General features: G+C 71.3%; 80 protein-coding genes and 2 pseudogenes. 44 read left to right on the top strand and 38 right to left on the bottom strand.

The window, feature by feature from the left end; genetic code table 11:
* The first annotated feature begins 307 nt into the window (after positions 1 to 307).
* The 5 genes and pseudogenes from C1A38_RS13600 to C1A38_RS13575 all read left to right on the top strand — a co-directional run bounded on the left by C1A38_RS13600 (position 308) and on the right by C1A38_RS13575 (position 4,165).
* A complete protein-coding gene (locus tag C1A38_RS13600) occupies positions 308 to 1,069 on the top strand; it encodes a helix-turn-helix domain-containing protein (RefSeq protein ID WP_102658189.1) in 762 nt (253 codons plus the stop codon).
* Positions 1,066 to 1,656: pseudogene (locus C1A38_RS32400) on the top strand (hypothetical protein); the annotation flags it as partial. The gene C1A38_RS13600 and the pseudogene C1A38_RS32400, both read left to right, overlap by 4 nt.
* Positions 1,657 to 2,217: 561 nt before the next feature.
* Entirely contained in the window at positions 2,218 to 2,532 is a 315-nt protein-coding gene (locus C1A38_RS13585; protein ID WP_013736126.1) for a DUF2516 family protein, read from the top strand.
* On the top strand, positions 2,529 to 3,416 hold the full coding sequence (locus C1A38_RS13580; protein WP_102658197.1) for an alpha/beta fold hydrolase: 888 nt from the start codon (positions 2,529 to 2,531) through the stop codon (positions 3,414 to 3,416). The genes C1A38_RS13585 and C1A38_RS13580 overlap by 4 nt, the downstream gene beginning before the upstream one ends.
* Before the next feature lie 11 nt (positions 3,417 to 3,427).
* Positions 3,428 to 4,165, top strand: a complete 738-nt coding sequence (locus C1A38_RS13575) for an alanyl-tRNA editing protein (protein ID WP_102658188.1) — start codon at positions 3,428 to 3,430, stop codon at positions 4,163 to 4,165.
* 33 nt (positions 4,166 to 4,198) lie between these two features.
* Here C1A38_RS13575 and C1A38_RS13570 read toward each other — a convergent pair whose 3' ends face one another.
* The 6 genes from C1A38_RS13570 to C1A38_RS13545 form a co-directional block, all read right to left on the bottom strand.
* Positions 4,199 to 4,879 carry a nucleotidyltransferase domain-containing protein gene (locus C1A38_RS13570; RefSeq protein WP_102658187.1) on the bottom strand — a complete coding sequence of 227 codons (681 nt, stop codon included), beginning with the start codon at positions 4,877 to 4,879 and terminating at the stop codon, positions 4,199 to 4,201.
* An 82-nt stretch (positions 4,880 to 4,961) separates the two neighbouring features.
* Complete coding sequence (locus C1A38_RS13565) at positions 4,962 to 5,945, bottom strand: helix-turn-helix transcriptional regulator (RefSeq protein ID WP_102658186.1); 984 nt, start codon at positions 5,943 to 5,945, stop codon at positions 4,962 to 4,964.
* Between the two features lie 2 nt (positions 5,946 to 5,947).
* Positions 5,948 to 6,589, bottom strand: a complete 642-nt coding sequence (locus C1A38_RS13560) for a response regulator (protein WP_102658185.1) — start codon at positions 6,587 to 6,589, stop codon at positions 5,948 to 5,950.
* The gene (locus C1A38_RS13555) at positions 6,586 to 7,851 is read right to left on the bottom strand and encodes a sensor histidine kinase (RefSeq protein ID WP_102658184.1); all 1,266 of its coding nucleotides are present in this window, start codon (positions 7,849 to 7,851) and stop codon (positions 6,586 to 6,588) included. The genes C1A38_RS13560 and C1A38_RS13555 overlap by 4 nt, the downstream gene beginning before the upstream one ends.
* Before the next feature lie 11 nt (positions 7,852 to 7,862).
* Positions 7,863 to 8,597 (bottom strand): ABC transporter permease, encoded by a 735-nt coding sequence (locus tag C1A38_RS13550; protein ID WP_102658183.1) that lies wholly within the window; start codon positions 8,595 to 8,597, stop codon positions 7,863 to 7,865.
* Between the two features lie 10 nt (positions 8,598 to 8,607).
* A complete protein-coding gene (locus tag C1A38_RS13545) occupies positions 8,608 to 9,516 on the bottom strand; it encodes an ABC transporter ATP-binding protein (RefSeq protein ID WP_102658182.1) in 909 nt (302 codons plus the stop codon).
* 164 nt (positions 9,517 to 9,680) lie between these two features.
* On the opposite strand from C1A38_RS13545, the gene C1A38_RS13540 reads away from it, so the two are divergent.
* Together C1A38_RS13540 and C1A38_RS13535 are read left to right on the top strand one after the other, a co-directional pair.
* Positions 9,681 to 10,457, top strand: coding sequence for an EI24 domain-containing protein (locus tag C1A38_RS13540; protein WP_102658181.1), 777 nt, complete (start codon positions 9,681 to 9,683; stop codon positions 10,455 to 10,457).
* Between the two features lie 3 nt (positions 10,458 to 10,460).
* Positions 10,461 to 10,976 (top strand): O-acetyl-ADP-ribose deacetylase, encoded by a 516-nt coding sequence (locus C1A38_RS13535; RefSeq protein ID WP_102658180.1) that lies wholly within the window; start codon positions 10,461 to 10,463, stop codon positions 10,974 to 10,976.
* Positions 10,977 to 11,116: 140 nt separating this feature from the next.
* Here C1A38_RS13535 and C1A38_RS13530 read toward each other — a convergent pair whose 3' ends face one another.
* The 8 genes from C1A38_RS13530 to C1A38_RS13495 form a co-directional block, all read right to left on the bottom strand.
* Positions 11,117 to 12,070, bottom strand: coding sequence for a putative endonuclease domain-containing protein (locus tag C1A38_RS13530; RefSeq protein WP_102658179.1), 954 nt, complete (start codon positions 12,068 to 12,070; stop codon positions 11,117 to 11,119).
* Positions 12,071 to 12,142: 72 nt separating this feature from the next.
* Positions 12,143 to 12,553, bottom strand: coding sequence for a RidA family protein (locus C1A38_RS13525; protein ID WP_102658178.1), 411 nt, complete (start codon positions 12,551 to 12,553; stop codon positions 12,143 to 12,145).
* Positions 12,554 to 12,660: 107 nt separating this feature from the next.
* The gene (locus C1A38_RS13520; protein WP_102658177.1) at positions 12,661 to 13,668 is read right to left on the bottom strand and encodes a LacI family DNA-binding transcriptional regulator; all 1,008 of its coding nucleotides are present in this window, start codon (positions 13,666 to 13,668) and stop codon (positions 12,661 to 12,663) included.
* Between the two features lie 19 nt (positions 13,669 to 13,687).
* Complete coding sequence (locus tag C1A38_RS13515; RefSeq protein WP_102658176.1) at positions 13,688 to 15,061, bottom strand: GH1 family beta-glucosidase; 1,374 nt, start codon at positions 15,059 to 15,061, stop codon at positions 13,688 to 13,690.
* Positions 15,058 to 15,891: a carbohydrate ABC transporter permease gene (locus C1A38_RS13510; RefSeq protein WP_102658175.1), complete on the bottom strand. Its 834-nt coding sequence runs from the start codon at positions 15,889 to 15,891 to the stop codon at positions 15,058 to 15,060. Before C1A38_RS13510 ends, C1A38_RS13515 begins: the two co-directional genes overlap by 4 nt.
* Positions 15,888 to 16,895 (bottom strand): carbohydrate ABC transporter permease, encoded by a 1,008-nt coding sequence (locus C1A38_RS13505; protein ID WP_102658174.1) that lies wholly within the window; start codon positions 16,893 to 16,895, stop codon positions 15,888 to 15,890. The genes C1A38_RS13510 and C1A38_RS13505 overlap by 4 nt, the downstream gene beginning before the upstream one ends.
* Before the next feature lie 116 nt (positions 16,896 to 17,011).
* Positions 17,012 to 18,319, bottom strand: a complete 1,308-nt coding sequence (locus tag C1A38_RS13500) for an ABC transporter substrate-binding protein (protein WP_102658173.1) — start codon at positions 18,317 to 18,319, stop codon at positions 17,012 to 17,014.
* A gap of 212 nt (positions 18,320 to 18,531) precedes the next feature.
* On the bottom strand, positions 18,532 to 19,296 hold the full coding sequence (locus C1A38_RS13495; RefSeq protein WP_102658172.1) for a maleylpyruvate isomerase family mycothiol-dependent enzyme: 765 nt from the start codon (positions 19,294 to 19,296) through the stop codon (positions 18,532 to 18,534).
* 70 nt (positions 19,297 to 19,366) lie between these two features.
* Here C1A38_RS13495 and C1A38_RS13490 point away from each other — a divergent pair, with 70 nt between their 5' ends.
* Positions 19,367 to 20,449, top strand: coding sequence for a UDP-N-acetylmuramate dehydrogenase (locus C1A38_RS13490; protein WP_102658171.1), 1,083 nt, complete (start codon positions 19,367 to 19,369; stop codon positions 20,447 to 20,449).
* Between the two features lie 5 nt (positions 20,450 to 20,454).
* On the opposite strand, the gene C1A38_RS13485 is transcribed toward C1A38_RS13490, so the two are convergent.
* Together C1A38_RS13485 and C1A38_RS13480 are read right to left on the bottom strand one after the other, a co-directional pair.
* A complete protein-coding gene (locus tag C1A38_RS13485; RefSeq protein WP_102658170.1) occupies positions 20,455 to 21,246 on the bottom strand; it encodes an SAM-dependent methyltransferase in 792 nt (263 codons plus the stop codon).
* A gap of 11 nt (positions 21,247 to 21,257) precedes the next feature.
* Complete coding sequence (locus C1A38_RS13480; RefSeq protein WP_102658169.1) at positions 21,258 to 21,446, bottom strand: hypothetical protein; 189 nt, start codon at positions 21,444 to 21,446, stop codon at positions 21,258 to 21,260.
* A gap of 184 nt (positions 21,447 to 21,630) precedes the next feature.
* On the opposite strand from C1A38_RS13480, the gene mshA reads away from it, so the two are divergent.
* Both mshA and C1A38_RS13470 read left to right on the top strand, forming a co-directional pair.
* Positions 21,631 to 22,977 (top strand): D-inositol-3-phosphate glycosyltransferase, encoded by a 1,347-nt coding sequence (mshA, locus tag C1A38_RS13475; RefSeq protein WP_102658168.1) that lies wholly within the window; start codon positions 21,631 to 21,633, stop codon positions 22,975 to 22,977.
* Between the two features lie 132 nt (positions 22,978 to 23,109).
* The gene (locus C1A38_RS13470) at positions 23,110 to 23,664 is read left to right on the top strand and encodes a type III secretion system chaperone family protein (protein WP_502696936.1); all 555 of its coding nucleotides are present in this window, start codon (positions 23,110 to 23,112) and stop codon (positions 23,662 to 23,664) included.
* A gap of 147 nt (positions 23,665 to 23,811) precedes the next feature.
* Here C1A38_RS13470 and C1A38_RS31765 read toward each other — a convergent pair whose 3' ends face one another.
* Positions 23,812 to 24,558, bottom strand: a complete 747-nt coding sequence (locus C1A38_RS31765) for a hypothetical protein (RefSeq protein ID WP_233196805.1) — start codon at positions 24,556 to 24,558, stop codon at positions 23,812 to 23,814.
* Positions 24,559 to 24,652: 94 nt separating this feature from the next.
* On the opposite strand from C1A38_RS31765, the pseudogene C1A38_RS31760 reads away from it, so the two are divergent.
* A pseudogene (locus C1A38_RS31760) lies at positions 24,653 to 25,036 on the top strand (hypothetical protein); the annotation flags it as partial.
* Positions 25,037 to 25,587: 551 nt separating this feature from the next.
* Here C1A38_RS31760 and C1A38_RS13460 read toward each other — a convergent pair.
* Positions 25,588 to 26,889, bottom strand: a complete 1,302-nt coding sequence (locus C1A38_RS13460) for an MFS transporter (protein WP_102658165.1) — start codon at positions 26,887 to 26,889, stop codon at positions 25,588 to 25,590.
* Positions 26,890 to 26,959: 70 nt separating this feature from the next.
* Entirely contained in the window at positions 26,960 to 28,318 is a 1,359-nt protein-coding gene (locus tag C1A38_RS13455; protein ID WP_233196803.1) for an MDR family MFS transporter, read from the bottom strand.
* A 148-nt stretch (positions 28,319 to 28,466) separates the two neighbouring features.
* Here C1A38_RS13455 and C1A38_RS13450 point away from each other — a divergent pair, with 148 nt between their 5' ends.
* The gene (locus C1A38_RS13450) at positions 28,467 to 29,234 is read left to right on the top strand and encodes a phosphoglyceromutase (RefSeq protein WP_102658196.1); all 768 of its coding nucleotides are present in this window, start codon (positions 28,467 to 28,469) and stop codon (positions 29,232 to 29,234) included.
* Between the two features lie 75 nt (positions 29,235 to 29,309).
* On the opposite strand, the gene phoU is transcribed toward C1A38_RS13450, so the two are convergent.
* Positions 29,310 to 29,951 (bottom strand): phosphate signaling complex protein PhoU, encoded by a 642-nt coding sequence (gene phoU / locus C1A38_RS13445; RefSeq protein WP_102658164.1) that lies wholly within the window; start codon positions 29,949 to 29,951, stop codon positions 29,310 to 29,312.
* 202 nt (positions 29,952 to 30,153) lie between these two features.
* Between phoU and C1A38_RS13440 the strand changes: the two genes are divergently transcribed.
* Together C1A38_RS13440 and C1A38_RS13435 are read left to right on the top strand one after the other, a co-directional pair.
* On the top strand, positions 30,154 to 31,443 hold the full coding sequence (locus tag C1A38_RS13440) for an ATP-binding protein (RefSeq protein WP_502696935.1): 1,290 nt from the start codon (positions 30,154 to 30,156) through the stop codon (positions 31,441 to 31,443).
* 23 nt (positions 31,444 to 31,466) lie between these two features.
* Positions 31,467 to 32,150: a response regulator transcription factor gene (locus C1A38_RS13435; protein WP_102658162.1), complete on the top strand. Its 684-nt coding sequence runs from the start codon at positions 31,467 to 31,469 to the stop codon at positions 32,148 to 32,150.
* 56 nt (positions 32,151 to 32,206) lie between these two features.
* Here the strand turns inward: C1A38_RS13435 and C1A38_RS13430 are convergent, their stop codons facing one another.
* Positions 32,207 to 33,016, bottom strand: coding sequence for a DUF3109 family protein (locus C1A38_RS13430; RefSeq protein WP_102658161.1), 810 nt, complete (start codon positions 33,014 to 33,016; stop codon positions 32,207 to 32,209).
* Positions 33,017 to 33,088: 72 nt separating this feature from the next.
* Between C1A38_RS13430 and C1A38_RS13425 the strand changes: the two genes are divergently transcribed.
* Together C1A38_RS13425 and C1A38_RS13420 are read left to right on the top strand one after the other, a co-directional pair.
* Positions 33,089 to 34,033, top strand: a complete 945-nt coding sequence (locus C1A38_RS13425; RefSeq protein WP_102658160.1) for a Ppx/GppA phosphatase family protein — start codon at positions 33,089 to 33,091, stop codon at positions 34,031 to 34,033.
* 76 nt (positions 34,034 to 34,109) lie between these two features.
* A complete protein-coding gene (locus C1A38_RS13420; protein ID WP_199180196.1) occupies positions 34,110 to 34,916 on the top strand; it encodes a sugar phosphate isomerase/epimerase family protein in 807 nt (268 codons plus the stop codon).
* A 7-nt stretch (positions 34,917 to 34,923) separates the two neighbouring features.
* Here the strand turns inward: C1A38_RS13420 and C1A38_RS13415 are convergent, their stop codons facing one another.
* From C1A38_RS13415 to C1A38_RS13405, 3 genes are read right to left on the bottom strand one after another with little or no spacing between them, the layout of a single operon-like run.
* Positions 34,924 to 35,481: a CGNR zinc finger domain-containing protein gene (locus C1A38_RS13415; RefSeq protein ID WP_013736091.1), complete on the bottom strand. Its 558-nt coding sequence runs from the start codon at positions 35,479 to 35,481 to the stop codon at positions 34,924 to 34,926.
* Between the two features lie 19 nt (positions 35,482 to 35,500).
* A complete protein-coding gene (locus tag C1A38_RS13410; RefSeq protein WP_102658159.1) occupies positions 35,501 to 36,667 on the bottom strand; it encodes a glutathionylspermidine synthase family protein in 1,167 nt (388 codons plus the stop codon).
* Position 36,668: 1 nt separating this feature from the next.
* Positions 36,669 to 36,950: a hypothetical protein gene (locus tag C1A38_RS13405; protein WP_233196802.1), complete on the bottom strand. Its 282-nt coding sequence runs from the start codon at positions 36,948 to 36,950 to the stop codon at positions 36,669 to 36,671.
* Between the two features lie 250 nt (positions 36,951 to 37,200).
* Between C1A38_RS13405 and C1A38_RS13400 the strand changes: the two genes are divergently transcribed.
* The 11 genes from C1A38_RS13400 to C1A38_RS13350 all read left to right on the top strand — a co-directional run bounded on the left by C1A38_RS13400 (position 37,201) and on the right by C1A38_RS13350 (position 47,373).
* Complete coding sequence (locus tag C1A38_RS13400; RefSeq protein WP_102658157.1) at positions 37,201 to 38,121, top strand: proline dehydrogenase family protein; 921 nt, start codon at positions 37,201 to 37,203, stop codon at positions 38,119 to 38,121.
* Positions 38,122 to 38,204: 83 nt separating this feature from the next.
* Positions 38,205 to 39,005, top strand: a complete 801-nt coding sequence (locus tag C1A38_RS13395) for an alpha/beta fold hydrolase (protein WP_102658156.1) — start codon at positions 38,205 to 38,207, stop codon at positions 39,003 to 39,005.
* A complete protein-coding gene (locus C1A38_RS13390; protein WP_102658155.1) occupies positions 38,998 to 39,588 on the top strand; it encodes a TetR/AcrR family transcriptional regulator in 591 nt (196 codons plus the stop codon). Before C1A38_RS13395 ends, C1A38_RS13390 begins: the two co-directional genes overlap by 8 nt.
* Before the next feature lie 59 nt (positions 39,589 to 39,647).
* Positions 39,648 to 40,979 (top strand): hypothetical protein, encoded by a 1,332-nt coding sequence (locus C1A38_RS13385; protein ID WP_102658154.1) that lies wholly within the window; start codon positions 39,648 to 39,650, stop codon positions 40,977 to 40,979.
* Positions 40,980 to 41,004: 25 nt separating this feature from the next.
* Entirely contained in the window at positions 41,005 to 42,402 is a 1,398-nt protein-coding gene (locus C1A38_RS13380; protein ID WP_102658153.1) for an efflux RND transporter periplasmic adaptor subunit, read from the top strand.
* Positions 42,399 to 43,238: an ABC transporter ATP-binding protein gene (locus C1A38_RS13375; protein WP_102658152.1), complete on the top strand. Its 840-nt coding sequence runs from the start codon at positions 42,399 to 42,401 to the stop codon at positions 43,236 to 43,238. Before C1A38_RS13380 ends, C1A38_RS13375 begins: the two co-directional genes overlap by 4 nt.
* A complete protein-coding gene (locus C1A38_RS13370) occupies positions 43,235 to 44,419 on the top strand; it encodes an ABC transporter permease (protein ID WP_013736083.1) in 1,185 nt (394 codons plus the stop codon). The genes C1A38_RS13375 and C1A38_RS13370 overlap by 4 nt, the downstream gene beginning before the upstream one ends.
* 228 nt (positions 44,420 to 44,647) lie before the next feature.
* Entirely contained in the window at positions 44,648 to 44,857 is a 210-nt protein-coding gene (locus tag C1A38_RS13365; protein ID WP_013736082.1) for a helix-turn-helix domain-containing protein, read from the top strand.
* 222 nt (positions 44,858 to 45,079) lie between these two features.
* Positions 45,080 to 45,181: a 30S ribosomal protein bS22 gene (locus C1A38_RS13360; protein ID WP_007465623.1), complete on the top strand. Its 102-nt coding sequence runs from the start codon at positions 45,080 to 45,082 to the stop codon at positions 45,179 to 45,181.
* 117 nt (positions 45,182 to 45,298) lie between these two features.
* Positions 45,299 to 46,372 carry an NAD-dependent epimerase/dehydratase family protein gene (locus tag C1A38_RS13355; RefSeq protein ID WP_102658151.1) on the top strand — a complete coding sequence of 358 codons (1,074 nt, stop codon included), beginning with the start codon at positions 45,299 to 45,301 and terminating at the stop codon, positions 46,370 to 46,372.
* A complete protein-coding gene (locus tag C1A38_RS13350) occupies positions 46,369 to 47,373 on the top strand; it encodes a lysophospholipid acyltransferase family protein (RefSeq protein ID WP_233196801.1) in 1,005 nt (334 codons plus the stop codon). Before C1A38_RS13355 ends, C1A38_RS13350 begins: the two co-directional genes overlap by 4 nt.
* Before the next feature lie 35 nt (positions 47,374 to 47,408).
* On the opposite strand, the gene C1A38_RS13345 is transcribed toward C1A38_RS13350, so the two are convergent.
* From C1A38_RS13345 to C1A38_RS31155, 4 genes are all read right to left on the bottom strand, one after another.
* Positions 47,409 to 48,308: an HAD family hydrolase gene (locus C1A38_RS13345; RefSeq protein ID WP_102658150.1), complete on the bottom strand. Its 900-nt coding sequence runs from the start codon at positions 48,306 to 48,308 to the stop codon at positions 47,409 to 47,411.
* Positions 48,309 to 48,405: 97 nt separating this feature from the next.
* Complete coding sequence (locus C1A38_RS13340; RefSeq protein WP_102658149.1) at positions 48,406 to 49,257, bottom strand: DUF5667 domain-containing protein; 852 nt, start codon at positions 49,255 to 49,257, stop codon at positions 48,406 to 48,408.
* A 268-nt stretch (positions 49,258 to 49,525) separates the two neighbouring features.
* On the bottom strand, positions 49,526 to 50,473 hold the full coding sequence (locus C1A38_RS13335) for an ECF subfamily RNA polymerase sigma factor, BldN family (protein WP_102658148.1): 948 nt from the start codon (positions 50,471 to 50,473) through the stop codon (positions 49,526 to 49,528).
* Positions 50,470 to 50,616 carry a hypothetical protein gene (locus C1A38_RS31155; protein ID WP_158244895.1) on the bottom strand — a complete coding sequence of 49 codons (147 nt, stop codon included), beginning with the start codon at positions 50,614 to 50,616 and terminating at the stop codon, positions 50,470 to 50,472. Before C1A38_RS31155 ends, C1A38_RS13335 begins: the two co-directional genes overlap by 4 nt.
* Positions 50,617 to 51,045: 429 nt before the next feature.
* On the opposite strand from C1A38_RS31155, the gene C1A38_RS13330 reads away from it, so the two are divergent.
* The 8 genes from C1A38_RS13330 to hemB all read left to right on the top strand — a co-directional run bounded on the left by C1A38_RS13330 (position 51,046) and on the right by hemB (position 59,672).
* Positions 51,046 to 52,704 (top strand): AMP-binding protein, encoded by a 1,659-nt coding sequence (locus C1A38_RS13330; RefSeq protein ID WP_199180195.1) that lies wholly within the window; start codon positions 51,046 to 51,048, stop codon positions 52,702 to 52,704.
* A complete protein-coding gene (locus C1A38_RS13325; protein ID WP_102658147.1) occupies positions 52,697 to 52,948 on the top strand; it encodes a glutaredoxin family protein in 252 nt (83 codons plus the stop codon). The genes C1A38_RS13330 and C1A38_RS13325 overlap by 8 nt, the downstream gene beginning before the upstream one ends.
* A 51-nt stretch (positions 52,949 to 52,999) precedes the next feature.
* Positions 53,000 to 53,662, top strand: a complete 663-nt coding sequence (locus tag C1A38_RS13320) for an HAD family hydrolase (protein ID WP_102658146.1) — start codon at positions 53,000 to 53,002, stop codon at positions 53,660 to 53,662.
* Positions 53,663 to 53,990: 328 nt separating this feature from the next.
* Positions 53,991 to 54,761, top strand: coding sequence for a redox-sensing transcriptional repressor Rex (locus C1A38_RS13315; protein WP_013736074.1), 771 nt, complete (start codon positions 53,991 to 53,993; stop codon positions 54,759 to 54,761).
* Positions 54,758 to 56,086, top strand: a complete 1,329-nt coding sequence (locus C1A38_RS13310) for a glutamyl-tRNA reductase (RefSeq protein WP_102658145.1) — start codon at positions 54,758 to 54,760, stop codon at positions 56,084 to 56,086. The genes C1A38_RS13315 and C1A38_RS13310 overlap by 4 nt, the downstream gene beginning before the upstream one ends.
* Positions 56,083 to 57,093: a hydroxymethylbilane synthase gene (hemC, locus tag C1A38_RS13305; RefSeq protein ID WP_102658144.1), complete on the top strand. Its 1,011-nt coding sequence runs from the start codon at positions 56,083 to 56,085 to the stop codon at positions 57,091 to 57,093. Before C1A38_RS13310 ends, hemC begins: the two co-directional genes overlap by 4 nt.
* Positions 57,090 to 58,670: a bifunctional uroporphyrinogen-III C-methyltransferase/uroporphyrinogen-III synthase gene (locus C1A38_RS13300; protein ID WP_102658143.1), complete on the top strand. Its 1,581-nt coding sequence runs from the start codon at positions 57,090 to 57,092 to the stop codon at positions 58,668 to 58,670. The genes hemC and C1A38_RS13300 overlap by 4 nt, the downstream gene beginning before the upstream one ends.
* 18 nt (positions 58,671 to 58,688) lie before the next feature.
* Positions 58,689 to 59,672, top strand: coding sequence for a porphobilinogen synthase (gene hemB, locus C1A38_RS13295; RefSeq protein WP_102658142.1), 984 nt, complete (start codon positions 58,689 to 58,691; stop codon positions 59,670 to 59,672).
* Positions 59,673 to 60,247: 575 nt separating this feature from the next.
* Here the strand turns inward: hemB and C1A38_RS13285 are convergent.
* Together C1A38_RS13285 and C1A38_RS13280 are read right to left on the bottom strand one after the other, a co-directional pair.
* A complete protein-coding gene (locus tag C1A38_RS13285) occupies positions 60,248 to 61,264 on the bottom strand; it encodes a GNAT family N-acetyltransferase (protein ID WP_102658141.1) in 1,017 nt (338 codons plus the stop codon).
* Positions 61,265 to 61,336: 72 nt separating this feature from the next.
* On the bottom strand, positions 61,337 to 62,776 hold the full coding sequence (locus C1A38_RS13280) for a lytic murein transglycosylase (protein WP_102658140.1): 1,440 nt from the start codon (positions 62,774 to 62,776) through the stop codon (positions 61,337 to 61,339).
* Between the two features lie 56 nt (positions 62,777 to 62,832).
* Here C1A38_RS13280 and C1A38_RS13275 point away from each other — a divergent pair, with 56 nt between their 5' ends.
* Complete coding sequence (locus C1A38_RS13275) at positions 62,833 to 63,051, top strand: FmdB family zinc ribbon protein (protein WP_013736067.1); 219 nt, start codon at positions 62,833 to 62,835, stop codon at positions 63,049 to 63,051.
* A gap of 174 nt (positions 63,052 to 63,225) precedes the next feature.
* The gene (locus C1A38_RS13270) at positions 63,226 to 66,033 is read left to right on the top strand and encodes an ATP-binding protein (RefSeq protein ID WP_102658192.1); all 2,808 of its coding nucleotides are present in this window, start codon (positions 63,226 to 63,228) and stop codon (positions 66,031 to 66,033) included.
* Between the two features lie 79 nt (positions 66,034 to 66,112).
* On the opposite strand, the gene C1A38_RS13265 is transcribed toward C1A38_RS13270, so the two are convergent.
* The 3 genes from C1A38_RS13265 to C1A38_RS13255 form a co-directional block, all read right to left on the bottom strand.
* Positions 66,113 to 66,649, bottom strand: coding sequence for a phospholipase (locus C1A38_RS13265; protein WP_102658139.1), 537 nt, complete (start codon positions 66,647 to 66,649; stop codon positions 66,113 to 66,115).
* A gap of 191 nt (positions 66,650 to 66,840) precedes the next feature.
* Positions 66,841 to 67,566, bottom strand: coding sequence for a methyltransferase domain-containing protein (locus tag C1A38_RS13260; protein ID WP_102658191.1), 726 nt, complete (start codon positions 67,564 to 67,566; stop codon positions 66,841 to 66,843).
* An 82-nt stretch (positions 67,567 to 67,648) separates the two neighbouring features.
* Entirely contained in the window at positions 67,649 to 69,286 is a 1,638-nt protein-coding gene (locus tag C1A38_RS13255; protein ID WP_102658138.1) for an ABC-F family ATP-binding cassette domain-containing protein, read from the bottom strand.
* A 146-nt stretch (positions 69,287 to 69,432) separates the two neighbouring features.
* On the opposite strand from C1A38_RS13255, the gene C1A38_RS13250 reads away from it, so the two are divergent.
* The 3 genes from C1A38_RS13250 (at position 69,433) to C1A38_RS13240 (ending at position 71,049) form a co-directional block, all read left to right on the top strand.
* Positions 69,433 to 70,185: an ROK family protein gene (locus tag C1A38_RS13250; protein ID WP_102658137.1), complete on the top strand. Its 753-nt coding sequence runs from the start codon at positions 69,433 to 69,435 to the stop codon at positions 70,183 to 70,185.
* A gap of 122 nt (positions 70,186 to 70,307) precedes the next feature.
* Complete coding sequence (locus C1A38_RS13245) at positions 70,308 to 70,679, top strand: tetratricopeptide repeat protein (protein WP_102658136.1); 372 nt, start codon at positions 70,308 to 70,310, stop codon at positions 70,677 to 70,679.
* 115 nt (positions 70,680 to 70,794) lie between these two features.
* Positions 70,795 to 71,049: a Smr/MutS family protein gene (locus tag C1A38_RS13240; protein ID WP_030329768.1), complete on the top strand. Its 255-nt coding sequence runs from the start codon at positions 70,795 to 70,797 to the stop codon at positions 71,047 to 71,049.
* A 7-nt stretch (positions 71,050 to 71,056) separates the two neighbouring features.
* Here C1A38_RS13240 and tsaD read toward each other — a convergent pair whose 3' ends face one another.
* From tsaD to C1A38_RS13215, 5 genes are all read right to left on the bottom strand, one after another.
* Positions 71,057 to 72,055, bottom strand: coding sequence for a tRNA (adenosine(37)-N6)-threonylcarbamoyltransferase complex transferase subunit TsaD (gene tsaD, locus C1A38_RS13235; RefSeq protein ID WP_102658135.1), 999 nt, complete (start codon positions 72,053 to 72,055; stop codon positions 71,057 to 71,059).
* Positions 72,042 to 72,653 (bottom strand): L-threonylcarbamoyladenylate synthase, encoded by a 612-nt coding sequence (locus C1A38_RS13230; protein ID WP_102658134.1) that lies wholly within the window; start codon positions 72,651 to 72,653, stop codon positions 72,042 to 72,044. The genes tsaD and C1A38_RS13230 overlap by 14 nt, the downstream gene beginning before the upstream one ends.
* Positions 72,650 to 73,372, bottom strand: a complete 723-nt coding sequence (tsaB, locus tag C1A38_RS13225) for a tRNA (adenosine(37)-N6)-threonylcarbamoyltransferase complex dimerization subunit type 1 TsaB (protein WP_146017543.1) — start codon at positions 73,370 to 73,372, stop codon at positions 72,650 to 72,652. The genes C1A38_RS13230 and tsaB overlap by 4 nt, the downstream gene beginning before the upstream one ends.
* On the bottom strand, positions 73,309 to 73,782 hold the full coding sequence (tsaE, locus tag C1A38_RS13220; protein WP_199180193.1) for a tRNA (adenosine(37)-N6)-threonylcarbamoyltransferase complex ATPase subunit type 1 TsaE: 474 nt from the start codon (positions 73,780 to 73,782) through the stop codon (positions 73,309 to 73,311). Before tsaE ends, tsaB begins: the two co-directional genes overlap by 64 nt.
* A 132-nt stretch (positions 73,783 to 73,914) precedes the next feature.
* The gene (locus tag C1A38_RS13215) at positions 73,915 to 76,287 is read right to left on the bottom strand and encodes a M20/M25/M40 family metallo-hydrolase (protein WP_102658132.1); all 2,373 of its coding nucleotides are present in this window, start codon (positions 76,285 to 76,287) and stop codon (positions 73,915 to 73,917) included.
* A gap of 198 nt (positions 76,288 to 76,485) precedes the next feature.
* On the opposite strand from C1A38_RS13215, the gene C1A38_RS13210 reads away from it, so the two are divergent.
* The 4 genes from C1A38_RS13210 to C1A38_RS13195 are packed head-to-tail and all read left to right on the top strand — an operon-like array spanning position 76,486 to position 80,795.
* Positions 76,486 to 77,691, top strand: coding sequence for a PP2C family protein-serine/threonine phosphatase (locus C1A38_RS13210; RefSeq protein ID WP_102658131.1), 1,206 nt, complete (start codon positions 76,486 to 76,488; stop codon positions 77,689 to 77,691).
* The gene (locus tag C1A38_RS13205) at positions 77,688 to 79,538 is read left to right on the top strand and encodes a sensor histidine kinase (protein ID WP_102658130.1); all 1,851 of its coding nucleotides are present in this window, start codon (positions 77,688 to 77,690) and stop codon (positions 79,536 to 79,538) included. Before C1A38_RS13210 ends, C1A38_RS13205 begins: the two co-directional genes overlap by 4 nt.
* On the top strand, positions 79,535 to 79,987 hold the full coding sequence (locus C1A38_RS13200) for a response regulator (protein WP_102658129.1): 453 nt from the start codon (positions 79,535 to 79,537) through the stop codon (positions 79,985 to 79,987). Before C1A38_RS13205 ends, C1A38_RS13200 begins: the two co-directional genes overlap by 4 nt.
* Positions 79,980 to 80,795 (top strand): inositol monophosphatase family protein, encoded by an 816-nt coding sequence (locus tag C1A38_RS13195; protein WP_102658128.1) that lies wholly within the window; start codon positions 79,980 to 79,982, stop codon positions 80,793 to 80,795. The genes C1A38_RS13200 and C1A38_RS13195 overlap by 8 nt, the downstream gene beginning before the upstream one ends.
* Positions 80,796 to 80,811 lie beyond the last annotated feature (16 nt).

Genomic DNA, 80,811 nt, shown 5'->3' with positions numbered 1-80,811 from the left:
CTGGTAACCCCACCCCCTCCCTACCCCACTCCTTCACCGCCCCGCCCATGGCGCTGTCCGCCCGCGCCATGTGGTCCGTGCGCCCCTGTTGCCCGCGATCTTGCACTTTTGGTCGCTGGCTCGCGCTTTTTATGGCGTTTTGTCCCGACGGAAAGTGCAAGATCGCGGGTGCGGGTGCGGGTGCGGGTGCGGAGTGTGAGTGTGGGGTTTTGGGGGTGAGGGTGGCGGTTTGGGGTGGGGAGTGAGGCTGCTAACTGTGGCTAGCGGTTTGCTTGCAGGTGCTAGCGGGCCGAGCTAGCGTTGAGTCATGGCCACTTCCAAAGACCTTCCCGACGTCGGCGGGTTCATTCGTGACCTGCGGCGGAACGCGAAGATCTCGTTGCGGCAGCTTGCCGAGCAGGCCGGGGTCAGCAATCCCTACCTGAGCCAGATCGAGCGAGGGCTGCGTCGACCAAGTGCCGAGGTGCTCCAGCAACTCGCCAGCGCGCTGCGGGTCTCCACGCCGGCGATGTATCTGCGGGCCGGCCTGCTTGATGACAAGGAGGGCCAGGGCGTGCTGGCTGCCATCGCGGTCGATCAGGACCTGACGATGGCGCAGAAGCAGTCCCTCACCCAGATCTACGAAACCTTCCGCCGGGAGAACGCCCGGCTCGCGGAGGCCACCGCTGCCGCGACCGATGCTGCGCCGGGTGGACCGGCCACCGCCACCCCGGACGGCACCGCCACCCCGGACGGCACCGCCACCCCGGACGGCACCGCCACCCCGGACGGCACCGCCAACCCAGACGGAACTGCCGCCACTGCCGGGTCCGCTCCGGTCGGCCCTGTCGACGGTACGGACACCGCCACCGGCGGCGAGGAGATTGCGCCGATCACCGCGCCCGACGTGGCCAACCTGGCCGCGACCGGCCCCACCACCCCTGAGGGCACACCGACCGAGGCCGTCCTTGAATCGGTCGCCGTGACCGAGGCGGGTCCCGCTCCGGCACCGGCCCGCCCCCCTGCCAAGAAGGCCGCCCGCAAGGTGGTCCGCAAGGCCGCCGTCGCGGCCGAAGAGGAGAAGTCGTGACCCAGCCGAAGACGAACCGTATCCCCGCTCCGATCTACGCTGCCGCCGGTGCCGGTGACCTCGCCCTGGAGCAGCTGCGCAAACTGCCCGCGGTGGTCGCCGAGCTGGGCGAACGGGTCGCCAGTGACGGCAGCCGAGTCGCCAACGACCTGGGCGGCAAGGCCGTCGTGGCCGGGTTCGAGCTGCGCCAGAAGGCCAACGAGAAGCTGCGCGACGCCAACCTGACCGCCGAGTCGCTGCGGCGCAACGCCGACCTCAACCGCCTGCGCGAGGCTGCCGACCTCAACCGCCTGCGCGAGGCCGCCGATCTCAAGCGCCTGCGTGAGGCTGCCGACTTCAACCGTCTTCGGGAGGCGGCCGACCTGGATCGGCTGCGGGAGAGCGCCGACTTCAACAGGTTGCGTGAGGCTGCCGATCTGGACCGGCTGCGTGGCCTGGCGGCCCGTAACGCCGCCGTGGTCGTCGCCGGCGCCCAGGCCGCGCAGGAGCGCGCGATGGCCGTCTACAGCAAGCTCGTGACCCGAGGCGAGCGGGCGGTCGGCACCGGCGTGCTGGAGGCCGCCGACACGGTCAACGCCGACATCGAGGCCACCCAGGCCAGCGTGCAGGCCGCGCCCGCCCTGACCGAGGCCGCCGAGACGACCGAGACCGCCGCCAAGGCCAAGGCCGCCGCCCCGACCGGGGTCGCCGAGACGACCGAGACCGCCGCCAAGACCAAGGCCGCCGCCCCGACCGGGGCCGCCGCGACCGGGGCTGTCGCTGCGGCCGGGACCGCCGTGACGACTGAGGCCGCCGCTACGACCAAGCCGGCCGCGACGAAGAAGACGACCCCGGATACGACGAAGAAGCCGGCTACGACGAAGAAGCCGGCTGCGACGAAGAAGCCGGCCGCCGGTGTCGAGTCGGCCGAGGTGCCGAGCCCGGCCGAGGTTGCCGAGATCGCACAGGCCAAGCCGGCCGCTGCCAAGAAGGCCACCCGCGCCAAGGCGACGACCCGGCAGCCGGCCGCCAAGCGGACGGCAACCCCGTCGGCGAAGCTGCCCGGAGCCACCAAGCGGACCCGTCCGGCCGCCGAGTGACCACCTGCCGACGACCCCGGTGACCGTCCTGTCGGACGGATCCGGGGTCGTCGGCATAAGCTTGCCGTCATGGCCTACGCCGCGCCGATCTTCGCCTTCGATGTTCGCCTCGTGATCGACCTGATCCTGTTCGTGTTCGCACTGATCGTGCAGGGGGTCGCGCTCGTGCACGCCATCACGCAGCGCTCCGACGCCTTCCCCGCCATCGGCACTCTGCCCAAGGGTGGCTGGATCGCGATTCTCGCGGTCACTCTCCTGCTGACTCTGCTCACCCAGACCACGCTCAGCATCTTCGGGCTGATCGGCATCGCGGCGGCCCTGATCTATCTGCTCGACGTCCGGGTCGGCCTACGCGAACTGGGTGACAACAGAGGATCGTGGTGAGGGCTTTCCGCTGGCCACCACCACCTGACGGTGGGCCTCGCACCTGGGGGCCCGGCCCGGGTGGGCCACGCAGCGGACGGCCGGCGTTACCCGAGCCGGACACCGAGCTGATCGCCACGCCGCACGGCGTACGGCTGGAGCGGCTGGTCACCGGCACCGGTGATCCGGTCACCGTGTTCGCTCACGGGCTGGGCAACGGCATCGCCGTCACCCGTCCCTTCGGCAGCGGCGTCACCGGCCGCAAGGTCTTCTTCCAGTTCCGTGGACACGGTCGCTCGGACGCGCCGGAAGGTCTGTGGAGCTATCTCGACCTGTCCCGGGATCTGCGGGCGGTCGCCGATCTGTCCGGTGCGACCCGGGCGTTCGGCGCCAGTCTCGGCGCGGGTGCCCTGTGCCGGCTGCTCGTCGAGAGCCCGGAACGCTTCGAGCGGCTCATCTTCTTCCTGCCTGCGGCGCTCGACCAGCCGCGAGCCCCGGTCGCCCGGACCCGGCTGCTCGAACTGCTGTCCGCAGTGGAGAGTGGGGACGCCTCGGCGGTGGCCGAGGTGGTCGCGGCGGAGATGCCACCGGCGGTACGCAACACGCCGGCCGGTTGGGCGTACCTGCGGCAGCGGCTCGATCACCTGCTGCGCGACGGTCTCGCCGCAGGCCTGGCCGATCTGCCCGGTCAGGCACCCGTCACCGATGCCGGGGCGCTCGGTGCGGTCACCGCTCCGGCGCTGATCATCGCCTGCGAGGGCGACGACCTGCATCCCGTGGAGGTCGCCGAGCAGCTTGCGGCCGCGCTGCCCCGGGCGACCCTGCACCGGTACGCCCGCCCCGGGGTGCTCTGGACGGAACGCGCCGACGTGCGGGCCCGGATCTCCGAGTTCCTCAACGGGTAGCCTGCCCTGTCATGGGCGTCACACACCATGGCCGTACGCACCGGCTCGATCTTGCTGATCCCAGCCTGCGCGAGTGGCAGTGCACGGTGCTGCACAGCGACCCCGAGCAGGGCATCGTGCTCGACCGCTCGGCGTTCTACCCGGGTGGCGGCGGGCAGCCGCCGGATCACGGCGTACTGCTCTGGCAGGGGGTGCAGACCCGGGTCGTGGGCACCCGCAAGGCCGACGACCTGTGGCTGATCCCCGCCGAGGGTGACCCGTTGCCGCCGACGGGCACCACCGTCACCGGTGCGGTGGAGGACGATCGGCGGACCTGGCTGATGCGTACCCATTCGGGGTTGCATGTGCTCTGTGGGGTGGTGTTCCGCGACTTCGGTGCCCTGGTCACCGGCGGCAACATGGAACCCGGCGAGGCCAGGATGGACTTCAACCTGCCCGAGGTGCCGTCGGACTTCAAGAGTCGGATCGAGGAACTGGTGAACGCGGAGGTGACCGCCGACCGCGCGGTCGCCACCCGGGTGCTGCCGCGCGCGGAGGCGCTGGCCCTGCCGGACATCATCCGTACCCAGTCGAATCTGATCCCGCCCGACGAGGCGGAGGTCCGCATCGTCGACATCGTCGGGTTGGACGTGCAGGCCGACGGGGGTACGCACGTCGCCTCCACCGCCCAGATCGGCAAGGTGCGGGTGGTCAAGGTGGAGAGCAAGGGCCGGGCCAACCGTCGGGTCCGCATCCGCCTGGCCGACTGACCCGGGTCGGACCGACCCGGCAGGTGTGCCCGGTCAGCGGGGCAGGTGGGCGGCGCGGACGTCGAGCAGCCAGCGCTCCACCGGTTCCTCGTCCGGCCGGTCGGGCAGTGGTGTCCGGATCCGGTCGAAGTCGAGTTCGGCCTCGGCGAGCAGGGTGCGTGCCTCGTCCAGCGCGCCCTCGGCGACCCGGTCCCCGAAGCTGCGGAACCACTCCGGGTCGGCGAGCCGGATCTCCAGTATCCCGGTGGCGTAGAGCAGTCGGCCCTGGTGGACCAACCGGGCCAGGTGCCGGGCGTGCTTCGCGGTGCGCCGCCGGGTCTCCGACGAGAAGGTCCCGTCACCCCGGGACTCCAGCTTGCGGAACTGCTGGGCGGCGTAGCCGAGGTAGGCCTCGCGGACCCGGGGTGCACTGAGGAACGCCGACCGGATGCCGATCAGTCGCTCACCGAACTCGGTACGGGTCTCGTAGCAGTCGTCGGGGAGCCAGGCCAGCTCGCTGGCGGTCGGATTGCCGCTCAACGCCAGCCGGCACCACTTGCGGGCCTCGTGCAGGGTGGTGTCCGGGTCGGTGGTGACCACCGACTCGCGCGGCGGGTGCAGGCCGTGGAAGGCGACAGTGGGCGCGGCGAAAACGCCGATCCGGTCGACGTCCGAGCCCGGCCCCGCCAGCCCGTACGCCACCGAGCCGACGATGCCGGAGAGCAGCAGGTGCATGCGGGGAGCATGACGGATCACCTGTCGTCCGCGAAACCTGACGTCGGTTGTCAGGTGTCGCTGGCGGAGTCAGCAGCGGGGGTCAGCGGTCGCCGGGGGCGGTGTAGAGGGCGGCGGCGCGGGCCGCCGCCTCGGCCAGCCGGGCGCGCAGGTCGGGCGGGTCGAGCACCTCCACCTCCGGGCCCAGCCCGAGCAGTTGGGTGTACGCCACGTCGACGGACTCGACGGGCAGCCGGGTCGTGACCCAGCCCTGCTCGTCGGGCTCGCCGGCGGCGGCGACCGCCTCGGCGTACCCGAACGGGATGTCGCTGCGGTGCTTGAGCTGGCGCAGGCCGGCGGGGCTCAGCCGGATCCGCACCTCGGCCCGCAGCATGCTCCGCAGGAACGCCTCCGCCTGTGCGTGCCAGTACGCCGGCAGGTCGAAGTCCGGTTCCCGGTCGAAGGTCTCCTCGTGCGGCTCGACAGCGACGATCCGGTCCACCCGGTAGGTGCGCAGGTCCGCGTCGACCTGGCCGACGAGGTACCAGATGCCGCTCTTGAGGACCAGACCGTACGGGTGGACCCGCCGGGTCACCTCCTGATCGCCACGCCGGTAGTGCAGGGTCACCACCCGGTCCCGCCAGACCGCGCCGGCCAGGTCGGCCAGCCACGGCGGTGGGGCGTGCTGCGCGTACCAGCCGGGCACGTCCAGGTGGAACCGTTGCCCGGTGCGCGTCGGTGCGTCGCGCAGGCTCGGCGGCAGCGCGGCCAGGACCTTCAACTCGGCCGCGGCGACCGCGTCGGCCAACCCCATGTCCCCGGCCGGTCCGGGCAACCCGGCGAGGAAGAGCGCCTCGGCCTCGTCCCGGGTCATCCCGGTCAGCCGGGTCCGGTAGCCGCCGAGCAGCCGGTAACCGCCGGCCCGCCCCCGGTCGGCGTAGACCGGCACCCCGGCGGCGGAGAGCGCCACGATGTCCCGGTACACCGTCCGCTCGGATACCTCCAACTCCCGGGCCAGTTCCGCCGCCGTCATCGCCTCCCGCGCCTGCAACAGCAGCAGCAACGAGATCAGCCGCGCGGCCCGCACGGTCAGCGTCCGCCGGGGGTCAGCAGACCCCTGTCGTACGCGACGGCCACGGCGGCGGCCCGGTCGTTGACCCCGAGCTTGGCGTACACGTGCAGCAGGTGGGTCTTGACGGTGGCCTCGCTGATGAACAGTTGGGCGGCGGCCTCCCGGTTCGTCGAGCCGCGCGCCACCAGGGTGAGCACCTCCAGTTCCCGGTGGCTCAGCGGCTCCTCGGCCGGGGCGCGCAGCCGGCCCATCAGCCGACCCGCCACGGCGGGGGAGAGCACCGACTCGCCCCGAGCGGCGGCGCGTACCGCCCGAACCAGTTCGTCGCGGGGGGCGTCCTTGAGCAGGTAGCCGGTGGCGCCGGCCTCGATCGCCGGCAGCACATCCGTGTCCGTGTCGTACGTGGTCAGCACCAGCACCTTCGCCGTGCTGTCCGAGCGGACCAGCCGACCGATCGCGGTCACCCCGTCCATGCCGGGCATCCGCAGGTCCATCAGCACCACGTCGGGACGGTGCCGGGCGGCCAACGCCAGCGCCTCGGCGCCGTCGGCCGCCTCGCCCACCACCTCGAACCCGGGATCACCTGTGAACATGCCGCGTAGCCCGTCCCGCACCACCGGATGGTCGTCGACGATCAGCAGGCGTACCGGATCGGTCACCCCACACCCCCCGGCAGGGCCGGTACGGACGCGGAGATCGCGGTCCCGCCGCCCGGCTCGGACTCCACATCGAGGCGGCCCCCGACCTCGGTGACCCGTTGCCGCATGGCAGTCAGCCCGTAGCCGCCGTCCGGCTTCGGTGCGGCAGCCTCGGCGTCGAAGCCGGTGCCGTCGTCCCGGACGTCCAGGGTCACCACATCCGACATGTAGGACAGGGTCAGCCCCACCCGGGTGGCGGCGGCGTGCCGGGCCACGTTGGCCAACGCCTCCTGGGCGGCCCGCAGCAGGGTCACCTCGACCTCCGGATGCAGCGGCCGAGGGGTGCCTGTGGTGTTGACCTCGGCCCGTACGCCGTGCCGGGCCGACCAGCGTCCACCCAGCTCGGTCAGGGCATCGGGCAGCCGGGCGGCCTCCAGCGGCTCCGGACGGATCGCGCGGACCGAGCGACGGGCCTCGGTGAGGCTCTCCCGGGCCAGCGCCAGCGCATTGTCCACATGCCGCCGCCAGTCACCGGAACGGTCGCGGGTCTGCTCGGCCGCCTCCAACTGGGTGATGATGCCGGTGAGCCCCTGCGCCAGGGTGTCGTGGATCTCCCGGGCCATCCGCTGCCGTTCGTCGAGCACCCCGGCCTCCCGGGCCTGGGTGACGAGTTGGGCGTGCAGACCCTCGTTCTCCCGTACCGTCTCGGTGAGCTGGCGGTTCGCGGCGGCCAACTCGGCCACCAGCCGCTTGCGTTTCTCGCCCTGGTGCTCGGAAACGTAGGTGAACCAGCTGACCGCCCCGGCGATCGTCACGTTGAAGATCACCATCACCAGCCAGATCGCCCAGTGCGACGACACAACCGGTAGGCCGCCGCTCTGCGAGGTGGCGAGCAGCACGGCGGTGACGACCACCCCGGCGATCCGCCACCTGCCGGGCAGGAAGAAGGCGTGCACATATCCGATCCAGGCGAAGAAGCCGTACCACGGACTGGCGACCACCAGCACGGCGGCGAATGCGAGCAGCCCGAGGTAGTAGACCGTCATCAGCGCACGCCGGCTCTGCCAGCGCGGGTGCAGGGTGATGAACCAGGCGATCCAGCAGGCAGCGGCCACGGCGACGGTCAGGGTGGCCGCCAACGGGATACTGCGCGGCGTCGGCGCGAAGACGGCCAGCACAGTGCCGACGATCAGCCCTCCGAAGGGCAGTACCCGCCAGACATTCGCTTCCCGGACCTGCCAGGCATCCATTCGGTCGTCGGGTCGGTCGCCGCTGCTGGTCATCGGATCCCCGCCTACTGCCAGCGGAACAGTTTCGTCGCGAGAGCACCGGCGGCCACCGCGACCACCGCCATTATCACCAGATGCAGCGGGTGCGGTGCGGTGCCCGTCCAGGCATCCAGCAGGGCCTGTACTCCGGGCGGGGCGTAGGCGCCGATCTCGGCGATGAAGTCGGGCAGCAGGAACCTCGGCAGGTACACGCCGCCGAAGAACATCACCACCATGAACACCGGTACGGTCAGCGCCTGGGCCGACCTGGCGGTGGGCGCGACCGCCGCCACGAGCAGTCCCAGCGCGAGCAGTGCCGCGGTGCCGAGGACCAGGGCGGCGGCGAAGCCGAGCGGATGCTGCGGCAGCGGTACGCCGAACGCCAGCCGGGCCACCATGGCGAGCAGCACCGCGCTGATCAGAATGCCGATCAGCGCCAGCACCAGTTGGGCCAGCAGCAGGGCCAGCGGGCTGGCCGGGGTGGTGGCCAGCCGGCGCAGGATGCCGCGCTCCCGATAGGTGGCCAGCACGGTGGGCAGGACGTTCACGCCGACCATCGCCAGGGTGACCACCAGCAGGGACGGAGTGAAGTAGGTGATGAAGGACTGCCCGCCGAGATCCGCAGTGGGCTGGCGGAGGGTGGGGATGAGTCCGAGGACCACCAGGATCAGGGTGGGCAGTGCGATGGTGAGCACCATCGTCGAGGTGTCCCGCAGGTAGAGCCGTGCCTCGGTCTTGAGGATCTGGCTGAAGGCGTGCATGGCGTTCCCCTCAGTCGGTGAGCCGGCGCCCCGTCAGCTCGACGAACGCGTCGTCCAACGTGGCCTGCTCCAGCCGCAGGTCGGCGGCGATGATCTGGTTACGGGCGAGGACGGAGGTGACCGCGTGCAGCACGTCACCGGTGCCGGTCACCACCACCTGGGTGCCGCTGCGGGTCACCGAGGTCACCTGCGGCAACCCGGTGAGGAGTTGATCGTCGAGCGGAGTGGACGGGCGGAACCGGATCCGTTGCTCGGGTACCACGGCCGAGACCAGCCCGGCCGGGCTGTCCAACGCCATCACCCGCCCCTTGTCGATCACGGCGAGCCGGTCGCAGAGCCGCTCGGCCTCCTCCATGAAGTGGGTGACCAGCACGATCGTCACGCCGCGATCCCGGACCCGCTCGATCAGACTCCAGGTGTCCCGGCGGGCCTGCGGATCCAACCCGGTGGTCAACTCGTCCAGGATGGCGATCTTCGGGTTGCCGACCAGCGCCAGCGCGATGGAGAGCCGTTGCTTCTGGCCGCCGGAGAGCTTGTCGTACGGGGTGTTGCGCTTCTCGCCGAGCCCCAACTCGTCGATGAGTTGGGCCGGGTCCGCCGGGTCGCGGTAGAACGAGGCGTACATTTCCAGCGCCTCGGCCACCCGGAGCCGGTCCGGCAACCGGCTCTCCTGTAGCTGCACCCCCACCAGGTGGCGCAGCCGGGTGGCGTCCCGGCGAGGGTCCAGCCCGAGGACGGACACCTCGCCCCCGTCGGGGACGCGCAACCCGGCGACACACTCCACGGTGGTGGTCTTGCCCGCACCGTTCGGGCCGAGGACGCCGAAGATCTCGCCCGCCGCGACGTCGAACGACACATCCTGCACCGCCACCGTCTCGCCGTACCGCTTGTGCAGGTGGGACACCTCGATCACCGGCATCGCATCGCCCTTCGCTCGGTTACCCGTACAGCGTCGCCGCGGCGGGCCGGTACGGGATCGACCAGCTGTAGACGATCTCGTTCGGCTCCGGTTGACCCGAACGATCCGTCGATCGGTTGATGTGCTGGCCGGTGACTAGGCTCAGCGGCGTGAACGTTTCCGAGATGTCCGGCACCGCCACGAGCACCGCGCGGCGGTTCGCCGATGGTGCCGGGTTCCTGCTGCGTGGCATCGGGCTGTACGTACGCAATCCCGGTCTGATGCTGCTCGGCGTGGTGCCGGCGCTGATCTCCGGCGTGCTGTTCCTGGCCGCGTACGCCATCCTGGTCGCCTTCGTCGGCGACCTGGCCACGGCGGTGACCCCCTTCGCCGACGACTGGTCGACGGCGGCCCGCAGGGTGGTCCGGGTGATCGCCGGCCTGGCCGTCCTCGGCCTCGGTGGCCTGCTCGCCGTGCTCACCTTCACCGCCGTCACCCTGGTCATCGGCGACCCGTTCTACGAGAAGATCTCCGAGCGGGTGGAGCAGCGGTACGGCGGCGCGCCCGACGCGGTCGAGGTGCCGTTCTGGGCGTCCCTGCGGCGCAGCGCCGCCGACTCGATCCGGCTGGTCGCCCTGGCGGCGCTGTTCGGCATTCCGCTGTTCGCGGCCGGGTTCATTCCGCTGCTCGGCCAGACGGTGGTACCGGTGATCGGTGCCGCCGTCGGAGGTTGGCTGCTCGCCGTGGAACTTGTCGGCGCGCCCTTCTACCGGCGCGGCAAGGGGTTGCGGGAGCGTCGGGCAGCGCTGAAGGTCGACCGTCCCACCGCGCTCGGCTTCGGGATGGCGGTCTTCGTCTGCTTCCTGATCCCGCTCGGCGCGGTGCTGCTCATGCCGGCCGCGATCGCCGGTGCCACCCTGCTCGCCCGCCGTGCCCTCGGCCAACCCGTCACGGAGGACTGACCCGTGGACATCACCCTGGTCGAGGGAGACATCACCGCCGAACGGGTGGACGCGGTGGTCAACGCCGCCAATTCGTCACTGCTCGGCGGCGGTGGAGTGGACGGTGCCATCCACCGCCGGGGCGGCCCGGCGATCCTCGCCGAATGCCGGGCGCTGCGCGCCTCCAGCTACGGCCGGGGCCTGCCGACCGGCCAGGCCGTCGCGACCACCGCCGGTGACCTGCCGGCCCGCTGGGTGGTGCACACCGTCGGCCCGGTCTGGTCGGCCACCGAGGACCGCTCGGCGCTGCTGCGCGACTGCTACACCAACAGCCTCGCCGTCGCCGACGACCTGGGCGCGGTCACCATCGCCTTCCCGCTGATCTCCGCCGGCGTCTACGGCTGGCCGGTCGCCGACGCGGTCCGCCAGGCCCTGACGGTGCTGCGTGCGGCCACCCCGACCAACCTCACCGAGGCCCGGCTGGTCCTCTTCGGCCCCGACACCCACGCCACCGCCAAGCAGGTCCACGCGACCCCCTGACCCGCCGCGGCTCGCTCTCTCGGCCCGCGCCAGCCTGACCCGACCGCTCCCGCCCGTTCGCCGCCCGGCACCACGTGACTGGGTGCGTTTGTTGTTGCCAGGGCGACAAGAAGTGCACCCAAAGCGAGTGGCATTGATGATCATCCTGGCCAACCGGCTGCGGCGAGGGCGGCGCGGAGTTGCGCCGCGACCTCGTCTGGGCGGTGCCGGATGTCGAAGGCGGTGAACCGCAGGATGCGGTCGCCCTCGATCCAGATCCGGTTCTGTCGACGCAGATCGGCGGCCCAGTGTCGGGCGTCCATGTGATGTCCACCGTCGACCTCGACGTGTAGCCGCCACTGCGGCCAGTACGCGTCCAGGTAGCGCAGCCGCCCGTCGGTGTCCCGGCGTTGCTGCTGCGCCTGTGGTGCAGGCAGCCCGTACCGCCGACACAGCCGGACCAGATCGATCTCGGACAGCGCCTCCGCACCGCCGGCGATGTCGTTGATCGTCTCCCTGATCAGCCTGCGCCGCCCGGCCCGAGGCATCCGATCCAGGACCGCTGCAAGTTCCGCCGGTGTCACCCGCCGTTGCTGACATCCCGCCGCCAGGAGCTGCTGCGCTTCGTCGTCGGTACGCACCCATTGCGCTGCGTCCACGAGGGCCCGTGCCACCGCCGTACGGTCGGGCCGGCCACGCTGCCGATCCTCGGCCAACAGGTGCCGTGCACGTCGTACCCGTACCGCAGGTAGGCCGAGCGGCAGACGGCGCAGTAGATCTGCCTGCCGTCGCTGGTGGGGGACCAACACGTCAACGGTCTCGTAGCGCCACTTGCCCTGCAGGCCGCCAGCCGTCGCCGCCGCGAGCCCGGCGAGCACTGCACCCGGCCCGGCGGCCAGCACCGCAGCCCACCACTGCTGCTCCCGGCGGTACGGCTCGCCGGGCGGTGCGGCACGGAGAATGCCGCGGCACACCCTGCCCCACCGGCCGGTCGCCAGCAGGTGCCGCACCTTCGCCGGAGTCAGTTCGGCGGTCGCCTGCGCCCAGCTCAACATCCCCGATTGCTCGAACAGCAACCACTCCATCGCATCCGCATCGTCGCTCGGCATCCGCATCGATCGATTGCAGCGCAATGTGGGTGCATTTGTTGTCCCTGGGACGACAACAAATGCACCCAGAGGGCGGGTTCAGGAGGCGGGGATGGCGGCGATCGCCTCGACCTCGACGAGTTGGTCGCGGTAGCCGAGCACGGTCACCCCGAGCAGGGTGCTGGGGGCGTCGTGGTCGCCGAAGGCCGCCCGTACCACCTCCCAGACCGTGACCAGGTCCTCCTGGCGGGTGGAGGCCACGTACACGGTGCTCTTGACGACGTCGGCGAGCGTGGCGCCGGCGGCGGCCAGGGCGGTCTCCAGGTTGGCCATCACCTGCCGGGCCTGGGCCGCGTGGTCGCCGGGAGCGACGGTCCGGCCCTCGGCGTCGAGTGGGCAGGCGCCCGCGGTGAAGACCAGGCGGGCACCGGGTTCCACGGTGGCCAGATAGGCGTACGGGGCGACGTCGGCGAGCGCGGGAACGGGCAGCAGGCGAACCGGGTGGGACATGCGGGGCAGGCTAGCCGCCCACCGAGCCGGGTGCCAGGCGATAAGTGTTTGTTAATAAGGGGCCCTTGCTCTACCGGAGGCGTTAACAAGGTGCCCTTCCTTACACCTCAGGCGGAGTCGCGGAGGATGAGTTCGGTGGGGAGGATGAGGGCGGGTTCGACCTCCTCGCCGGCCGCGAGGCGCAGCAGCAGACGGGTGCCCTGCCGGCCGAGTTCCACGATCGGCTGCCGCACGGTGGTCAGCGGCGGCTCGGTGTACGCGGCGGTCTCGATGTCGTCGAAACCGATCACCGCGACGTCCTGCGGCACCCGCCGTCCCGCCTCGCGCAGGGTACGCAGGGCGGCGTGCGCCATCAGGTCAGATGCGGCGAAGACGGCGTCCAGGTCGGGGTGGGCGGTGAGCAGTTCCCGCATCGCCGCCGCACCGGACTCCCGGGTGAAGTCGCCGACCGCCACCATCTGCGGCAGCCCGGCGGCGGCCACCGTGTCCCGGTAGCCGGCCAGCCGTTCGATGCCGGCGACCATGTCCTGCGGCCCGGCGATGGTGGCGATGCGTCGCCGACCGGTGTCGATCAGGTGGCGTACCGCCTTGGTCACCCCGGCGACCTGGTCGACGTCGACGTACGGCACGTTCGCGCCGTCGAGGGGCCGGCCGCTGCACACCACCGGGATGCCCAGCGCGGCGAGCTTGGCGGGCAGCGGGTCGGCACCGTGCAGCGAGGCGAACAGCACCCCGTCGACGTGCCGTCCGGTGGTGTACCGCTCGACCCGTTCGTGCCCGGCCGGCGAGCCGGCCAGCATCAGCACCAACTGCTTGTCGGCGGCCTCCAACTCCTGGGCTGCGCCCCGGATGATGCCGGGGAAGACCTGGTCGTCGGAGAAGACCCGGGTCGCCTCCTCCGGCATCACCAGGGCGATCGAGTCGGTCCGCTGGGTGACGAGGGAGCGGGCGGCGAGGTTCGGCACGTACCCCAGTTCGGCCACCGCCTGGCGGACCGCCTCCCGGATCGGCTCGGCGACCGTGGTGGAACCGTTCACCACCCGGGAGACGGTGGCCCGGGACACTCCGGCCCGCCGCGCCACCGCTTCCAGAGTGGGCCGTTGCGCGCCCGTCATCGGAGAAACCACCGCCTCGTCACAGCCCGTTCCGGGAGATCACCTCCTGGTACCACCGGGCGCTGGACTTCGGTGTACGCCGCTGCGTGAGGTAGTCGACGTGCACGATGCCGAACCGCTTGCGGTACCCCTCGGCCCACTCGAAGTTGTCCAGCAATGACCATACGAGATAGCCGCGCAGGTCGACGCCCCGGGCGATGGCCTCGTGCGCGGCACGCAGGTGCCCGTCGAGGTACGCGATCCGGTCCTCGTCGCGCACCTGGCTGGTCCCGTCCGAGCTGCCCTTGTCCGGAAACGCCGCGCCGTTCTCGGTGATCATCAGCGGCACCGGCGGATAGTCGGTGGCGATGCGTTCCAGCAGCCGGGTCAGCCCGGCCGGTTCGATCATCCAGCCCATGTCGGTGAGCGGGCCGACCGGCGGCAGGAACTCCACCGCTGCTGCCGTGCCCGGGTACGCGCCGCCGCCACCCGCGCCGTCCGGTCGCCCGGCGACGTAGGTCGGCGCGTAGTAGTTGATCCCGAGCAGGTCGATCGGCGCCGCGATGGTCTTCTCGTCGCCGTCGACGACGAACACCGGCTCGACGATCCGGGCCACGTGCTCACGGACGTCGTCGGGGTAGCCGCCGACCAGCAGCGGATCCAGGAAGATCCGGTTGTGCAGGCCGTCGACCAGGCGTACCGCGTCGGCGTCGGCGGCGCTCTCCGCGTCGGCGGGGCGTACGTCCGCCGGGTTGAGGGTGATGCCGACCCGCTCGGCACCGCCCGCGCGCAGCGCCTGCGTGGCCAGGCCGTGCGCCAGCAGCAGGTGGTGCACGGCGCTGAAGGCGGCACCCGGGTCCTGCACCCCGGGGGCGTGTACGCCGTTGCCGTAGCCGAGGTACGCCGAGCACCAGGGCTCGTTGAGCGTGGTCCAGGTGCCGATGCGGTCACCGAGCCGGGCGTACACGGCGGCGGCGTAGGTGGCGAAGTGCTCGGCGGTCTCCCGCGCCGTCCAACCACCCCGGTCCTGCAACGTCTGCGGCAGGTCCCAGTGGTAGAGGGTGACGATCGGGTCGATCCCCCGACCCAGCAGCGCGTCGGTCAGCCGGTCGTAGAAGTCCAGGCCGCGCGGGTTGACCGGGCCGCTGCCGTCGGGCTGGATCCGGGGCCAGGAAACCGAGAAACGGTACGCCTGCAGGCCCAGCTCGGCCATCATCGCCACGTCGTCGGCGTACCGGTGGTAGTGGTCGCAGGCGACGTCGCCGGTGTGCCCGGCGTACACCTTGCCCGGTGTGCGGCTGAAGGTGTCCCAGATCGACTCCCCGCGCCCGTCGTCGCGGGCCGCCCCCTCGATCTGATAGGCGGCCGTCGCCGCCCCCCACAGGAAATTCTCCGGGAACCGGATTCCACTCACGATTTGACCGCACCTTCCATGATTCCGCCGATGATCTGCCGTCCGAACAGTACGAACACCAGCAGCAGCGGCAGCGTGGCGATTGCCGTACCGGTGAACACCTGGGACATGTCCTGGTAGTAGCCGTCGGACAGGGCCCGCAGGGACAACTGCACGGTGGGGTTCTCCGGATCGTTGAGCACCGCGTACGGCCACAGGAAATCATTCCAGGTGGTCATGAACGTGAGTAGCCCGAGCACCGCGATGGCCGGCCGCAACGCGGGCAGCACCACGTTCCAGTAGATCCGGGCGGTGCCGCAGCCGTCCACCCGCGCCGCCTCGATCAGTTCGGTGCTGATCGCCTGGCCGGCGTACTGCCGCATCATGAACACACCGAAGCCGGTGACCAGGACGGGCAGGATCACCGCGGGCAGCCGGTCGTTGAGGTTCAGCTTCGTCATCAGCATGTACAGCGGGATGATGCCGAGCTGGGTGGGCACCATCATCGTCGCGATGATGATCATCAGCAGCGCGTTGCTGCCCCGGAAGCGCAGCTTGGCGAAGGCGAACCCGGCCAGCGAGGAGAAGAACACCACCGAGACGGTGACCGTGATCGCCACGATCGCCGAGTTGATCAGACCGGTCAGGAAGTACGCGTCGGTGTTGGCGAACAGTCGGGAGATGTTGGCGCCCAGGTTGCCGCCCGGCGTGACCGGCGGCGGCAGTTGCCCCATCGCGTCGCTGGAGCGGCTGGCCACCACGAACATCCAGTAGATCGGGAAGACCGACAAACCTCCGGCGGCGACAAGCGCGAAGTACGTCAGCGGGCTCGCCCGCCACAGCCGGCTCATCGGAACCCTCCCTTTCGCTTGGCCTCCGGCGGTCGGGCGGAGGAACCGAGCCGGCGGATGATCAGTACGTTGATCGCGGCGACGATGGCGATCAGGGCGAACAGCAGCCAGGCCACCGCCGAGCCGTAGCCGAAGTTGTAGTACGGCGCGAAGGCGTTCTCGAACATGTACATGGTCATCGTCTGCGACTCGCGCAGCGGCCCGCCCCGGATCGCGTTGGTGCCGGAGTGGAACAGCCGGGGCTCGGTGAACAGTTGCAGCCCGCCGATTGTGGAGATGATGACGCAGAAGATGATCGTCGGCTTGAGCAGCGGTACGGTGACCGACCAGAACTGTCGGGCCCGGTTCGCGCCGTCGATCGCCGCCGCCTCGTACAGGTCGCGGGGGATGGCCTGCATGGCGGCCAGGAAGATCAGGGCGTTGTAGCCGGTCCACCGCCAGTCGACCATGGTGGAGATGGCCACCCAGGAGGCGAACCGGTTGGACTTCCACTCGATCCCGTCGATGCCGACCAGGTCGAGCAGCCAGTTGATCATGCCGAACTCGCGGCCGAACAGCACCCCGAAGACGATCGCCACGGCGGCGGTGGAGGTCACGTTGGGCACCAGCACCGCCATCCGCCAGCCGGTACGCATCCGCAGTTGCCGGTTGAGCAGGTTGGCCAGCCAGAGCGCCAGCAGCAGCTGCGGCACCGTACTGAGGAGGAAGATGCCGAGGGTGTTGACCACCGAGTGCCAGAAGTCGCTGTCGGCCAGCAGTCGGGTGTAGTTGTCCGCGCCGACGAATGTGGGATTGCTGCCCAGCAGGTCCCAGTCGTGCAAGGAAACCCAGAAGGTGTACGCCAGCGGCCAGGCCCCGAAGATCGCGAAGATCACGAAGAACGGGGCGATGTAGAGGTAGGGCGAGTACTTCGCGTCGATCCGGCTGAGCCGGCCGGCCCGCGACAGTCGGGACCGGCCCGGTGTCGGCGCGGTCGGCGGTCGCGCGTCGAGCTGCAACGCCATGACCCGTTGACTCCTTTCCACGCCCCCGCCCCGCGCCGATCCAGGCCGGTGGCCACGCACGCTCGGCGAGCGTGGCGGGCCTGGATCGGCGGCGGGGGTGGAGGCCGTCGGGCCGGTTACTTGGCGGCGGCCTTCTTGGCGTTGTTGACGGCGTCCTGCCAGCCCTGCTCGGGCGTACGCTGTCCCAGCTCGACGGTGCGGACGGCGTTCTCGACCTCGGTGCGTACCGCCTGGTTCTTCGGGCCCATGTAGACCGGCTGCAACGTCTTCGCGCCCTCACCGAAGATCGTCCCGATCGGCGCACCGGAGAAGTACGCGTTGGTGGCCTCGGCGATGGCGGGGTCGCTCAGCGCCTGCGGCGAGGACGGCAGCGGGCCCTTGACCTTGAAGGCACCGATCTGGCCCTGCGGGCTGGTCAGGAACTTGGCCAGCTTGATGGCCTCTTCCTTGTGCTTGCTCTGCGCCGGCACGGCCAGGTGCGAGCCGCCCCAGTTGCCGCCGTCGCCGGGCACCCGGGCGATGTCCCACTTTCCGCTGGCCTCCGCGCCGGCGTTGCCCTCGATCACCCCGGTCATCCACGCCGGGCAGGCGATGGTGGCGAACTTGGACTGCTTGAAGGCCGAGACCCACTCCTCCGACCAGGAGCCGTACTTGCCGGACAGGCCGGCACCGATGATCTTCATGGTGGTGTCCCAGGCCTGCTTGACCGCCGGGTTGCTGTCCACCACCAGGTTGTTGCTGGTGTCGTAGTAGTGGTGGCCCTGCGCCTTGCCAGCGGTCTGCAGCACGATGGTGTTGAACGTGTTGGTCGCCGCGTCCAGGAACGACGCGCCGGTGTCTGCCGCCTTGAACCGCTCGCCGACCGCGATGTAGTCCTCCCAGGTCGGCCAGAGCTTGGAGACCTCGTCGCGCTCGGTGGGCAGCCCCGCCTTGGCGAACAGGTCGGTGCGGTAGCACATCGCCATGCCGCCCACGTCCGTGCCGAGCCCGATCAGCTTCTGCCCGTCGGCGGTCAGCCCCTGGTTCCACTTCCACTCCAGGAAGTTGCCCTTGAGCTCGGCGGCCCCGTGGTCGAGCAGGTTGACGAAGTTGTCCGGGTTGGCCTTGTACTCGACCATCAGACCTTCTTCGATGGCGACGATGTCACCGGCGCCCTTGCCCGCGGCGAGCCACTGGGTCAACTTCGGCGAGTACTCGTCGAGGTTGCCGCCGGTGCCCCGCTCGACGATCTTCACGCCCGGGTTGGCGTCCATGTACTCCTGGTAGAGCTGTTCGTAGCCGAACTGTCCGAAGACGTCGACGGTAAGCGTTATCTGGCCGTCGCCGGCGGCGTCGTCCTCGCTGGCGCAGCCGCTGGTGGCGAGTAGCGCACCAACGGTTGCCAAGGCGACCGCCGCAAGGCGATGGCGCGGAAAAGTGGCCATGGTCTGGTGACCCCTCTCAGTGGGTGAGTGGTGGTGGATGAGTCTGAGAGCGCTCTCACGTAGCCTGCGTCCCCCGCCGGGGCGTGTCAAGAGAGCGCTCTCTCGGCTGGGGTCACAGAATGGCCACGGCCAATCGGTGCGAGGTCGTCGTTACAGCGCAATGGCGGCTACCGGGGTGCCCGGTAACCGCCATTGCGCCGTAACGGCGTCAATCAGCCGGTGCGTACCCCGTCGAGGAGGGTGGGGTCGCCGGCCACGGACAGGGTGTCGAAGCTGACCCGGCCCCAGAGCGCCAGCAGCAGGTCGCTCGCCGTACCGCTGACGTGCACCCGGGCGTGGTGCTCGTCGTGATCGAGGATGGTGCCGGTGTCCAGCAGCGCCACGCCCTCACCGCGCAGCCGCAGGTACCACTCCTGCGCCGCGTCGGTCGCGCTGAGCCGAACCACCCCGCGCCACTGACCGCTCGCCGCCCGGCGACCGGCCGGCAGCCAGGTGTCGAGCACCTCGCTCACCCCGTCGGCCGCGAGCTTGGCCTCGATCGGTTCGCCGGCGGCGATGGCGAGCTGGGCGTCCCAGCGGTGCAGGGCCGTCTCGTGGGCCATCCGGCGGGGCCAGAAGCCGGCCTTCTTCGGCTGGGGGGCCCAGTTCCAGGCCGGGGCCTCCGGGTCCAGGGTGTCGAAGAGGGCCATCAGCTCGTCGTACGCCTGCTGCCACTGCTGTGCGGCGGTGAGCCCCGGCACGAGTTCGGGGCGCTGCGACCGGCGTTGCTCCGGCGCGGTGGCCCGGCCGGACCCGGCGACGTCGCGTACCCACTGGTAGATGCCGGTGAGGTGCAGGGCCAGGTCGGTCACCGTCCAGCCGGGGCAGGAAAGCACGGGTGTCTCGGGCGGGGCGTCGGCGACCGCGGCGGCGAACGCCGGGCCCTCCGCGCGGAGTGCACCGATCCAGAAGTCCTTGCTGCCGTGCATTCTGCTCATCGCCATCCTCCCGGGGGTGACCGGGCCACCAGTGGGTGCCACGGCTACCTCTCAGCCTAGGGTGAAAGATGTGCCTGACGTCTACGCCCAGCCGACAGCCGCCGCTCAACCCGTCATTCCCGGCGAACTGTCGCAATACACCACATTGCGCCTCGGCGGACCTGCCCGGCGGATCGTCACCGCAACCACCGCCGAGGAGATTGTCGCGCACGTACGCGAGGCGGGCGAACATGTGCTTCTGCTCGCCGGGGGCAGCAACGTGGTGATCGGCGACGCCGGGTTCCCGGGCACGGTGATCCTGGTCCGCTCCCGAGGCCTGCGGGTGCTGACCGAGGACGAGCAGACCGTGACCATCCGCGTCGAGGCCGGCGAGCCGTGGGACGACCTGGTCGCCGCCACGGTGCGCAACGGCTGGTCCGGCCTGGAATGCCTGTCCGGCATCCCCGGCTCCACCGGCGCCACCCCGATCCAGAACGTCGGCGCGTACGGCCAGGAGGTCGCCGAGACCATCGTCGGCGTGCAGGTGTACGACCGTACCGCCGGGACGATCAGTCTGTTGGACGCCGCCGACTGCGGCTTCGCCTACCGGGCCAGCATCTTCAAGTACAGCGAGCGCTGGGTCGTGCTCGCTGTCGACTTCCGGCTGGCCCGCTCGCCGCTGTCCGGCCCGGTCCGGTACGCGGAACTGGCCCGCGCGCTCGGCGTCGAGGTCGGTGACCGGGTGCCGCTCGCACACGCCCGCGCCACCGTGCTGGAGCTTCGCGCCGGAAAGGGCATGGTGCTGGACGCCGCCGACCCCGACACCCGTTCGGTCGGCTCCTTCTTCACCAACCCCGTCCTCGATGCCGCCGAGTACGAGGTGCTCCGGCAGCACGCCGCCGACATCGGTGTGCCGCCCGCCTGGCCGGGCGCGGGCGACCTGGTCAAGGTCAGCGCCGCCTGGCTGATCGACAAGGCCGGCTTCGGCAAGGGCTACGCCGGCCCCGAGGGCGTCGCCATCTCCAGCAAGCACACCCTCGCCCTGACCAACCAGACCGGCACCGCCACCACCGAAGCCCTCCTCACCCTGGCCCGGGAGATCCGCGACGGCGTCCACGCCCGCTTCGCCGTAACCCTCCACCCCGAACCCGTCCTCATAACCTGCACCCTCTAACCGCGTCAGGGGGTGGGGGAGGGCCAGGGGAGGGTCAGTTCGCCTTGGCGCCAGCGGCGGGGGCGGTGGAGGATGGGCCAGCCCTGGGCGCGTACGGCGGCCACGGCGTGCAGCCAACGCTGGCGGGGGCCGTACGGGGCGTAGCCGGCGGCAGCGTGCCAGGCGTCGTCGAGGGCGCGGATCAGGTCGTGGATGGGTTCACCGGGGACGTTGCGGTGGATCAACGCCTTGGGTAGCCGTTCGGCCAACTCGGCCGGGGTCTGCAGAGTGGACAGACGGGCGGCCAGGGTCAGCGTGCGCGGGCCGTTGGCGTCGAGCAGGATCCAGCCGGCGAGGCGACCCAACTCGTCGCAGGTGCCCTCGACGAACAGTCCGCCGGGTGCCAGTCGGCTGGTGACGGTGGCCCAGGCGGCGGCCACCTCGCTCTCGTCGTACTGGCGTAGCACGTTGAACGCGCGCACCAGGGTCGGACGCAGGCCGGCGAGTTCGAATCCGCCCCGGGCGAAGGTGAGGCCGGGTGGGTCGGCGGCGGGTTGGGCGTCCGCGACGCGGATCGGATCGATCTCCAGGCCGACCACCCGTACGTCGGGGCGTACCCCGGCGGCCAGTCGGGTGCGCAGTTCCACCGCTGTCACCGGGCTCGCGCCGTACCCCAGGTCCACCACGAGTGGGTCCGGTGCGGCGCGTAACGCGTCGCCGCAGGTGTCGACGATCCAGTTGTCCACCCGTCGGAGCCGGTTGGGATTTGTGGTGCCGCGGGTGATGGTTCCGAGCGGCCGGGGCGTACGCGCCGCCATGGCAGCGTTCCTCAGGCTCCGCCGGGTGACCGGTCACCGGCACCCGTGCCGCTCACCCGGTGCACCATGTGCCGGGCGGCCTGCGCCAATGGGCGTACGACGAGACGGTCCACGTTGACGTGTGGCGCCTGGGTGGCGCACCGAGCGGTCCCGGCGCCGAGTCCGCTGGATGCCCCGGTGACGACGGCGACACGACTCATCCGGCCATTCTCGCCCCTGTCACGCCGAGGGTCGGAGCTTCCCCGGTGATGAGGTCGGTCACGCCCGTCGGCCTGGGCGACGTATTACCAGCCGCCGATCGGGAAGATGACATCTGGCGCGGAGGTTGACGCAGAGGCACGTCGGTCGTGCAGTACGGCATCAACCCTGGCATAGGGAGCAGAAGTGGCGGAATTGCACACCGGCGTCGGTCGTCAGCGAGGTGCCCTGCCGTGGCCGAGACCCCGACGGATCGCCACGCTCTCGGTGCACACCTCGCCCCTGCACCAGCCCGGCACCGGGGACGCGGGCGGCATGAACGTCTACATCCTTGAGGTCGCCCGGCGGTTGGCCGAGGCCGACGTCGAGGTGGAGATCTTCACCCGGGCCACTTCTGGTGACCTGCCGCCGGTGGTGGAGGTCGCGCCGGGGGTGCACGTCCGGCACGTGATGGCCGGCCCGCTGGAAGGGCTGACCAAGGAGGAACTTCCCGGCCAGCTCTGCGCCTTCACCGCCGGCGTACTGCGTGCCGAGGCGTCCCGCCCGCCGGGCCACTACGACCTCATCCACTCCCACTACTGGCTCTCCGGGCAGGTCGGCTGGCTGGCCAAGGACCGCTGGGGAGTGCCGCTGGTGCACACCGCGCACACCCTGGCCAAGGTGAAGAACGCGCAGCTCGCCGCCGGGGACCGCCCCGAACCCAAAGCCCGGGTGATCGGCGAGGAACAGGTCGTCGCCGAGGCCGACCGGCTGGTGGCGAACACCCGGGTCGAGGCGCAGGACCTGATCGACAGGTACACCGCCGACCCGAGCCGGGTCGCGGTGGTCGAGCCCGGGGTGGACCTCGACCGCTTCCGCCCACCGGTCGGTGACCGGGACGCCGCGACAAGTGCCGCGCGGGCCCGACTGGGCCTGCCCACCACCGGCTACCTGGTCGCCTTCGTCGGTCGGATCCAACCGTTGAAGGCCCCGGACGTGCTGATCCGCGCGATCGCCGCGTTGTGCGAGCGGGATCCGGCGCTGGCCCAGGAGGTCTCCGTGGTGATCTGCGGTGGCCCCAGCGGCAGCGGCCTCGACCGCCCCACCGCCCTGATCGAGTTGGCCGCGTCGCTCGGCGTCGCCGACCGGATCCACTTCCTGCCGCCGCGTACCGGCGCCGAGTTGCCCCTGCTGTACCAGGCGGCCGACCTGGTCGCGGTGCCGTCGTACAACGAATCCTTCGGCCTGGTCGCCCTGGAGGCCCAGGCCTGCGGTACGCCGGTGGTGGCCGCCGCCGTCGGCGGCCTGGTGACCGCGGTACGCGACCAGGTCAGTGGGATGCTGGTGCGCGGACACGACCCGGTCGACTGGGCGCACACCCTGGCCCGCCTGCTGCCCGACCGGTCCCGTCGGAGGGAGCTGTCGCTCGGCGCCGCCCGGCACGCCCGCAACTTCTCCTGGCACCGTACGGCCGAGGGTCTGCTCGCCGTGTACGGCGAAGCGATCACCGCCCACCGCGCCCATCTCACCTCCGCCCTCGCCGCCTCCTGCTGATGAAAGGAAGGGCACCCTTTTAACGCCTCGTGCATAGGAAGGGCCCCTTGTTAACGCCCGTCGGCCCGCCGGCCCGCGCGACGCCGCCCGTCGCCGGGCAGCGGCAGGTTGGGCGGCCGTAGAGTGGAGCCGATGAGTGACCTGGGTGCTCTGATCGAGTCGGTCTGCGCCGAGCGGGAACTGCCCTGCGAGCCGACCGGTCCCGGCGCGTACGCGGTGACCCTGCCCGGCACGCACAAGCTCAAGACGACCTGCAACCTGATCGTGGGCGAGCACGCGCTGCGGATCGAGGCGTTCGTGATGCGTCAGCCGGACGAGCGCCGCGAGGAGCTCTGGGCCTGGCTGTTGCAGCGCAACGCGCGGATGTACGCCGTCTCCTTCTCCATCGACGCGGTCGGCGACATCTACCTCACCGGCCGGGTCAACCCCGCCGGGGTGGACGCCGACGAGCTGGACCGCATCCTCGGTGCGGTGCTCAGCTACGCCGACGAGTCCTTCGACACGATGTTGGAGATCGGTTTCGGCAGTTCGATCCGGCGGGAATGGGAGTGGCGGGTCAAGCGGGGCGAATCCACCGCGAACCTCGCGGCCTTCGCGCATCTCTTCGAGCCGTCGGGGCAGACCCGTGCCGACAACCCGGCAGCCGCCGCCGGTGCCGCCCCGGAGGGCGGCGCGGACCGGCCCTGACCGGGGTGCCGCCGCACGGCAGCCGGCAACGCGTTCACCGCAGTGTGGTTTAGCTCGCCGCTACGGGGTAAGCCGCACCGCGCGGTGCGGCTTTGGGACCCGCCGCGCGCCGAGACTTCAGTGTCGAGGAGCGTGAGCGTCCATGGCTCAGCGAAACAGCGCGGGTCGCGGCGGGACCGCGACCAGGACCAAGCAGCAGGCCAGCAACCAGACCCCGAACACGCCACGGATCTCCGAGTCGGAGATCTCCCGGATGCGGGTGGACGACATCCGTGGCCAGTTGCGTCGGTACGGGGTCTCCGGCATCTCCGCCCTGCGTAAGCCGGAACTGGTGAAGAGACTCGCCAGCACGCTGCGTTCGGGCGGGGCGGCGCGTGGCAGCAGCGGACCGGCCGGCCGTGCCAGCAGCACGAAGACCACCGCGACGAAGCAGTCGGCGTCGGCTCGTACCGCCACGGGACGGGCGAAGGCCGCACCCGCCAAGCGGACCGGCCCGGCGCGGACGGCGACGACGGGCACCGCCCGTAACGCCAGTACCGCCCGTAAGACGACGACGGCGGCACGCAAGGCCAGCACGGCCCGCAAGACGACAGCGACTGCGCGGACGTCCGCCGCCGGGGCAAGGAAGGCGGCCCCTCGCAAGACGGCGTCGGCCGCGAAGACCGCGCCGGCCGGTAAGACCACCGCCGCCCGCAAGACCGCCCCGGCCCGCACGGCCACGTCCGCCCGCACGGCCACGTCCGCCCGCACGGCCACGTCCGCCCGCACGGCGACGTCGACTGCGCGGACGACTGCGGCCGGGGCAAGGAAGGCGGCTCCCCGCAAGACCGCAGCGGCGGCGAAGACCGCAGCGGGCAGCACCACCAAGACGGGTACGACGACGCGCGCGGCCACCCGGCAGGCACCCGCTCGTGGCGCGGCCAAGACGGCACCCGCTCGCGGTGCAGCGAAGACGGCACCCGCCTCCCGTAGTGCAGCGAAGACGGCCGCAGCAGGTGGCGGGGTGCGGACCGGGAGGTCGACGGCCCGTTCGACGCGGTCGTCGCAGATGATCTCGTCGTTGCAGGACCGGCCGGAGCGCCCGGGGCGGAGCCTGGTCACCACCAACCACGACGTGATCCAGCGGTGGGCCCGGGAGCGCGGCGCGAAGCCGGCGACGATCAGCGGGACCGAGCGGGACGGCCGGGCCGGCGTGCTGACCTTCAACATCCCGGGCTACCGGGAGAGCAGCCGGATCCGTGAGATCACCTGGGACGAGTGGTTCCACACCTTCGACCTGCGCCGGCTCAACCTGATCTACCAGGAACAGCTGCGAGACGGCCGGCAGAGCAACTTCTTCCGTACCGAGTCACCCGATCGGGAGGACGCGTGAGCGTTTGCGGGAATCCTCGCCGGGTATGCGCTGTTAGCCGTGAACGAAGCCCCATCAAGCAGCCCAACGGGACACGGGCGCGCTGTGACGGGCGAGACAGCCAACCAGGTTGAATCCGTCCCATGGGGCGAACTAGCGTTATTGCACCGCGCCACGCTTGGAACCGTTCGGGGGAGCGGCGGATCGATCAGATCTGTGCACCAAGCGAGGTGTCGGGGGACGGGTGGATCCACCGTTGGGGGACGGTGCCCGCCTGTTTGGACCGGCGGCGCGAGCGGGCGTCGCTTACGGGGGTGAGTGCCGCCCGCCGCCGCCGGTCGTAGCGATGAACCGATGTGCCCGGTGCCCACGTGCCGGGCACATCGTGTTGTCCGCGCGCGGCCCAGCGCCGTTACGGCGCAATGGCGGTTACCCGGGCGTCCGGCAACCGCCATTGCGCCGAAACCGTGTTGATCAACCGGCAGCGCGGCCCGAGTGGCGTGTTGATCAGCCGGCAGCGCGGCCCGCCTGGGTTGATCAGCTAGCAGTGCGGCCCGAGTGGCCCGGGTTGATCAGTTGGGCGCTGCGAGGGTAGACCGGGCGGCCTCGTCCGCGACCGGGCTCGCCGTGGCGCGGCGCAGGGCGGCGACCCGCCGTTCCCGGGGCGGCCCGGCGAGCAGATGGCCACCGGCGGCCAGCAGGCCCAACGCGCCCATGACCAGCCAGTGTCCGTCGCCCCACAATTGCAGGCTGAACCCGCCGAGGGTGGGCGCGACGAACGAGGCCGCCGGAAAGGCCAGGTAGAACACCGACTGGTAGCGCGCCCGCAGGACCGGTGGTGCCAGGTCCGCGTTGATCTGCGCGTTGGGGGGCGCGGCCAGCATCGAGCCGACCGTCCAGACCACGCAGGCCCCGAGGTAGAAGACGAGGTCGTCGGCGACGGCCAGGGCACCGAAGCCGACCGCGAGCAGCGCGGTGGAGACGGCGAGTACGGTCCCTTTGCGCCGCCGGTCGATGAGTCGGGGTACGAAGAGTTGCCCCAGCACGATCAGCACCCCGCCCAGAGCCACCACCGTCCCGTACGCCGATGGGCCGAGCCCGTCCGCGCGCATCGCCAGCGGCATGATCGTCGACGCCTGCATGGTCAGCACGGCCAGTACGAAGGTCAGCCCGACGAAGACCATGAAGTGCCGGTCGGTCAGCGCGGTGTGCAGCCCGGGCCGGCGACCGGCCAGCGACGGTTTCGGCTGCCCGTACGCCCGCAGGGTGGGTAGGGTCTCCGGCACCTTCCAGGCGATCAGCACCGCGGTGGCCAGGGTGGCGGCGGCGTCCACCAGGAAGAGCGCGACGTAGCTCGCCTCGGCGAGCAGGCCGGCCAGCAGCGAGGCCACCGCCATGCCCAGGTTGAACGCCCAGAACTGGAGGTTGAACGCGCGGGACCGGCGTTCCTCGGGCACCACGTCGACGATCGCCGCGACGAAGGCCGGGCTCGGCATCGAGTGGGTGACGCCGACCAGCAGGGCGAGCGCCGCGATCACGCCGAGGTGCTGACTCAGTGCCAGCGCGACCATTAGCGCGGCGGTGACCAGGTGCGCCGCCACCAGGGTCGAGCGTCGTCCCCACCGGTCGGCCAGCACCCCACCGAGCAGTACGCCGGCCGCTCCGCCCGCGCCGTATGCGCCGACCACCACGCCGGCCAGCGACTCGCTGGCACCCCGGGCGGCGGTCAGGTAGAGCGACAGGAACAGCATCGCGAACGCGCCGGCGCGGTTGATCAGCAACCCGACCCAGAGGTACCAGAAGGTGGCGGGCAGCCCGCCGGCGGTGTCGGCGAACCACCCGCGTACGGCTGTGGCCGCCCGACGCTCGCGCACCCCGACCCCCCAGATCTGTTCGGTTACCTAACAGATCTTGCCTGACCGGAGTTCGGGCTCCTCTGCGGCCCTACCCGCCGGTGGTCGCTGCCGGCTCGGCCGCCTTCGGCGCGACCGGCGCGACCGGCGCGACCGGCGCGACCGGCTCGGCCGCCTTCGGCGCTGCCGGCTGGGGGGCCGTCGACTGGGGCGTGACCACGGGCGGGGTGCCGGCGGTGCGCAGCGCGAGGGCCCGCCGCTCCCGGGCGGGCCCGGAGAGCAGATGACCCACCGCCATCACCAGACCGATGGCGGCGCAGCCGAGCCAGAGCGTGGCATTGCCGGCCTGTTCCCGGACCAGGCCGCCGAGGATCGGCGCGGCGGCACCGGCCAGTTGCCAGGACAGTGAGAAGACCCCCTGGTAGCGGCCGCGCAGCTCACTCGGCGAGAGTTCGGCGATGAGGGTGGCGTTGGACGGCGAGTTGAGCATCTCGCCGAGCGTCCAGATCAACACCGTCAACCCGTAGAACCAGGCCACGTCGGCGAACGCGGTAAGCCCGAAGCCGACGCCCATCACCACCGCCGCCAGCGCGAGTACGTGCGACCGGCTGCGCCCCCGGATCAGCCGGGGTACGAAGAGTTGACCGATCACGATGAGGACGCCGTTGAGGGCGATCACCGAGCCGAACGTGGCGGGGCTCAGCCCGGAGTCGGCCATCGCGATCGGCAGCATCGAGATGTGCTGGAGGAAGACCAGCGCGCCGAGCAGGTTCAGCGCCACGAACCCGAGGTAGACCCGGTCGTTCAGGATCGTGCGGAGCGCGCCGACGCGGGCCGCGCCGACCCGCGTGCTGACCGTGATCGTCCGGGTTTCCTTCACCTTCACGAAGATGATCACGGCGGTGACCAGCGTGGTGCTCGCGTTGACCGCGAAGAGCAGGAGATAGCCGGCCTGGGCGGCGAAGCCGGCGAGCACCGCGGCGCAGGCGAAGCCGAGGTTGACCGCCCAGTAGTTGAGCGAGAAGGCGCGCAGCCGATCCCGTTCGGGCACCACGTCGATCATCATCGCGCCGAACGCGGGGCGGGCCGCCTCGGCGAAGAGGCCGAGCAGCAGGGCGCCCAGCCCGACCGCCCACAGTTCGTGGGCGAAGCCCAGCGCGAGCATCATGACCGCGCCGCCCAGGTGGGCGAGGAGCAGGGTCGGTCGCCGCCCCCACCGGTCGGTCAGGGTGCCGCCGACGGTGGTGCCGACCGCGCCGCCGGCTCCCCAGAGGCCGAGCACGATGCCGGCCTGGGTGGCGGAGAATCCGCGCTCCTGGGTCAGGTAGATGGCGAGGAAGACGAGGACGAACGAGCCGAGCCGGTTGATCAGCGTGCCGGTCCAGAGGTACCAGAAAGTCCTGGGTAGACCGCCGGTGGTGTCCCGGAACCAGCCCCGTATCGCGTGCACTCCGGCGTCCCCGTCCGTAATGAGTGATGATCTAGCCGACCCTTACAACCTAGTGGTGCGCCGAGAGCAAGGTCATCCGGTTTTCCACGTGGTGGTCGTCACGACCCTTCTGGCGCGAGCGATCCCGGGTTACGGCAGGATGATCGGCATGACAGCTAGCGAGGGACCCACCGTCGGGACGCTGGTCCTGTTGCGGCACGGCGAAAGCGACTGGAACGCCAAGAACCTCTTCACCGGCTGGGTCGACGTGGACCTGACCGAGAAGGGTGAGAACGAGGCGCGCCGCGGCGGCGAGCTGCTGCGCGAGCACAACCTGCTGCCGGACGTGGTGCACACGAGCGTGATGCGCCGCGCCATCCGTACCGCCGAACTGGCGTTGAACGCCGCGGACCGGCACTGGATCGCGGTGCGTCGGTCGTGGCGGCTCAACGAGCGGCACTACGGCGCCCTGCAGGGCAAGAACAAGAAGCAGACCCTGGAGGAGTACGGCGAGGAGCAGTTCATGCTCTGGCGCCGCTCCTACGACACCCCGCCCCCACCCATCGCCGACGATGACGAGTGGTCCCAGGTGGGCGACCCGCGGTACGCGCTGCTGCCGACCGAGCTGATGCCCCGTACGGAGTGCCTCAAGGACGTCGTCGAGCGGATGCTGCCGTACTGGTACGACTCGATCGTGCCGGACATCCTGGCCGGTCGGACGGTGCTGGTGGCGGCGCACGGCAACTCGCTGCGCGCCCTGGTCAAGCACCTGGACCAGATCAGCGACGAGGCGATCGCCAAGCTGAACATCCCGACCGGGATTCCGCTGCGTTACGACCTCGACCCGCTGCTGCGTCCGCAGACCCTGGGCGGCACCTACCTCGACCCGGAGGCGGCCAAGGCGGCCGCTGCTGCCGTCGCCAACCAGGGCCGCTGACCCGGCCGTCGTTCCGTTGTTAAGAAGGGCCCCCTGCTATACGCGAGGCGTTAACAGGGGGCCCTTCCTTGCACCTCAGACGGGTTCGCCGGTGATCAGGTAGACGACGTGTTCGGCGCTGTTGACCGCGTGGTCGGCGAACCGCTCGTAGAAGCGGCCGAGCAGAGTGGCGTCGATGGCGGTCTCCACCCCGTACGGCCAGTCCGCGCCGAGCAGCACCCCGAACAGACCCTTGTGCAGCTCGTCCATCGCGTCGTCGTCGCGGTCCAGCTCGGCGGCGAGGTCGGCGTCCGGGTGGGCCAGCACCGCCGCGATCTTCTCCGCCATCCGGTCGGCGATACCCGCCATGTCGGTGAAGACCGGCCGCAGCTCCGCGGGCACGGCGGGCGAGGGGTGCCGGCGCAACGCGGTCTTGGCGACGTGGTCCGCGAGATCACCCATCCGCTCCAGATCCGCTGCCACGTGCAGCGCGGTGATCATGGCTCGCAGGTCGGAGGCGACCGGCGCCTGGCGGGCCAGCACGTCACACACCCGCTCCTCGACCTGCCGGTAGAGCGCGTCGATCCGGGCGTCCTGCTCGATGACGTTCTCGGCGGCCTGCCGGTCGGCGGTGAGCAGGGCCCGGGTGGCCTGTCGTAGTGCCGCCCGTACGCCTTCGGCCATCTCCACCAGCAGTTGGCTGACGGCTTGCAGTTCGGCCCGGAACTCGTCGCGCATGCTCACGTCCTGTCGATCGTCGGTGCGCCCGCGCCGTTCGGCTGCATCAGCGCAGGTCGCCGCCAAACTAGGGCCGGCGGGAGGCGCGGAGGTGAACGCCGGTGAACTGAGGCGGACGCGAAAGTGAACTTTCCCGGAAGTGAGCGTGCTTCGTCCTATTTTCGCCCGGTAGCCGGGCGAGCATTGACCATACGATCACCGAGTGACATGGGCGGTGGCGGTGAGCGTGGCCGGGGCTCTGGCGGCCGGAGTGGTCGTCGGGTTGTTGCTGTCCCGGCTCGTTGCCGACGCACGTCGTACGGGTAGTTCCCGCCGGAGCGGGTCAGGCCGGCTCCGGTTCGGCAGGGGGAGGCAGGCAATCGTCGAGGATGTGCAGGTCGGGCTCGGCCGACGAACGATCGACTCACTGCGTGTGGGGGTCGTGGTGCTCGACGCCGAGGACGTGCCGGTGCTCGTCAACCCCGCAGCACGGGCCCTGGGGCTGCTGCGTACCGGCGCTCGGCCGGGTTCGGTGATCGCCCATCCGTTGGTCCGTACCCTGGCCGGGCAGGTCCGGCGCACCGGCGTCCGCCGCGAGATCGAGCTGGACCTGCCCCGGGGCCGCGACAACGGCGGGGAGAACCCGCTGGGCGTGCACCTGCGGGCGATGGGGCTGGGCAACGACCACGTGGCGCTGGAGGCGGTCGACGTGACCGAGTCGCACCGCCTCGCGCGGGTCCGCCGCGACTTCGTCGCCAACGTCAGTCACGAGTTGAAGACGCCGATCGGTGCGCTGCAACTGCTCGCCGAGGCGCTGCTCGACGCCACCGAGCCGGCCGGGGCGGGGCCGCCCGACCGTTCCGAGGACCTGGTCGCCGCCCGACGGTTCGCCGAGCGGATCCAGCACGAGTCGACCCGGCTGGGACGGCTGGTGCAGGAGTTGCTGGAACTGACCCGGTTGCAGGGCGCCGAACCACAGCCCGCCCCGGAGCCGGTCGCGGTGGACTGGGTGATCTCCGAGGTGATCGACCGCACCCGGACCGCGGCGACCGCCCGACGGGTCACCGTGACGGTGGACGCGAAGCGCGGGCTGACCGTGTACGGCAGCGACAGTCAGTTGGCCACGGCAGTGGCGAATCTGGTGGAGAACGCCGTCAACTATTCGAGCGAGGACACCACGGTCCTGGTCACCGCGCGGGCCACGCCGGAGCATGTCGAGATCGCCGTCACCGACCAGGGCATCGGCATCGCCCCCACCGACGTGGACCGGATCTTCGAGCGGTTCTACCGCGCCGACCAGGCGCGTTCCCGCGCGACCGGCGGCACCGGGCTCGGGTTGGCGATCGTCAAGCACATCGCCAGCAACCATGGCGGACGGGTCGAGGTGTCGAGCACTCTTGGCGGTGGGTCGACGTTCACCCTCCGGCTGCCGGCCCGTCCTCCGGACGACCTGCTGTCGACACTGCCGTCGGTTGGTATCGAGCCTGGTCCGGCCGAGGCCCGGCAGAGCTGAGTGCACATGGAAAGGAAAGGCCGTTGAGCCGCGTACTGGTGGTCGAGGACGAGGAGTCGTTCTCCGACGCCCTGTCGTACATGCTTCGCAAAGAGGGCTTCGAGGTCTCCGTGGCCGCCACGGGCACCGCGGCGCTCACCGAGTTCGACCGGGCGGGCGCCGACATCGTGCTGCTCGACCTGATGCTGCCCGAGATGTCCGGCACCGAGGTCTGCCGTCAGCTGCGTCAGCGCTCGCACGTGCCGATCATCATGGTCACCGCCCGGGACAGCGAGATCGACAAGGTGGTCGGCTTGGAGATCGGCGCCGACGACTACATCACCAAGCCGTACTCACCCCGTGAGCTGGTCGCCCGGATCCGGGCGGTGCTGCGCCGGCAGTCTCCCGAGACCGTCGAGTCGGGCACGGCGGCGTTGGCGGCCGGGCCGGTCCGGATGGACATCGAGCGGCACGTGGTGACCGTCGCCGGGAGCACGGTGCAGCTGCCGCTCAAGGAGTTCGAGCTGCTGGAGCTGCTGCTGCGCAACGCCGGTCGGGTGCTCACCCGGGGGCAGTTGATCGACCGCGTCTGGGGTGCCGACTACGTGGGCGACACCAAGACCCTGGACGTGCACGTCAAGCGCCTGCGCTCCAAGATCGAACCGGAGCCGTCCTCGCCGCGGCACATCGTCACCGTGCGTGGTCTCGGCTACAAGTTCGAGCCCTGATCCCATCGGCCCGGACGATCAGGCCGGCCCCCGGGCGGTCAGGCTGGCCCGGGCGGTCAGGCCGGGTCGGCGGGGTGCGGGGCGACCATGCCCTGCCGCAGCCGGGTCGCGCACAACTCGGCAAGCTTCGCGTACGCGGGCGCGCCGATCAGCGCGGTCAACTCCGGGCCGTACGACAGGTACATCGGTTCGGTCCCGACGTGCGCGTCCGTGGACGAGGTGCACCACCAGTCGAGGTCGTGGCCGCCGGCACCCCAGCCCCGGCGGTCGAACTCGGCGAGTGTGGAGACCAGCACCTTGGTGTTGTCCGGCCGCGTGACCCAGTCCTGGTCCCGGCGGATGGGCAACTGCCAGCACACGTCCGGCTTGTACTCCAGCGGATGCGCCCCGTCGCGCAGCGCCTGGGCGTGCAGCGCACAGCCGCCACCACCGGGGAAGTCCGCGTCGTTGAGGAAGACGCAGGGCCCTTCCGCGTCCCGGGTGGCGGTCCGCCGGGCCGGGTTCTTGCCGTCCACGGTGTCGTTCTCGGTCCAGTTCTTGAACCCACGGCGGAAGTGCTGCCAGGTGGCCGGGGTGAGCCGCTTGACCGCCGCGCGGACCCGCTTCTCGTCGTCGGAGTCGGTGAAGAACGCGCCGTGCGAGCAGCAGCCGTCGGCGGCCCGCCCGGCGATGATGCCGTGGCAGCCCTGACCGAAGATGCACGTCCAACGGGAGAGCAGCCAGGTGAGGTCGGCGCGTACCACGTGCCGCTCGTCCGCCGGGTCGACGAATTCGATCCACTCGCGGGGAAAATCCAGCGGCACCTCGCGGCTGCGCGGGTCCGCCGGGTCGTCCACCAGCACGTGAAGCTCGATCTGCCCTGTCACCCGGCCCAGCGTACGCGTGGTGCGCCCGGCAGGCCGGGCAGTGACGCGAACGGGTTGCCCTAGGGTTTTCCCATGCGGCTGGGTGTCCTCGACGTCGGTTCCAACACGGTGCACCTGCTGGTGGTCGACGCCCATCGCGGCGCACATCCGTGGCCGGCGCACTCCGAGAAGGCGGTGTTGCGGCTCGCCGAGCAGCTCACGCCGGACGGTGCGTTGCCCGAGACCGCTGCGGACGCCCTGGTCGAGGCGGTCGGCGCGGCCCGCGCCTCGGCCACCGCGCTCGAGGTCGACCAACTGCTCGCCTTCGCCACCTCCGCGGTCCGCGACGCGACCAACAGCGCCGAGGTGCTCGCCCGGGTCCAGGAGACCACCGGCGTACGCCTGGAAGTGCTCTCGGGTGCCGACGAGGCGCGGATGACCTTCCTCGCGGTCCGGCGGTGGTTCGGCTGGTCGGCGGGGCGGCTGCTGGTGCTGGACATCGGCGGCGGCTCGTTGGAGATCGCGGCCGGTGTCGACGAGGACCCGGACGTGGCGGTCTCCCTGCCGCTCGGCGCGGGGCGGCTGACCCGGGACCGGCTCGTCGTCGATCCGCAGAGCGCGGTCCCGCCCGGCCCGCAGGTGGTGCAGGAGCTTCAGGAGTACGTCGACAGCCTCCTTGACCCGGTGGTCGAGCAGTTGGCCGAGGTGAGCTGGGAACGCCCGGTGGCGACCTCCAAGACGTTCCGTACCCTCGCCCGGTTGGCCGGGGCCGCGCCCAGCGGTGCCGGCATCTGGACCCGTCGCCGGCTCACCCGTGGCGGGCTGCGCCAGGTGTTGGGTTTCATCCGGCACATCGCCCCCGCCCAGTTGGCCGAGTTGGACGGGGTCAGCGCCGCGCGGGCCCACCAGCTGCTGGCCGGTGCGGTCGTCGCCGAGTCGGTGATGCGGCGGCTCGGCGTCGACTCCCTGGACATCTGCCCGTGGGCGCTGCGGGAGGGCGTGATCCTCGACCGGCTGGATCGGTTGGCTCCAGAGTGACATCGGATGCCAGGTTTGCCCGCATTGTGGAGTTCTCGTCACATTGGTTCAATCGACGGCGGCTACCCTCGGTGGTGTGACTTCCCGCGTTCCGGTGCTCCTGTCCACGTCCTCGGTCTTCCCTGAGCGGACTGCGGCGGCGTTCCAGTTGGCCGCCGAGCTCGGCTACGACGGGATCGAGGTGATGGTCTGGACCGACGCCGTCAGCCAGGACGCCGGTGCGCTGCGGGGGCTGGCCGAGCACTACGGCGTGCCGGTACTCTCCGTGCACGCTCCCTGCCTGCTGGTCACGCAGCGGGTCTGGAGCCCGGACCCGTGGGAGCGGCTGCGACGTTCGGCCGTCCTCGCCGAGACCCTCCAGGCGCCGACGGTGGTGGTGCACCCGCCGTTCACCTGGCAGCGGGACTACGCGCGCACCTTCGCCGACGGGCTGGACAAGCTGACCGGCGAGTTCGGCGGACTGCACATCGCGGTGGAGAACATGTACCCGGTCCGGATGGCGGGCCGGCAGTTCGTGCCGTATGCGCCCGGATGGGATCCGACGGAGGTCGGTTACGCCTCGTACACCCTCGATCTGTCGCACTGCGCCGCCTCGCACACCGACGCGCTGGGGATGGCCGATCGGATGGGTGCCGGTCTGGCGCACGTGCATCTCGGTGACGGCACCGGCGAGGGCCGCGACGAGCATCTGGTGCCCGGTCGGGGCGGTCAGCCCTGCGCCGAGTTGCTGCGCTCGCTCGCCGGTCGGGGCTTCACCGGCTCGGTCGCGGTGGAGGTGACCACCCGGGGCGCGAAGAGTCGGCAGGTCCGCGAGGCGGACCTGCGCCAGTCCCTCGCCTTCGCCCGCGAGCACCTCAGCGCGACCTCACCGGTCGACGCCTGAGGGCCGGTCAGGAGACGGGCGTCAGCGGGTCGGTCTGCGTCGGCACGGCGGCCCGCTTGCGAGCCCGGTGCGCGGCCACGTGGGAGCGGGTGGCGCACCGCTCCGAGCAGAAACGGCGGCAGCAGTTCGAGGACGTGTCCAGATAGACGTTGCCGCAGCGGTCGTCCGCGCAGACACCGAAGCGGGCGCTGCCGTACTCGCAGAGCCAGACCGACAACCCCCACACCGCTCCGGCGAGGAATTCCGAACTCACCGAGGCACCCCGGCTGGTCACGTGCATGTGCCAGTCGCTGGAGTCGTGTCCCGAGATGCGTGGCTGCACCGGGAACGCCTCAAGCAGCGAGTTCAACTCGGCTACCGCCTCGGCATCGCGCCCGGATGTGCCGTACTCGAAGACGTCGCGCAACCGCTTCTGCGCCCGCCGGAACACTGCCAGGTCGCGTTCCACGACCTCGTCGCGCATCCAGGCGTTGTCGTCGGGGAAGATGGACCGCAGGTCGTCGAGGCCGTCCAGACGGGCGTTGACAAGGTCAACTCCGGTCCGGGCGTACGCGTCGAAGTTCACCCCTCCAACGGTAGACGACTCACGCGCCTCGCGGCGCGTCGATGTAGTGCGGCAGGAACCGTGCATAGCCGTCGGTGATCAGGCTCGCGCTCTCCCGGAGCCCGGTGCCGGCCGACTCGCCGTCGACGATCCAGCTGCCCAGCACCAGCCGGCTGCCGGCGAACTCGGGCAGCGCCCGGAACTGCTGGTAGCAGAAGCCCTCCTCACCGTAGTCGCCCGGGCTGTTGATCTCACCGGTCGGGGTGACGATCCGAACCGACGCGCCTTCGCGGCCGAGCAGCGGCTTGGCCACGTACTCCGACATGCCGCGCGGTGAGTCGAGGTACGCCGGCAGCAGCAGTTCGTGGTCGGGGTACAGCTCCCAGAGCACCGCCAGCAACGCCTTGTTGGACAGCAGCAGCTTCCACGCCGGCTCGATCCAGGTGGTCGGCGTGCCCGGCTGAAGGGCCAGCGGACCGTACGGCTCGGCGAGCATCCACTCCCAGGGATACAGCTTGAAACAGGTGGTGATCGGCTGGTCGGCGCGGTCGACGAAGCGGCGGCCGTCCCAACCCACCTCCTGGATCGGCAGCAGTTCGACGTCCAGCCCGGCCTGACGGGCGGTCTCGGCCAGGTAGCCGGCGGTCATGTGGTCCTCGCCGGTCTCCTCCTCGTTCGACCAGACCACGTGCACCCGCCGGTCGTGCAGGCCGGCGCCGATCTTCGCCCAGGCACCGACGAGTCGCTCGTGCAGGCTGTTCCACTGGTCCAGCTCCGGCCGGGTGTGCTCCAGCCAGTACCACTGGATGATGCTCGCCTCGACGAGCGCGGTCGGGGTGTCGGCGTTGTACTCCAGCATCTTCGGCGGCCAACTGCCGTCGTACCAGAGATCGAACCGGCCGTAGAGCGTGGGCGGGGACTCGCGCAGCGACCGGGCCACCGCCTCGGCCGCCCAGCGGGGGATGCCGAACTCGGCGTACCGGTTGCGGGCCACCACGTGCTCGGCGGCAGCCACCGACATCCGGTGCAGCTCCTCGGTGGCCTCCTCCAGCCGCAGCACCTCCGCCAGGTCGAAGGCGTAGGCGGCCGTCTCGTCCCAGTACGACATCACCCCGCCGTCGGGCAGTTCGGTGTCCACGTACACCAGGCCCTGGGCGCGGATGGTGGCGTCCCAGTCGGGGCGCGGGTCGACCCGCTCGCGGCGCATCTCAGCCCCCGCAGGATGCCTGGTGGGAGCCGAACCCGCCGCGGTCGGGCACGGCCGTGGCCACCGTCTCGGTGACCGGGCTGCCGACGCCCATCTCGGGTACGGGCGCCGGAGTCCGCAGCGTCATCGCCACGGTGTCACCACCCCCGCCCGGACCCATCGCGCAGTCGTCATCGTCGTCGTCGGAGACCAGGTTGCAACCGGAGAGGGCGAGCGCCAGGGCGGTGAGCGCGCCAAGTTGCACGGAGGTCGAGCGGAGGCGGCGTCGGGGGTGTGATTTCACGCCATCGTTGTAACCGATGAACGCCAGGCTCGTCGCCCCGGGCTACCCATGCGCCGCCGGTGCGCTGCTGCTGTGCTGCTGGTGTGCTGCTGGTGTGCTGCTGGTGTAAGGAAGGGCACCCTGTTAACGCCTGCGGTATAGAAGGGTTCCCTTCTCACATCCAAGTGTTAAAAAGGGGCCCTTCCTTACAACGCGGGCGGGGTGGGCCGGGGCCGCAATTGCGCGGTGGGGTGGGCGTTACGCTCGGCTCATGCTCCGTTCCGTCATCCTCGCCGCCTCCCGGTCATCCCGGGTCGAGCGGCTCGTCGCGACGGCCCCGTTCTCCCGGGACGTCGTACGCCGGTTCGTCGCCGGTGCGCAGACCGACGACGCGTTGCGCGCAACCCGCGAGCTCGTCGACGGCGGCCTCGCGGTCACGCTCGACCACCTCGGCGAAGACACGGTCAGCCCCGAACAGGCCATCGCCGTACGCGACGAGTACCTCACCCTGCTGGGGCGGCTCGCCGAGGCGGGACTGACCCCCGCCGCCGAGGTGAGTGTCAAGCTCTCCGCGCTCGGTCAAGCCTTCGACGAGCAGTTGGCCTACGACAACGCCCGGGCGATCTGCGCTGCCGCCGACGCCGCGCAGACCACTGTCACCCTGGACATGGAAGACCACACCACCACCGACTCGACCCTGGACATCCTGGCCAAGCTGCGCAAGGACTACCCGTCGACCGGGGCGGTGCTCCAGGCGTACCTGCGGCGTACCGAGTCGGACTGCCGTGATCTGGCCACGGCCGGGTCGCGGGTGCGGTTGTGCAAGGGGGCGTACAAGGAGCCCGAGTCGGTGGCCTACCAGGCGGCCCGTGAGGTGGACAAGTCGTACGTCCGCTGCCTGAACATCCTGATGTCGGGCGACGGCTATCCCATGCTTGCCACCCATGACCCGCGACTGATCGCCATCGCCGAGGACCGGGCCCGCTGGTTCGACCGTGCGCCGGACCGCTTCGAGTTCCAGATGCTCTACGGCATCCGGCCCGAGGAGCAGGACCGGCTGGTCGGCGACGGCTACACGGTGCGCACCTATGTGCCGTACGGCGACGACTGGTACGGCTACCTGATGCGCCGGCTCGCCGAGCGTCCCGCCAACCTCGCCTTCTTCGGCCGCGCCCTGACCTCGCGCAAGTAGCCGCCGCCCGGCGTCGGAACCCCGCAGGACCTTGCTGTGGGCTCGCCTTGACGCGTTTAGCTAATGACATTAGCCTTACAGCTATGACAGCTAGCTTTGTGGTGCGCGACGGCGGACGGATCGCGTACGAGGTGCACGGTCAGGGGCCGTTGGTGGTTCTCTCGCACGGCATGGGGGAGAACCGCCACTCCTACCGGCACCTGATCCCGCTGCTGGTGGCGGCCGGCTACCAGGTCGCCTCGGTCGACGTACGGGGCCACGGCGACTCCACCATCGGCTGGGCGACGTACGCCCCGGCCGAGGTGGGGCGCGATCTGCTGGCGGTGGTCCGTGACCTCGGCGGCCGCCCGGCCACCCTGCTCGGCAACTCCTCAAGCGCCGCGGCCGTGGTCTTCGCCGCCGCCGAGGCACCCGACCTGGTCAGCGGGATCGTGCTGGAAGGTGCGTTCGTCGAGCAGCCGAAGCTCAACCCCGTCATGCGGCTCGGCGTGTGGGCGGTGGTCCGCAGTCCCCGACTGTTCGGCATGTTCCACCGCACCCTGTTCCCGGTCCACCGGCCCTCGGACGACGCCGCGTACCGCAAGAGCCTGGTGACCGCGCTGCGCCGGCCGGGCCGGATGCTGCCGGTACGCGAGGTGGCCGCCCCGGTCGACCCGCACTGGACCACCGTCGCTGCGCAGGTGCGTCAGCCGGTGCTGGTGCTGATGGGCACGAAGGACCCGGACTTTCCCGATCCGGGCGCCGAGGCCCGCGCCGCCCGGCGACTCTTCCCGCTCGCCGAGGCGCGGATGGTCACCGACGCCGGGCATTACCCGCACGCCGACCGTCCCGAGGCGACCGCCGCCGCGCTGACCGACTTTCTGGCGGTGACCGATCGTGCCTAGGGCCGGGCTCAACCCGCAGGTCGTGGTGCGCGAGGCGGCCGTGCTGGCCGACGAGGTCGGCTACCAGAAGCTCACCCTCGCCGCGCTGGCCAACCGACTCGGCGTCGCGTTGCCGAGCCTCTACAAGCACATCAAGGGCGCCGACGCGTTGGCCCAGAAGCTCTCCGCGCTGGCCACCGCCGAACTCGCCGAGGAGATGACCACGGCCGCCGCCGGCCGCAGCCGCGAGGACGCGTTGCGGGCCGTCGCCACCGCCTACCGGTCGTACGCGCGCCGGCATCCCGGCCGCTACCCGGCTGCCCAGCGGGTGCCGGATCCGACCGACCAGGCGCACGTGGCCGCCAGCGAGCGTGCGGTCGGCGTCGTCTTCGCCATCCTGCGCGGCTACGGCATCGAGGGCGACAGCGCGGTCGACGGAGCCCGCATGTTCCGGGCCGCCGTGCACGGCTTCGTCGCCCTGGAGGCGGCCGGCGACTTCGGCCTGCCCCGCGAGGTCGACCGCTCCTTCGAGCAGATGATCACGGCGTTGGGCATCGCGTTCCGCCGATGGCCGCAGGATCAGGCGGAAGCGGCGACGGCGTGACCTCATTGCGCGCGAAAGGATGATCGCGCGGTCGGCGTGACGGCCGTACGCTTCCCGGCGTGACACACGGGGAGAGCGAGGGCGGCACCACCAGGCCCGCGCGGGCGTGGTGGTGGCTGTGGGCGTCTCTGCTCATGGTGGTGTTGCTGGTGGCCTGCACCCTGCCGGCGGCGGTGGTGCTGATGATGGACACCGGCCGTGACGGTGAGACGTCGACCGGGGCCGCTGCTCCGACCGAGGACCCGACCGAGAATCCGACCACGGTGGCTGCCCGGCAGCTCGCCGAGCGGATCGGCGAGCTGCTGAACCGCCAGTCCGCCGCGCTGCTCGCCGGCGATCGGGCCGGGTTCCTGGCGATCGCCGAATCCGACACCGCACGCACCGAGCTGCGCCGCCGGTACGACTCGCTCCAGGCGTTGCGGGTGACCCGCTGGTCGGCCCGCCCGAGCGGCCTGCCCACCGGGGCGGGCACACCGGGCGAGTGGCGGATGCCCGTGTCGATCGACTACTGCCTCGTCCTGCGTGGGTGCCAGCCGACCTCGATCGTCATCGACACCCGGTGGCGTGACGGCCCCGAGCCCCGACTGCTGGAGATCGAGAAGTCGAAGCCCTCGCCGTCCGTGCTCGGTCCGCACAGCGAGCAGCCCGGCAGCATGCCGTGGGAGGTCAGCGAGCTGACCTCGGTGGTCGGGCAGCGGACGATCGTGGCGACCGTCCGGGAGCACCGCGAACTGCTGCCGATCCTGCTGCTGCGGGCCGAGGCGGCGGCCAGGGTCGCCGACCGGTACGCGGTGGACGGCACCCCACCGGACCGGTACCGGATCTTCTACGCCGGTGAGAAGGAATGGCGGACCTGGTACGGCGGCGGGCAATCGTACTGGGGCGACGGCCTGGCGATCGGCATCGGCGGCGGTCACCACGAGGTCGTGCTCGGGCCGGAGAGCCTGTACTACGGCGACTATTTCGACCAACTGCTCCGGCACGAGCTGACCCACGCCGCCACGCTGCCCGACGGTTACTGGGAGGATCCGGCATGGTGGCTGGTCGACGGGCTGGCCGAACACGCGGCCGCCGACGGCGAGCCGGTCGCGCGCTACCCGGTGCTGGCGCAGACCCGGCGACTGGTGCGCGGTGACTGGAACGGCAAGCTCGACGACCTCTATCCCATCGAAGGGATGAGCGACGACGAGGTGAACGGCCGGTACGGCATCGCGTACCTCGCGGTGCGCTACTTCGCGGACCGGTTCGGCGAGGAGAAGCTGCTCGCCTTCTTCAAGGCGGCGGTGCACGACCGCCGACCGGCGGCCCAGATCGCCGAGGAGATTCTCGGTGCGCCATGGTCGGAACTGCAGGCCGAGTGCGCCACCCAGATTCGCGCGGCGGTGCGCTGAAGGGAAGTCGACGTAGCCTCGTAGCATGTGTCGGGTGCGCCGCCCCGACCCGCCGCGGCTGCCCTCAGCCACGCGGCCCCGCCTGTTCACCGCCCTGCTCGCCGTCGCCGTCCTGACTCTCACGAGCGCCGCCTCCTGCGGCAGTGACGAGCCGCCGATCGCGCTGGCCTCGGCCGTGCTGGCACCGGTGACGGAGGAGATCGACGCCCCGGCCACGGTCGTCGCCCGGGCAGCGGCCACGCTCACCGCCCCTGCCGACGGGACGCTGCGCAGCCTCCGCGTCGAGCCGGGGCAGCAGGTCAAGCGTGGCCAGGTGCTTGCCGTGGTCGATTCGCCGTCGGCGCGGGAGCGGCTGCGGCAGGCCCGCGCGGCGCTCGACGCCGCCAAGCGGGCGGGCGGTGGTGGCGGTGGCAACCTCACCGGTTCGCTGCGGGGCACCGACCGGGCCGCCGCGCAGGCGCACGCCGCCGCGCGCGCCGCCGCCGGGAAGATCAGCGATCCGAAGCTGCGCAAGGCACTGCTCGCCCAGGTCGAGTCCGCGCAGCGGCAGTACGACGCCGCCGCGCGCGCCGCCGACCGCGCGGTACGCGAGGTGCAGAGCGGCGTACGCAGCCTGAACTCCGCCGTCGGCGCGTTGGCCACCGCCCAACGCCTCCAGGCACAGCAGGCGCACGACCTGGCAAAGGCGACGGTCGACGCGCTGACCCTGCGGGCACCGATCGCCGGTGTCGTGCAGCCGGGCGGCGTCAGCAGCGGTGCCGGCTCGACGGGTGCGCTGGCCGGGCTGCTCGACGCCGCCGGTGGTGGCCTGCCGCCCGGGATCGACCCGGGCGCGCTCGGCGCCCCGGCAGCCGGCCCGCCCGCCGGGGTGGACACGGCGGTCCCGGTGGGTGGCCGGGTCACCGCCGGCACCCCCGTGCTGACCGTGGTCGACACCCGTGAGCTGGGCCTGCTGGCCGAGGTGGACGAGACCGACGTGCTGCTGGTCCAGGTCGGACTCACGGGCACTGTCGAGTTGGACGCGGTCACCGGCGCGAGCTACCCGGCGACGGTCCGCTCGATCGACGTGCTGCCCAGCACCTCGGCCCGAGGCGGCGTCAGCTACCGGGTCCGGCTCTCGCTCGGCGCAGGCCGGTACGGCGAGGCGGAACCGGCACCGGCGCCGCGACCCGGCATGAACGCGGTGCTGCGGCTGCGGGTCCGCGAGGCGAGCGACGCGGTGACCGTACCCGCCTCCGCGATCTTCTCCGCCGACGGACGGGACACCGTCTGGGTGGTACGCGACGGTCGGGTGGGGCGAGCCTCGGTCACCGTCGGCGTGCAGGGCCAGGATCTGGTGCAGATCGTCGACGGGGTGCAGCCCGGTGACCGGGTGGTGGTACGCGGCACCGACCAGGTGCGCGACGGCCAGGAGGTCGGGTGAGCCCCGCCATCGAGGCGGTCGACGTGTCGCGGACGTACCAACTCGACGGGGTCTCCGTACCGGCGCTGCGGGGTGTGTCGTTGACCGTCGCGGCCGGTGACTACGTGGCCCTGATCGGGCCGTCCGGCTCCGGCAAGTCCACCCTCATGCACCTGCTCGGCGGTCTCGACCGGCCGACCGGCGGCCGGTTGGTGATCGGTGGCCGGGAGGTGGGCGCGCTCTCCGCGCCCGAGCTGGCCCGACTGCGCAACGAGACAATCGGCTTCGTCTTCCAGGCGTTCCACCTGCTGCCGCGGACCACGGCGGTGGACAACGTGGCGCTGCCGCTGGTGTACCGGGGCGTGGGCGCCCGCCAGCGGCGGGAACGAGCCGCCGCGATGCTCGGCCGGGTCGGCCTGGGGCACCGCCTGGACCACCGGCCCAACCAGCTCTCCGGCGGCGAGCAGCAGCGGGTGGCGATCGCCCGCGCCCTGGTCACCGACCCGACCGTGCTGCTCGCCGACGAGCCGACCGGCAACCTGGACAGCACCACCGGCGCGGCCGTGCTGGAACTGCTGGAACGGCTCAACGCCGAGTCGGGGGTGGCGCTGGTGATGGTCACCCACGACGCTGAGGTGGCTGCCCGGGCCCGCCGCCGGATCACCATGCGCGACGGCGTCGTCGTCGCGGACACCGCCCAGGACCCGCTCACCGGCAGCGCCGGCTCCGACGAACCCGGCATGGGTGGACTCGGCACGGCCCGTGCGGGCGGACTCGGCACGGCCGGTGCGAGTGGGCCTGGCGTGGCCGGTGCGAGTGGGCCTGGCGTGGCCGGCGCGGGTGGGGTCGGGTCGTGAGGCTGGCCGAGGCGTGGCGGGTGGCGGCGGACGCGCTGCGCGCCAACCGGATGCGCAGCCTGCTGACCATGCTCGGGGTGATCATCGGGGTCGCCTCCGTGGTGCTGCTGGTGGCGATCGGCACTGGCACCAAACAGACGGTCGAGCAGCAGGTCGAAGGGCTGGGCTCGAACCTGTTGCTGGTCGTGCCGGGCCGGCTGGACGTGGGCTCGGCCCCGGCGGTCTCCCCGCTGACTCTGCAGGACGTGGACGCCGTCGGCCGGGTGGTCGGTGATCCCGCCCGGGTCGCCGTGACGGTCGCCTCGGGTGCGACGGTCCGGGCCGGCAACCGTCAGGACTTCACCACGGTGCAGGGGGTGCTGGAGACCACCCCGACGGTCTTCGCCCGCGACCTGGGCCGGGGCCGTTACCTGACCCGCTCCGACGTGGACACCGGCCGCCGGGTCGCCGTGCTGGGCGACTCGGTCGCCCGGGTCCTGTTCCCCGACCGGGAGGCCGTCGGTCAGCAGGTGAACGTCGCCGGGGTGCGGTTCCGGGTGATCGGTGTGTTCACCCCGCTCGGGCAGAGCCTCGGCGTCGACCGGGACGACGAGGTGCACATCCCGGTGACCGCGGCGCAGCGGCTGTACGGCACCCAGCGGGTGGACGCGATCGCGGTCCGGGCACCGGATCGGGACCGGATCGACGAACTCGGCCAGCGGATCGTCACCGAGTTGAACGGTCGCCACCCGGGCACCGAGTTCAGCGCCGTCACCCAGGAGCAGATCCTCGGCGTACTGGGCGACATCCTCGGCATCCTGACCGGGGTCCTGGCCGCCATCGCCGGCATCTCGCTGCTGGTCGGCGGGGTGGGCGTCTCCAACATCATGCTCGTCTCGGTGCGCGAACGGACCAGGGAGATCGGGCTGCGCAAGGCGGTCGGGGCCCGCCCCCGGGACATCGGCGTGCAGTTCCTGCTGGAGGCGGTGCTGCTCACCTCGATCGGCGGGCTGACCGGGATGGCCCTCGGGGTGGGCGGCGCACTGCTGGTGGCCGCGGTGTCACCCATCCCGGCGGCGGTGACCTGGTGGTCGTTGGCGCTGGCGTTCGGCGTCTCGGCAGCGGTGGGGATCATCTTCGGGGTGGTACCCGCCCAGCGGGCCGGTCGGCTCGACCCGGTGGTCGCGTTGCGGGCCGAGTGACGTCGTCGGCACAGGTGGCCGAAGATGATCATTGCGGGCGATTCGGCTTCAGGCCACCCGACCAGGGGTTTTTCGTCGGCGACCCGGTTCCGCATCGTGATCAGTTGCAGGAAGGGATCGCGCCGGTCACAGCCGTCCCGCTACCGTACTGGTAACACGCGCGTCGCCGGCCGCGCGGGAGAACCCGTGGGGCGGCACGCGCAGGGCATGGGATGGGTCGGGTGAGCCATGGCCGGGTCACCGTCCGACGGTCGGCTGTCGGATGTCAAGTTCCTGACCGTCGCCGAGGTGGCGACCGTCATGCGGGTGTCGAAGATGACGGTTTACCGCCTCGTGCACAGTGGTGAGCTGGCCGCTGTGCGGGTCGGCAGGTCGTTCCGGGTGCCGGAGCACGCGGTGCACGAATACCTCCGTGGGGCCTTCCAGGAGACTGCCTGATCCGCGCGTCAGGCCGCCCGGACAGGCCCGCCTGACGGGCATCGACCGGGGGCGCGTTGGCCCGGTTGACGCGGTCCCGCTACGCTGGAGCGTGATCGTGACCGCTGGTGCGCCCTGCCGCCCACCCCGCCGGTCCGGTCCGTTGTCCGTAAGCGGTCGCCGACGTCACCGGTTCGTGGCGTCTTGCCGGTCGCGCCGCATGTTGCATCGAAAGGCTTTCGTATGGGCTCGGTGGTCAAGAAGCGCCGCAAGCGCATGGCTAAGAAGAAGCACCGCAAGCTGCTGCGCAAGACCCGCGTCCAGCGTCGCCGTCTCGGCAAGTGATTGATGCCGGGCGCTGACCCGGCATTCGTCGCTTGCCAACTGTCGACCCTCGGAGGCTCAGGTGATCAGGCCGTGGCTGTCCCGGCTCGGTCCCGACCGCCGGGGTGGGTGCGAGACATGACCCCCGGTGACTCGTCGAGTCACCCGGGGGTTGTCGTCGTCACCGGGGTCAGCCGATACCTCGGTGCCCACGTTGCCGCCCGGTTGGTCACCGATCCCCGCATCGAGCGGGTCATCGGCATCGACCTGCGCGAGCCGAGCCCGGAGGTCGCCGGCCTGCTGGACCAGGTCGAACGCATCCGTGTCGACGCCGGCTCGGTCGGCGGGCTGCTCGCCGACCTCGACGTCGACACGGTGGTGCACCTGGCCCTGGCCAGCGCCCCGGATCAGCAGCAGGGTGGCCGGGCGGCGATGAAGGAACAGAACGTCATCGGCACCATGCAGATGCTCGCCGCCTGCCAGCGGGCACCTCGGCTGCGCAAGCTCGTGGTCCGGTCCTCGACCGCGGCGTACGGGGCCTCGTTCCGGGATCCGGCCGTCTTCACCGAGGAGACCGAGCCGCGTGAGGTGCCGCGCGGCGGCTTCGGGCGGGACATTCTCGACATCGAGGGGTACGTCCGGGGCTTCCGACGGCGGCGACCCGACGTCACGGCGACGGTGCTGCGGTTCGCCCCGTTCATCGGGTCGACGGCCGACACCACGCTGACCCGCTACTTCTCGCTGCCGGTGGTGCCGACCATCCTCGGCCGCGACGCCCGGTTGCAGTTCCTGCACTTCGACGACGCGCTGGAGGTCGTACACCGCTCGGTCACCGAGGACCATCCGGGGACGTACAACGTCGCCGGGCCCGGGGTGCTGGCGCTGTCGCAGGCCATCCGTCGGGCCGGCCGGCTGGCAGTGCCGATGCTGGAGCCGGGGCTGTCGGGTGCCGCGGCGCTCGCCCGGACGATGGGACTCGGTCGCTACGGCCTCGACCAGGTCGACCTGCTCGTGCACGGCCGGGTGGTGGACACCACCCGCCTGGAGCGCGAGTTCGGCTTCACGCCCCGATCCACAGCCGCCGCCTTCGACGACTTCATCCGCGCCCACCACGGCCGGTCCGTGGTGACGCGCGAGCAACTGGCCGCCGCCGAGCAGCTCGTGCTCGACCAGATCCGCCGGGTGCGGGCGGCTGTGCGGGAGCAGGCGTGAACGAGCCGGAGATGCGACGTGACGAGACGCGCCCCGACAACGGGCAGGTGGCGCGACAGCAGCCCGACCCGGCTCGGCACAACGGGCGGCGACCCACGGCAGCGGACCGGCCCGTTCTGCCCGCCGAGCCGCATCCGCCGGCAGTGCCGGACCGGCCCGGCGACGTCTGGGATCAGCGGATCGCCGGTGGGTTGGCGTTTCTTCGCCGCAGGCTTGCCGGCGACTACGAGGTGGACGAGTTCGGCTTCGACCCGGAGCTGACCGAGGCGGTGTTCCATCCGCTGCTGCGCCGGCTCTACCGGGACTGGTTCCGTACCGAGGTGACCGGGCTGGAGAACGTGCCCACCGACGGTGCGGGACTGGTGGTCGGCAACCACTCCGGCACCGTGGCCCTGGACGCACTGATCCTCTCCACCGCCCTGCACCACGAACACCCCGCTCGGCGGTACCTGCGGCTGCTCGGTGCCGACCTCGTCTTCCGGATGCCGGTGGTCTCCGAGATCGCCCGCAAGACCGGCGGCACCATGGCCTGCAACCCGGACGCCGAGCGGCTGTTGCGCGGCGGCGAACTGGTGGGTGTCTTCCCGGAAGGCTTCAAGGGCATCGGCAAGCTGTACGCGGAGCGTTACAAGCTGCAACGCTTCGGGCGCGGTGGCTTCGTCTCGGCGGCGCTGCGCACCGGCACCCCGATCATCCCGGTCGCCATCGTCGGTGGCGAGGAGATCTATCCGATGCTCGCCGACATCAAGCCGCTCGCCCGGCTGCTCAAGCTGCCCTACTTCCCGGTGACGCCGACCTTCCCCTGGCTCGGGCCGCTGGGCATGGTGCCGCTGCCGAGCAAGTGGCTGATCGAGTTCTGCCCGCCGATCCCGACGGCACACCTGGTCGACTCCGCGGACGACCCGCTTGTCGTGTTCAACCTCGCCGACCAGGTCCGCGAAACCATCCAGCAGACGCTGCACGAACTTCTCGAACGGCGTCCGGACCCGTTCGGTCCCTAGCCACCGGCCCGGCTCACCGGAGCGCCGACACCGCCTCAGCGGGTGGCGCGCCGTTCTGCGGCGGCCCGGTTGTCGCGGCGGCGACGCTGCAACGCCATGCCGGCGGTGACCGCCCCCGCCACCAGCCCGGCAGCGGCCGTGGACGGTACGGCGATCTTGACGGCGCGACGGCCGGTACGGAAGTCGCGTACCTCCCAGCCGTGCTGGCGTGCCTGACGCAGCAGGGCGGCATCCGGATTCACCGCCACCGCCCGGCCCACTGCCGACAGCATCGGCAGGTCGTTCGCGGAGTCGCTGTAGGCGCTGCACCGACCCAGGTCCAACCCCTCCACCGCGGCGAGCGAGGTGATCGCCTCGGCCTTGGCCGGCCCGTGCATGAGGTCACCGACCAACCGACCGGTGTACGCCCCGTCGACGACCTCGGCGACGGTGCCGATCGCACCGGTCAGCTTCAGTCGAGCGGCGATCACCCGGCCGATCTCCACCGGGGCGGCGCTGACCAGCCAGACCCGTTCACCGGCGTCGAGGTGGCCCTGCGCCAGCCGTCTCGTTCCCGCCCAGATCCGCGGTGCCATCAACTCGTCGAAGATCTCCTCCGCGAGGATTTCGATGTCGTCGACGCGCCAGCCCTCGATGAAGGCGAGGGCGGCCTCCTTGGCCTGCGACATGTCCCCGGTGTGCTCGCGGGCGAGCAGCCGGTAGCGCAGCTGTTGCCAGGCGAACCGGGCCAGGTCGGTGGTGGTGAAGTAGTTGCGTGCGGCGAGGCCGCGAGCGAACCAGTAGATGGAGGCGCCCTGCATCATCGTGTTGTCCACGTCGAAGAAGGCGGCGGCCCGGGGATCCGGGGCGACCGGGGGAGCGGGCTCGGTCTGGGACCAACCTGCGGTGTGCCCGTGCACGTCGGTACTGACGGTCACCTTCCGGCTGCGCGCCACCGACGCTCCCCCTCACATTGCCCGCATTTCTGCTGCCCTCCGCGAGGGTAACCGCCGCCCGGCCCGCGAACCGGGCCGGTGGTCTGGTTACGCACCGTCAGGTGCAGGTACCCGGCAGGGGGCCGAGGCTGTCGCTGGCGGAGCCGACCGGCTCGCCGCAGGCGATCGTGGTCCGCAGGGCGTCGGCCCGTTCGGTCACCGATGCCAGCAGCTTCAGCGATTGGGCGGTCCGCTCCCGGTCGGTGCGCGAGCCGCTGTCGCGCAGCGCGTCGAGAGCCCGGCGCTGCGGGACGAGGAAGGCGTCGACCGCGTCGAGCGCCGTCGGGTCGGAACGCTGCACCGCCGCTGCGGTCAGCAGGCGTACGCCCTGACGGGTGTCGGCGTCCATGTCGTCGAGCACCGCGCCGTAGCCGGAGCGGCTGCCGTGCAGCGCGGACGCTTCGGCCAGTCGGGTACGCGCGAAGTCGAGGAAGAGCTGCCCGCGGCTGATCTCGGAGCTGGCGAGCGCGAGCTGGGCCCGTTCGGTACCGCGCTTCATCCCGTACAGCGCGTCACCGGGAACCGCGTTCTCGCTGGCGGCCGAGATGCCGGAGACGGCGATGGCACCCGCGGCGATGCCGACCAGGATGGCGCCCCGAGCACGGGCCCGGCGCGCGGTGACGGCCGGTAGCAGGGCGCCTCGGCTGGTGCCGACCTTCTCGGTCGAGGCGGGGGCTGCGATGCCCTCGCGCTCGGCGGTGGCCAGCAACATGGCCCGCAGGCCGGTCCGGAACTCCGCATCCACCTCCGGCGCGGGCGCGTTGGCAGTCAACTGCCGGCTGAGCCCGACCAGCGGCGTGAGCTGGTCGTCGACTCGGGAGCGGACGTGATGGCGTCGGCCACCGTTCGCTTCGTCCAGAAGCTGCGCGAAGCGCTCGGCGCGCCGACGGGAGAAGAGGGCGTTGTCCACCGCGGCACCTCCTCTCGCTGGGCGCGGCCGGTCGGCCGCGATCACCGCCAGCGACCGATGACCGCAGAACGCGAGGCGGACGCCGTTGGCGTCGTTGCCCGTCGTCCGTAGCCCGGGGCCGGGCTGTCGCCGGTCGCACCCGGAGAAACGCGCCGTGCCGGGATCGGGTTACGGGCCTGCCGGAGTCGGAAATCACGCAAAGTGATCGCTGTGACTACCCGGCCAGGGCGCGCAGTTGCCGGCGCGACCGTACGGACGGCGTCGAGAACTACGCCTGGAAACCGTCGGGCAGCAGCCGGGCCAGGGCGCGGACCGCCCGGTACTGGAGGGCCTTGATCGCGCCTTCGTTCTTGCCCATCGCCCGCGCGGTCTCGGCCACCGAGAAGCCTTGGAGAAAGCGGAGCACGATGCACTCCTGCTGCTCGGGGTTGAGGCGTTTGACGGCGGTCAGCAGTGCGACGTTCGTGATGTGTTCCACCACGGCCGCCTCCGGGCTGCCCTCCGGGCCGCGATCCTCGCGATCGGCGTCGAGCACGTCACCGGTGGTCACCTCCAGCCGGTAGCGACCCGACTTGAAATGGTCCGCGACCAGGTTGCGGGCGATGGTGACCAGCCAGGCGCCGAGGTCACGCCCCTGCCAGGTGAAGCTGCCGATGCGCTTGAGCGCCCGCAGGAACGTGTCGGAGGTGAGGTCCTCGGCGAGTTGCCGGTTGCCGACCCGGAAGTAGACGAAGCGGAACACGGTGTCGACGTAGCGGTCGTAGATCAGCCCGAACGCCTCGGCTTCGCCGGCCTGGGCGCGCTCGACCAGGGCCCAGACCTCGGTGGCCGGATCGGACGGATCCGGGCGGCTCGGGTAGCCGGTGGAGGTGTTGACCGGGGCGGTGACCGCGGGGATCACCGCCGTCTCGGCCGCCGGCACGTCGGTGACCGGCGTGTCGCCGCCGCTGCGTCGGGCCTGGGCCGGCATCGTCGGCCGGCTCGGCGTGGCGACCCCGCCGCCGGCCGGCATCGCGTTCGCGCCCGGCACCGTTGGTCGGTGTGGTGGCTCGTTCGGATGTGGTCGGTTACCGGCCCGCGTGCTGCTCTCACCTCGGTTGACCAGGTTGCCCGCCGCGTTCTGCTGGGCATGGGCGCCGCCGCGTTCGTTGACCGGGGTACGCGCCGCCGGACCGGTCAGGCCCGTCGGTCGGTGCGTGAAACCGAAGGTGGTCATCGGGACACCTCCGATTCGTCACTGGCGCATGCGCCGGCGGTGGCCGGGTGACCGGCCAGATCACCGCCGGGCAGGGCGGCTCCGGGGTGTGCCGGCGGGCGGCAGTTCCCCTTGAGGTGCTGGTCCAATGCGCTGACGGGCACGGGGGCCTCCTCGGGCTGAGGGGTGTCGACTCACGGCAAATGGGGTGAGCCGACCCGAGTGATGATAGGGCCAACGTCACCCGCGCGTGGCAAGTCCGTTACACAGGGCCGAAGTATTTCCCGACGCGTCGCACCGGTGCCGGACCGGTTGTCCGTCGAGTGTGGTTGACAATCGCCTGCACACCTGATCTGAGACAGATGGGCAGGTCAGATCGATGATGGTGATCGCTGCGAACATACCTCGCGAGTCCGGTCGCGGTCGACGGGCGTTCCCGCCCGGACAGTGTGGACCGGCGGCGATCCGTACCCACCGTGACGCTGCGTGGTCCTGTTGACGGGACTGGGCGCTGCGCGGGCGCCGGGTCGTCGGCACCGGACCGGACCGCGAGGCATGGTCGGACGGGTCGGGCTGTGCCAGACTCAGCGTCCGTGCAGGACGTAGCCGATGGCACCGGGTCGACCCTCGCGGACCGTCTTCGTCGCGCGGCGGCGGTCCATCCGGGCAAGCCGGCGCTGTACTGGCAGGACCGGGCGATCACCTGGTCCGAACTGGACCACCGGGTCAGTGGATGCGCCCGGGGACTGATCGAAGCGGTCCCGGCCGGCGACGACCAGGGACGGCCGGCCCGGGTCGCGGTGGCGCTGCCCAACTCTGTGGACTTCGTGGTCGGCCTGCTCGGTACGCTGCGGGCCGGCCTGACGGCGGTACCGGTAAACCCCGGTCTGACCGGCCGGGAGTTACGACATGTCCTGGCCGACTCGGGCGCCTCGGTGCTGATCGGCACCGAACGGGTCCGGGAACTGCTGACCGGAGCGGACCTGCCGGCCCTCGACGCGGTGTACGCCGAGCCGCCGACCGCCGAAGGCCCGGACACCTTCCCGACTTGCCGCGCCGCCGACCTGGCGATGCTGCTCTACACCTCGGGCACCGAGGGATGGCCGAAGGGAGCGATGCTCTCGCACGGCGCGCTGGCGGCCAACCACGAACAGATCGGCCGGATCGAGCCGGCGGTGCTCGGCCCGGACGACACCGTACTGCTGGCGTTGCCGCTGTTCCACGCCTACGGGTTGAACACCGGGCTCGGCGCGGTGCTGCACCATGGCGCGACAGGGGTGCTCGTCGAGGATCCGGCCACCGACGCGGCCCTCGCCGAGATCGCCCGGCACCGGGTGACCGTGCTGGTCGGCGTACCGTCGATGGTGCAGGCATGGTCCCGCGCGGACGCCGAGGCCCGGACGGCCGCGATGGCCGACGTGCGGGTGGTGGTCTGCGGCGCCGCGCCGCTGGAACCGGTGGACGCTGCCCGCTTCGCAGCCGCCACCGGGAAACCGGTGCACATCGGGTACGGCCTGACCGAGACCGCGCCGGTGCTCACCTCGACGCTTGTCGGCGGCACGCCGAAGGCCGGTTCGATCGGGCGGCCGCTGCCGGGAGTCGAGCTGCGGTTGGTCGGCGCGGACGGCGACGAACTGTGGCGCGACGGGGTGGCCACGCCCGAGGACGACCCGGACGAGCTGGACCTCTCCGATCCCGCCGGCGGCACCGACCCCGGCCAGATCGTGGTACGCGGCCCGAACCTCTTCTCCGGATACTGGCCGGACGGTACGGGTGGGCCGGACGCGGCCGGCTGGTGGGCCACCGGCGACATCGCGTACGCCGACGCCGACGGTGATCTCTTCCTGGTGGACCGGCTCGGCGAGCTGATCCTGGTCAACGGGTTCAACGTGTACCCGCACGAGGTCGAGATGGTCCTCTCCGCCCATCCGGCGGTGGCGGAGTCGGCGGTAGTGGGAGTGCCGCACCCGCGTACCGGGGAGACTGTCCGGGCGTACGTGGTGCCGGCGCCGGGCAGCCAGGTGGCTGGCGTCGAACTGATCGCCCACTGCGCGCGTAACCTGGCGAGGTTCAAGTGCCCGACCGACGTCGAGCTTGTCGATGTGCTGCCGCGCTCGACGATCGGGAAGGTACGCAAGACGTTGCTCCGGCCCCGGCCGGAGGCACCGGAGCGGGCGCGGTCCGAGCCGCCACCCGAGTCCGGGACCGACCAGCCGGCACCATCCGGCACGACGAAGGAGACCGATGCGTGAGCCCCGCCTGATCCTGATCACCCGCCCCGGCTGTCACCTGTGCGAGGACGCCAAGGCGGCGCTCGACCGGGTGGTCGCGGTCACCGGCGACCGGTGGACCGAGCGGGACGTCAGCGGTGACATCGAGCTGGAGCGCGAGTACGGCGACCGGCTGCCGGTGGTGCTGCTCGACGGCAAGGAGCACGGCTACTGGCGGGTCGAGGAGGACCGGCTGCTGCGTGACCTGACCACGCCGCAGCTCTAGGGCGCTCCGCCGCGCGCCACCGGTGTCCGGCGTCGCCGATAGAGTGCGCCGATGACCCCTTCGAAACCCCATCTGGTCTGGGACTGGAACGGGACGCTGCTCGACGATCTGAGCCTGGTGGTGGCCTGCACGAACGCCGTGTTCACCCGCGAGGGCGGGCCGACGGTGACCGCGGAGGAGCACCGGGTCCGGTTCCGCCGGCCGATCGCCGACTATTACGCGGAAGTGCTCGGCCGGGCGGTGGACGACGAGGCGTTCGGCCGGCTCGACCGGATCTTCCATGACGCGTACCGGCTGGGTCTGACCAGTTGTGAGCTCGCCCACGACGCGGTGGACGCGATGGCGGCCTGGCCGGGCAGCCAGTCGTTGTTGTCCATGTGGTTCCACGACGAGTTGGTGCCGGCGATCCAGACGTACGGCCTGACCGGCCGATTCGCCCGGGTCGACGGGCTGCGGGCCTCGGTCGGCGGCGACCGCAAGGCCGAGTCGCTGGTCCGGCATCTGGCCGAGTTGGGCGTCGACGGCCGCTCGGTGGTGCTGATCGGCGATTCGTTGGACGACGCCGACGCGGCCCGCGCCGTCGGCGGTCGCGCCGTGCTCTATGCCGGCGGCTTCACCGACCGCGCCCGCCTGATCGCCTCCGGCCATCCGGTCGCCGAGACCCTCACCGAAGCGGTGACCCTCGCCACCACCCTCACCCAGCCGCAGCGGTGATCACGAAATCGTCGTATCGAGCATTAACGTCATGATCAACAAATTGGGATGGACCGATGGCGCGCGTGTGATTGGTCAGAGAAGTCGGAATTGAGCAATAATCGCGCGGGCGGTCCCAGGAAGTGGGCGCGCGTCGATCTTGTCGGACGGAGGGGCTGGTGGGGGCAGGGGGCGGTACCGCAAGATCGCGATTTGTGCACGTCTTCACAAGCGCCTACTCTGTAATTCCGACGCGCCCTGCTAGCACAGCCGGCAATTTCGGTCGCCAGCGGGAGTCCCGAACGGCCGGCCGGTGGAGTTGGTCAAGGATCGCACCGCACGGAGTCTCATGAGTCAGCACCGTCACCCTGGCACGCCCGGTCGCGCCGGTGGCGTCCCGGCGCTCCCGGACCTACCCGAGGCGACGGTGGCGCGGCTCCCCGAATACCTCCGTGCCCTGCACAACCTTGCCGAAACCGGTAACGAGACGGTGTCCAGTGAAGGGCTCGCCAACGCCGCCGGGGTCAACTCCGCCAAGCTCCGCAAGGACCTGTCCCACCTCGGCTCGTACGGCACCCGGGGCGTCGGCTACGACGTGGCGCTGTTGATAGAGCAGATCGAGTACGTGCTCGGGCTCACCCAACGTCGGGCGGTCGCCCTGGTCGGCGTGGGTAATCTCGGTCACGCCCTGGCCGGCTACGACGGCTTCGCCAGCCGTGGCTTCCGGATCGCCGCCCTGCTCGACGCCGACCCGGCCCGGGTCGGTGAGGAGATCCACGGGATGGTCGTGCGGCACGTCGACGAACTGCCCCAGGTGGCGGCCGAGGAGTCGATCGCGATCGGCGTCATCGCTACCCCCGCGTCGGCCGCCCAACGGGTCGCCGACCAACTCGTCGCCGTCGGCGTGACGAGCATCCTGAACTTCGCGCCCTGCGTACTCTCGGTTCCGGACGGAGTCGACGTACGCAAGGTCGACCTCGCCATCGAGCTGCAGATTCTGTCGTTCCACGAGCACCGTAAGGCATCCCTGACCGGGCTGCCCCGCACCGGCGGATCCGCCCTGACCGCCCTGCCCGGCGGTCTCGCGGTCACTGAGGGTCAGGAGGCGATCGGAACGTGAAACTCCTCGTCGTGGGTGCCTCCTACCGCACCGCGCCGGTCGCCACCCTGGAGCGGCTCGCGGTCGCCCCGGAGAGCCTCACCCGCATCCTGAACCGCCTGGTCGCGCAGCCGTACGTCAGCGAGGCCGCGCTGGTTTCCACCTGCAACCGGGTGGAGGTCTACGCGGCAGTCTCCGGTTTCCACGGCGGCCTCGGCGACATCTGCGCCGTCCTCGCCGAGCAGGCCGACTGCCAGCCGTCCGCGCTGGCCAACAACCTCTACGTGCATTTCGACTCCGCCGCGGTCGACCACGTCTTCCGGGTCGCCGCCGGTCTGGACTCGATGGTGATCGGCGAGGCGCAGATCCTCGGTCAGCTCCGGGACGCCTACCACGGGGCCACCGGCGCGGACACCACCGGCCGGCTGCTGCACGAGCTGATGCAGCAGGCGCTGCGGGTCGGCAAGCGGGCCCACTCCGAGACCGGCATCGACCGGGCCGGCCAGAGCGTGGTCACCGCGGCGCTGGGGCTGGCCGCGCGTCATCTCGGCGACGAACTCGCCGGTCGGCCCGCGCTCGTCGTGGGCGCCGGCGCGATGGGCTCGCTGGGCGTGGCGACGCTGTCCCGGCTCGGTGCCGGCCCGTTGACCGTGACGAACCGCAGCGCCGCGCGGGCGGTACGGCTGGCCGAGTCGTACGGCGCCGCCGCGCGACCGATGGCCGAGCTGGCCGACACGCTCTCCACAGTGGACATCGTAGTGGCCGCCACCGCGGCCAGTGAGCCGGTCCTCACCCGCGACGTCGTCGCCGGTGCGCTGGCCGGCCGGGACCCGGAGCGCGGACCGCTGGTCCTGCTCGACCTGGCCGTACCCCGCGACGTCGGGCCCGGCGTGGCCGAGCTGCCCGGCGTCGAGGTGATCGACATCGACCGGATGGCCGAGCTGCTCGCCGACGGCCCGGCCGCCGCCGACGCCGCCGCCGTCGAACGGATCGTGGCCGGCGAGGTGGAGTCCTTCCTCACCTGGCTGCGCGGCGCGGACGTGGCACCGACCGTGGCCGCCCTGCGGGGCCGGGCCGAGGACGTGGTCAGCGCCGAACTGCGCCGCCTCGCCCAGCGCCGTCCCGACCTCAGCGACGACCAGCGTGCCGAGGTGGCCCGCACCGTGCACCGGGTGGTCCAGCGGTTGCTGCACCAGCCGACCGTACGGGTCCGCCAACTCGCCGCCGAGCCCGGCGGCGACCAGTACGCCGCGCTGCTGCGCGAACTGTTCGACCTGGAGGTCCCGCAGACCTCCCAGGTGGACACGGTCCCCGACATCACCCCGACCATTGGAGGTGAACGATGAGCCAGCGGCAACCGAATGGCCCGCTGCGTCTCGGCACCCGGGGCAGCAAGCTGGCGATGGCCCAGTCCGGGCACGTCGCCGAGGCACTCACCGCCCGCACCGGACGCCCCGTCGAACTGGTCGAGGTGATCACCGCAGGCGACCGCTCCAACGCGCCGGTGCACCGACTCGGCGTGGGGGTGTTCGTCTCCGCGCTGCGTGACGCGCTTGTCGCCAGGGAGATCGACTTCGCGGTCCACTCGTACAAGGACCTGCCGACCGCGATGCCGGCCGGGCTGCACATCGCCGCGGTGCCCCCGCGCGAGGACCCGCGTGACGCGCTCGTCGCCCGCGACGACAGGACCCTGGCCGAACTCGCCCCCGGCGCGTCGGTCGGCACCGGCGCGCTGCGTCGGATCGCCCAACTGCACGCCCTGGGCATGCAACTGTCGGTCAGCCCCATCCGCGGCAACATCGACACCCGGCTGGCCCGGGTGCTCGGCCCGGACGCCGACCTGGACGCGATCGTCCTCGCCCGGGCCGGGCTGGCCAGAATCGGCCGGCTCGACGTCGTCACCGAGACGCTCGATCCGATGTTGATGCTGCCGGCACCCGCACAGGGCGCGCTGGCGGTGGAGTGCCGGGTCGACGACCCGGAGATGGTCGAACTGCTAGGTACGCTTGACCACGCAGCGTCACGCGCCACGGTCACCGCGGAGCGGGCGATGCTCGCCACCCTGGAGGCCGGATGCTCCGCTCCGGTCGCCGCCTATGCCGTCGTCGCCGAAGGCGAGCCAACCGGCTCCGGTGTCGAAGGTGATGTTGTCCAGGAGATCTACCTGCGCGGGGCGGTGATCAGTCCGGACGGCAGTCGCGACATCCGGCTGTCCCGCACCGGAACGCTCGCCGATGCGGCGGAGATCGGTAAGGCGCTCGCCACCGAACTCCTCGACCTCGGCGCCGACTCGATCCTCGGCCCGCAAGGACACAACGGCCCGGGGACCCAGCAATTTGGGAGCACAGAATGACCCGCACCCGTAAGCCCGTAGGCCGCATCGCGTTCGTCGGGGCTGGACCCGGCGACCCGGGCCTGCTGACCCGCCGGGCGCACGACGCCCTGGTCGACGCCGATCAGGTGGTGTACGACCGGGGAGTCCCCGAGTCGTTGCTCGACGTCGTCCGGGCCGAGGCCAAGGCCGAGACCGAGTTCACCCCGGCCGAAGGCGTGCCGGGCGATGTGGCGAAGGTGCTCATCTCGGCGGCCCGCGCCGGGCAGAACGCGGTGCACCTGGTGGCGGGCGACCCGTTCGGCCACGACTCGGTGGTCAAGGAGGTGCAGGCGGTGGCGCGTACCGCCGCGCACTTCGAGGTGGTGCCGGGCGTCAGCCAGGCCGAGGGTGTGGCCACCTACGCCGGTGTGCCACTGCCCGGCGTACGCACCACTGCCGACGTCGAGGACGTCAGCACCCTGGACTTCGACGCGCTGGCCGCGGCGGTGCAGCGCGGCTCGCTGGCGCTCGCTGTGGACGCCGGTGACCTGGCCGCGATCCGTGACGGGCTGCTCGCCGCCGGGGTGGACGGCGGGACCGCCGTCGGAGTCACCGGTGACGGCACGGGCGAGACGCAGTACACCACCACGTCGAGCGTGGACTCGTTCGTCGCGGCGGCACTCGGCTTCACCGGCCGGGTGGTGCTGACCGTCGGTGAGGGCGTGAGCCACCGGGACAAGCTCAGCTGGTGGGAGAACCGCCCGCTGTACGGCTGGAAGGTGCTGGTCCCCCGGACCAAGGAGCAGGCCGGGGTGATGAGTGCCCGGCTGCGCGCGTACGGTGCGATCCCGTGCGAGGTGCCGACCATCGCGGTCGAGCCGCCGCGCACCCCCGCTCAGATGGAGCGGGCGGTCAAGGGCCTGGTCGACGGCCGGTACGCCTGGGTGATCTTCACCTCCGTCAACGCGGTCCGCGCGGTCTGGGAGAAGTTCGCCGAGCACGGCCTCGACGCCCGGCACTTCGGCGGCGTGAAGATCGCCTGTATCGGTGACGCCACCGCCGAGGCGGTCCGCGACTTCGGCATCCAGCCGGAACTGATCCCCTCCGGGGAGCAGTCCTCCGAGGGGCTGCTGGCCGAGTTCTCCCCGCACGACGAGGTGCTCGACCCGGTCGGCCGGGTGCTGCTGCCGCGCGCCGACATCGCCACCGAGACCCTCGCCGCCGGGCTGACCGAGCGCGGCTGGGAGGTCGACGACGTGACCGCCTACCGTACGGTCCGGGCCGCGCCGCCGCCCGCCGAGATCCGGGACGCGATCAAGTCCGGTGGGTTCGACGCTGTGCTCTTCACGTCAAGCTCCACGGTGCGCAATCTCGTCGGTATCGCCGGCAAGCCGCACGCGCGTACCGTTGTCGCCGTGATCGGGCCCAAGACCGCGGAGACCGCGACGGAGTTCGGCCTGCGGGTCGACGTCCAGCCGCCGCACGCCTCGGTGCCCGACCTGGTGGAGGCGCTCGCCGGCTACGCCGTCGAGCTGCGGGAGAAGCTCGCCGCGATGCCGGCGAAGCAGCGCCGTGGCTCGAAGGTGCAGGGGCCGACCGCGCTGAGGTTCCGGTAACCGCTAGGGAGACTCACCATGTCGTACCCCGAGCACCGGCCCCGCCGGCTGCGTCGCAACGCAGCCGTGCGGCGGCTGGTCGCCGAGACCCGCCCCGCCCCGGCCGAACTGGTCGTACCGATGTTCGTCAAGGAAGGGCTGACCGAGCCACGCCCGATCGGTTCGCTGCCGGGCGTGCTCCAGCACACCCGGGACTCACTGCGCAAGGCCGCGGTGGAGGCGGTACAGGCCGGCGTCGGCGGGATCATGCTCTTCGGGGTGCCGGCGGAGCGTGACGAGCGCGGGGCCGGCGGCATCGACCCGAACGGCATCCTCAACGTGGCGATCCGGGACGTGGTCTCCGAGGTCGGCGACGCGACGGTGGTGATGAGCGACCTCTGCCTGGACGAGTTCACCTCGCACGGGCACTGTGGGCTGCTCACCCCCGACGGCTCGGTGGACAACGACACCACCCTCGCCGCGTACGCCGAGATGGCGGTGGCCCAGGCCGCCGCCGGGGTGTCGGTGGTCGGGCCGTCCGGGATGATGGACGGCCAGGTCGGCGTGGTACGCCGGGCGCTGGACGCGGCCGGTTACACCGACGTCGCGGTCCTCGCCTACGCGGCCAAGTACGCCTCGGCGTTCTACGGCCCGTTCCGCGAGGCGGTCGAGTCGGCGCTGGAGGGGGACCGGCGCACCTACCAGCAGGACCCGGCGAACCTGCGCGAGTCGCTGCGTGAGGTCGAGCTGGACGTGGCCGAGGGCGCCGACATGGTGATGGTCAAGCCGGCCCTGCCCTACCTCGACGTGATCTCGGCGGTCCGCGCCACGGTGCAGGTGCCGGTCGCCGCCTACCAGGTCTCCGGTGAGTACGCGATGGTCGAGGCGGCCGCCGCGAACGGCTGGATCGACCGCGAGCAGGTGATGTTGGAAACCCTCACCTCGATCCGGCGCGCGGGCGCGCAGATCATCCTCACCTACTGGGCCGTCGAAGCCGCCGAACTCCTCCGCCAGCGCTACTGACCCACACCGCGAGCCCAGCCGGGCAAGCATCCGTTCGGCCGGTCTGTGGCTGTCGCCGCTACCTCCTGCGGGCCCCTTTGCTCTGCTTCACTCCACGCACCGGTTTCGGCACCAGACCTGTGCGTGGGTTGAAGCAGAGCAAAGGGCCCTCGGCACAGATGGTCGGGTGGAGGATCGGGCTGGACAGGCGAGCCATGGCCACGGCGCACGCGCACGCCGGTGAGCGGCCAACCCAGATGGTCGACCGAGTTATCCACAGGCTTGTCCACAGGGGTCGCTCTGGTGGGGACGGGGTGGGCAGGGTGGGGCATGGCTTCCGTCTTCGAACCTATCCGGCGCACCTGAACACCATTCTCGATCCTGAGCCGGGCGAGTGGTGGGCGGACATCTACGGGCTTGCTCGCCCGCCGGAGACGTTCCATCGCTGCCCCGCCGATTGGGAGGCCCGGCGGCGGCGCAGCCAGTGGGAGGTGCGGGTGGCGAAGTACCGCAACGTGCCCCCGCCACCGGACCCTGGAAGCGGGCGCTACTGACCCCCGCTCAGCGGGACTGGAAGCGGAGGCTTCTGAGCCCGCTCAGCGGGAGTTGTCCAGGCGGTGCACCAGGTCGGCCACGTCCACGCTGTATTCACACCACTCGCGGTCGGGTCGGTATCCCAGCTCGGCGTTGACCTTGAGCATCGTCTCGTTGGCCTGGGCGTTCCAGGTCTGCACCTCGGTCAGCTGCGGCTCGGTCGAGCGCAACTCCAACAGCATCCGGGCCTTGATCGCCCGGTCGATGCCGTAGCCGCGGTGGTCCTGCACCACGATCGTGTCGTACTGGTCGGCACGGGTGGGGTGCTGCACCGGCACCACCACCTCGGTCAGCCCGGCCACCTCGCCGGTCTGCTCGTGCAGGGCGAGCACGATGTAGGGCTTCATGCCGCGCCGGTGCAGGCAGTCCAGGCTGTCACGGAGCCGCTGCGGGTCGTACGAACTCGGCCGCAGCTCGCCGTCCTCGACGTCCCGGATCTCGGCCTTGGCCCGCGCGTACGCCTCGATCAGCTCGTCCGGTGGCCCACCCGGGTGGAACTGGACGTGGTAGCCCGCCCCGACCCCGGTGGACATCTCGGCCAACTCGGCCCAGTCGACGGCGGACAGGTCGAGCACGCTGCGGGTCTCGACGTACTCCCGGGCGAAGCCCAGCGACTCGTAGAAGGCGACGGCGGGAGTGCCGCCGACCACCTCCACCCCGATCGACTCGAAGCCCTCCTGGTAGACCCGACGGGCGGCGCGCAGGACGAGGTCCCGGCCGAGCCCGCCGCGCCGGACGGAGGGGTGCACCAGCACTTCCAGCACACCGATGCTGCCGAGCAGCAGCACGTGCACATGCCCCAGGATCGGCCCAGGGCTGCCGTCGGCGGCCGGCTCGGCCTGGGCCACCCAGGAAATCCGCCGCTCGCCCGGCATCACCTCGGCGAGATACTCCCGCAGACAGGTCTCGCGCCATGGCGGATCCTGCGGGAGATCGGTCGCCAGGACCGCGTTCAACGTGTCAAGCAGCGACGCGATCTCGGCGGACGACGCGTTCCTGGGGTCCCACTCGCGCACCATCACCCGTCTAGCTTGCCGTTAAGAGCAGCCTGGGGGAAGTGTCCAGTTCTCCAATGTATGGGGACGATCACTTCACGTACGACTGGCCTGTCCGTACCTGTTGGCAGTGTTGAAGACGTCCTGGGCGTACGGCCGGACGTTGTTGTACGACAGGATGGCGTTCCACCAGTCGCCCGGGATCGTCAGGTTGCGGTTGCCTTTGCACAGGTAGAGCCCGGCGGCCAGGGCCGCGTCGTGGATGTTGTGCGGGTCCTTGCGGCCGTCGTTGTCCGCGTCCGCGCCGATCTCCTGCCAGGTGGTCGGGATGAACTGCATCGGCCCGATCGCCCGGTCGTAGGTGGTGTCCCGGTCGAGTTCACCCCGGTCGGTGTCGGCGATCCGCATCCGACCGCCCTGGCCGTCCAACGGCAGGCCGATGATCTCCGGTACGGCCCGACCGTCCGGGCCGAGAGTCGCGTTGTTGGCCTGCCCGTGGCGTGATTCGACGAAGCCGATCGCGGCCAGGGTCGTCCAGCTCAGACCGCAGCTGCGGTTGGTCTCGGCGAGGACCAGCTCGGCATAGCCGTACGCCTGCATGGCGATCGGGTCGATGCCGGCCTTGGCGCCGACCTCCCGGGCCCAACCGGCGAGTGCGTCGGAGGGTCGTCCCCCCACCAGCACGCCACCGGGTGACGCGGTGGCGCCCGGTGCGTTCGGCGGCACCACACCCGGCGGTAGCGTCGCGTCGAAGGGCGGGAGGGCGCCGGGCGGCGGGGCCGCGTTCGTCGGTGACAGGTCGCCGTCGGTCCCGCCGGCGGTGGCGTCGGCGGCGACCGGCCGCTGCGCGCCGATGGTCGCCGGCACCAGCATCGCGCCGACCATGGCGGTGGCCGCCACCAGCGCGAGGAGGAACACCCCGGGCAGGGTCAGTCGGCCACTCGGCCGCTGTGACCACTCCCGGGTCGCCCGAACCGCGACGCGCGGACCCGGCAGGCGTACGGCGTGTGCGAACCGCGTCCGCCGACGCCGAGCAACCGACGCCCCGCCCTCCGCTGTGGACGCGGCCGCACTCTCGCCAGCCGGCTTGCGTTCGGCCTTGTCGGCCGACTCGTCTCCGGCTTTGCTCGCTGGCTCGCTTGGGGCCTTGTCGGCCGACTCGTCGACGGCCTTGCCGGCGGACTCGCCTTCGGCCTTGTCGGCTTTGTCGGCGGGCTGGTCGGCTGCCTTGGTGTCCGGGGCGGCCTCGGCGGCCGTGCTCTGTGGAGTGTCGCTGTCGGACTTGTCGGGCGCGGCCGATTGCGGGCCCGTGGGCGGCGGGACGACAGCTTCGGCACCGGCGTCGGCGCTGGGCGTCGCGGGCGCCTCGCTCGCCGGCTCGCTGGTCGACTCGCTGGTCGGCTCGGTGGCGCGTAGCCAGGGTCGGCGAGGTCGCGGCAGCCTGCGGGTCGGCCGGTCCGCTGCGACGTCGGATCCGGCGCGCGGCGTGGCCGGCCGGAGGGGGCGTAGGGGGGTGCTCTCGTCGCCGTCTGCCACCCGTCGAGTATCACCCATGTTCCGGTGGACGTCAGGTCCGGTCGTACCCTGATGTCATGCCCCGGTACGAGTTCCGTTGCCGCGCCTGCGGCGACACCTTCGAGGTCAACCGCCCGATGGCCCAGGCCGGTGAGCCGGCGTCCTGCCCTGCGGGGCACACCGACACGGTCAAGCTGCTCTCCACGATCGCCGTCACCGGCCGTGGTGCGGGTGCTGCCGGTGCCGCGCCGGCGCCCTCCGGTGGTGGCTGCTGCGGTGGCAGCTGCGGCTGTTAACCCGCTTCCGTACGGCTTTTTGCAGCGTCAGTTGCTGAAAAGGATGATGACTGTCTTGCCCGGACGCCCGGTCTGATGGCACCTTGGGGCGGAGCCTCGGCCGACCGTTCTCGCGATGCGTGACGATTCGGCTTCGTGAAGTATGAGGTCGAGGCCAGGGGGGAGGTGCCACGGGTGTCGTCACGGATCCACCTCCCGAGCGGCTGGGTGACGTTCGTCTTCACCGACATCGAGGGCTCCACTCGACTGGCACAGCTGCTCGGCCCCGGATACCGGCCGGTGCTGGCGGAACATCGCCGGCTGCTGCGCCGCACCATCGCCGCCACCGAGGGGGCGGAACTGCTGACCGAGGGCGACTCGTTCTTCCTGGCCTTCGGTGACGCCGGTGCCGCCCTGACCGCGTGCCTGACCGCCCAACGTGCGCTGCGCGAACACGAGTGGCCCACTCCGGAGGCCGCGCCCCGGGTACGGATGGGCCTGCACACCGGTTGGGCCGAGCCCCGCGACGGCGAGTACGCCAGCCCCGAGGTGCATCGGGCCGCCCGGGTGGCTGCCGCCGCCCATGGTGGTCAGGTGCTCTGCTCGGCGGCGACCGCGCAGCACGCCGATCCGTTGCCGGCCGGTGCTTCCCTGCTCGACCTCGGGCTGCACCGGTTGCGCGGGTTCGACGACCGGGAACGCCTCTTCCAACTCGTCGCCGCCGGATTGGAGCTGCAGTTCCCGCGGCCGCGTACCGTCGACGTGGAGGCGCACAACCTGCCCGTCCAGGTCACCTCGTTCATCGGCCGGCAGGCCGAGCGAGCCGAACTCCGACAGCTTGTCGCCCGGCACCGCCTGGTCACCGTGCTCGGCGCCGGTGGCGGTGGCAAGACCCGGCTGGCCGTGGAACTCGCCACCGACCTGGTCGAGGAATACCCGGACGGTGTCTGGTTCGTCGACATCGCCTCGGTCACCGACCCGGGGCTGGTGGCCTTCGCGATCGCCGCCGTGCTCGGGCTGCGTCCGGAGCCGGGCCGCCCCATGGTCGACACGCTTGTGGAGTACGCGGCCAACCGCCGGATGCTCATCGTGCTGGACACCTGCGACGCCCAACCGGCGGCCTGCGCGGACGTGGTGACCCGGTTGCTGGCCGGCGGGGGTGGGGTCCGCGTGCTGGCGACGACCCGGGAACCGCTGGCGCTGCCCGGTGAGGTGGTGTGGCGGATCCCGCCGCTGTCGGTCGATCCGTCCCCCGACGGTACCGAGAGCGACGCGGTCGCGTTGCTGCTGGACCGTACGGCGGCGGCCCGGGGCGGCCGACAGCCGGATCCGGCCGAGTCCGCCGACCTGCGTCGGGTGGTACGGCGGCTGGACGGTCTGCCGCTGGCCATAGAGTTGGCCGCCGCGCGGCTGCGGGTGCTCTCGGTCGGGCAGCTCGCCGAGCGGCTCGACGATGTACTCGGCACCCTCGACGCAGGTCGGGACGACCCACCGCAGTCCTCGGCGGCCGAGGTGCCGGCCGTCGGTCGGGGTGCCCGCGCCGCAACGGCCGACGACGACCAGCCGGAGCGGTCGGCTCGGACGGCGATCGAACGGCACCTGACCATGCAGGCGACCGTCACCTGGTCGTACCGGACGCTCGGCCCTCGCGCCGCGCGGCTGCTGCGCTGGCTGGCGGTCTTCGCCGGCCCGGTGGATCTCGACACGGTGGAGTGGCTGCTCGGCGACGATCCACTGGACCCGCTCTCGGTGCTGGTGGACAAGTCCCTGGTCCTGGCCGAGCCGCACGCCTCGGGCTACACCTACCGGATGCTCGACCCGATCCGGGCGTACGCGGCCCGTCGGCTGGTCGAGGCCGGCGAGGAGCAGGACGCCCGGAACCGGCACGTGGCCTGGTCCGCGCACGCCCTGGAACAGGCCCATCTCGGCGCCGACGGGCAACCGGTGACCCTGTCGCTGTACGCGCTGGATCCCCTGGCCGGTGAGCTGCGTGCCGCCCTGCGCTGGTGCGCCACCGGTGGCAGCGCCCGGATCGGGCTGCGGTTGGCCGGTGGCCTGGAGCAGTGGTGGCGTGAGCGTGGGCTGGCGCGGGAGGGGCGGCTCTGGCTGTTCCGCCTGTACAGCAGGATCGCGGAGACCGGCGAGGTGATCCCGGAGGGGGAGCTGGCGGCGGCGTACCACCTGCACTCACTGCATGCCGGCGCCGACGGCGAGTACGCCGAGGAGCTGCGGTACTCGCAGCGGGCGGAGGCGGCGGCCCGGCAGGCCGGCGACGTCGGCCTGCTGGCCCGGGTGCTCGCCGGACGGGCCGCCGCGCTCGTCGACATGGGGCAGTTCGCCGAGGCCGAGCGGATCTGCCGGGAGGTCATCGACTGGGCGCACGACCAGGGGGTGGAATCCGAGGCGCTGTTCGCCGTGTGTCGGCTCGCCGAGTTGCTGTGGCTGCGCGGCGCGTTGGACGAGGCGGCGGAGCTGCTCGGTGCGGCCCGACCGGTAGAGGCGGCCCGGCCGGTCGAGCGGGGCCGCCGGTCGGTGGACATGCTCCTCGGCATGGTCGCGTTGGCCCGGGGTGACCTGGTGGCCGCGCACGAGCACCTGCTGGCGGCGTTGCGTTCCCGGATGAACCATGGCTTCCACGGCCGCGCCTGCGACACGTTGAACGCCATCGCCGTACGGTGTGCTGTCGGGGGTGCGCCACTGACCGCGGCCCGTCTCTTCGGTGCGGCGCAGGCGACCCGGGCGAGTCTGCGCTCGACGCCGGGGATCTACGACGCCTACTGGACGCAGCAGCAGGTCGCGCTGCGACGTGTCCTGGGTGACGCCACCTTCGACGAGGCGTACGGCGAAGGTGCCGAGTTCGGCCTGGACGAGGCGGTGGCGTTGGCGCTCGGTGTCGAGCATCCGGACCTGGCCGCCGATTCCGCGCGCTTCGCGGGACGGGCCGGAGCCGGCGTGCCCCGCCAGTCGGCTGGCGCTGCCGATCGCCACAGCGAACACGCCTGAAGCGGTTCGTCGACGCGGGCCGGCTGTCACCTGCTCGCACCGGCACCGGGCCCCGGCGGGACCCGGTGCCGGTACCCGGTCAGAGTCGGGCGCGGCGCTCGGCGTCGGCCTTCATCCGGGCGGCCCGGTCGATGTCGGCCTGTTCGACGGCGGCAACCGAGCCGAAGATGGAGACGGCCTGGTAGTAGGTCCAGGCGAGGCTGGTGCAGGCCGGCCGGACGACGGAGTTGTAGGTGGCGCAGACCCGCTTCAGGTCCTCGTAGAAGGCGCTGTCCAGGCGGGACTTGTTGGCGCTGAACTGGCCGACCGCCTTGTAGTTGCGGTAGCCGAAGTCGTGCCGGAAGCAGGAGAGGGAGAAGTTGAAGCCGAGCGGGTTGTCCGGGCTGGACGAGCAGTAGTCGGTGGACCAGTCGAACTTGTACTCCGCCCACGCGGCGCGGTTCTGCCGGGCCGAGTTCCAGGCGTTGTAGCTGCTGACGCTGGTCTGCGTCCAGCTCGACAGCACGGACAGCTTCTGTGCCGGGGTGACGGCCGCTGCCGCGGGGGAGGCGGTGGCGAACGCGGTGAGCAGCGCGAGAGTGCCTGCGGTGAGGAGGGTGGCGAGTCGTCTGAGCACTTGGGGGAACCTCCGCGGGGTGTGCGGTGGACGGGTGGTTACCGGCGAGTCACCGGCTCCATCAGTGTCGATCAATGCTTTGACGGCTGGGTGTTACTGGCGGGAAATATTGATGACCTGCGCTGAAACAGACGAATGCCCCGGGAGCCAGGTGCTCCCGGGGCATCCGCCACCAGCGTGGCGCTACCGAACTAATCGAAGAAACGGGCCATGTGGGTGGGGGAAGGGCCGTCGTCGTCGGGCCCGAGCGGGGTCAGGTCCGCGAAGATCGAGGCGCCGTCGGTGCCGGCGTGCAGCGGATACCAGCGCGGTGTGCCCGGTGGACGCATGACGCAGACACCCTTGATCGTCTGTACGTCCAGCAGGCGGACATGGGTCGGATCGGCCACCGCGTTCACGTGCCCCCACCACGGGCTCATCACGTGCAGTACGCCGCCCGGGCGGAGCACCCGGTGGCACTCGTCAAGCAGCGGCAGGAAGTCGATCAGGTGCTCCAGGATGTGCACCGCGAACAGCACGTCCACAGAGTCGTCGGCGAGGGGGAGCGAACCCGACAGGTCGGCCACCGCATCCACCCCGGGCGCCGGGAAGATGTCCAGCCCCAGGTTGCCCGGCCACTGCTTGGTGGCCCCGCACCCGAGGTCCACCACCACCGGATCACGCCCGCCCACCCCTACCCGGCACCAGATGCCGAAGACTCCGGCCAGCCGGCCGACCCGGTCGCGTACCAGCCGTAGCTGCGCCGGCTCGTCGACCTCGCCGGTCAGGTGGGCGACGCCCCGGTCGAAGCGCACCTCGACCCGCAGCGAGCGCAGTCGATCGTCGTGCCGGACCTGGTCCGCCCACGCCTCGGTGAGGAATCCGTCCACCGCCCGCAGCCGCTCAGCCGAGGGCGGAGTGTGTGCCAACGCCACCATCCAGGCCACCTCCGGCCGCCCGTTACCCGGATCTGTGACCGGTATGCGTCGGATGTCCCAGAAGATGCCCCGCGCCTGGGGCTCAGGACTCCACGATCCGCCCGGCGGACACCTCCAGCCGGCGGTCGAGGCGTACCGCGTCGAGCATCCGTCGATCGTGGGTCACCAGCAGCAGCGTGCCCGGGTAGCTGTCCAGCGCCGATTCCAGTTGCTCGATGGCCGGCAGATCCAGATGGTTGGTCGGCTCGTCCAGCACCAGCAGGTTGACCCCGCGCCCCTGCAACAACGCCAGGGCGGCCCGGGTGCGCTCGCCGGGGGACAACGTCGCGGCCGGGCGCAGCACGTGCTGCGCCCGCAGACCGAACTTGGCCAGCAGCGTCCGCGCGTCGGCGGGCGACAGGTCCGGTACGGCCGCCCGGAAGGCCTCCAACAGGGGTACGTCCCCGAGGAACAGCCCACGGGCCTGGTCCACCTCGCCGACCACCACCCCCGGGCCGAGCGCGGCCTGACCGTCGGCCAGCGGCAGCCGGCCCAGCAGGGCACCCAGCAGGGTCGACTTGCCGGACCCGTTCGCCCCGGTCACCGCCACCCGGTCAGCCCAGTCGATCTGGAGGTTCACCGGTCCGAGAGTGAAGTCGCCCCGGCGTACCACGGCGTCGCGGAGGGTGGCCACCACGGCGCCGGCGCGGGGTGCGGCGGCGATCTCCATCCGCAGTTCCCACTCCTTGCGTGGCTCCTCCACCACGTCCAACCGTTCGATCAGCCGCTCGGTCTGCCGGGCCTTGGCGGCCTGCTTCTCGCTCGCCTCGGAGCGGAACTTGCGGCCGATCTTGTCGTTGTCGGTGGCCTTGCGCCGGGCGTTGCGGACCCCCTTGTCCATCCACGACCGCTGGGTCCGGGCACGAGCCTCCAACGAGGCCTTCGTGTCGGCGTACTCCTCGAATTCGGCTCGTGCCTGGCGGCGCGCCACCTCCCGCTCCTCCAGGTACGCCCCGTACCCGCCGCCGAACTGGTTGACCTGCTGCTGATGCAGGTCCAACTCCAGCACCCGGGTCACCGTCCGGGTCAGGAACTCCCGGTCGTGACTGACAAGCACCGTGCCGGCCCGCAACCCGGTGACGAACTGCTCCAACCGGTCCAGCCCGGCCAGATCCAGGTCGTTCGTCGGCTCGTCGAGCAGGAACACGTCGTACCGGCTGAGCAGCAGTGAGGCCAGCCCGGCGCGGGCCGCCTGACCACCGGAGAGGCCGGTCATCTCCTGATCGAGGTCGACGGTGAGCCCCAACTCGGCGGCCACCTCCTCGGCCCGCTCGTCCAGATCCGCCCCGCCCAGACCGAGCCAGCGCTCCAGCGCGTCCGCGTAGGCGTCGTCCGCTCCCGGCGTACCGGCGGTCAGCGCCTCGGTCGCCGCGTCGAGAGCGGCCTGCGCGCCGGTCACCCCGGTACGGCGGGCCAGGAACGCCCGTACCGTCTCGCCGGGTCGCCGATCCGGCTCCTGCGGCAGATGTCCGATGCTCGCGCCGGGCGGGCTCACCGTGACGCTGCCGGCCTCCACCGGCAACAACCCGGCGAGGGTACGCAGCAAGGTCGACTTGCCCGCACCATTCGGCCCGACCAGGCCGATCACGTCACCCGGAGCCACCACCAGGTCCAACCCGGTGAACAGGCTCCGGTCCCCGTGGCCGGCGGCAAGGTCCTTGACGATCAACGTGGCGCTCACAAGCAGCCGAGCCTACCCGTGGACCCGTCAGCGGTCGCCGGATTAAGTCCCTCGTCGCCTACCTGCCGCCGCTTCCGCCTGTCGGTCGAGGGTGGTTGCGGTGACCTGCCGTGCCAGCCGGCGGCCCACGAGGCAGACTCACGGTCGTGCAGACCACTCTGGCGATCGACTGCGGCGGCGGTGGGATCAAGGCGTCCGTGCTCGACGGCGCGGGCACCATGCGGGCGCAACCGCTGCGGGTGCCCACGCCGTACCCTCTGCCGCCGGAACTGTTCGTCAAGACCCTGCTCGACCTGGGAACCCGGCTGCCGTCGGCGGACCGGGTCACGGTCGGGATGCCGGGCATGATCCGCCACGGCGTGGTGGTGGCCACCCCGCACTATGTGACCCGCTCCGGCCCCCGCAGCCGAGTCGACCCGGCCCTGCTCGCCGAGTGGTCCGGGTACGACGCACGCACCGCCCTCGCCGGCGCGTTCGGGCTGCCCACCCTGGTGCTCAACGATGCCGAGGTGCACGGTGCCGGGGTGGTCGCCGGTACCGGCTGCGAACTGGTGCTGACCCTGGGCACCGGGCTGGGCAGCGCACTGTTCGACGGCGGTCGGCTCGCGCCGCACCTGGAGCTGTCGCACGCCCCGGTGCGCTGGGGCACGACGTACGACACGTACGTCGGTGAACCGGAACGCCGTCGCCTCGGCGACGCGTTCTGGTCCCGGCGGATCCGCCAGGTGGTGGACGGGTTGCGCCCGGTGTTCCGCTGGGACCGGCTCTACCTCGGCGGCGGCAACTCCCGACTGATCCGCCCCGAACAGCTCGCCCGGATGGGCGACGACGTGGTCGTGGTCCCCAACAGCGCCGGCATCGTCGGCGGCGTCCGCGCCTGGGACCTCGCCCCCGTGTAAGGGTCCTCGCCCTGCCGCCGAAGCCCGTGTGGACGCGCACGGAGCGGCCGGGGAACACTCGCGGTACGTCCGGTGTTGTGCCAGCGTCGGGACAGTGCTGCGGCACGGAAGGGGTGATCGGAGTGGATCTTTTGACCGAGTACCGGCGGGCGACCCTGTTCTTCGAGTCGGGCGACCCGACCGGAGCGGCCCGGCTGCTCGAACCGATCATCGAGGCCGAGCCGGACAACGCGGCGGTACGGCAGCTGCTGGCCCGGGCGTACTTCCAGTCCGCCCAGCTCGGCCGCGCCGAGGAGCACCTGCGGGAGCTGGTCGACCGCAACCCCAGCGACCACTACGCCCACCACGTGCTGGGACGGACGCTGGAACGGCTCAACCGGCACACCGACGCGCTGCGTCACCTGCGCATCGCGGCGGCCATGCACAACGCCAACAACGACTACACGACCGCCCTGCGGCGGGTCGAGACCCGGCTCGGCACACGCGCCCGCTGAGCACCGGCAGATCCGAAGGGGCAGCCCGCACGGGCTGCCCCTTCGGCGTGTCCGGACCGACCACCGCCCTGCCTACCATGGCTCCCAAGGGAACCGACCGGACGGTGGACGCGGCATGAAACTGAAGCTGGACCTGCACGAAATCTTCAACAAGGGCCACGACATCGACCGCGCCCTGCGCGGGATCATGGACGAGGCGGTGGCGAAGAAGGCCACCCTCGTCGAGATCATCCCCGGCAAGGGCTCCGGCCAACTCAAGAAGCGTGTGCTGCGCTTTCTCGACCAGAAGGACGTCAAGCAGCTCTACCACCGGGTCGAAAAGGACTCCAAGAACTTCGGCCGCCTCTTCGTCCACTTCCGCTGGAAATAAAAGCTGGTCAGTACTGTTCGATGCTCAGCCTCGACGTGGGGGCCAGGTCGGTGCCCTGGCCGGCTCGTACGTAGTCCCAGGCCGCCAGTGCGATCATCGCGGCGTTGTCCGTCGACCATTTCAGCGGCGGCAGGCACAGCTTGACGTCCAGGGATTCGCACAACTTGCCGGCGACCTCTCGCAATTGCGGGCTGGCCGCGACACCGCCGACGATGACCAGGGACTCGGAGGGGTATTCGACAAGTGCGCGCTCGCATTTCTGGGTGAGCACGTCGAGGCAGGCGGCCACGAAGGAGGCCGCGACATCCGCGGCTTCGAGGTTCGGATCGCTTTCGAGTAGCCGGCGGACGGCCGTCTTGAGCCCGGAGAACGAGAAGTTGAGGCCGTCGCCGAGCATCGGACGGGGCAGCCCGAAACGGTCCTGGCCCTGAAGCGCCAGGCGGTCGATGACCGGGCCGCCCGGATAGCCCAGGCCCAGCATCCGCGCCACCTTGTCGTACGCCTCGCCGACCGAGTCGTCGCGGGTGGAGCCGACCAGGGAGATCGTGTCCTGATCACGCATGTGGGCCAGCAGGGTGTGGCCGCCGGAGACGAGCAGGATCAGGGCCGGGTAGGAGACCCGGCGCTCGTTCAGGTCGGCGCTGCGAAGGTGGCCGCGCAGGTGGTTGATGCCCAGGACCGGAAGTCCCCAGCCCTGTCCGAGCCCGCGCGCGGTGTCCACGCCCACCATCAGCGAGCCGATGAGACCGGGGCCCCGGGTGACCCCGATGGCCCGCAGATCCTTCGGTCGGATGCCTGCGTCCTCGATCGCCATCCGTACCGCGGGGATCGCCTTGTCGACGTGGGCGCGGCTCGCCACTTCCGGATAGACCCCGCCGTAACGATCGTGGAGGCTGGCCTGCGAGACGATGACCGACGACAAGACCGTGCCGTCCTCCGCGACCACGGCAGCCGCCGTGTCGTCGCACGAGGATTCAATTCCGAGAATCAACTCACCGGTCGACATTCAGCACCCTCAGGATTTCGGTTTCGGACACCACTCCGACCCGTTCCACGACGGGTGGATCTTTTCGGCAGTTCACAAGTGTGGAAGGCACCTTGGACAGCGGCCCTCGGTCAACTGTCACGTCGGGTTCGAACAGCAGTGAAGGCAGGATGGACGGCACGTTTTCGTGGGTCGGGCCACCGCTGATGTTGGCGCTGGTGACCAGGAGCGGCCCGGTCTGCGCCAGGATGGTGAGCATCGCCGGATGCGCCGGGATGCGCACCGCCACCTCGTCCCGCCCCGCGAGCCAGGCCGGTCGCCGGCCGTCCTCGACGAAGCCAACCGCCAGCGTGAGCGGGCCAGGCATGTACGGCGACTCGAGGCAGCGCGAGCACGCCTCGTTGATGTCGACTCCCAGCTCGCTCAACTGCTCGCCGGAGCCGACCATGACGGGAAGGTTCTTCTCCCGGGGCCGGCCCTTCATGGCGAACAGTCGGTCGATCGCCGTCGGGCTGTCCGGGCGTACCGCGAGCCCGTAGACGGTGTCCGTCGGCAGGAGGGCGACCCCTCCCGCCAGGATGATCTCCGCGGCCCTGGTCAGCTCGTCGAGGTCACTCATAGGAACGTTTCCGATTCCTCGGTCAGTGGGCCCACGGGGCCGGGTGACATGCGCTCCTCGCCTGCCTGTGCCATCGCAAGGAGCGTGCTGGCGTCAGGTGCTGCCGGACCTCCATCCTGCACCTTCAGGCTTGTCGAAACGTCCGTCATCTCGGGCCGGTACGCGCCGACCACTGTCAACGAATCGAAGCCCTGCTCGGCCAGGGAATTGGCCACCTCGTCGATGATGACCCAGTAGTCGCCTCGCCTGAGCGTGGCCGGTCGGCCGGGGACGTAGATGCCGGCGTAGACCTCGCTGCTGGCGACACCGCGGGCCGGGCGCAGCGCCAGCACGGGCGAATCCGCCGGTACGGAATGGGCCATCACGCTCAGCGAATCCGTGGCGTACATCGGCAGATCCAACGCGTACGCCAGACCGTTGGCGTACGCGACGCCCGCCCGCACCGACGTGAGGTTTCCCGGGCCGATGTCCACGGCGACCGCGGCGAGGTCGCTGCTGCGGATGCCGGCCTCGGCGAGAGCCTTGTCCACGAGTCCGGCGATGCCGTCGAAATCCGGCTCGAAGCGGGTGGTCGTCAGCCTGACGCTTGCCGCGCTGTCGGTGCCGATGGCGACGGAGTAATCCTTGGTGGATGTCTCGATCGCAAGAATGGCTTTCACTTTACCGCCTGGGTGATTCGACGCTCTAGCTCTTGCAGGACCGGCTGCCAGCGCTGGCATTCCGACGACAGGGTGAAAGTCCGAACCTCGGAACCGGGCTGGGAGGCGATTTCCACCTGGAGATGACACGGGAACTCCCCGGAGACCAGGTCGCCCCACTCGACAAGCGTGACGCACTCGTCGGCATAATCGGCCAACCCCAGATCGCGGTATTCGGCGACGTTGGAGAGCCGGTAGGTGTCGACGTGCAGGACCGTTGTCTCGGTGCCTCGGTAGAAGTTCGCGAGCGTGAAGGTCGGGCTGGTCACCTCGTCGGTGCAGCCGAGTGAATCGGCGAGCGCCTGCACGAAGGCGGTCTTTCCCGCACCGAGATCCCCTCGGAGCAGCACGGCGTCCCCGGCGGAGAGGCATGGTGCGAGGGCAGCCGCCAAGGCATGAGTCTCCGAAAGACTCTTGGCGACATACTCCAAGCTAGCCATCATCACCCCACATTTTCCGGGTCGCGGTTCCAGACCATTTGATCTTTGATCTTCCAAGCTGCGGCTACACATGTTACCCGGCTAAGGGCTGGATACCTCTGGGCAGGATCGCCGAGCGGTGGGTCACAGGGCATAGGTGCGGGCCACGGCGAGCATCTCGGAGCTGTGCGAGCCGACCACGCCGACGCCAGCAGGGCGAGGACGGAAACCGGGCAGCGCATCGAGGCCGTCGCTGACGTCCGTCGCCCGCAGCGCGATCTGCGCTGCCGACGGTACGACGGTCAGGACGACCTCGAATCCCTCCGTCGGTGGGGCGTGGAAGACCACACCGAAGCCCCATCGGCCCTCGCGCTGCTCGACCGGCACCGGGCGACCGGCCACCTGAGCGCTGCGGACCACCGCCGTCGAGGTGTCCACGTGCAGGGTGGCCAGGCGTACCTGCCGTTGGGGGGTGAGCCGCAGCCGTAGGGTGCGTTCCCCGGCCGTGCTGGTGTCAACCAGCACCTCCAGCCGCGGCGCGGGCAGGTCGGTGGCCTGCGCCGGGCCGCCGAGCAGTTCGTCGCGGCCGAAGCCGGGGAAGTCGTCGGCGATGGAGACCGTCGCGTCGACGTACTGCGCGGTCCAGGGTTGTGGGTCGGATTCGAGGCTGAGCCAGCGGGCCTGGCCGGTGTCGGCGTCCAGGGCGTACATCAGGTGGGTGGGCGCGGGATGCGCGGCGTCGAACCGGTTGACGGCGAGCCCCACCCCGGCGAGCACCACCGCCGCCAGCGCGGCGGCACCGGCGGGCAGCATGCCGCGGCGGCGGGCCCGCAACGCGTCCATGCCCCGCTGGCCACCGGCCTGCGGATGCAGCAGGTCCACCACCGGCAGCGCGGCCAGGCCGAGCAGTACCGCGAACAGCGCCGCGACGCCGCCCATCGCCATGCCCAGCGCCGGGAAGAGCAGCACCACCACGGGCAGCAGGATGACCACCGCCACCGCGCCGGCCAGGGTCACCGCGATCACCGGCACCGGGCCGTCGATGCGGGCGGCCACCGCGACCAGCCCGGCGAGCACGCCGGCCAGGGCAGGCAGCGTCGCCAGGTACGCCCCACCCGGCACCAGCACCGCGAGCAGTACGCCGAGCAGCGCCAGCCAGCCCAGTCCGCCGATGGCCAGCGCGGCGGGACCGACCCGTCGACGGGTCAGCGCGTACCAGGCGAACAGCACGGCGGCGGCGAGCGCCAGCACGGCCAGCCGGTACCAGATCGGCCGGTACGGGTCGAGCAGCATGGCGTTGCCGGGCCGGATGACGCCGATCGCGGCCCAGAGCAGCTGAGCGCCAAGCGGGGCGACCACGATCGGTACCAGGGCCAGCCCGAACCCGGCGGCCAACCGACCACCGGTGACCCGACCTCGACGCCGCGCCCACCAGCCGAGGACGATCACCCCGGCGAGCGCGAGCAGCGCCAACGGCAGCACCAGCGGTCCGGGGTAGCGGGCCAGGCCACCGGGGATCGGGAAGTAGGTGGCGTCGTGGTCGGCGGTCAGGTCGGCCAGGTCGATCCGGCCGAATTCGCGGGCCAGGCCGAGCGCGTTGGCGCCGTGGTGCTGGAGGCTGGCCCGGTTCATCGACTCGGGGGTGTCCAGCGGGGTGTGGTAGATCGCGCCGCCGTCCAGGTAGGCCGAGTTCAGCCCGACGAATTCATGATCGAGGAAGGCGGTGAAGTCGGTGTCGTTGGGCAGCGCGCGGTAGACCTCCACGGCGAACGAGGTGCCGACGGGATGCGGCGCGGCCCGACCGAAGACGTCGACGAGCGCGGCGTTCTCCGGCGAGGTCTCGAACATGATCACCGGCCCGGTGCTGCCGCGGGCCTCCAGGTTGAGCACCACGCCCCTGCCGGCGGCCAGCGGATGGTCGGCGGCGAACGCCGACGCTCCGCACAGGCAGGCCTCCTCGGCGTCGGTGAAGACGAAGACGAGATCGTTTCGAGGTTGTGGGCCGCTGGTCAGCGCTCGGGCCACCTCCAGGATGGCGGCGACGCCCGCTCCGTTGTCGTTGCCGCCCGGCCCGGTCTGCACCGCGTCGTAGTGGGCCATTAGGAACACCGTGCCCGTCGGGTCGGTGCCGGCCAACCGGGCCACCACGTTGCGTACGCGGGCCAGCGTGGCGCCACCCGCGGCCCCGCTGAGTTGACCTGCCTCTTCGGCGACGGTGTCCTGTATCTCGGGGGTCAGCCCCAGCGCGCGTAGCCGGGCCTCCAGATAGGCCCGGACCTCGTCGTTGGCGGCGCTGCCGGCGGGGTGTCGCTGGCGCGCGACGGCCGACACGTGCTCGTACGCCCGCTCGGCGCTGAACTCGTCGCGTGGTGCGTCGGCCGGCCGGGGGGTCGGTGGGCGGATGGCGAGCAGCGCGAGTGTGCCGACGGCGGCGAGGGCGACCAGGGCGGCGAGCGCGGCGACCAGGCGGTGACGCGGTCGGGACAGGGCACGATCGGCGGCGGGGGGTGCGCCCACGACAGGCTCCTCGGGGGTGGGGTGGGTGCACATCATCCTCTATGTCGCTCCAGGGCGCTCCGTCGTGTTGTGTGCGAACGTTGTCTAATACAGGATCAGCAGGGCACTCGGAAGGAGCCCAACATCACCAGCGATCTCCCGCCCGTCGCGGCGGTGGGCCGGCCGCACCGAGGGACCGCCAAGACCGGTCCCTCAGTCGTGTCATGGCCATATCCGCAAGGTGGCCTGGGTGGCAATCCCAACCTGCCGCCCGGGGAACGACTGCGGGTGCTGCTGGTCGAGGACGACGAGGGCGACGCCTTCCTCGTCGGCGAGTTGCTGGCCGAGACGAATTCCGGGATCGACCTGCTGGTCGCCACAAGTCTCAGCGAAGCCCGTCAACGGATGGCGGGGGTGGACTGCGTCCTGTTGGACCTGGGCCTGCCCGATGCGCAGGGGCTGGACGGCCTGCGGCAGGTGTTGGAGATGTCCGGCAGCGCCGCCGTCTGCGTGCTGACCGGCCGCAGCGACGAGCACCTGGGCATCGTCGCGGTCGCCGAGGGCGCGCAGGACTACCTGGTCAAAGGCCAGGTTGACGGAGTGTTGCTGACCCGGGCGCTGCGCTACGCGGTGGAGCGCAAACGCGCCGACGAGAACGCCCGCCGGCTGCGCGAGGTGGAACTGCGGCAGGCCGAGTCGGCTCGGTTGGAGCGAGGCCTGCTGCCCCAGCCACTGATGTCGACCGACAAGATCGCCGTGCACACCTTCTATCGACCCGGTCGGCACGCCGCCCTGATCGGGGGCGATTTCTTCGACGTTGTGCAGACCCGTCCCGATCAGGTCGATCTGATCGTCGGCGACGTGTGCGGGCACGGGGTGGACGAGGCGGCGCTCGGGGTCGAGCTTCGGGTGGCCTGGCGGGCGCTGATCCTGGCCGGGGTGCCGGACGACGAGGTGCTGCCCGCGCTGGAGCAGGTGCTGATGAGCGAACGCCGGCTCCAGGAGATCTTTGCCACGGTCGCGACGGTGCGCCTCGACCTCGACGCCAACCGGGGGACCGTACGGCTGGCCGGTCACCCTCCGCCCGTCCTGCTCGCCGGGGGCCGGGTGGCGCCGGTGCCCGCGCCGGGCGGACTGCTGCTCGGCGTACGACCCCGGCGTCCGGTCGCCTTCGATCTGGAGTTCGACACCGAGGACTGGTCACTGCTGATGTACACCGATGGTCTGATCGAGGGCCGGGTGGGCGAGGGCGACGAGCGGCTTGACGTGCCCGGTCTGACCCGACTGCTACAGGAACCGGACAGCCGCCACGTCGCGCTGCCCGCGCTGCCGGCCTGGCTGGTCGGGCGTGCCGAGCAGCTCAACGGCGGCCCGTTCGCCGACGACGTGGCGATGCTGCTGGTCACCCGGGGCGGTGGCCGATGAGCGTCGACGTCAGCTGGTGGACGCTGCGCCGCCGGGTGCTGGCGCTGCTCGGGGTGGTCGGCGCGCTGCTGCTCAGCGTCGCGGTGGCCGAGGCGGTCGTCGCCACCAAGAACCGCGAGTACACCGACGTGCTGCTGATGGAGGTCGGCCCGCTGCGGGTGCAGGGCCAGGAGATGCTCAACGCCCTGCTCGACCAGGAGACCGCCGTACGCGGCTATGCGGTGACCGCCGATCCTGAGGACCTCGCCCCGTACGAGCAGGGTCTGGCTCAGGAACGGGTGACCGCGCAGGAGATCCGGCAGTTGTCCGGCAAGTACCCCGCGATCGTGGCGGACCTTGAGGCGGTGGAGCAGCAGGCGGACGAGTGGCGGCGCGGCGTGGCCCAGCCGGTGATCGAGGCGACTCGGACCGACGGCACCGAAGCCGGCCAGGCGCTGCTTACCGACGAGGCGCGACAGCGGTTCGACGAGGTACGTGGTGCGGTCTCCGCGCTCCAGGACGAGATCCTCACCGCTCGGGAGGCCACCGCCGACAACGTGGAGCGGACCGGCAACCTCCTGGTCATCCTGCTCATCGTCGCCGCACTCGTGGTGGGCGCGGCCGGCATCGCCCTCCTGCTGGCGCTGGATCGGATGGTGCTGCGCCCGCTGACCGGCCTGGCCGGGCAGGTCAGAGAGGTCGTCACGGGTGACTACGCGCACCGGATCGTCGGCAGCGGTCCGCCGGAGTTCCAACGCCTCGGTGCGGACGTGGACGCCATGCGCCAGCGGATCGCGGCCGACCTTGCCGAGGTACGCGAGGCACGGGAGCGCATCGAGTGGGTAAACGCCCAGTTGCAGAAGCAGGCCGAGGAGTTGACCCGGTCCAACCGTGACCTGGAGCAGTTCGCCTACGTCGCCTCGCACGACCTCCAGGAGCCGCTGCGCAAGGTGGCGAGCTTCTGCCAGCTGCTGCAACGCCGGTACGCGGGCCGCCTCGACGAGCGGGCCGACCAGTACATCGCCTTCGCGGTGGACGGCGCCCAGCGGATGCAGCGGCTGATCAACGACCTGCTGGCGTTCTCCCGGATCGGTCGGCTCACCGCCGGCTTCACCGAGGTCGACCTGAACAGCCTGATGGCCGACGTCGCCGCGCAGACCGAACCGGCCCGGCAGTACGCCGACGCCGAGCTGACCTGGGGAAACCTGCCGGTCATCCGGGGCGAGGAACCACTGCTGACCAACCTGCTGGTGAACCTGGTGAGCAACTCGGTCAAGTTCCGCCGACCCGACGTGCCGCCGAAGGTGCATGTCTCGGCCCGGCTGGTCGGCGAGGAGTGGGAGATCAGCTGCCAGGACAACGGCATCGGGATCGAGCCGGAGTTCGCCGACAAGATCTTCGTGATCTTCCAGCGGCTGCACGCCAAGGACGCCTATCCGGGGACCGGCATCGGGCTGGCCATCGTCAAGAAGATCGTGGAGTACCACGGCGGTCGGGTCTGGGTGGACACCGACGTACCCGAGGGCACGGCCATCCGGTTCACCCTGCCGGCCATGCCCGGCGACGTCGAGGCGGCCCGGCAGAGCGGCCAGCCGGCGGGCGCGACGGAGCCGGATTCGGACGCGGCCGACCATGACGCATCACCGCCCGTCGGCGAGCAGGCCGGTGGTGACGGTACGGTCAGTGTGGACGCCGACACGGATTCCGCTCACCGATCGACCGACGATCCGGCAGCGGGCAGCGCCGGGGCGCGGCCTGCCGACGTGGCTCGCCAGGGCGACGCGGACGGTGCCACCGGCGAGGCGCTCGGTAGGGGTGGGCGGTCGGGTAGCGGTGACACAGGTGGGATGAAGGAGGCGGTGGGATGACCGCGCCAGCGGACGGCAACAGCCCGATCGAGGTGCTGCTCGTCGAGGACGACCCGGGTGACGTGCTGATGACCCGGGAGGCTTTCGAGGAGCACAAGCTGCGTAACCGGCTCAACGTCGTCTCCGATGGCGCCGAGGCGCTGGCCTACCTGCGCCGCGAGGGCCAGTACGCCGACGCGGTGCTGCCGGATCTGATCCTGCTCGACCTGAACCTGCCGCGCCGGGATGGCCGGGAGGTGCTGGAGGAGATCAAGAAGGACGAGCAGTTCCGCCGCATCCCGGTGGTGGTGCTGACCACCTCCCAGGCCGACGAGGACATCCTGCGCAGCTACCAGCTGCACGCGAACGCGTACGTCACCAAGCCGGTGGACTTCGAGCGGTTCATCTCGGTGGTCCGACAGATCGACGAGTTCTTCGTCAGCGTGGTGAAGCTGCCGCCGCGTGGCTGACACACTGCTCGACGACGTCGCCGGACTGCTGCGGGAGACCGCCGACCGGATCGTACTTCCGCTCTTCCGTCACCTCGACGAGTCCGACGTGACCGAGAAGGCCCCCGGTGAACTGGTCACGGTCGCCGACCAGCGGGCCGAGGAGGCGATCGCCGCCGGGTTGCGTCGACTGCGACCGAACTCGCTCGTGGTGGGCGAGGAAGGCGTGGCGGCGGACCCGAGCCTGCTGCGCCATCTGCGCGCCGCCGGAGACGTCTGGCTTGTCGACCCGATCGACGGCACCGCCAACTTCGCGGCCGGACGCCGCCCGTTCGCCCTGATGATCGCCCTGCTCACCGCCGGTGAGCCGGTGGCCGGCTGGATCTTCGACCCGCTGGCGGACACCCTGGCGACGGGCTGGCTGGAGACCGGTGCCTACCTCGACGGCAACCCGCTGCGCCTGCCGACCGACGCACCGCCGATCGGCGAGCTACGGGGCGCGGCGATGACCAGGTTCCTGCCGCCCTCGTCGCGGCGGACCGTCGAGGCGGGCGGTGCGCAGGTCGGCGAACTGCTGCCCGGCCAACACTGCGCCGGCCGGGAATACCTCGACCTGCTCACCGGCGACCAGCAGTTCGTGGTCTTCTGGCGCACCCTGCCCTGGGACCACGGCCCAGGCACCCTGCTGGTACGGGCCGCCGGCGGGGTGGCCCGCCGCTTCGACGGCACGGACTACCACCCCGCCGACACCACCGAGGGCCTCCTGGTGGCCACGAACGAAAAGATCTGGCACCAGGTCCACACCACCCTCCTCCCCACCCCCACCTGACCACCCCCACCCGCCG

It is taken from the genome of Verrucosispora sp. ts21 (genome assembly GCF_002879555.1).
In the GTDB taxonomy this organism is placed as follows: domain Bacteria; phylum Actinomycetota; class Actinomycetes; order Mycobacteriales; family Micromonosporaceae; genus Micromonospora; species Micromonospora gifhornensis.
The sequence above is the reverse complement of the archived record's forward strand: the minus strand, read 5'-3'. Positions and strand labels throughout refer to the sequence as shown.

What these genes read in the sequence shown, in the direction of transcription:
- C1A38_RS13325 (WP_102658147.1), top strand. Translation starts at nt 52,697, where the DNA reads ATGCGTGAGCCCCGCCTGATCCTGATCACCCGCCCCGGCTGTCACCTG.
- C1A38_RS13400 (WP_102658157.1), top strand. Translation starts at nt 37,201, where the DNA reads ATGCTCCGTTCCGTCATCCTCGCCGCCTCCCGGTCATCCCGGGTCGAG.
- C1A38_RS13315 (WP_013736074.1), top strand. Translation starts at nt 53,991, where the DNA reads ATGAGTCAGCACCGTCACCCTGGCACGCCCGGTCGCGCCGGTGGCGTC.
- C1A38_RS13205 (WP_102658130.1), top strand. Translation starts at nt 77,688, where the DNA reads ATGAGCGTCGACGTCAGCTGGTGGACGCTGCGCCGCCGGGTGCTGGCG.
- hemB (WP_102658142.1), top strand. Translation starts at nt 58,689, where the DNA reads ATGTCGTACCCCGAGCACCGGCCCCGCCGGCTGCGTCGCAACGCAGCC.
- C1A38_RS13575 (WP_102658188.1), top strand. Translation starts at nt 3,428, where the DNA reads ATGGGCGTCACACACCATGGCCGTACGCACCGGCTCGATCTTGCTGAT.
- C1A38_RS13505 (WP_102658174.1), bottom strand. Translation starts at nt 16,895, where the DNA reads ATGGCGTTGCAGCTCGACGCGCGACCGCCGACCGCGCCGACACCGGGC.
- C1A38_RS13485 (WP_102658170.1), bottom strand. Translation starts at nt 21,246, where the DNA reads ATGGCGGCGCGTACGCCCCGGCCGCTCGGAACCATCACCCGCGGCACC.
- C1A38_RS13285 (WP_102658141.1), bottom strand. Translation starts at nt 61,264, where the DNA reads ATGGTGCGCGAGTGGGACCCCAGGAACGCGTCGTCCGCCGAGATCGCG.
- C1A38_RS13380 (WP_102658153.1), top strand. Translation starts at nt 41,005, where the DNA reads ATGTGTCGGGTGCGCCGCCCCGACCCGCCGCGGCTGCCCTCAGCCACG.
- C1A38_RS13410 (WP_102658159.1), bottom strand. Translation starts at nt 36,667, where the DNA reads ATGCGCCGCGAGCGGGTCGACCCGCGCCCCGACTGGGACGCCACCATC.
- tsaD (WP_102658135.1), bottom strand. Translation starts at nt 72,055, where the DNA reads ATGTCGACCGGTGAGTTGATTCTCGGAATTGAATCCTCGTGCGACGAC.
- C1A38_RS13480 (WP_102658169.1), bottom strand. Translation starts at nt 21,446, where the DNA reads ATGAGTCGTGTCGCCGTCGTCACCGGGGCATCCAGCGGACTCGGCGCC.
- C1A38_RS13495 (WP_102658172.1), bottom strand. Translation starts at nt 19,296, where the DNA reads ATGAGCAGAATGCACGGCAGCAAGGACTTCTGGATCGGTGCACTCCGC.
- C1A38_RS13470 (WP_502696936.1), top strand. Translation starts at nt 23,110, where the DNA reads ATGAGTGACCTGGGTGCTCTGATCGAGTCGGTCTGCGCCGAGCGGGAA.
- C1A38_RS13360 (WP_007465623.1), top strand. Translation starts at nt 45,080, where the DNA reads ATGGGCTCGGTGGTCAAGAAGCGCCGCAAGCGCATGGCTAAGAAGAAG.
- C1A38_RS13335 (WP_102658148.1), bottom strand. Translation starts at nt 50,473, where the DNA reads ATGACCACCTTCGGTTTCACGCACCGACCGACGGGCCTGACCGGTCCG.
- C1A38_RS13365 (WP_013736082.1), top strand. Translation starts at nt 44,648, where the DNA reads ATGGCCGGGTCACCGTCCGACGGTCGGCTGTCGGATGTCAAGTTCCTG.
- C1A38_RS13525 (WP_102658178.1), bottom strand. Translation starts at nt 12,553, where the DNA reads ATGTCCCACCCGGTTCGCCTGCTGCCCGTTCCCGCGCTCGCCGACGTC.
- C1A38_RS13240 (WP_030329768.1), top strand. Translation starts at nt 70,795, where the DNA reads ATGAAACTGAAGCTGGACCTGCACGAAATCTTCAACAAGGGCCACGAC.
- C1A38_RS13275 (WP_013736067.1), top strand. Translation starts at nt 62,833, where the DNA reads ATGCCCCGGTACGAGTTCCGTTGCCGCGCCTGCGGCGACACCTTCGAG.
- phoU (WP_102658164.1), bottom strand. Translation starts at nt 29,951, where the DNA reads ATGCGCGACGAGTTCCGGGCCGAACTGCAAGCCGTCAGCCAACTGCTG.
- C1A38_RS13555 (WP_102658184.1), bottom strand. Translation starts at nt 7,851, where the DNA reads ATGACCAGCAGCGGCGACCGACCCGACGACCGAATGGATGCCTGGCAG.
- C1A38_RS13500 (WP_102658173.1), bottom strand. Translation starts at nt 18,319, where the DNA reads ATGGCCACTTTTCCGCGCCATCGCCTTGCGGCGGTCGCCTTGGCAACC.
- C1A38_RS13585 (WP_013736126.1), top strand. Translation starts at nt 2,218, where the DNA reads ATGGCCTACGCCGCGCCGATCTTCGCCTTCGATGTTCGCCTCGTGATC.
- C1A38_RS13200 (WP_102658129.1), top strand. Translation starts at nt 79,535, where the DNA reads ATGACCGCGCCAGCGGACGGCAACAGCCCGATCGAGGTGCTGCTCGTC.
- C1A38_RS13510 (WP_102658175.1), bottom strand. Translation starts at nt 15,891, where the DNA reads ATGAGCCGGCTGTGGCGGGCGAGCCCGCTGACGTACTTCGCGCTTGTC.
- C1A38_RS13600 (WP_102658189.1), top strand. Translation starts at nt 308, where the DNA reads ATGGCCACTTCCAAAGACCTTCCCGACGTCGGCGGGTTCATTCGTGAC.
- C1A38_RS13300 (WP_102658143.1), top strand. Translation starts at nt 57,090, where the DNA reads ATGACCCGCACCCGTAAGCCCGTAGGCCGCATCGCGTTCGTCGGGGCT.
- C1A38_RS13540 (WP_102658181.1), top strand. Translation starts at nt 9,681, where the DNA reads ATGTCCGGCACCGCCACGAGCACCGCGCGGCGGTTCGCCGATGGTGCC.
- C1A38_RS13530 (WP_102658179.1), bottom strand. Translation starts at nt 12,070, where the DNA reads ATGCGGATGCCGAGCGACGATGCGGATGCGATGGAGTGGTTGCTGTTC.
- hemC (WP_102658144.1), top strand. Translation starts at nt 56,083, where the DNA reads ATGAGCCAGCGGCAACCGAATGGCCCGCTGCGTCTCGGCACCCGGGGC.
- C1A38_RS13520 (WP_102658177.1), bottom strand. Translation starts at nt 13,668, where the DNA reads ATGACGGGCGCGCAACGGCCCACTCTGGAAGCGGTGGCGCGGCGGGCC.
- C1A38_RS13570 (WP_102658187.1), bottom strand. Translation starts at nt 4,879, where the DNA reads ATGCACCTGCTGCTCTCCGGCATCGTCGGCTCGGTGGCGTACGGGCTG.
- C1A38_RS13450 (WP_102658196.1), top strand. Translation starts at nt 28,467, where the DNA reads ATGACAGCTAGCGAGGGACCCACCGTCGGGACGCTGGTCCTGTTGCGG.
- C1A38_RS13320 (WP_102658146.1), top strand. Translation starts at nt 53,000, where the DNA reads ATGACCCCTTCGAAACCCCATCTGGTCTGGGACTGGAACGGGACGCTG.
- C1A38_RS13550 (WP_102658183.1), bottom strand. Translation starts at nt 8,597, where the DNA reads ATGCACGCCTTCAGCCAGATCCTCAAGACCGAGGCACGGCTCTACCTG.
- C1A38_RS13395 (WP_102658156.1), top strand. Translation starts at nt 38,205, where the DNA reads ATGACAGCTAGCTTTGTGGTGCGCGACGGCGGACGGATCGCGTACGAG.
- C1A38_RS13355 (WP_102658151.1), top strand. Translation starts at nt 45,299, where the DNA reads ATGACCCCCGGTGACTCGTCGAGTCACCCGGGGGTTGTCGTCGTCACC.
- C1A38_RS13230 (WP_102658134.1), bottom strand. Translation starts at nt 72,653, where the DNA reads ATGAGTGACCTCGACGAGCTGACCAGGGCCGCGGAGATCATCCTGGCG.
- tsaB (WP_146017543.1), bottom strand. Translation starts at nt 73,372, where the DNA reads ATGCCAGCGCTGGCAGCCGGTCCTGCAAGAGCTAGAGCGTCGAATCAC.
- C1A38_RS13545 (WP_102658182.1), bottom strand. Translation starts at nt 9,516, where the DNA reads ATGCCGGTGATCGAGGTGTCCCACCTGCACAAGCGGTACGGCGAGACG.
- C1A38_RS13260 (WP_102658191.1), bottom strand. Translation starts at nt 67,566, where the DNA reads ATGGTGGCGTTGGCACACACTCCGCCCTCGGCTGAGCGGCTGCGGGCG.
- C1A38_RS13425 (WP_102658160.1), top strand. Translation starts at nt 33,089, where the DNA reads ATGCGGCTGGGTGTCCTCGACGTCGGTTCCAACACGGTGCACCTGCTG.